The 112642-nt window shown below is 66.8% G+C and carries 106 protein-coding genes, 1 tRNA gene and 1 riboswitch (2 of these 108 cut by a window edge); of the genes, 66 read left to right on the top strand and 41 right to left on the bottom strand.

Translation table 11 applies throughout. The annotated features are described in order from the left end of the window. The 4 genes from PUN51_RS01000 to PUN51_RS00985 form a co-directional block, all read left to right on the top strand. On the top strand, positions 1 to 1933 hold the 3' portion of the coding sequence (locus PUN51_RS01000) for an acyltransferase family protein (protein WP_275179958.1). It extends 140 nt beyond the left edge of the window; 1933 of the gene's 2073 nt are visible here — the last part of the coding sequence; the start codon falls outside the window, past its left edge; its stop codon occupies positions 1931 to 1933. Between the two features lie 222 nt (positions 1934 to 2155). Further along, positions 2156 to 3667: an IMP dehydrogenase gene (gene guaB, locus PUN51_RS00995; RefSeq protein ID WP_159631427.1), complete on the top strand. Its 1512-nt coding sequence runs from the start codon at positions 2156 to 2158 to the stop codon at positions 3665 to 3667. 125 nt (positions 3668 to 3792) lie between these two features. Then, on the top strand, positions 3793 to 5355 hold the full coding sequence (locus PUN51_RS00990; RefSeq protein WP_374114903.1) for an HNH endonuclease signature motif containing protein: 1563 nt from the start codon (positions 3793 to 3795) through the stop codon (positions 5353 to 5355). Positions 5356 to 5382: 27 nt separating this feature from the next. Next, on the top strand, positions 5383 to 7242 hold the full coding sequence (locus PUN51_RS00985) for an ABC transporter ATP-binding protein (protein ID WP_275179603.1): 1860 nt from the start codon (positions 5383 to 5385) through the stop codon (positions 7240 to 7242). Positions 7243 to 7282: 40 nt separating this feature from the next. Here the strand turns inward: PUN51_RS00985 and PUN51_RS00980 are convergent, their stop codons facing one another. The 4 genes from PUN51_RS00980 to PUN51_RS00965 form a co-directional block, all read right to left on the bottom strand. Next, on the bottom strand, positions 7283 to 7546 hold the full coding sequence (locus PUN51_RS00980) for a hypothetical protein (RefSeq protein WP_275179602.1): 264 nt from the start codon (positions 7544 to 7546) through the stop codon (positions 7283 to 7285). Positions 7547 to 7638: 92 nt separating this feature from the next. Further along, complete coding sequence (locus PUN51_RS00975; RefSeq protein WP_275179601.1) at positions 7639 to 8139, bottom strand: hypothetical protein; 501 nt, start codon at positions 8137 to 8139, stop codon at positions 7639 to 7641. 137 nt (positions 8140 to 8276) lie between these two features. Then, complete coding sequence (locus tag PUN51_RS00970; RefSeq protein WP_275179600.1) at positions 8277 to 8894, bottom strand: hypothetical protein; 618 nt, start codon at positions 8892 to 8894, stop codon at positions 8277 to 8279. A gap of 23 nt (positions 8895 to 8917) precedes the next feature. Further along, positions 8918 to 9565, bottom strand: coding sequence for a hypothetical protein (locus PUN51_RS00965; protein ID WP_275179599.1), 648 nt, complete (start codon positions 9563 to 9565; stop codon positions 8918 to 8920). A gap of 158 nt (positions 9566 to 9723) precedes the next feature. Between PUN51_RS00965 and PUN51_RS00960 the strand changes: the two genes are divergently transcribed. The 7 genes from PUN51_RS00960 (at position 9724) to PUN51_RS00930 (ending at position 20722) form a co-directional block, all read left to right on the top strand. Beyond that, positions 9724 to 10860 (top strand): GuaB3 family IMP dehydrogenase-related protein, encoded by a 1137-nt coding sequence (locus PUN51_RS00960; RefSeq protein WP_159631434.1) that lies wholly within the window; start codon positions 9724 to 9726, stop codon positions 10858 to 10860. 105 nt (positions 10861 to 10965) lie between these two features. Beyond that, entirely contained in the window at positions 10966 to 12705 is a 1740-nt protein-coding gene (locus PUN51_RS00955) for a glycerol-3-phosphate dehydrogenase/oxidase (RefSeq protein WP_224026611.1), read from the top strand. A gap of 38 nt (positions 12706 to 12743) precedes the next feature. Next, positions 12744 to 13232 (top strand): PTS sugar transporter subunit IIA, encoded by a 489-nt coding sequence (locus PUN51_RS00950; RefSeq protein ID WP_159631436.1) that lies wholly within the window; start codon positions 12744 to 12746, stop codon positions 13230 to 13232. A gap of 80 nt (positions 13233 to 13312) precedes the next feature. Continuing rightward, positions 13313 to 14197, top strand: a complete 885-nt coding sequence (locus PUN51_RS00945) for an SURF1 family protein (protein ID WP_275179598.1) — start codon at positions 13313 to 13315, stop codon at positions 14195 to 14197. Continuing rightward, positions 14194 to 14700 carry a DUF3817 domain-containing protein gene (locus PUN51_RS00940; protein WP_275179597.1) on the top strand — a complete coding sequence of 169 codons (507 nt, stop codon included), beginning with the start codon at positions 14194 to 14196 and terminating at the stop codon, positions 14698 to 14700. The genes PUN51_RS00945 and PUN51_RS00940 overlap by 4 nt, the downstream gene beginning before the upstream one ends. A gap of 103 nt (positions 14701 to 14803) precedes the next feature. Continuing rightward, positions 14804 to 16393: a glutamine-hydrolyzing GMP synthase gene (guaA, locus tag PUN51_RS00935; RefSeq protein WP_159631439.1), complete on the top strand. Its 1590-nt coding sequence runs from the start codon at positions 14804 to 14806 to the stop codon at positions 16391 to 16393. 129 nt (positions 16394 to 16522) lie between these two features. After that, positions 16523 to 20722, top strand: a complete 4200-nt coding sequence (locus tag PUN51_RS00930; protein ID WP_275179596.1) for a DUF4011 domain-containing protein — start codon at positions 16523 to 16525, stop codon at positions 20720 to 20722. An 11-nt stretch (positions 20723 to 20733) separates the two neighbouring features. Here PUN51_RS00930 and cpaB read toward each other — a convergent pair whose 3' ends face one another. From cpaB to PUN51_RS00915, 3 genes are all read right to left on the bottom strand, one after another. Next, positions 20734 to 21459, bottom strand: a complete 726-nt coding sequence (gene cpaB / locus PUN51_RS00925) for a Flp pilus assembly protein CpaB (RefSeq protein WP_275179595.1) — start codon at positions 21457 to 21459, stop codon at positions 20734 to 20736. 112 nt (positions 21460 to 21571) lie between these two features. Beyond that, the gene (locus tag PUN51_RS00920; protein WP_275179594.1) at positions 21572 to 21844 is read right to left on the bottom strand and encodes an FmdB family zinc ribbon protein; all 273 of its coding nucleotides are present in this window, start codon (positions 21842 to 21844) and stop codon (positions 21572 to 21574) included. 111 nt (positions 21845 to 21955) lie between these two features. Further along, a complete protein-coding gene (locus PUN51_RS00915; protein WP_275179593.1) occupies positions 21956 to 22576 on the bottom strand; it encodes a 5-formyltetrahydrofolate cyclo-ligase in 621 nt (206 codons plus the stop codon). Positions 22577 to 22678: 102 nt separating this feature from the next. On the opposite strand from PUN51_RS00915, the gene galU reads away from it, so the two are divergent. The 4 genes from galU (at position 22679) to PUN51_RS00895 (ending at position 25440) form a co-directional block, all read left to right on the top strand. Then, positions 22679 to 23584 (top strand): UTP--glucose-1-phosphate uridylyltransferase GalU, encoded by a 906-nt coding sequence (gene galU / locus PUN51_RS00910; RefSeq protein ID WP_159631444.1) that lies wholly within the window; start codon positions 22679 to 22681, stop codon positions 23582 to 23584. Positions 23585 to 23588: 4 nt separating this feature from the next. After that, the gene (locus PUN51_RS00905; protein ID WP_159631445.1) at positions 23589 to 24209 is read left to right on the top strand and encodes a GNAT family N-acetyltransferase; all 621 of its coding nucleotides are present in this window, start codon (positions 23589 to 23591) and stop codon (positions 24207 to 24209) included. Between the two features lie 105 nt (positions 24210 to 24314). Further along, on the top strand, positions 24315 to 25232 hold the full coding sequence (locus PUN51_RS00900; protein ID WP_275179957.1) for a hypothetical protein: 918 nt from the start codon (positions 24315 to 24317) through the stop codon (positions 25230 to 25232). Positions 25233 to 25364: 132 nt separating this feature from the next. Next, a tRNA-Ala gene (locus tag PUN51_RS00895) sits at positions 25365 to 25440 on the top strand. A 45-nt stretch (positions 25441 to 25485) separates the two neighbouring features. Here PUN51_RS00895 and PUN51_RS00890 read toward each other — a convergent pair. Continuing rightward, positions 25486 to 26562 (bottom strand): DUF2235 domain-containing protein, encoded by a 1077-nt coding sequence (locus PUN51_RS00890; RefSeq protein WP_275179592.1) that lies wholly within the window; start codon positions 26560 to 26562, stop codon positions 25486 to 25488. A gap of 181 nt (positions 26563 to 26743) precedes the next feature. Here PUN51_RS00890 and PUN51_RS00885 point away from each other — a divergent pair, with 181 nt between their 5' ends. From PUN51_RS00885 to PUN51_RS00875, 3 genes are all read left to right on the top strand, one after another. Next, positions 26744 to 29218, top strand: a complete 2475-nt coding sequence (locus PUN51_RS00885) for a PEP/pyruvate-binding domain-containing protein (protein WP_275179591.1) — start codon at positions 26744 to 26746, stop codon at positions 29216 to 29218. A gap of 123 nt (positions 29219 to 29341) precedes the next feature. After that, complete coding sequence (locus PUN51_RS00880) at positions 29342 to 29494, top strand: hypothetical protein (RefSeq protein ID WP_018760353.1); 153 nt, start codon at positions 29342 to 29344, stop codon at positions 29492 to 29494. Positions 29495 to 29600: 106 nt separating this feature from the next. Beyond that, entirely contained in the window at positions 29601 to 30374 is a 774-nt protein-coding gene (locus tag PUN51_RS00875) for a Pr6Pr family membrane protein (protein WP_275179589.1), read from the top strand. Here the strand turns inward: PUN51_RS00875 and corA are convergent. Together corA and PUN51_RS00865 are read right to left on the bottom strand one after the other, a co-directional pair. Continuing rightward, positions 30352 to 31347: a magnesium/cobalt transporter CorA gene (gene corA / locus PUN51_RS00870; RefSeq protein WP_275179588.1), complete on the bottom strand. Its 996-nt coding sequence runs from the start codon at positions 31345 to 31347 to the stop codon at positions 30352 to 30354. The two genes, PUN51_RS00875 and corA, sit on opposite strands and share 23 nt — an antisense overlap. Further along, positions 31348 to 31839 carry an Lrp/AsnC family transcriptional regulator gene (locus PUN51_RS00865; RefSeq protein WP_275179587.1) on the bottom strand — a complete coding sequence of 164 codons (492 nt, stop codon included), beginning with the start codon at positions 31837 to 31839 and terminating at the stop codon, positions 31348 to 31350. 169 nt (positions 31840 to 32008) lie between these two features. Here PUN51_RS00865 and PUN51_RS00860 point away from each other — a divergent pair, with 169 nt between their 5' ends. Further along, positions 32009 to 33256 carry an MFS transporter gene (locus PUN51_RS00860; RefSeq protein ID WP_275179586.1) on the top strand — a complete coding sequence of 416 codons (1248 nt, stop codon included), beginning with the start codon at positions 32009 to 32011 and terminating at the stop codon, positions 33254 to 33256. Between the two features lie 27 nt (positions 33257 to 33283). Here PUN51_RS00860 and PUN51_RS00855 read toward each other — a convergent pair whose 3' ends face one another. Further along, positions 33284 to 33787: an Lrp/AsnC family transcriptional regulator gene (locus tag PUN51_RS00855; protein WP_159631451.1), complete on the bottom strand. Its 504-nt coding sequence runs from the start codon at positions 33785 to 33787 to the stop codon at positions 33284 to 33286. 139 nt (positions 33788 to 33926) lie between these two features. After that, positions 33927 to 35162: an MFS transporter gene (locus tag PUN51_RS00850; protein WP_275179585.1), complete on the bottom strand. Its 1236-nt coding sequence runs from the start codon at positions 35160 to 35162 to the stop codon at positions 33927 to 33929. A 97-nt stretch (positions 35163 to 35259) separates the two neighbouring features. Between PUN51_RS00850 and PUN51_RS00845 the strand changes: the two genes are divergently transcribed. Both PUN51_RS00845 and PUN51_RS00840 read left to right on the top strand, forming a co-directional pair. After that, a complete protein-coding gene (locus PUN51_RS00845; protein WP_159631453.1) occupies positions 35260 to 36234 on the top strand; it encodes a LysR family transcriptional regulator in 975 nt (324 codons plus the stop codon). 86 nt (positions 36235 to 36320) lie between these two features. Beyond that, positions 36321 to 37271, top strand: coding sequence for an N-acetylglucosamine kinase (locus tag PUN51_RS00840; RefSeq protein ID WP_275179584.1), 951 nt, complete (start codon positions 36321 to 36323; stop codon positions 37269 to 37271). Here the strand turns inward: PUN51_RS00840 and PUN51_RS00835 are convergent. After that, on the bottom strand, positions 37268 to 38287 hold the full coding sequence (locus tag PUN51_RS00835) for a pirin family protein (RefSeq protein ID WP_275179583.1): 1020 nt from the start codon (positions 38285 to 38287) through the stop codon (positions 37268 to 37270). The two genes, PUN51_RS00840 and PUN51_RS00835, sit on opposite strands and share 4 nt — an antisense overlap. Before the next feature lie 239 nt (positions 38288 to 38526). Between PUN51_RS00835 and PUN51_RS00830 the strand changes: the two genes are divergently transcribed. The 6 genes from PUN51_RS00830 to PUN51_RS00805 all read left to right on the top strand — a co-directional run bounded on the left by PUN51_RS00830 (position 38527) and on the right by PUN51_RS00805 (position 44315). Then, positions 38527 to 39627: an ABC transporter ATP-binding protein gene (locus tag PUN51_RS00830; protein ID WP_159631456.1), complete on the top strand. Its 1101-nt coding sequence runs from the start codon at positions 38527 to 38529 to the stop codon at positions 39625 to 39627. Then, positions 39627 to 40346 (top strand): ABC transporter permease, encoded by a 720-nt coding sequence (locus tag PUN51_RS00825; protein ID WP_159631457.1) that lies wholly within the window; start codon positions 39627 to 39629, stop codon positions 40344 to 40346. Before PUN51_RS00830 ends, PUN51_RS00825 begins: the two co-directional genes overlap by 1 nt. Beyond that, entirely contained in the window at positions 40343 to 41089 is a 747-nt protein-coding gene (locus tag PUN51_RS00820; protein ID WP_224026593.1) for an ABC transporter permease, read from the top strand. Before PUN51_RS00825 ends, PUN51_RS00820 begins: the two co-directional genes overlap by 4 nt. Next, the gene (locus PUN51_RS00815) at positions 41086 to 42048 is read left to right on the top strand and encodes an ABC transporter substrate-binding protein (RefSeq protein ID WP_275179582.1); all 963 of its coding nucleotides are present in this window, start codon (positions 41086 to 41088) and stop codon (positions 42046 to 42048) included. Before PUN51_RS00820 ends, PUN51_RS00815 begins: the two co-directional genes overlap by 4 nt. Before the next feature lie 140 nt (positions 42049 to 42188). After that, on the top strand, positions 42189 to 43409 hold the full coding sequence (locus tag PUN51_RS00810) for a pyridoxal phosphate-dependent aminotransferase (protein ID WP_159631460.1): 1221 nt from the start codon (positions 42189 to 42191) through the stop codon (positions 43407 to 43409). Between the two features lie 51 nt (positions 43410 to 43460). After that, positions 43461 to 44315 (top strand): polyphosphate kinase 2 family protein, encoded by an 855-nt coding sequence (locus tag PUN51_RS00805; protein ID WP_224026591.1) that lies wholly within the window; start codon positions 43461 to 43463, stop codon positions 44313 to 44315. A 78-nt stretch (positions 44316 to 44393) separates the two neighbouring features. Here PUN51_RS00805 and PUN51_RS00800 read toward each other — a convergent pair whose 3' ends face one another. Next, positions 44394 to 44612: an exodeoxyribonuclease VII small subunit gene (locus PUN51_RS00800; RefSeq protein ID WP_056334565.1), complete on the bottom strand. Its 219-nt coding sequence runs from the start codon at positions 44610 to 44612 to the stop codon at positions 44394 to 44396. After that, the gene (gene xseA, locus PUN51_RS00795; protein WP_159631462.1) at positions 44609 to 45961 is read right to left on the bottom strand and encodes an exodeoxyribonuclease VII large subunit; all 1353 of its coding nucleotides are present in this window, start codon (positions 45959 to 45961) and stop codon (positions 44609 to 44611) included. Before xseA ends, PUN51_RS00800 begins: the two co-directional genes overlap by 4 nt. Positions 45962 to 46122: 161 nt before the next feature. Here xseA and PUN51_RS00790 point away from each other — a divergent pair, with 161 nt between their 5' ends. Together PUN51_RS00790 and PUN51_RS00785 are read left to right on the top strand one after the other, a co-directional pair. Next, positions 46123 to 46974 carry a hypothetical protein gene (locus PUN51_RS00790; RefSeq protein ID WP_275179581.1) on the top strand — a complete coding sequence of 284 codons (852 nt, stop codon included), beginning with the start codon at positions 46123 to 46125 and terminating at the stop codon, positions 46972 to 46974. A gap of 9 nt (positions 46975 to 46983) precedes the next feature. Next, positions 46984 to 48063, top strand: a complete 1080-nt coding sequence (locus PUN51_RS00785) for a 4-hydroxy-3-methylbut-2-enyl diphosphate reductase (protein WP_159631464.1) — start codon at positions 46984 to 46986, stop codon at positions 48061 to 48063. 76 nt (positions 48064 to 48139) lie between these two features. Here PUN51_RS00785 and PUN51_RS00780 read toward each other — a convergent pair whose 3' ends face one another. Next, positions 48140 to 49366, bottom strand: coding sequence for a DNA recombination protein RmuC (locus tag PUN51_RS00780; RefSeq protein WP_275179580.1), 1227 nt, complete (start codon positions 49364 to 49366; stop codon positions 48140 to 48142). A 90-nt stretch (positions 49367 to 49456) separates the two neighbouring features. On the opposite strand from PUN51_RS00780, the gene ychF reads away from it, so the two are divergent. Beyond that, positions 49457 to 50542, top strand: a complete 1086-nt coding sequence (ychF, locus tag PUN51_RS00775; RefSeq protein WP_159631466.1) for a redox-regulated ATPase YchF — start codon at positions 49457 to 49459, stop codon at positions 50540 to 50542. A gap of 86 nt (positions 50543 to 50628) precedes the next feature. Here ychF and PUN51_RS00770 read toward each other — a convergent pair whose 3' ends face one another. Beyond that, on the bottom strand, positions 50629 to 51153 hold the full coding sequence (locus PUN51_RS00770) for a DUF805 domain-containing protein (RefSeq protein WP_275179579.1): 525 nt from the start codon (positions 51151 to 51153) through the stop codon (positions 50629 to 50631). A gap of 219 nt (positions 51154 to 51372) precedes the next feature. On the opposite strand from PUN51_RS00770, the gene PUN51_RS00765 reads away from it, so the two are divergent. The 5 genes from PUN51_RS00765 to PUN51_RS00745 all read left to right on the top strand — a co-directional run bounded on the left by PUN51_RS00765 (position 51373) and on the right by PUN51_RS00745 (position 58808). Then, positions 51373 to 53133: an ABC transporter family substrate-binding protein gene (locus PUN51_RS00765; protein ID WP_275179578.1), complete on the top strand. Its 1761-nt coding sequence runs from the start codon at positions 51373 to 51375 to the stop codon at positions 53131 to 53133. A 278-nt stretch (positions 53134 to 53411) separates the two neighbouring features. Continuing rightward, positions 53412 to 55100, top strand: coding sequence for a peptide ABC transporter substrate-binding protein (locus PUN51_RS00760; protein ID WP_275179577.1), 1689 nt, complete (start codon positions 53412 to 53414; stop codon positions 55098 to 55100). Between the two features lie 126 nt (positions 55101 to 55226). Further along, on the top strand, positions 55227 to 56156 hold the full coding sequence (locus tag PUN51_RS00755; RefSeq protein ID WP_159631470.1) for an ABC transporter permease: 930 nt from the start codon (positions 55227 to 55229) through the stop codon (positions 56154 to 56156). Then, complete coding sequence (locus PUN51_RS00750) at positions 56146 to 57090, top strand: ABC transporter permease (RefSeq protein WP_224026584.1); 945 nt, start codon at positions 56146 to 56148, stop codon at positions 57088 to 57090. The genes PUN51_RS00755 and PUN51_RS00750 overlap by 11 nt, the downstream gene beginning before the upstream one ends. An 11-nt stretch (positions 57091 to 57101) precedes the next feature. Next, positions 57102 to 58808, top strand: coding sequence for a dipeptide ABC transporter ATP-binding protein (locus PUN51_RS00745; RefSeq protein WP_275179576.1), 1707 nt, complete (start codon positions 57102 to 57104; stop codon positions 58806 to 58808). A gap of 124 nt (positions 58809 to 58932) precedes the next feature. On the opposite strand, the gene PUN51_RS00740 is transcribed toward PUN51_RS00745, so the two are convergent. Beyond that, positions 58933 to 59838: an SGNH/GDSL hydrolase family protein gene (locus PUN51_RS00740; protein ID WP_275179575.1), complete on the bottom strand. Its 906-nt coding sequence runs from the start codon at positions 59836 to 59838 to the stop codon at positions 58933 to 58935. Positions 59839 to 60114: 276 nt separating this feature from the next. Between PUN51_RS00740 and typA the strand changes: the two genes are divergently transcribed. Continuing rightward, on the top strand, positions 60115 to 62043 hold the full coding sequence (typA, locus tag PUN51_RS00735; RefSeq protein ID WP_159631474.1) for a translational GTPase TypA: 1929 nt from the start codon (positions 60115 to 60117) through the stop codon (positions 62041 to 62043). A 1061-nt stretch (positions 62044 to 63104) separates the two neighbouring features. Here typA and PUN51_RS00730 read toward each other — a convergent pair. Next, positions 63105 to 63344, bottom strand: coding sequence for a putative acetyltransferase (locus PUN51_RS00730; protein ID WP_275179574.1), 240 nt, complete (start codon positions 63342 to 63344; stop codon positions 63105 to 63107). A gap of 137 nt (positions 63345 to 63481) precedes the next feature. Between PUN51_RS00730 and fdxA the strand changes: the two genes are divergently transcribed. From fdxA to PUN51_RS00715, 3 genes are all read left to right on the top strand, one after another. Beyond that, positions 63482 to 63808: a ferredoxin gene (fdxA, locus tag PUN51_RS00725; RefSeq protein ID WP_013601705.1), complete on the top strand. Its 327-nt coding sequence runs from the start codon at positions 63482 to 63484 to the stop codon at positions 63806 to 63808. A 14-nt stretch (positions 63809 to 63822) separates the two neighbouring features. Then, the gene (dapC, locus tag PUN51_RS00720) at positions 63823 to 64974 is read left to right on the top strand and encodes a succinyldiaminopimelate transaminase (RefSeq protein WP_224026579.1); all 1152 of its coding nucleotides are present in this window, start codon (positions 63823 to 63825) and stop codon (positions 64972 to 64974) included. Positions 64975 to 65214: 240 nt separating this feature from the next. After that, positions 65215 to 66501 carry a citrate synthase gene (locus PUN51_RS00715; RefSeq protein ID WP_056334606.1) on the top strand — a complete coding sequence of 429 codons (1287 nt, stop codon included), beginning with the start codon at positions 65215 to 65217 and terminating at the stop codon, positions 66499 to 66501. A gap of 159 nt (positions 66502 to 66660) precedes the next feature. On the opposite strand, the gene galE is transcribed toward PUN51_RS00715, so the two are convergent. Next, a complete protein-coding gene (gene galE / locus PUN51_RS00710) occupies positions 66661 to 67674 on the bottom strand; it encodes a UDP-glucose 4-epimerase GalE (protein ID WP_275179573.1) in 1014 nt (337 codons plus the stop codon). 101 nt (positions 67675 to 67775) lie between these two features. Here galE and PUN51_RS00705 point away from each other — a divergent pair, with 101 nt between their 5' ends. After that, the gene (locus tag PUN51_RS00705; protein ID WP_275179956.1) at positions 67776 to 68384 is read left to right on the top strand and encodes a TetR/AcrR family transcriptional regulator; all 609 of its coding nucleotides are present in this window, start codon (positions 67776 to 67778) and stop codon (positions 68382 to 68384) included. A 113-nt stretch (positions 68385 to 68497) separates the two neighbouring features. Further along, complete coding sequence (locus PUN51_RS00700) at positions 68498 to 69109, top strand: hypothetical protein (RefSeq protein ID WP_159631480.1); 612 nt, start codon at positions 68498 to 68500, stop codon at positions 69107 to 69109. Between the two features lie 28 nt (positions 69110 to 69137). Here the strand turns inward: PUN51_RS00700 and PUN51_RS00695 are convergent, their stop codons facing one another. Then, positions 69138 to 69995, bottom strand: a complete 858-nt coding sequence (locus tag PUN51_RS00695) for a hypothetical protein (protein WP_275179955.1) — start codon at positions 69993 to 69995, stop codon at positions 69138 to 69140. A 22-nt stretch (positions 69996 to 70017) separates the two neighbouring features. Beyond that, positions 70018 to 71046, bottom strand: coding sequence for a 2,3,4,5-tetrahydropyridine-2,6-dicarboxylate N-succinyltransferase (dapD, locus tag PUN51_RS00690; protein ID WP_275179571.1), 1029 nt, complete (start codon positions 71044 to 71046; stop codon positions 70018 to 70020). Positions 71047 to 71096: 50 nt separating this feature from the next. Between dapD and dapE the strand changes: the two genes are divergently transcribed. Next, positions 71097 to 72233 (top strand): succinyl-diaminopimelate desuccinylase, encoded by a 1137-nt coding sequence (dapE, locus tag PUN51_RS00685; protein WP_275179570.1) that lies wholly within the window; start codon positions 71097 to 71099, stop codon positions 72231 to 72233. Between the two features lie 69 nt (positions 72234 to 72302). On the opposite strand, the gene PUN51_RS00680 is transcribed toward dapE, so the two are convergent. The 4 genes from PUN51_RS00680 to PUN51_RS00665 all read right to left on the bottom strand — a co-directional run bounded on the left by PUN51_RS00680 (position 72303) and on the right by PUN51_RS00665 (position 75588). Beyond that, a complete protein-coding gene (locus tag PUN51_RS00680; RefSeq protein ID WP_224026575.1) occupies positions 72303 to 73142 on the bottom strand; it encodes an amino acid ABC transporter permease in 840 nt (279 codons plus the stop codon). Continuing rightward, on the bottom strand, positions 73139 to 73789 hold the full coding sequence (locus tag PUN51_RS00675) for an amino acid ABC transporter permease (RefSeq protein ID WP_018768597.1): 651 nt from the start codon (positions 73787 to 73789) through the stop codon (positions 73139 to 73141). Before PUN51_RS00675 ends, PUN51_RS00680 begins: the two co-directional genes overlap by 4 nt. Before the next feature lie 85 nt (positions 73790 to 73874). Continuing rightward, a complete protein-coding gene (locus PUN51_RS00670) occupies positions 73875 to 74762 on the bottom strand; it encodes a glutamate ABC transporter substrate-binding protein (RefSeq protein ID WP_141159890.1) in 888 nt (295 codons plus the stop codon). Between the two features lie 70 nt (positions 74763 to 74832). Next, positions 74833 to 75588 carry an amino acid ABC transporter ATP-binding protein gene (locus PUN51_RS00665; RefSeq protein WP_026265670.1) on the bottom strand — a complete coding sequence of 252 codons (756 nt, stop codon included), beginning with the start codon at positions 75586 to 75588 and terminating at the stop codon, positions 74833 to 74835. A gap of 104 nt (positions 75589 to 75692) precedes the next feature. Here PUN51_RS00665 and PUN51_RS00660 point away from each other — a divergent pair, with 104 nt between their 5' ends. The 4 genes from PUN51_RS00660 (at position 75693) to PUN51_RS00645 (ending at position 78634) form a co-directional block, all read left to right on the top strand. Further along, the gene (locus PUN51_RS00660) at positions 75693 to 76475 is read left to right on the top strand and encodes a TIGR00730 family Rossman fold protein (RefSeq protein WP_159631485.1); all 783 of its coding nucleotides are present in this window, start codon (positions 75693 to 75695) and stop codon (positions 76473 to 76475) included. 43 nt (positions 76476 to 76518) lie between these two features. Then, positions 76519 to 76980 (top strand): DivIVA domain-containing protein, encoded by a 462-nt coding sequence (locus tag PUN51_RS00655; RefSeq protein WP_275179568.1) that lies wholly within the window; start codon positions 76519 to 76521, stop codon positions 76978 to 76980. Continuing rightward, on the top strand, positions 76977 to 78233 hold the full coding sequence (locus tag PUN51_RS00650; RefSeq protein ID WP_275179567.1) for a hypothetical protein: 1257 nt from the start codon (positions 76977 to 76979) through the stop codon (positions 78231 to 78233). Before PUN51_RS00655 ends, PUN51_RS00650 begins: the two co-directional genes overlap by 4 nt. A gap of 233 nt (positions 78234 to 78466) precedes the next feature. Beyond that, complete coding sequence (locus tag PUN51_RS00645) at positions 78467 to 78634, top strand: DUF3117 domain-containing protein (RefSeq protein ID WP_009357720.1); 168 nt, start codon at positions 78467 to 78469, stop codon at positions 78632 to 78634. A gap of 57 nt (positions 78635 to 78691) precedes the next feature. On the opposite strand, the gene PUN51_RS00640 is transcribed toward PUN51_RS00645, so the two are convergent. Further along, positions 78692 to 79324, bottom strand: coding sequence for an O-methyltransferase (locus PUN51_RS00640; RefSeq protein WP_159631488.1), 633 nt, complete (start codon positions 79322 to 79324; stop codon positions 78692 to 78694). Positions 79325 to 79553: 229 nt separating this feature from the next. Between PUN51_RS00640 and sigE the strand changes: the two genes are divergently transcribed. The 3 genes from sigE to PUN51_RS00625 all read left to right on the top strand — a co-directional run bounded on the left by sigE (position 79554) and on the right by PUN51_RS00625 (position 81558). Beyond that, the gene (gene sigE / locus PUN51_RS00635; protein ID WP_159631489.1) at positions 79554 to 80168 is read left to right on the top strand and encodes an RNA polymerase sigma factor SigE; all 615 of its coding nucleotides are present in this window, start codon (positions 79554 to 79556) and stop codon (positions 80166 to 80168) included. A gap of 7 nt (positions 80169 to 80175) precedes the next feature. Continuing rightward, complete coding sequence (locus PUN51_RS00630) at positions 80176 to 81084, top strand: anti-sigma factor (RefSeq protein WP_275179565.1); 909 nt, start codon at positions 80176 to 80178, stop codon at positions 81082 to 81084. A gap of 69 nt (positions 81085 to 81153) precedes the next feature. Further along, entirely contained in the window at positions 81154 to 81558 is a 405-nt protein-coding gene (locus PUN51_RS00625; protein WP_159631490.1) for a Sec-independent protein translocase TatB, read from the top strand. A 9-nt stretch (positions 81559 to 81567) separates the two neighbouring features. Here PUN51_RS00625 and PUN51_RS00620 read toward each other — a convergent pair whose 3' ends face one another. The 3 genes from PUN51_RS00620 to PUN51_RS00610 all read right to left on the bottom strand — a co-directional run bounded on the left by PUN51_RS00620 (position 81568) and on the right by PUN51_RS00610 (position 84749). Further along, positions 81568 to 82725 (bottom strand): Mrp/NBP35 family ATP-binding protein, encoded by a 1158-nt coding sequence (locus PUN51_RS00620; protein ID WP_275179564.1) that lies wholly within the window; start codon positions 82723 to 82725, stop codon positions 81568 to 81570. A 64-nt stretch (positions 82726 to 82789) separates the two neighbouring features. Continuing rightward, positions 82790 to 83482 carry a DUF1003 domain-containing protein gene (locus tag PUN51_RS00615; RefSeq protein WP_374114902.1) on the bottom strand — a complete coding sequence of 231 codons (693 nt, stop codon included), beginning with the start codon at positions 83480 to 83482 and terminating at the stop codon, positions 82790 to 82792. Continuing rightward, positions 83466 to 84749 (bottom strand): magnesium transporter MgtE N-terminal domain-containing protein, encoded by a 1284-nt coding sequence (locus PUN51_RS00610; RefSeq protein WP_159631493.1) that lies wholly within the window; start codon positions 84747 to 84749, stop codon positions 83466 to 83468. The genes PUN51_RS00615 and PUN51_RS00610 overlap by 17 nt, the downstream gene beginning before the upstream one ends. 77 nt (positions 84750 to 84826) lie before the next feature. Here PUN51_RS00610 and PUN51_RS00605 point away from each other — a divergent pair, with 77 nt between their 5' ends. Beyond that, entirely contained in the window at positions 84827 to 85855 is a 1029-nt protein-coding gene (locus PUN51_RS00605) for a general stress protein (RefSeq protein WP_275179563.1), read from the top strand. A gap of 118 nt (positions 85856 to 85973) precedes the next feature. Here PUN51_RS00605 and PUN51_RS00600 read toward each other — a convergent pair whose 3' ends face one another. After that, positions 85974 to 87548: an aminopeptidase P N-terminal domain-containing protein gene (locus PUN51_RS00600; RefSeq protein WP_224026569.1), complete on the bottom strand. Its 1575-nt coding sequence runs from the start codon at positions 87546 to 87548 to the stop codon at positions 85974 to 85976. A gap of 80 nt (positions 87549 to 87628) precedes the next feature. Here PUN51_RS00600 and PUN51_RS00595 point away from each other — a divergent pair, with 80 nt between their 5' ends. Continuing rightward, the gene (locus tag PUN51_RS00595) at positions 87629 to 88477 is read left to right on the top strand and encodes a PHP domain-containing protein (protein ID WP_159631496.1); all 849 of its coding nucleotides are present in this window, start codon (positions 87629 to 87631) and stop codon (positions 88475 to 88477) included. A 19-nt stretch (positions 88478 to 88496) separates the two neighbouring features. Here the strand turns inward: PUN51_RS00595 and PUN51_RS00590 are convergent, their stop codons facing one another. The 4 genes from PUN51_RS00590 to thiE all read right to left on the bottom strand — a co-directional run bounded on the left by PUN51_RS00590 (position 88497) and on the right by thiE (position 93659). Next, positions 88497 to 89369: a DNA-methyltransferase gene (locus tag PUN51_RS00590; protein ID WP_275179562.1), complete on the bottom strand. Its 873-nt coding sequence runs from the start codon at positions 89367 to 89369 to the stop codon at positions 88497 to 88499. Positions 89370 to 89377: 8 nt separating this feature from the next. After that, on the bottom strand, positions 89378 to 91072 hold the full coding sequence (locus PUN51_RS00585) for a DEAD/DEAH box helicase (RefSeq protein WP_275179561.1): 1695 nt from the start codon (positions 91070 to 91072) through the stop codon (positions 89378 to 89380). Between the two features lie 292 nt (positions 91073 to 91364). Beyond that, positions 91365 to 92870, bottom strand: coding sequence for an RNB domain-containing ribonuclease (locus PUN51_RS00580; RefSeq protein ID WP_159631499.1), 1506 nt, complete (start codon positions 92868 to 92870; stop codon positions 91365 to 91367). A gap of 39 nt (positions 92871 to 92909) precedes the next feature. Then, positions 92910 to 93659: a thiamine phosphate synthase gene (gene thiE / locus PUN51_RS00575; protein ID WP_224026566.1), complete on the bottom strand. Its 750-nt coding sequence runs from the start codon at positions 93657 to 93659 to the stop codon at positions 92910 to 92912. A gap of 27 nt (positions 93660 to 93686) precedes the next feature. Then, positions 93687 to 93805: riboswitch (TPP riboswitch) on the top strand. On the opposite strand from thiE, the gene PUN51_RS00570 reads away from it, so the two are divergent. The 3 genes from PUN51_RS00570 to PUN51_RS00560 all read left to right on the top strand — a co-directional run bounded on the left by PUN51_RS00570 (position 93798) and on the right by PUN51_RS00560 (position 96152). Continuing rightward, positions 93798 to 95099: an FAD-dependent oxidoreductase gene (locus PUN51_RS00570; RefSeq protein ID WP_224026565.1), complete on the top strand. Its 1302-nt coding sequence runs from the start codon at positions 93798 to 93800 to the stop codon at positions 95097 to 95099. (Overlaps the previous riboswitch by 8 nt.) Continuing rightward, positions 95096 to 95332: a sulfur carrier protein ThiS gene (gene thiS / locus PUN51_RS00565; protein WP_159631501.1), complete on the top strand. Its 237-nt coding sequence runs from the start codon at positions 95096 to 95098 to the stop codon at positions 95330 to 95332. Before PUN51_RS00570 ends, thiS begins: the two co-directional genes overlap by 4 nt. 4 nt (positions 95333 to 95336) lie before the next feature. Then, positions 95337 to 96152, top strand: a complete 816-nt coding sequence (locus PUN51_RS00560; RefSeq protein WP_159631502.1) for a thiazole synthase — start codon at positions 95337 to 95339, stop codon at positions 96150 to 96152. A 71-nt stretch (positions 96153 to 96223) separates the two neighbouring features. On the opposite strand, the gene PUN51_RS00555 is transcribed toward PUN51_RS00560, so the two are convergent. The 3 genes from PUN51_RS00555 to PUN51_RS00545 form a co-directional block, all read right to left on the bottom strand. After that, complete coding sequence (locus PUN51_RS00555; RefSeq protein WP_275179560.1) at positions 96224 to 96526, bottom strand: hypothetical protein; 303 nt, start codon at positions 96524 to 96526, stop codon at positions 96224 to 96226. A gap of 58 nt (positions 96527 to 96584) precedes the next feature. Further along, a complete protein-coding gene (locus PUN51_RS00550) occupies positions 96585 to 96809 on the bottom strand; it encodes a DUF3107 domain-containing protein (protein WP_159631504.1) in 225 nt (74 codons plus the stop codon). A gap of 62 nt (positions 96810 to 96871) precedes the next feature. Next, positions 96872 to 97537, bottom strand: coding sequence for a TetR/AcrR family transcriptional regulator (locus tag PUN51_RS00545; RefSeq protein ID WP_159631505.1), 666 nt, complete (start codon positions 97535 to 97537; stop codon positions 96872 to 96874). Between the two features lie 85 nt (positions 97538 to 97622). Here PUN51_RS00545 and moeB point away from each other — a divergent pair, with 85 nt between their 5' ends. Continuing rightward, entirely contained in the window at positions 97623 to 98822 is a 1200-nt protein-coding gene (moeB, locus tag PUN51_RS00540; protein WP_275179559.1) for a molybdopterin-synthase adenylyltransferase MoeB, read from the top strand. Between the two features lie 121 nt (positions 98823 to 98943). Here the strand turns inward: moeB and PUN51_RS00535 are convergent, their stop codons facing one another. Then, positions 98944 to 100284: a glutamyl-tRNA reductase gene (locus PUN51_RS00535; protein WP_275179558.1), complete on the bottom strand. Its 1341-nt coding sequence runs from the start codon at positions 100282 to 100284 to the stop codon at positions 98944 to 98946. Between the two features lie 158 nt (positions 100285 to 100442). Between PUN51_RS00535 and hemE the strand changes: the two genes are divergently transcribed. From hemE to hemL, 11 genes are all read left to right on the top strand, one after another. Next, complete coding sequence (hemE, locus tag PUN51_RS00530; RefSeq protein WP_275179557.1) at positions 100443 to 101537, top strand: uroporphyrinogen decarboxylase; 1095 nt, start codon at positions 100443 to 100445, stop codon at positions 101535 to 101537. Between the two features lie 3 nt (positions 101538 to 101540). Beyond that, a complete protein-coding gene (hemG, locus tag PUN51_RS00525) occupies positions 101541 to 102989 on the top strand; it encodes a protoporphyrinogen oxidase (protein ID WP_275179556.1) in 1449 nt (482 codons plus the stop codon). A gap of 453 nt (positions 102990 to 103442) precedes the next feature. After that, positions 103443 to 103667, top strand: a complete 225-nt coding sequence (locus PUN51_RS00520) for a hypothetical protein (RefSeq protein WP_224026558.1) — start codon at positions 103443 to 103445, stop codon at positions 103665 to 103667. A gap of 109 nt (positions 103668 to 103776) precedes the next feature. Then, positions 103777 to 104130 carry a hypothetical protein gene (locus PUN51_RS00515; RefSeq protein WP_159631511.1) on the top strand — a complete coding sequence of 118 codons (354 nt, stop codon included), beginning with the start codon at positions 103777 to 103779 and terminating at the stop codon, positions 104128 to 104130. 111 nt (positions 104131 to 104241) lie between these two features. Beyond that, the gene (gene hemQ, locus PUN51_RS00510; RefSeq protein ID WP_141181959.1) at positions 104242 to 104943 is read left to right on the top strand and encodes a hydrogen peroxide-dependent heme synthase; all 702 of its coding nucleotides are present in this window, start codon (positions 104242 to 104244) and stop codon (positions 104941 to 104943) included. Beyond that, a complete protein-coding gene (locus tag PUN51_RS00505) occupies positions 104940 to 106184 on the top strand; it encodes a ferrochelatase (RefSeq protein ID WP_224026557.1) in 1245 nt (414 codons plus the stop codon). Before hemQ ends, PUN51_RS00505 begins: the two co-directional genes overlap by 4 nt. Beyond that, on the top strand, positions 106181 to 107179 hold the full coding sequence (gene hemC / locus PUN51_RS00500) for a hydroxymethylbilane synthase (protein ID WP_224026556.1): 999 nt from the start codon (positions 106181 to 106183) through the stop codon (positions 107177 to 107179). The genes PUN51_RS00505 and hemC overlap by 4 nt, the downstream gene beginning before the upstream one ends. A gap of 7 nt (positions 107180 to 107186) precedes the next feature. Continuing rightward, positions 107187 to 108068, top strand: coding sequence for a uroporphyrinogen-III synthase (locus tag PUN51_RS00495; protein WP_275179555.1), 882 nt, complete (start codon positions 107187 to 107189; stop codon positions 108066 to 108068). A gap of 57 nt (positions 108069 to 108125) precedes the next feature. Beyond that, on the top strand, positions 108126 to 109109 hold the full coding sequence (hemB, locus tag PUN51_RS00490) for a porphobilinogen synthase (protein ID WP_275179554.1): 984 nt from the start codon (positions 108126 to 108128) through the stop codon (positions 109107 to 109109). Further along, the gene (locus PUN51_RS00485; RefSeq protein WP_275179553.1) at positions 109106 to 110179 is read left to right on the top strand and encodes an LLM class flavin-dependent oxidoreductase; all 1074 of its coding nucleotides are present in this window, start codon (positions 109106 to 109108) and stop codon (positions 110177 to 110179) included. Before hemB ends, PUN51_RS00485 begins: the two co-directional genes overlap by 4 nt. Positions 110180 to 110213: 34 nt before the next feature. Continuing rightward, complete coding sequence (gene hemL, locus PUN51_RS00480; RefSeq protein WP_159631517.1) at positions 110214 to 111545, top strand: glutamate-1-semialdehyde 2,1-aminomutase; 1332 nt, start codon at positions 110214 to 110216, stop codon at positions 111543 to 111545. 73 nt (positions 111546 to 111618) lie between these two features. On the opposite strand, the gene PUN51_RS00475 is transcribed toward hemL, so the two are convergent. After that, complete coding sequence (locus PUN51_RS00475) at positions 111619 to 112356, bottom strand: amino acid ABC transporter ATP-binding protein (RefSeq protein ID WP_224026551.1); 738 nt, start codon at positions 112354 to 112356, stop codon at positions 111619 to 111621. Next, a protein-coding gene (locus PUN51_RS00470; protein ID WP_275179552.1) for an amino acid ABC transporter permease crosses the window boundary here: on the bottom strand, positions 112353 to 112642 show its end. The gene runs 475 nt beyond the window's last position; only the last 290 of its 765 coding nucleotides appear in the window; its start codon lies beyond the right edge, outside the window; the stop codon is at positions 112353 to 112355. The genes PUN51_RS00475 and PUN51_RS00470 overlap by 4 nt, the downstream gene beginning before the upstream one ends.

Raw genomic sequence — 112642 nt, 5'->3', positions numbered from 1 at the left:
CGTGTCCGGTGGCGTGGACATCTTCCTGCTGGTTTCGGCCTTCCTGCTTACGTTGTCCTTCGTCCGCAAGGCGGAATCAGGCAAACCCTTCGGGCTCCTGGCGCACTGGCTGCACCTGTTCAAGCGACTGCTGCCAGCCGCCGTCGTGGTGATTCTCGGAGTTCTCGCCGGCACCTGGCTGATCCTGCCGCAGGGCCGGTGGCCGCAAGTGCTCGACCAGGCCTGGGCGTCACTGCTGTACAGCCAAAACTGGCTCCTTGCTGATTTGTCGGTGGACTATTACGCGCAGGACCACGCCGGTGCCAGCCCCCTGCAGCACTTCTGGTCCCTGTCCATCCAAGGCCAGGTCTTCATCCTGTGGCCGCTGGTCTTTGCCGCCACGGCAGCCGTGCTGGCCGGGCTTCGCAGGGTACCCCGCCTGCATTGGCTGACGTACAGGGGCCTGCTGGCGCTGGTGTTCGGCACGGTATTTGCGGTGTCCCTGGCCTACTCCATTGACCAGACCGCCACCAACCAGGCTTACGCCTACTTCGATACCCGGGCCCGCCTGTGGGAGTTTGCGCTGGGGTCCCTGCTGGCACTGGCGCTGCCGTACCTCAAGCCCGGCCGCGTCCTGCGCGTGGCGTTGGGCTGGGTCGGCCTGGCGGCCATGGTTTCCTGCGGGCTGGTCCTTACCGTTGACCGTTCCTTCCCCGGCTATGTGGCCCTGTGGCCAACCCTTGCGGCAGCAGCGATCATCGTGGCCGGCCAGTCGGGCAGCCGGTACGGGGTGGACCGCCTCCTCAGCAGCCGGCCCGCCGTCGCACTGGGGGACAACTCCTACGCCCTGTACCTCTGGCACTGGCCCGTCCTGGTGCTGGTGCTGGCCGCCACCGGCGTCGACGCGCCGAACCTCAAGCAGGGTCTTGGCATCGTCGGGGCCTCCATCGTGCTTGCCGTGCTGACCACGCGCTTCGTGGAAAAGCCGTTGCGCGACTGGCACTGGCCCAAGCTCCGCGCCTGGCGGACCGCCGTCGTCATCGTCGCCTGCGGCGCCGTCCTGGCGGGGCCTGTCGCGGTCTGGCAGACGACGCTCACCGCAGAGGAAAGCGCGACGGCGGCCCAACCGCGGGAGCTGACGCCAGGTGCCCTGGCACTCACCCCGGAAAACGAAAACTCGCCCGCACCAAGGGCGCGGACCATCCCCGGGCCCACCGCACTGGACAACGACTGGGCCGGCATCGATTCGCCCTGCACAGGAGCCAACGCCACCGGCGATCCGATCCTTGAGGGCTGCCGGCAGGAGCTGCCGGAGGAACCGGCCACCCGGCGCATCGTGGTCTTGGGCGACTCCCACGCCCAGCAGTACCTCGCCGCGCTGGCGCCCGTGGCAGCGGCCCGTGGCTGGGAACTGGTAACGCTGCTGATGCCTGCCTGCCGCTTCGGCGCCGAATCGGACACCAGGAACGCCGAATGCAACGCCTATAACAGGGCCAGCTCCGCCTATGTCCTGGAACACCGGCCGGACGCCGTGTTCACGGTGGCGTCGCTGACCCACGAGGACGCTCCGTTCGAAACCGAAGTGCCGGGATACCTCGATGGCGTCCGGCCGTTCGCGGACGCCGGGATCGAAATCGTGGGCATCCGGGACAACCCGCGGTTCACCTTCAACATGCCCCCGTGTGCCCAGCGGAACGGTGCAAGCGCCCCTGCCTGCAACCCGTCCCTGGCGGAGTCCCTGGTGGAGCCGTCACCGCTGGAGAACTACCGCGGGAAACTGCCGGGGCTGCACCTGATGGACATGAGCGATTTCATCTGCGCGCGGGGCGTCTGCCCGGCCGTGGTGGGAAACGTGTACGTCTACAAGGACGACAACCACCTCACCAGGACCTATGTGGAAACCATGATCCCGATGTTCGAGCAGCGGCTGCTGGCCGCCACCGGCTGGAGCTGAGCCATTCCGCCTGCCGCGCCGTAAGGTTGCTCACATTGCCGGCCTGGAATAGGGGGATTGGCGCCGAGGTTCTAATATTTACTCAACACTTTCTGCCCCCGGAACGCCGTCCTGCACGGTGCTCCCGCAGGATCGTCTGCACAGGCCAGTTCCGTAATCACGGGCTGGTCATCGGCTGCAACCCCTACCCGTGACCCAGCAACCAAGGTAAGAGGCGCACTCATGACCGAGCCCGAACACAACCCCTTTGGCTTCATCGGCCTGACCTACGACGACGTCCTGCTCCTGCCGGGCCACACCGACGTCATCCCGTCCGAGGCAGACACGTCCTCACGAATTTCCAAGCGCATCACCGTTCAGACCCCGCTGCTCTCCGCGGCGATGGACACGGTCACCGAGTCCCGCATGGCCATCGCCATGGCCCGCCAGGGCGGCCTGGGCGTCGTGCACCGCAACCTGTCCATCGCCGACCAGGCGGACCAGGTGGACCGGGTCAAGCGGAGCGAGTCCGGGATGATCACCAACCCGCTGACCATCCGCCCCGAGGCAACGCTGCGCGAGCTCGATGATCTCTGCGCCCACTACCGCGTCTCCGGCCTCCCCGTGGTGGACGAGGACAACCGCCTGCTGGGCATCGTCACCAACCGCGACACCCGTTTTGTGCCGGAGTCCGATTTCCCGCTGCGGCTGGTCAGCGACGTCATGACCAAGATGCCCCTGGTCACCGGACACGTGGGCATCAGCCGCGAGGAAGCCTCGCACAAGCTGGCCACCAACAAGATCGAAAAACTCCCGCTCGTGGACGAGCAGGGCCGGCTCAAGGGCCTGATCACCACCAAGGACTTCACCAAGGCCGAGCAGTACCCCCTGGCCACCAAGGACGATGAAGGCCGCCTCCGGGTGGGTGCCGCCATCGGCTTCTTCGGCGACGGCTGGGAGCGCGCCATGACCCTGGTGGACGCCGGCGTGGACGCGCTGTTCGTGGACACCGCCAACGGCCACTCCCAGGGTGTCCTGGATATGATCCGCAGGCTGAAGTCCGATCCCGTCGCCGCTCACGTGGATGTTATCGGCGGCCAGGCTGCCACCCGTGAAGGTGCCCAGGCACTGATTGACGCCGGCGCCGACGGTATCAAGGTGGGCGTTGGTCCCGGCTCCATCTGCACCACCCGTGTGGTGGCGGGCGTGGGTGTCCCGCAGATCACGGCCATCTACGAATCCGCCAAGGCTGCCATTCCGGCCGGCGTGCCGCTGATCGCCGACGGCGGCCTCCAGTACTCGGGCGACATCGGCAAGGCCCTGGTGGCCGGCGCCGACACAGTCATGCTGGGCTCCCTCCTGGCTGGCTGCGACGAGTCTCCGGGCGACCTGATCTTCGTCAACGGCAAGCAGTTCAAGTCCTACCGCGGCATGGGCTCCCTCGGCGCCATGCAGTCGCGCGGCAAGAACACGTCCTACTCCAAGGACCGGTACTTCCAGGCCGACGTGTCCGGTGACGACAAGCTGATCCCCGAAGGCATCGAAGGCCGGGTGGCGTACCGTGGCCCGCTGTCCTCAGTGGCGTACCAGCTGGTGGGAGGCCTCCGCCAGACCATGTTCTACACCGGAGCGCCCACCATTCCCGAGCTGAAGGTCCGCGGCAAGTTTGTCCGGATCACCTCCGCCGGCCTGAAGGAATCGCACCCGCACGACATCCAGATGACCGTCGAGGCGCCGAACTACGGATCGCGTTAGCGGCGAAGGGTTTTTGACGCTGAGGCGTGTGAAAGAGGAGGCGGGATTTTCCCGCCTCCTCTTGTTGTTGGGTACCGGAGAACGCGGTCGGTTTGAATGTCGGACCCCCGTTGGATGATGTTCTTATGGGAATCGGCGGTAGTGCTGGGGTGGTTTTGGAGGGTGTTCGTGCCTCTGTTGCTGCCCTGAGCGCCCTGGAGAAAGAGGACGCTTTCCTGGCTTCCGGGGCTCACGCTGGTGCTGGCGTGGATGTCGGTGTCGGTGTGGATGTGTTGCAGCGGCGGTATGAGATCCGGCTTGCACGACTGGAAGCTGCATCCCGACTGGAAGCACAACTCGCTGCGATGAAAGCACGGGACGCCGCCGAGGCAGTGGAGTTCCAGCAGGCGATGACCCCGCCGGACGCTTCCGTTCAAGACCGCACCTACGCCTACGTCTCCGTTGTCGAGGAGGTCGCCGGGGTCCTGACCATCAGCTCGGCCGCAGCGGGCGCCCTCGTGGACCAGTCCCGCCGGATCTGTTTGTTCCCGCCCGTGTTTGAGGCCCTGTCGGCCGGGTCGTTGTCCTGGCAGCACGCAAAGATCATCGCCGACGAAACCGACGGCCTCGATGCCGCTGGCGCCGCCGGGTTGGTGGCACACTTCTTCGACCCCGCCGCTGCCAACCCCGCCCGGGGTGCGGCTCCCGGTGAGCTTGTCCCGTCCCGGTTCCGGGCCAAGGTCCGTGGGTGGAGGGAACGCCATCATCCGGACTCCATCGAGAAGCGGCACGCCAAGGGTGCGGCGGACCGGCGGATGGAATACACGCCTGACCGGGACGGCATGGCCTGGATCTCGCTGTACCTGCCCGGGGACACCGCGTGCGCCATCTGGAACCGGACCACCGCCACCGCCCGCGGACTCCAAGGGCCCACCGAAGAGCGCACCCTCACCCAACTCCGCCCCGACATCGCAGCATCGCTGCTCCTCGGTACCGGGCAGGTTGCGGGTGAACGTTCCTCTGGCACCACCGCGGCCACCGCAAGCACGACCGCGATGGGAAAGGTGCCCACCCCGCGGGCCGACGTCCTGGTCACTGTGCCGGTGTTCTCCCTCCTCGGAGCGACCGACGAACCAGCAGTGCTGGACGGTTTCGGCCCGATCCCGGCCTCCATGGCGCGGAGGCTCGTCGCGGACGGGGCGGATTCGTTCTACCGGGCCCTGGTCGACCCCCGCGACGGGGCACCGCTGGAGATCGGCCGGAAAAACTACCGGCTCACCGAAACCATCAAACGCTGGATCAGGATGCGCGACACCAAATGCACCTTCCCCGGCTGCACCAACCGCACCCCCGATAACGAAACCGACCACCTACAAGCGTGGCAACACGGAGGCACCACGGGAACCAGTAACTTGGCCCAACTCTGCCCCAAACACCATCGACTCAAACACCACAGCCAATGGACACCCGACCCGGCCACCAAGAACGAGCCGCCCGGCTGGACCTCACCCACCGGACGCCACTACAAACCCGAACACCCCGACCCCGAACCATCCCACTGGCCACAATGGCGTGGCCCGGAGTGGATGAGCGCGGCGTACCACAGCGGTGGAGCACGTCGATTGGCCGGTGGGCCGCCGGACTTCCACTACATGGCACACTCGCCAGGCGAAGATGCCCTGCTGCGCTGTCTCCATTCCACATCGTGACGGACCGCCCCGCATTAGGCTGATTCCATGTCCCAACCGCGCCATCCGGCGGAGCTGACCCCTAAACGCGACCCGCAAAAGCGGCTTGCCGTGCGCCCCTATGCCAAGGCCGTGGCCCAGGTGCTCCGGGTGAGCTTCCATGCCTCCCCGGGCGCCGTCGTCATGAAGGTGCTGGGTTCCCTGATTTCCGCGGTGTTGCCGCTGGTCACCACCTTCTACGCGTCCCTCACCACCACAGCATTGGCGGCAGCGTACGCGGGCGACGGCGGAGCGGGGCGGCTTGCCATCGTGTACGTCGTCGTCACTGCCGCGCTGGGCCTGTTCTGGGGCGCCTTCAACAGCGTGGACCGCTACATCCAGCAGCTGATGAGTTTCAAAGTAGGCGCCATCGTGGGGGACCAGATGTACGAGCGCTTCCTCTCCCTGGACTTCTGGCGCTACGACGACAAGGAGACAGTGGACCTTTACGACCGCGCCAAACGGTTCTCCGACTCCTACGCCCGCGTCCTGGACCGGATTGCCGCGATCTTCACCCAGCTGGTCTCGGTCATCCTGGCCGTGGGCGCCCTGCTGCTGGTCAGCTGGTGGATCGCCGTCATCGTGTTGGTGGCCATCGTTCCGAGCGTGTACCTGCAGTTCAAGCTGTCCAGGGAACAGATTGCGCACTGGAACACGCAGGTGGACTCGCGGCGCCAGCGCCGCATGATCGAGACCAACCTCCTCCGGCCGCAGCACATTGCCGAAATGCGGCTTTATGGCATCGTCGGTTTCCTCATGGACCTTCGGTCCCGGCTCCGGGACGCCGACGAACGGCGGCGCCTGGACTACCAGCGCCGATACATCCCCAGGCAGCTGGCGGCGGACGCCCTGCAGTACGGCGCGGAAGTGGTCTCGCTGATCTGGGTGGTGGGCCAGATCATTGCCCGCGCAGCCCCGGTGGGCCAGTTCCTCTACGTCCAGCAGATCGTCAGCCGTGCCCTGTCCACCGCAAACAGCCTGGTGTCCTCGCTCAGCTCCATTGATGAAGACCTGGCCAACCTGAAGGACTACGAGCTGTTCATGGCGATGCCCGTGCACTCGGAACATGCCCCACCCCTCCTGGAGGCGCCCAGGGAAGTGGAGCTGAAGGACATCCGCTTCACCTACACGGGCAGCGACATCGAGGTGATCAAGGGCATCAGCCTCACCATCCGGCAGGGCCAACACATCGCCATCGTCGGGGAGAACGGCGCCGGGAAGTCCACCCTCATCCGCATCCTCGCCGGACTCTACCGGCCCGACTCAGGGCAGATACTGCTCGACGGCGTGGACCTCGCCGCCGTCGACGTTAAATCCTGGCACCGCCACCTTGCCGTGCTCAGCCAGGAGTTCCTGAAGTACGAGTTCGCCACGGCGGCCGAGAACATCTACTTCGGCGACGTCGATTCACCTCGGGACGACGCCCGCGTCCGCAAGGCTGCAGCCGACGCCGAGGCGCTCGACTTCATCAATAGGCTGCCGAACGGACTCGACAACCACGTGAGCAACTGGATGGAGGATCCGCGCGGACGGAAGGGCAGTGGCCTGTCCGGAGGCCAGTGGCAGCGCCTGGCCATGGCACGGAACTTCTACCGCGACGCATCCTTCATGGTGATGGACGAGCCCACCTCGGCCATCGATGCCCTCGCTGAGCACCGAATCTTCACCAGGCTCTTCGCTGACCGCAGCAGCACCATCATCGCCATCAGCCACCGGCTCGCCACGATCGAGAAGGCGGACGTGGTGTACATGCTGGAGGATGGCCGCATTGTGGAGAAAGGCACCCATAAGGAACTGGTGGCCCTGCGCGGCCGGTACTTCAGGATGTTCGAGTCCCAGCTTTCCGTGGAGGAACCTGAAGGAGTCTGATGCAGGTTGGGGGAGCCCGCCCGCCGATCGGGCACTTCTGTTAGCGTCGCCGCAACCAGGCGGCGTACAGGCGGTCCCGGTGCTGGTGCAGATGCCGCGAGTACAGCATTCCTGTTCCAGTTGTCACGGGAAAAGCAGCCAGGAACGCAAGGATAGGCAAGACGTCGGGTGCGGTTCCGGGCGGCGTGGCCACCATCAGGAGTGAAACCAGCACCAGCAGCACAAGTCCGTTCCCGGGATTCTGGCCAGTGCCGGCCAATACAATCGCCTGAACCGCGCCGGGTACGGCGAAGACCATGCCCATCCACCAAAACCAGAAGACACGGGCCCTGCGATGGGCATGGCCCAGGGCTAGTTGCGGGACGGCCTCAGTGCTGGGCGAAGCCACGCCACCCCTCATGAATGCTCCGTCAGGGAACGGCGTTCGAGCCAGCGGGCGTAGAGTCCGGCGTTGTTGCACATCAGGCGGCGGGTGTGCAGCAGGCCGGCGGCCGAGCCGAGGGGAACCGTGACCAGCAGTCCGAGCACCGGCAAATTTTCCGGAGAGGCGCCGTTGGGGGTGAACAGGATCAAGGCCACAACGGCGGCCGTGGTGGCGACCAGGATAGTCCAGACCATCACTGGGGTGCCCCGGATCCCCCGCTCCACCCTCAGAAGGTTAGAAGCGGGGCGCGGTGGCCTGCGGGTGAACCGGAGCCAGGCGGTCAAGGCCCAACCCGTGGAAGCCAGCACTGCCCCCAGAACGGCCATACCGATGCCGGTTTCGGCGCTCTGGCCCAGTGCCAGCGCGAGCACGGCGTGAAGCAGGCCGGCGATGGCCAGCACTGCCGGGTACCACCAGGCAAAAAAGATCCAGGACCGGCGCTGGGCGTAGCCGTAAGCCGTCGCGTCCGGCACCCTTCTCAGATCCCTGATGCCGGAACAGGCAGGAGCCGATGCCGTTGATTCGTCGCCTGGTGCCACGCTGTTCCCCCCAAAATCAATTTTCCGGTGCCAAGGCTAATACAGGCCCGCGCATGCAGCGATGGGCAGATCTAGCCTCCGTGCCTGCCGTCCACCACGGTGGTACGCACGCGGGCGATGCTCGGGCGGGGAGGGACGCTGCTGAAGCCGAACGTGACGGCTGGCCGGATGGGGGCCAGCGCTCCGGCATCGGCACCATTCCAGCGGACAACGGCGGACGTCACGTGGTGCAGGTCCGTCACCCCATAGAACTCCGTCCTTCCGCTGCCCGCAGTTCCGTAGGTGCGGGCGCCGGGTGCCGCGAGGGCAGCGAACGGATTGACCGCGGCGAGCCAGCGGGGATGGACTGCAAGGCGCCGGGGTACTGTCCGCAGCGCTGTTCCCAGCAGGGTCCTGGCACCGGTGACGGCCTGGATTGCCAGCGGGCCGGCGTCGACCGTCAACGTGTGGTCGGTGAGCGAGGCAGCAACGTCCAGCACCCGCACTTCATCAAAGGTGTAGGTCGCGGCAATGAAGCCGGCCACCTCGGAAGTCGGAGCGAGCAGAAGGCGATGCCCAGGAGGCTGCTGCACCATGACGTCCGAGAAGGACCCAAAGGGGGAGTCCTGCCACATTCCAACTACGGCGCGCAACCCGGAGGCAGTGCCGATCCCGGCGATATGCCCGTCAAATGTCCACCGACTGCCCATCACAATCCTGCGCTTCCCGGATGTCAGAGGGGGCCGTAAGCGGCGTTGCCGTAGGGATCGCGCCAGACGGCCAGATCCTCCTCGAGTGCCCTCCGAAGCCTCGGGGTGGTTTGCACCCGCAGGCGGAACGACTCCCGGGCCCGGCCCAGGACCGCGGACGGGACGATGATGCACGCGACCAGGAGGGCCAGCATGAGTACGTAGCTGCCCACCAGGATAGTGACCTCACCGGCGCCCTTCGCCATGGCGGAGGGCAGGTACAGGTAAATGATCCCGCCGAGAACGACAGCCAGGAACGACACCATGCCGATGCCGCCGCGGGCAGATCCGGGGCCACGGGTGATCAGGGCCTTGTCAGTCCGGGGCAGGACGGATCGGACCCGTTTCCACCCGAAGAGGCCCAGCAGCACCAGGACGGCCCCCAGCGGGACCAAGACAAGCGCTGCCGCGGGATTCCCCGACATCACGGAGGTGAAGGCGCCTGCCAGGGCCAGGACGGGGCCGCCGGCGATCGCGCTGCTCCACCCGGCTGCCACGGTGCCCTGGGCATCCGCCAGTTGGCGCAGACGGGACGGTGCGTCCGGCGGGCTGACCCGGGCCAGTTCGGGGGAGAGCCAATGGTCGAGCGAATGGACAGGAGCGTCGGCGGGAAAAGGAATGGAGTGCGTCATATCGGAAGGAGGCCCAATCGTGGAAGCTATCGCGGGAGCATCCACCGAAGCCCCCTGCCCAAGGCTACGTGCTTGCCCGGGGCAGTTGCCAGGGCCAGCGATGACCTTCAGCGCCGGCCCAGGCCAGGCCAGCGGACCTGCTGGGATAACCTAGAGCAGTGACTTATGAGATCGAGATCGGCCGTGGCAAGCGTGGGCGTCGTGCCTACTCCCTGGATGACATTGCAATCGTCCCCAACCGTCGCACCCGCGACCCCAAGGACGTCTCCGTCTCCTGGCAGATCGACGCCTACCAGTTCGAGATGCCCGTGATCGCCGCGCCGATGGACTCGGCCATGTCCCCGGCCACCGCCATCGCCCTCGGCAAGCTCGGCGGCCTCGGCGTGCTGGACCTGGAAGGCCTCTGGACCCGGTACGAGGATCCGCAGTCCATCCTCGATGAGATCGCGGCGCTCCAGGATGAAACCAACAGCCCTGCCGTCACCACGCGCATGCAGGAGCTGTACCAGGCACCCATCCAGCCCGAGCTCATCACGTCCCGGCTCGCCGAAATGCGTGACGCCGGCGTCACTGTTGCCGGGTCCCTGACCCCCCAGCGCACGCAGGAACACTACAAGACGGTCCTGGCCGCCGGCGTCGACATCTTCGTCATCCGTGGCACCACCGTGTCCGCAGAGCACGTCTCCAAGGACCACGAGCCGCTGAACCTGAAGCAGTTCATCTACGAACTCGACGTCCCCGTCATCGTCGGCGGCGCTGCCGGCTACACTCCGGCGCTGCACCTCATGCGCACCGGCGCTGCGGGCGTACTGGTGGGCTTCGGCGGCGGTGCCACCACCACGACGCGGCGCGCGCTGGGCATCCACTCGCCCATGGCCTCAGCCATCTCCGACGTCGCCGCGGCACGCCGCGACTACATGGACGAATCCGGCGGCCGCTACGTCCACGTTATTGCCGACGGCGGCATGGGCACCTCAGGTGACATCGTCAAGGCGATCGCCATGGGCGCCGACGCCGTCATGCTGGGCAGCGCCCTGGCCAGGGCTGAAGAAGCCCCCGGCAAGGGCTGGCACTGGGGGCAGGAGGCCCACCACACCGAACTGCCGCGCGGGGACCGCGCCAACGTCGGCACCGTGGGCCCGCTGGAGGAAGTTCTCTTCGGACCCGGCCACCACACGAACGGAACGTCCAACCTTATCGGTGCGCTGCGGCGCTCCATGGCGACCACCGGATATTCGGACCTGAAGGAATTCCAGCGGGTCGACGTCGTCGTGTCGCCGTACGCCGGGAACTGACACGCCACGGCAGGGCGGGGCGGGCGCGCTCCGGCCCTGCCCAAAGCACGCCCCCAGCAAGTAGTGTGGATTTACTACCGGCACTAGAGGCACTGGAGGCGTTCAATGAAGAGTGTTCCTGCAAACGGCGGGGTCCTTGGCCCGGAAGCCAGGGAAGCATCCATCCAGCGGCTGCGCGCCACCACGGAACCCGGCCAGGAACTGGACATCCTGATTGTCGGCGGCGGCATCGTTGGCACGGGAGCCGCGCTCGACGCCGTGACCCGGGGGTTGAGCGTCGGCATCGTCGAGGCAAGCGACTGGGCGGCAGGCACGTCGTCACGGTCTTCCAAACTGATCCACGGTGGGTTGCGCTACCTGGAAATGCTGGACTTCGCCCTGGTCAAAGAGGCCCTGCAGGAACGCGGGCTGCTCCTCTCCGAGATTGCACCCCACCTGGCCCGGCCGGTGCCGTTCCTGTATCCGCTGACCAAACCCTTCATCGAGCGGCCCTACGTTGGTGCCGGCATCGCCCTCTATGACGCCATGTCAGTCTCCGCCGGCCACAGCAGGGGAGTGCCGTTCCACAAACACCTCAGCCGCCGGGGAACGCTCCGGGCCGCCCCCAGCCTCAAGAACGACGCCTTCGTCGGGTCCATCCGGTACTACGACGGCCAGGTGGATGACGCCAAATACTGCGCCAACCTGGTCCGCACGGCTGCCTACTACGGCGCACATGCCGTGAACCAGATGAAGGTGGTGGACTTCCTCCGCGAAGGCGAACGCGTGGTGGGGGCCAAGGTGGAAAACCGCGAGGACGGGACGCAGTTCAGCATCCGCGCCAAGCAGGTCATCAACGCCACCGGCGTGTGGACCGACGAAACGCAGGCCATGGTGACCGACCGCGGCCAGCTGAAGGTCCGCGCTTCCAAAGGCATCCACCTGGTGGTTCCCCGCGACCGCTTCCAGTCCACGGTGGGGCTGATCCTGCGCACCGAGAAGTCGGTGCTGTTCGTCATCCCATGGGGACGGCACTGGATCATCGGCACCACTGACACTGACTGGCACCTGGACAAGGCCCACCCCGCCGCTTCCAGCAAGGACATCGATTACGTCCTGGAGCATGTCAACCAGGTGCTCAAGCGGCCCTTGACCCGGGAAGACGTCGAAGGGGTCTATGCCGGCCTGCGGCCGCTGCTGGCCGGCGAAAACGACTCCACCGCCAAGCTGTCCCGCGAGCACGTGGTGGCGCACCCTGTTCCCGGACTGGTGGTGGTGGCGGGCGGAAAGTGGACCACCTACCGGGTCATGGCCAAGGATGCCGTTGACGAGGCCACCCGCACCATGGACGAACGCGTCCCGCCCAGCTGCACCGAAACCATTCCGCTCCTGGGCGCCAGCGGTTTCCGGGCCGCCTGGAACCGTCGGAACCGCACCGCAGAGGAATCCGGGGTGCACGTCGCCCGGATCGAGCACCTGCTCAACCGGTACGGGTCCATGACGCCTGAGGTCCTGGCCCTCATTGAGCAGAACCCGGAGCTGGCGGAGCCACTCCCTGGCGCCGACGACTACCTGCAGGCAGAGGCCGTCTACGCCGCAAGCCACGAAGGTGCCCGCCATGTGCAGGACGTCCTGACGCGGCGCACAAGGATCTCCATCGAGGCATGGGACCGCGGCGTGTCCGCCGCCCCCGTTGTCGCTAAACTGATGGGTGACGTCCTTGGCTGGAGTGACACGCAGCGTGAAAACGAAGTCCGCCACTACCTTGCCCGCGTGGAGGCCGAACGCCTCAGCCAGCAACAGCCGGACGACGAATCCGCAGACGCCGCCCGCCTGGGCGCGGAAGATATCGTGCCCTTGCGTTGAGGGGCCGTTCGCCCCACTGCTGACCGAAGGGAAACGCCTTGGCGGAACCACTGGACCCGTATGACGCCCACCTGACCACCGCCGACATGGTGATCCTGGAAATGGAGGCGAAGGACAAGACCGACGCCACCAACCAACTGGCAGAGCGGCTCCACGCCGCAGGGCGGATCTCGGATCTTGACGGGTTCCTGAAAAACGTCAATGCCCGGGAGCACCAGCTGGCCACGGGGCTCCCGGGCGGCATCGGACTGCCGCATGCCCGCAGCGAATTCGTGTCCCAGACCTCCATCGCCGTCGGCATCACCAAGTACGGCCACGCCCTGGACTTCGGTGCAGCCGACGGTCCAGCCACGGTCATCCTGCTGATTGCCACCCCGGCGAGCTCTTTCTCCGACCACCTGGAAGTCTTGGCCACCCTGGCCCGGTCACTCTCCAAGGAATCATTCCGCGAGTCGCTGCGGCGTGCATACGACGCCGAAGTGATCGCCGAGCTCATCAACTCCAGCCTGGTGTTCTTCGACCACTAGGCGCATCCCCGGTCCCGCCTCCGGGCCCGGACGCCCCCGGCGTTTAGTTGTTCTACAGAACTACGAAGTACGGTTAAGACGTGTGGAAAACAGCCCTTAAGCCCCGATGGATCGCAGGCTTTATCTTCGCGATCGCTCTCTCCGGGGTCTTCGTGCTGTTGAGCCAGTGGCAATTCGGCCGCTCCACCCAACCCGAGGTGCCGGTCAATCCCGCCACCGAACAGGTCCGGCCGCTTACCGGCACCCTGCAGCCGGGTGAGTTCTTCCACGGCAGTGTTGCCGACCAGATGGTCACTGCCCAGGGAACGTACAGTCCCGACAAGCAGGTCCTGGTTCCCGGGAGGCTCCACGACGGCAAAACCGGCTACTGGGTTGTTTCAGCCTTCGCCGTTAACGGTGCCCCCGCCCTGTCCGGAGCAGGTGCCTCACCACAGACGTGGATCCCGGTGGCACGCGGGTGGGTCGCCCAGCCCGGGGACGCGGCAGCACCGCCGTCGGGCCTTGTTGAGCTGACCGGCCGGCTGCTGCCGTCCGAAGCGCCGGTGGCGGGGAAAGCTCCGAAACCGGGGGAGGCCTCCGCCGTCTCCGTGGCGGAGCTCATCAACTACTGGGAGGTCAGCAGCTACCCAGGCTTCGTGTCTGCCACCGCGGAAGTGGTGGGGGGCCAGGACGTCAGCGCTGCCGCGGTTCCGGGAAACCTCCTTCCACTGGACATCGGTCCGCAGCCGCCGGCGCAGCACATCAACTGGCTCAACCTCTTCTACTCCATCGAGTGGGTTGTCTTCGCCGGGTTCGCCCTCTTCATCTGGTGGCGGCTGGTCAAGGACGACTACCACCGGGACCTGGAGGAGGCCCTTGACGACGCCGGGGACGACGGTGACGGGCACGACGAAAACCAACAGCTTCCACAGCAGGCCGAACAGCACCAGCAGCCTGAACAGCACCAGCAGAAGGTACAGCCATGATTGATCCGAAACCGGCCACCCCCTCATCGCAGGCCTCCGGCAAGACCTCCGGGAAGAAGCGCCGTTTCGGCGGTACCGAGGCGCAGATCCGGTCCGCCCTGAAGTTCTACAAGGTCATGGCCTACCTCACCGGCACCATGCTCCTGCTGCTGTGTGCGGAACTGGTGGCACGGTACGGCTTCGGGCAGTACCTGTTCGCCGGCGGAACCAACGCTGTGACCGGCCAGCCGTTCGGCTTCGGATTCGCCGACGCCGAGCCGGCGGGCGTGCTCAACGGCATGAACGTCTCCGTCACCGTCCTGATCGTGCACGGCTGGATGTACGTTGTGTACCTGATCTCCAACTTCCGGCTGTGGTCCCTGATGCGCTGGCCCTTCCTGAAACTGGTGCTGCTGGCACTGGGCGGCGTCGTGCCGTTCCTGTCCTTCATCGTGGAGAAGAAATTCCACGCAGAGGTGGAAGCCGAGCTTGCCGCCAATCCGCAGGCTCCCCAGCGCTACTGAAACGGGCCCGGCGCGCGCCGGCCATCCGCCGTCGGACGTCTGCTGCGTCACAGCGCGGCTTCTGAAGGTGCGCCGGTGCAATGGCGCAAAGTAGGCTATTACGGTGACTACTCCCACTGCATCCCAGACTTCCCAGAAGCCGGTGCTGGTTGTTGATTACGGTGCCCAGTACGCGCAGCTGATTGCCCGCCGCGTCAGGGAAGCGAATGTGTATTCGGAAGTGGTTCCGCATACCTACTCCACCGAGCAGCTCCTGGCCAAGAACCCTGCCGCCATCATCCTCTCCGGTGGCCCCTCCAGCGTCTATGCCGACGGCGCCCCCAGCGTGGGTGCCGACCTCTTCGAAGCCGGCGTCCCCGTCTTTGGGATCTGCTACGGGTTCCAGGCCATGGCCAACGCCCTGGGCGGGAAGGTGGACAAGACCGGCCTGCGGGAGTATGGATCCACGGAAACCACCATCCTCGGTGACGGCCGCTCGGTGCTTGAGGGCATGCCCCAGCACCAGAAGACCTGGATGAGCCACGGCGACTCCGTGCACGAAGCCCCTGCAGGCTTCGATGTCCTCGCCACGACGGCAGGCGCCGAAGTAGCAGCCTTCGCCAACGAGGAAAAGGGCCTCTTCGGCGTGCAGTGGCACCCTGAGGTCAAGCATTCCGCCTACGGCCAGCAGGTGCTCGAGAACTTCCTGTTCAAGGGCGCAAAGCTGGAGCCCAACTGGACCACGGGCAACATCCTGGAAGAACAGGTGGAGCGCATCCGCCAGCAGGTAGGGGATGCCCGCGTTATCTGCGGCCTCTCCGGCGGCGTCGATTCGGCAGTGGCGGCAGCCCTGGTCCAGCGCGCCGTGGGCGACCAGCTCACCTGCGTGTTCGTGGACCACGGACTGCTGCGTGAAGGCGAAGCGGAACAGGTTGAACGCGACTTCGTGGCCGCAACCGGCGTGAAGCTGTACGTGGCCAACGAACAGGAACGCTTCCTCTCGGCACTGGCCGGCGTCAGCGATCCCGAAACCAAGCGCAAGATCATCGGCCGGGAATTCATCCGCGCCTTCGAAGAAGCCGAACTGGCCATCATCGCCGAGGCCGCAGCCCACGGCGAGAAGATCAAGTTCCTGGTCCAGGGCACCCTGTACCCGGACGTCGTCGAATCCGGCGGTGGTGAAGGTGCAGCCAACATCAAGAGCCACCACAACGTGGGCGGCCTCCCCGAGGACCTGCAGTTCGAGCTCGTTGAGCCTCTGCGGGCCCTGTTCAAGGACGAGGTCCGTGCCGTCGGCGCCCAGCTCGGCCTGCCCCAGGAAATCGTCGGCCGCCAGCCGTTCCCCGGCCCCGGCCTGGGCATCCGGATCGTCGGCGAGGTCACCAAGGAGCGGCTGGACCTGCTCCGCAAGGCGGACGCCATCGCGCGTGCCGAGCTGACCGCGGCCGGGCTGGACAACGAGGTATGGCAGATGCCCGTGGTCCTGCTCGCAGACGTGCGCAGCGTCGGCGTCATGGGCGACGGCCGCACCTACGGCCACCCCATCGTGCTCCGTCCGGTCTCCTCGGAAGACGCCATGACTGCCGACTGGTCGCGCCTGCCCTACGACCTGCTGGCACGGATCTCCAGCCGGATCACCAACGAGGTGGACGGCGTCAACCGGGTGGTGCTGGACGTCACCAGCAAGCCGCCGGGAACCATCGAGTGGGAATAGCATCCTAGTGGCCGGCCTCCGTCAGCGGAGGCCGGCCACTGCTTTTTCCCAGCGAATTCCTCCGCAATTTCCGGTGCCCCAGTGTTGCGGTCGCTCAAGTCCGGCGCCGGAGCGGCTACTCTCGAATCTATGCCGGTATGGTCCAGGGCGTCACGTGCAAACGCAGAAAAGAAGGCAGAAGTGTCAGTTGGTCAAGGCCACCCGGAAGGCTCGGAAGAGCTTCGTAAATGGCTGTCCGGGCTCAAACCCGTCACCGGCGCGGACACAATGCTCCGCTTCACCAAGACGCCGGAAGGTTCCATCGACCTCACCTCGGCACACCCCTCGGGGCTGGCCCAGCTCATGGCCGGGCGCCGCACACGCCTGTCCACCCTGATCCGTGACCGGCAGCAGTATGTGGTGGCCGCGAGGGCGTCGCGCAACATCCGGTCAAAGATCTTCGAGCTCGCCAACGACCGCGGCATCGACGCCGGATACCTGTCGGCGGGCACTGTGGTGTGGACATCCGCCGTCGGGGGCAAACCCCAGCGCGTGTCAGCCCCGGTCATGCTGACCGCCATCTCCCTGACGGTGCGCCCCGGGGAGGACGACTTCGAACTGCAGCTGACCGAACAGGCGCAGATCAACCCGGCCCTGGTGCGGCACCTGAAAAACATCCACGGGATCGTGTTCGACGTCAACGCCGTGACCCGCCTGGCCTACAGCACCGCGCGGTTCGACCCCCAGCCCGTCCTGGACCGGCTGGCCACCCTGATCCGGCCCATCCACGGCGCTGAAACCCAGCACAACCTGCTGGTCTCCACCTTTGCGGATCTCTCCGGCAACCTCGACGACCCCTGGATCAACGATTCCCACCCCATCGTCTCTGCGCTGGCCACCGCCGCCGGAGGCGAAGTGGTGGACGTTGAGGAACCGGACCCGACCCGCTTCCCGCACCTGGACAACAGGCACCCCGAGGACGAGCTGCTGCTGCTGGATGCCGACACGGACCAGCAGTACGTGGTTGATGCTGCCCGCGCCGGAGACTCCCTGGTGGTCAGCAGCCCGCCCGGGACCGGCCAGACCCAGACGGCCATCAACACCATCGGCGCCCTGGTGGATGCCGGCAAGACCGTGCTGGTGGTGGGCGATCGCCGCGCCAGCCTGAACGAGGTTTCGGGGCACCTGGAGTCGTTGGGCCTGGAGTCCATCCTCTTCCAGCTGACCGGGAACGTCACCGCCCAACAGCTGAAAGGCCAGCTGGTCCGGGCGATCGTCCGCAATGAAAAGTCCCTGGAACCCCAGCTGGGGAACCTGCACGCCACCCTGACCGAACACCGGCACGCCCTGATGGACCACGTGGCATCGCTCCACAACGTCCGCGAGAGGTGGGGCTGCTCGCCGTACCAGGCCATGCAGTCACTCGCTGAGCTCACCTCGATCCATCCTGCCCCGGCCACCACCGTCCGGCTCAAGCGCAGCGTCCTGGACAGCATCCGGGACCGTGAGGAGCTGGCGGGCAGGCTGCGGCGCGCCGCGGAACTGGGCAGCTTCAGCAAGGCGGCCACCACCAGCCCCTGGCACGGCGCCCGGCTGCTGACCCGGAAGGAAACCGAGGAAGCCCAGGACCTGGTCCGCTCGGTGGCCAAGAGCCTCCCCGTCCTGCGCGACCGCATGGACGCCGTTGCCGAGCACGCCGAGATCCGCCTGGGCGAGTCCTTCGCGGAGTGGGGAGAGCAGCTGGAACTGCTGGTTGCCGTCCGCGGCAGCCTGGACAAGTTCACTCCGGACATCTTCGACCGGCCCGTGACAGACCTGATCTCCGCCACGGCGCCGTCCGCGTGGCGGCGGGAGCGCGGCATCGAGCTGACCGCCATGCAGCGCTCCAGGCTGCGCAGGGTGGCCAAGGAATACGTGCGCCCGGGCGTCCACATCGCGGACCTGCACTCGTCCCTGGTGCTGGTCCAGGAACAGCGTGCCCTCTGGGCTGGCTACGCCACCACGCAGCGCCATCCCGCTGTTCCCTCCGGCCTGGCCGAAATGAACGCCATGTACCGGTCACTGGACCAGGAGCTGGCACAGCTGGGCGAGGCGCTGCAGCACACCGAAGATGGCGGGGCTTTGGCCACGGTGCCCTACGCGCAGCTGATGGACCGGCTGGACCGCCTGGTGGCGGACACCGATACGCTCAAGACGCTGCCCGAACGCACACTCCTCATTGAGAACATGCGCGAACATGGCCTGGGTGAACTCCTGGCCGATCTCGCAGAACGGGAAGTTCCGGAAGGATCCGTCGCCGCGGAGCTGGAGCTGGCGTGGTGGCAGTCCGCGCTTGAGGCAATGATCAGCGGCGACGACTACCTGGCGATGTCCGACGGCGACGCCCTGCGCCAGCTGGAAGCGGAGTACCGGCTGGCCGACAACGCCCACATTGCCAGCGGCGCCGCCCGCCTGCGGTGGGACCTCGCGGAACGGTGGCGGACAGCCATCGCTGCCCAGCCGCGCCAGGCAGACCTGCTCCGCAGCCTGCTCAAGGACGGCCGGGTGTCCCTGCCTTCCCTCACCGCCCAGGCACCTGAGCTGATCGGCACACTCGTCCCGGTCTGGTCCGTCAGCCCGTACCTGATGACGGGCCTGCTCCCGGCAGAACAGCACTTCGACGCCGTCGTGATCCTCGACGCGGAGGCCACCTCCCTGCAGGCCGTCCTGCCGTCGATTGCCCGGGCACGGCAGGTGATCGCCTTCGGCGACCCGCGCATCGCCACGCCCCGGACGTTCACGGTTGGGGTGGAGCGGCTTGCACCCGGCGAGTCTGCCCACCACCGCGTCGAGAGCGCTTTTACCGCGCTCTCCGCAGTGCTGCCGGTGTGGCGCCTCAACGTGGTGTACCGCGCAGTGGACGAGGACCTGGTCCTGCAGCTCAGTAAGAACTTTTACGACGGCGGCCTGCGCCGGCTGCCCGAGGGCCAGTCGGCCACGGGGCTGGACCGGTCCCTGCTGGTGGAATACCTGCCGGACGGCACCGGCCTTCCCAGTGCCGACCACGAAGGCGTGGAGTCCGTGGTTGCCGAGGTCAACCGCGTAGTGGAGTTGGTCTTCGAGCACGCCCGCCTGCGTCCGCGGACCTCCCTCGCCGTAGTCACCGCCAGCCTGCGCCACGCCGCGAGGATTGGCGAGTCCATCCGGCTCCAGCTGTCCAACCAGCCGGGCCTGGCCGGATTCTTCGGCGCCGGCCCGGAGTCCTTCCGCGTGGTGGACCTGGAACGTGCCCAGGGCCTGGTCCGCGACCATGTCATTTTCTCGCCGGGATTCGGGCGGACCCCGCACGGCCGTGCCCTCCACAACTTCGGGCCGCTGTCCGCTGAAGGCGGCCGGGAGAAGTTTGCCCTGGCCATGACCCGGGCCCGGCGTTCCCTGCACGTACTTACGTGCTTCCGGCCCGAGGACCTGGACCACACCCGGCTTACCCACGGGGCGGTGGACCTGTACGCGCTGCTGGACCGGGAAATTTCCGGCAACACGGATCTTGGCACCCCCGCGTCCCGCGCCGCCGCCAGCGAACAGGCGCTGGGCGCGGACCCGTTGGTGGCGGATCTCGGTGACCGGCTGCGTGCCCGGGGCGCCAGGGTCTGGCACCAATACGACGGGGCAATCGATGTAGTGGCAGCCGCCGACCCCCTCAATACCATGGGCCAGGAGGACTCCGACATCCCGAGGCCGGTGGCCATCGAGTCCGACGGCACTGCGCAGTACCGCACCATGAGCGTGCGGGAACGCAGCAGGCTGCGTCCCCAACTGCTGGAACGCCTTGGCTGGCGGTACATGCCGCTGTGGACCATCGAAGTGTTCACGGACCCGTCGTCCTGCGCAGACCGCATTGCCGGCTACCTGGGCCTGGAAAAGATGGTGCTGCCGGGCAGGACCCACCAGTCTGCGGGCTTCCTTGACGACGACGTTGACCAGGCGCTCAATGGAATTGACGCCGCGCCGTCCGCCGGAGTTTCCTACCTGCCCGGGGATCCCGGCGCAGGCCGGACCGGTGACAGCGGACACCAGGAAGCGGGATCCATGACCGAGGAAAAGAAACCTGCTCACGGCAGGCTTGAGGAAGACGGCCGCGAGGAAGACATGCGCCAGGATGAGCTCCGGGACGGGCAGGCAGAAACAGTAACCGGCGGGGACGTTCCTGCAGGCCCGGCCGAAACGGCACCGGCGCCCCGGACGGTAACAGGCGGCACTGAAGAGATCCTCCCGAGCAAGGCGGCAGAGGATGACGCCCGCAGCTGGGGTGACCGGGAGGATGACCACGACACGTGGTTGAAGGAACAGAAGCCGCCGCACTGGGGCTGACCGGCGCAAGCTTACGGCGGGCCGACCAGGACGAAGAACAGCCGGCCATGGGTTGACGCTCCGGCCAGGCGTGATGCTTGTTCGGCGGTGGCTGCCACCACGATCAGACCGTCGGTCTCCGTGGTGCCCAGCCACTGGCCGCTCTGGCCGCCCTTGTTGGAGGTCCAGAGCACGCGGACGGCCGACGCCAGTACCTCCGACGGGCCTTGCTGGTCGAACCCGTTGGCCGATGTGAGCACAACGTTGACCAGTTGGCCGGGGGAGACCAGCTGAATCGACGAGGCATCCGCCATCCGCAGTGGAACTGCGGCTGAACCGGGCGGTGTACCCGCCAGGAGCCCGGGACCCACCAGCTGGGCATCGCTGAGGAGCTGGCCCTTGCGCATCGGTGCGGCGAGCTGTTTGCCGGTGGCGGCGGCGTCATCCCGGAGGAAGCCGTCGGCCACCATGCCAGGGGGCACCTGGACTCGGACCACGTCCGCGTCCGTCACGGCGGTCCCGGCAGGAAGATCCCGGGCTGCGGCCAGTGCGGTGGCGGTGGAGAGCGGGGCAGGAGTGAGCTGCTGGACGGCGATGGCGGCAGCTGCGCACAGCAACAGTGCAGCGGCGAGCCGGCGGTTCCGGCTCAACCAGGCGGCAACACGCGCGGGCAGGGGGCGGTTCCTTGGGCTGCGGGCAGCGCCTGCGGGGCCCGAAGAATACCGGAGGGCGGCACGGCGGCGGGGAAGAAGGGGCATGCGCCCACGCTAACTCCGGGCGCACGCGCAAGGGAGCCGGGATAAGGCCTATGTGGACAAAAGCGGCCGGACGCTGGAAAGCGCCGGCCGCCGTCGTGAAGTCTGTGCCGGATTAGCTCGCGGCGGCTGCGGGCGCCGGCGCGGCGGGGGCGGCAGCAGGCGCGGCCGGAGCCGCTGCAGGCGCGGCGGAAACGGAGCTGCCCTTGGAATCGCGCGAGTCCGTGCGGTAGAAGCCGGAGCCCTTGAAGACGACGCCGACGCTGTTGAACTTCTTGCGCAGCGTGCCCTCGCATTCAGGGCAGGACGTCAGGCTGCTGTCCGAGAACGACTGGACGATGTCGAAGGCGTGGCCGCAATCCTTGCAGGCGTAAGCATATGTTGGCACTGGTGCTCCTCCTCTTGGGCAAACGAGAGGTCCCGTGCTGCCTCCTGGTAAACCATTAGCAGTCGCAGGGCCTGAGTGCTAATTCTATCACTGTGCACGGAACGCCCGTGCTCAGTCGCCGCCCGCCAGGGGCCGGTACCCGGAAGGGACCAGGACGGCCGGGACCGGACGGTCGAACTCCTCGGCCGGGATCCGTCCGGCGGGCAGCAATTCATCCTCGTAGATAACAGCGGCCAGCGGGATTTCCTTCCCGGCCGTAGCGAGGTGCCCCAGGAATTTGTCGTAGTAGCCGCCGCCCTGGCCAATCCTGTTGCCGGCCAGGTCCACGGCTGTGGCGGGAATGAAAAGCACAGCGGCGTCGCCGGCGGTTTCGGGCCCGTGCCGGTGCCCCGTGGGTTCCAGGATGGGCGCGTACCTGCTGCGCTCGAAGCCGGTGTCCGGAGTCCAGAACACCCAGCTCAACTCCCTGGCCGGTTCGCACACCGGAAGCAGGACCTGGTGGCCGCTGCGGTGCAGGGCTTTGATCAGCGGGAGGGTAGGTGGTTCCTGACCCACGCCAAGGTATACGCATGCTATCCCGGGACGGCCTTCCGTCACCGATCCAGCCCAGGCTTCCCCATGGGTGGCCAGGGCCTGGCCGGCAGCTTCCAGTTGCGCCGGCGTCAGGCCTGCCCGCCGCTGCCGGTGGGTAGCCCGGATCCCGTCCTTGACGGCGTTTGTCTCCTGCAGCATATTGTCCTCCCTGAAGTCCGGTGTTCCGCGCCTTGAGGCCGCGTGCCGGCCTTCGGTGCCGGGGGTTACTGAAATACTTGACGCTGACGTTAGATTAGTCCGGTGAACACCAGTAAACCCAGAGTCCGCAAAGCCGTCATTCCCGCAGCGGGCCTGGGCACCAGGTTCCTGCCAGCCACCAAGGCCATGCCCAAGGAAATGCTTCCCGTCGTGGACAAGCCTGCCATCCAGTATGTGGTGGAGGAAGCCGTCCATGTGGGCCTCAACGACATCCTGATGATTACCGGCCGTAACAAGCGGGCCCTCGAAGACCACTTCGACAGGGTGCCGTCCCTCGAATCGACCCTTGAGGACAAAGGCGATACGGAAAAGCTTGCGTCCATCCAGGCCGCCAGCCAGCTGGGTGACATCCACTACGTCCGGCAGGGCGATCCCCATGGCTTGGGCCATGCCGTGCTCCGGGCGAAGCAGCATGTGGGCGATGAAGCCTTCGCCGTGCTGCTGGGCGACGACCTCATCGATGCCCGCGACGAACTCCTCAGCACCATGATCGACGTGCAGGCGAAAACCGGAGGGTCCGTCGTCGCCCTCATTGAGGTGGAACCCTCCCAGATCAGCGCCTACGGCTGCGCCGACGTCCAGGCCATCGACGGCGAGGACTATGTCCGCGTCAACCGGCTTGTCGAGAAGCCCTCGCCCGAGGAAGCACCGTCCAACCTGGCGCTGATCGGGCGGTATGTCCTGCACCCCGCCGTGTTCGAAGTCCTCGAGCACACGGAGCCGGGCCGCGGAGGCGAAATCCAGCTGACGGATGCCCTGCAGGAACTCGCCTCCGGTGACGGCGAGGGACATGGCGTGTATGGCGTGGTGTTCCGGGGCCGCCGTTACGATACCGGCGACAAGCTCAGCTACCTCAAGGCCTGCGTCCAGCTGGCCATCGACAGCGATGACCTGGGGCCCGGCCTGCGGGAATGGCTGCCGGGCTTCACCGCCGGCCTCTCCCGGTAGCGCCGTGCGCACAGGTCCCATCTGGCCGGCTACCCTCGAGTGCGGCGACCTGGTCCTGCGGCCCATCCGGTACCGGGACAAGAAAGAGTGGACAGAAGTCCGGTCACGGAACAGTGAGTGGCTGGCACCGTGGGAGGCCTCCAACCCGGACCCGTCCGGCGGACTTCCCGACTACCGGCACATGGTCCGCTCGCTCAACCTGCAGGCTGCACAGGCTACCGCCCTGCCCTTCGTCATCACGGAGTGGAGGCCGGGCCTGAGGAATCCGGCCATCGTGGGCCAACTGACGGTGTCTTCCATCGTCTGGGGTTCGGCCATGATGGCAACGTTGGGGTACTGGGTGGACCAATCCCGGGCGGGACGGGGGATAGCCCCCACCTCCGTGGCGCTGGTAACGGACCACTGTTTCCGTACGCTTGGCCTGCACCGGATGGAAATCAACATCCGGCCCGAGAACGGACCCAGCCTGCGGGTGGTGGAAAAGCTGGGGTTCCGGGACGAGGGGTACCGTCCCCGTTTCCTGCATATCAACGGCAAATGGGCGGACCACCGTTCGTTCGCCCTCACCTCCGAAGAGGTCCCGGAAGGCCTCCTGGGTCCGTGGCTGGCGTCGCGCCGGTCATAAATCCAACGGTTTGCCAGTGGGGGCACGACACACCGCAGCTAATGCGGCCTGAGCAGGCATGATGCTCATACGGTTTTGAGTGTGGACTTCCCCCTTAGCAGCTCAGTGATCCTTGTGGTTGCCGTCGCGCTCTGGATTGTATGGGTTGCCCCTTACGTCCTCCGGAACCGCAGGCATCAGTTCCAGCCCGCCGGCGAGTTCCTGGCAGACGCCCCCGCCGATGAAAGGCCGGATCCGCATGCCGGCCTGGTCCTGAACGTCGCCGCCCAGCAGGAGAAAGCAATGGAACCCAGGAAGAGTGCCGCATCCCTTGCCGGCACTGCAAGCACCCCACCTGCGGCGCCGTTCCGCATCCGCTACGGCCGCACTGGCCTGGCCCTTGTGGGACTCCTTTCCCTGGTGACTGCATTCATCTCAGGTGTGCTGCTTCCCTTCGGCATCGGCTCGCCCGCTCTGCCGCTCACCTGCACCCTGCTGACGGTTGCATCCGTGGCATTGCTGCGCTGGCTCGCCATCCGTGACCGCAAGGCGAAGGTGGACGCCGCCTTCCGCTCCGCGATGAGCGCCCCGGCGCGCCGTCCGGAAGACGCCGTCGCCCTGCCTGCGAAGCCCGAAACCGCCCCCGTGCTGCCGGAAAGCCGGCTTTTCGACGCCGAGGCGGGGGAGCCGAAGGTCAAACCGCTCACCGCCATGGAGCTTCGCGAAGCCGCCCTCGCCGTTGCCGTGGCTGCCGGCGACACCAGCGCACCGGCAGTTGCTCCGGCCGCCCCCGCCAGCACCCCCTGGGAGCCGGTGGAAGTCCCCAAGCCCGTGTACGTGGAAGCCCCAAAGGCGGAGCGTCCCGAGCCGAAGCCGCTTGAGCTTCCCGAAGCGCCCAAGGCGGTCGGCAAGCCGTCACTGAAGCAGGGCGCTTCCGCAGCGCCCGCGGCAGAGACGGCTGCTGCAGCGGAAGCACAGCAGTTGTCCAAGGCTCAAAGCGCCCTCAGCAACCTCGACGACGTCCTGCAGCGCCGCCGCGCATAGGGCCCGGCAGCGCCTTGCCTTCCTCCGCCGCCCACTGCGCGCGTCAATTGGCGTTGAGCCGGGAAAATTTGTAGCCTAGGGACACCGGTCTCGCACCGGCGGGCAGCAGTCCGCCAGGGCGCGGATACGTCCGGGGCTATAGCTCAGTTGGTAGAGCGCTTCGTTCGCATCGAAGAGGTCAGGAGTTCGAATCTCCTTAGCTCCACCATTTGCAGGCACCCGGCCGGTTCCGGCGGGTGACCGGCCCGCCCCCTCAGGACAGGGATGGAGTGCCGGGCCTTTCCCCCAGATAGCGGACAAGGTTGGACGGCCGGTAGGTGGGATCGCCATCATGCCGCTTCAGAGCGGACTCTGCCACCCGTTCGTGTGCCGGATCGGTTGACCCTATGGGCCTGACGTAGGCAGGCAGCATTCTCCAAAAACCAACGCGGGATTCCTGGATCGGCGCGTACTGGTTGTACGGCTCAACCGGCGCCCCTGCCGCGGCCCCGGAGGCATCGGGCCGGAAGGCAAGCCCTGCGCTCCGGGTGCGTTCAACGATCCATGACAAGGCAACGTCGGACAGCAGGGTGCTCCGATTGCCGCCGCCTACGTCCCCGTGCGTTCCGGTGAACCATACCTGTTCCAGTCTCTGGGTTCCCGCGTCGTCCTGCGGCTGCCAGAGCGTCGGAGCGAATGGTTTCCTTTTTTCATCAATTGCCAAGGCCTGGAACGCGTTGTCGACGGTAGTGGAGAGTGCCGTGTCGTGGAAGGCAAACCTGCGGTTGAACCTGTCAACGACAGGTACCCCGGTGAGCGGGATGCCGAGCGCCCCCACGGTGTCCCAGACCGCGATGCAGTGGATCCGGGTCTCGTGGGAGAAGGACCGGCGGAAGAGCGTGGCTTCGACCGAACGCGGGTTGGTGGTGGCAGTCCGGTCCCTGTAAAGGCTGAAGGCGGCGCCCAGCCTTCCACGGAAACGCCGGCGCAGGATGCCCGCGTTCCTGATCAGTCCAGCGGTACTGCGGGCTGTGTAGGCGCCGCGGCTGAAGCCCAGCAGGAACAGCTCATCCCCTGGCTGGAAGTTGCCCATGATGAAGCGGTAGGCGGCGAGGATGTCGTAGGAGAGCCCTGCGCCGAACGCGCCTCCACCGAGACGGCCCTGGCGTCCGGTGCCCACGCCGCGATGATAGAAGACCCTCTGTTCAATGTCGGTGCCGTCCTGGTCCTTGCCGGCCGCAGCGATGGCCAGGGCGAGCTTTGTGACATTGGTGGGGCACGGCTGCCCGTCGTCAGCCTGGTCCGGGGTTGCCCACGTTCCGTCGCAGCAAACTACTATGCGCTTGGCCATTTCGTCTTCCTGGGAATCCGACCCTCACCCCGCCCGCGGTCGCGGCTTCCATCGGTATACACCCGCGCCGGCTTCCCGTCCATACATGCCTAACGCCGGCGGCTGGGTTGTTGTTGTGTGCCCGGTCCGGGGGGCTTAGCGTGGAGTGAGCAGCGGGCGGAACAGTGTCAGGAGCCCCGGAATGAATGGGACGACGGTCGGCAACCTGGGGGATTTCGGTGCCCGCGACGTCGCCCTGGCCGGTGGGAAAGGCGCCAGCCTTGGCGAACTGGTCCGCGCCGGCTTTCCGGTTCCGCCCGGATTTGTAGTGACCACCAGGGCATACCTTGCCATGCTGGAGGAATCCGGGGTGGGCGGCGAGCTGGGCCGGTTGCTCAAGGCAGGCGCCCCGCCGGCGGAGGTCCGCAGTCTTTTCACGGAGGCAAAGATGCCGGACCGTGTCCGCAAGGACATTGCCGCGGCTTATGCGGGCCTGGGCGGGAGTCCAGTGGCGGTCCGTTCCAGTGCCACCGCCGAAGACCTGCCAGGTGCCACATTCGCCGGGCAGCAGGACACCTACCTGAATATCCATGGCGAGACGGCGGTGGTCCAGGCCGTGATGGGTTGCTGGGCGTCCCTGTGGACGGACCGGGCCATTGCCTACCGCGGCAGGCAGGGTGTGGACCCCGGCGGCGCCGCCATGGCCGTCGTCGTCCAGGAAATGGTGCGCGCAGACCTGGCGGGCGTCATGTTCACCGCCAACCCGGTAACTGGTGAGCGCAACGAAATCCTCATCGATGCGAGCCCCGGTCTGGGTGAGGCGGTGGTTGCAGGCGAGGTCATCCCTGAACGGTATGTCCTGGACCGGGCGGGCGGGATCCGCGCCTTCAGGCCGGGCCGGCATGAGGTGGTTATCCGGGCAGGGACCGAAGGCGGCACCCAGAGGTCCGTTGGGGCAGGGGAGCCCGTCCGCGGACTCGGGAGCGGCCAGGCGGCTGAGCTGGCACGGTTGGCGGTGGGCGTGCAGGACCATTTCGGCCGCCCCCAGGACATCGAATGGGCGATTGCCGGCCGCCGTATATTCCTGGTGCAGGCCCGGCCCATAACGGCCCTGCCCCCGCAGCCATTGCGGCTCAACCCGATCCAGCGCCTGCTGGCGCCCTTTTTGCTGGAGATGTTCCAGGTCCGCCCCTACCCCCTGGACGTCTCCGGATGGATGCAGCGCGGCATCCTGGCCATGCTCCACGGCATAGCCGGCAGCGTGGGTGTGTCATTCCCGCCCGTGGAGAAACTGTTGCCCGAAGAGGACGGTGTGGTGGTGCGGCTGGTTCCGCCGGTACCCCGGCCCACCCTGCGGACGCTGGCAGCGCCGCTGGCCCTTATCCGCCGGGCCAGGCGCTACGACCCTTCCCGGTGGACCCTCGACAGCAGGTTTACGGCCTTTCTGGACAACGTCAGCAGGCTGGCGGCCCAGGACCCGCGCACGCTCTCCTGGCAGGGAGTCGTTTCGCTCGCCACTGAGGCCTTCACCACAATGCGGGGGATCACCGAACTCAGGATCTCGTACTTTCCCGGGATACTCCTTCCCCAACTGGAATTGCGCCTGCTGCTCCTCCCACTGGGCAAACTGAAGCTTGCACCCGCACTCATCGCCGGTGCGGAGACCCGCACCAGCCAGGCCAACACGGCGCTCGGGAATCTGGCTGACCAGGTCAGGACCAGCCCGGCCCTGAAGCAGGCCTTCAGCAGCCTCGCACCGGGCGAACTGCTGGCTGCCCTTGAGCACCAACAGGAGTTCGCCGGCTTCCGGTCCGCGTTCGACGGTTTCCTGTCCGAGTACGGCCACCGCGAAACGGTCAGTGTGCTGCTCAGCAGCGCGCCCACGTGGTCGGACGCGCCCGAGGTGGTGCTCGGGCTCATCACGTCGATGATGGGCGATCGCCCGCCGGTCCGGGACCAGACCGGCGAGGCGCTCGCGGACCTGATGCGGCATCCTGCCCTCCGCGTGGCTGTCCTCCGCCGCCACGTCCTGTCCACTGTCCAGGCAGCCAAAACCGGGATGGCGTTCCGGGAGGACAGCCACTTCCATGCCACCAAGGTGCTGCCGCCCCTGCGCCGGGCGCTGCTGGAGCTGGGGCGCCGCCTGGTCATCGCAGGAGTTTTGGCGGACCCTCAGGAGGTCAACCACCTGCGCTTCGAGGAACTGGCCGCAATGCCCGACGGCGGGGCGTTGCCACCGGACGACCGGGAACGGTACCGCCGCCTGGTGCTGGCAAGGGCTGCCAAGCGCAGGGAGCTTGAGGGTATCCCGCTGCTGGACCCCGTTTCCCTGTTCGCGGACTCCCGGCGGCCGCACGGGGTCCTGGCCAGCGGCATGCCTGCCAGCCGCGGCCAGGCAACGGGGACAGTGCGGGTGATCCGCAGCCCGGAGGAATTCGGGTTGCTCAGGAGCGGTGAAATCCTGGTCTGCCCCTACACCAACCCGTCGTGGACCCCACTGTTCCAGCGGGCTGCTGCGGTGGTGGTGGATTTGGGCGGCGCCGGCTCCCATGCCGCGATCGTCGCCCGGGAGTACGGCATCCCGGCCGTCATGGGCACGGGGAACGGCACCAGCACCCTGGCCGACGGGCAGGCCGTCATGGTGGACGGAAGCACGGGGCGGGTCACCGCGGCCTGACCCAAGCCAACACTGCCGGCCGGAGGCAGACGCTGCGGGCAGTCCAGTGGGCAAAATGCCACGTGGCAAAACGCGGGACCGATGGGCGGCCCGATTGGATTGTGGGGGCCTAGAGTGGGGCCCATGGGAATCATCATCGGCCTGCTGGTCATCTGGCTCATCCTGTCCATCGTCGGCTTCGTGGTGAAGGGCCTGCTCTGGCTCGCCATCATCGGCCTGGTCCTCTTCGTCGCCACCGGCGTCTGGGGCTGGCTAAAGCGCCGAACCAACGCCTGACGGTACATCCGCCGGCCTGGCCAACGGCTGCCGGCCCGGCCGGCGGTGAACTCCTTACTGCCAAAAGGCCCTAGCCCTTCGGCCTCCGCGGCTCCACGCTTTCTCCATGAGCCTCACAGAGCCCGCCGCCGGTCCTTTGGCCTTGGTCCCGCCGGTCCGCCGGGATACCCCTGCCAACCGCGCCCTGCACCCTGACCGTCCCTGGATCCGGTCCGTCCGCATATCTGTCGGACTCTTCGTGCTCGCCGCACTGGTCCAGAAGACGTTCGATGCCACCCTCCCGGGTAATGACGTGGATGTTCCCCAGCTGTACTCGGAGTTCACCGTCCAGGGAAACCTTGCCTTGGGGCTCGTTTTGATTGTTTCGGGTGTCCGGCGGCGGGCCCGGCTGCCGCACTGGTGGGACCACCTTTTCGGAGCGCTGGTCCTTTATCTGGTGATGACGGGCATCATCTATGTGGTGCTGGTGGCTCCGCCGGGTGAACCGTGGTGGAGCTGGGATCTGTATTGGCCCCAGATGGTGCACCACCGCGTCGCCCCGTTGGTGACGGCGCTCGACTGGCTCCTGGTGACACGGACGTTGCGCGGGGCGTGGTGGCGGCCCCTCGCCTGGCTGGGCTATCCCGTGGCTTTCCTTGCGTTCTCCTGGATCCGCGGGGGCCTCGACGGATGGTACGTCTACGACTTCCTGGATCCCACGCTCGACGGCGGGTGGGCCAGGGTGTTTGTTTCCACGGCCCAGGTCCTGGTTGCGTTCCTGGTTGTCTCGGTCCTGGTCCACGCGGCGGGCAACGCGCGGGCGGCGCTGGCGGCCGGAAAGGCCGGAAAGGCCGGCAGGGCCCGCGGCGCCGAAGCCCCTAGATCCAGCCCTTCTTTTTGAAGATTCCGTACATGAGGGCCCCGGCGGCAACCATGAGGACCAAGGCGTAGGGATAACCACCGGCCCAGTGGAGCTCAGGCATGTTGTCGAAGTTCATCCCGTAGATGCCGGCCACAAATGACGGCGCGAACAGGATCGCTGCCCAGGATGAGATCTTCTTGACCTGTTCGTTCTGCTCGGCGCTGGCCTCGTTCTGCCGGTTGGCGGTCAGGGTTCCGTCCAGGGTCAGGGCATTCTGCAGTAAGTCCCGGAACGAGTCGGCCCGGGAAATCACCCGCTCCACGTGGTCCTCCACATCGCGCAGGTTGTGCCGCAGTTCGGTTTCCACCCCGTACTTCTCGAAGCCCCGCTTCAGCTGGTCCAGCATTTCCGGCAGGGGGTGGATGGCGCGCTGGAACTGGATGACTTCGCGGGCCAGTTCATAGATCCGGCGTGACACCGAGGAATCGCCGCTGAACAGCTGGTCCTCAATTTCGTCAATATCGTTCTCCAGGCCCGCCACCACCGGCGCGTAGTCATCAACCACCCGGTCCAGCAGGGCGTAAAGGACAGCTTCAGGCCCGTGCTGGAGGAGGTCGGGGCGGGCCTCCAGCCGCTGCCGCACGCGGGCCACGCCCGCCGTTTCCGCATGCCGTACGGTCACTACGAAGTTCTTCCCGGTGAAGACGTGGAGCTCGCCGAACTCCACGGTCTCGTCCACATCCAGGTACCGGGCCGGACGCAGGACGGTGAAGAGGTTGTCGTCGTACCGCTCCAGCTTGGGCCGCTGGTGTGCCGAGACGGCGTCCTCCACCGCGAGGGCGTGCAGCCCGAACTCATTGGCGACGGCGGTCATTTCTTCCGCAGTGGGACGGTAGAGCCCGATCCATGCCATGCCGCCGTGCCGGGCCAGGGTCTCAAAGGTCTGTTCCAGGCTTTTGGGCTCGGCGTGGCGGACGCCGTTGACGTAGACGGCGTTATCGATGATGGTCATTCAGGAAATCCTAGCCGGGGCGGCGGCACTGCTAAGGCCACTGATGAGCGGCTCGGTGCGGTAGGGGATATGGGTGTGCAGGGCCAGGACGGTCTCTGTCCGGATGACTCCCTTGATCCTCAGGACCTGCCGCAGGGAGGACTGGAGGTTGTGGGTGTCGGTGGCAACCACCCGGCACCAGACGTCCCCGCGGCCTGAGATCTCATGGACCTCCAGGACCTGAGGGATGAGGCGCAGCGCCGCCACGACGCCGTCGAGCTCGCGGTGGGAGACTTCGATGGTGACGAAAGCAACCACGTCATAGCCCACCGCTTCGAGATCGACTTCGCGGCCGCCAGGGCGCAGTACGCCGGTGCGGAGCAGGCGGCGCACGCGCGACTGGGCCGTGTTGCGGGCGATGCCCAGGGAGTCGCTGAGCTCGCCGATCTGGATCCGGGGATCCCTGATGAGGGCTAGGAGGATCTTCAGGTCTGTGGTGTCCAACGTGTTCAAGATCGTCACTCTCCATCATGCGGTGATCCGTAAGTTGATGATTTTGCTCAATTATCCACCGCGTAACGGATGGATGGCGCAGCCGTGCCGCACTCTTGTATCAACACTGTTGTATCCGCGAAGGGCTCCCACAAGGACCACCCGCCGCGGCGATCCTTAAGGCGGCACAATGACGGTCTTCAGCGAACTGCGCATGCGTCCGGTACCGGCCACGCCCAGCGGGTGGAATGCCTCCACCACGGCGCGGCTGGTGATTTCCGGGGCCGCCATCTTCATGCTCCTGGTGGGCGCCAACCTTGCCACGCCGCTGTACCCGCTGCTGCAGGCCAACCTGGGACTGTCCAGCCTGGACGTCACAGCAGCCTTCGCCAGCTATGTCCTGGCGCTGGTGGGGACCCTGCTCCTGGCCGGGCACTGGTCGGACCATATCGGCAGGCGGGCAGCCCTCCTGGTGGCCGTGCTGACCGGACTGGCGGGCGGCGGGATATTTGCCGAGGCCCACTCGCTGGCGGCCCTGTGCGCCGGCCGGGCCCTGCAGGGTATCGCAGTCGCGCTTGCCACGGGGGCCAGCGCGGCTGCCCTGCGTGAACTGCTTCCCTCCCGGCCGGAATGGGCGTCGCGCTTTACCCTGCTGGCCTCTTCAGGAGGAGTTGCGGCCGGGCCTGTCATCGGCGGCCTGCTGTCCCTGCTTCCCGGCGCCACCACGGCTCCGTACGCCGTCCACTCGTTGCTGCTCGCCGGGCTCCTGGTGCCGCTGTACCTGATCCGTGCCCGCCCGGCCATCATGGTTCCCGCTGTGTCCCGGCCGCTGCATGCCCTTGCGCCGCGCAGGCCCTCCGTGTCCCGCCAGGCGAGGGGCGCTTTCTGGCTGGCATCCGGCGTCGGCTTCCTCAGCTTTGCCGTGTTTGGCTTCTCCCTGTCCCTGGCCCCGGGATACTTCGCCCAGGTCCTGGGCACGGACTCCCGGCCGCTGATCGGCGTTCTCGCCGGGCTGCCGCTTGGTGCATCGGCCCTGAGCCAGTTGGTGACCGTGCGCGGGCGCCTGACCGTGCCCGCCGGCCTGGCCGTGCTGGGCGTCTCCGTCATGCTGCTGGGCGCCGCCGGGACCTGGCACAGCCCCGTGATGCTGGTGGGCGCAGCCATTGCCGCCGGAGTGGGGCAGGGGCTGGCATTCCGTACCGTGTTCAACGATGTGGCGGCCAGGGTGGAACCGGCCCGCCACGCGCAGATCATCAGCACCGTCTACGTCATCACCTACCTGGGAAGCGCGGTGCCGGTCCTGGGCCTGGGCTGGGCCAGCGCCGCGTTCGGCATGGCAGCGGCCGTGCAGGGCTTCGTCCTGCTGTGCGGTGCGGCGGCCCTTGGCCTTGCCGCCGCGACGCTGGTCCAAACGGCGAGGCGGCAGCCCGCCGCCTGAACCGTGGCCGCCGGGGCTGTTTTCCTGCTAGTCCGGAAGCGGGCCGTGGTTGCCCTGGATGTGCTCGAAGACGAGGGTGGTTTCGGTGTGCCCCACCACGGGGTCGGTGGCCAGGTTGTCCAATACCCAGTCCCGCAGGTCTTCTGTAGTCCCGACGGCGATGTGCAGCAGGTAGTCGACCGAACCTGAGGTGTGGAAGGTGGACAGCACGGCGGGCAGGTGCGGCACGCGGGCGGTGAAACGGTCGATCTGGTCCCTGTCGTGGGCGCGGAGCCGTACAGCCACCAGTGCCTGTACGGACCTGCCGATGGCTGACAGGCTCAGCTTCGCCTCGTAACCCTGGACGATGCCCCGCTCCGAAAGGGCACGGGTGCGCATAAGTGCCGTCGAGGGCGCAATCCCCACCATCTCGGCGAGCTGTTTGTTGGAAATCCTGGCATCCGCCACCAGGGCCGCGAGGAGTCGCTCGTCGATGGCGTCCAGCGGCTCCAGGTGCGCCCCGGGCCTGGTGTTCCTTGCATTCGTGCTCACTGCGGTTCCTTCCAAGCGGTCCTAGTTCATCCTAGACCGCAGAATCGCCGCGAGCTGCGCAGCAGGCGCGCGTCCTGCCGAACATCCAAACCCTCCCAAGGCCTTGTGAAGTTGGTTAATTCGCCCGCGGCGCCCCGGCTCAGGACGCGCGTTCCGCCGGCGGATGGACGACGGCGACAGTTGCCGCAGTCAGGCAGGCCAGGACCATGACAGTTCCCGCAAGGGCGTTCCAGCCCCAGGCCTGGAAGACCAGGCCGCCGGCCCAGCCCAGCAGGCTGGAACCAAGGTAGTAGGCAAGGTTGTACAGTGACGCTGCCTGCGCCCGTCCGGTCCTGGCGATGGCACCCGTCCAGCCGGAGCCGATGCTGTGGGCTGCAAAGAAACCGCCGGTAAACACCACCAGCCCGGCCAGGATCAGGATCAGGGACTGGGTGAGTGTCAGGGCCAGTCCTGCCAGGGCCAGCGCAAGTCCTGCCAGCAGCACGTTCCGGCGGCCGTACCGCGTGGTCATCCCCGCCGCCCAGCGGGAGGAGAACGTGCCGGACAGGTAGGCAAGGAAGATCAGGCTGATCACTGTCGCCGGAAGCCCGAACGGCGCACCGGACAACCGGAAGCCCAGGTAGTTGTAGACCGCCACGAAGCCGCCCATCATCAGGAATGCCTGGGCGTACAGGGCCAGCAGCCTGATATTGCGCAGGTGGCCGCCCAGGGTCCCGATGGCACTGCGGAGCCCGGAAGCCGGGGCCGGGACGAAACCCCGGGCGCGGGGCACCAGGACAAGGAACGCGACGGCGGCAACGGTCGCCAGCAGTGACACGGCCAGCGCCGCGGACCGCCATCCCCAGAGCTCGCCAACCGGCCCCGCCACCAGCCGCCCGGACAGTCCTCCCAGCGTGGTGCCGGCCACGTAGCTTCCCGCGGCGAGGGCGGCGTGGGCTTTGCTGACTTCCTCGTTCAGGTAGGCGATGGCGATGGCGGGGATGCCGCCCAGGGCCATTCCCTCCAGCAGCCGCAGGGCCAGCAGCATAGGGAAGCTGGTAGCCATCGGTACCAGCAGTCCCAGCACGGTGGCCGCGGTGATGCCCCACATCATGGCCTTGACCCGGCCGATCCTGTCCGCCAGGAAGGACCAGGGGATTACCGTGGCAGCCAAGCCTACGGTCGCGAGCGAAATAGTGAGGGCGGCTTCGGCGGCCGTGATGCGCAGGTCCGCGGCCAGGAGGGGGAGGACCGCCTGGGTGGAGTAGAGCTGGGCAAAGGTGGCCACGCCGGCGCAGGACAGGCCCGCAAGGATCCGCCCGTACGCCCGGGATCCCTTGGCGTGGCCGGTCCAGAGGGAAGGTGCGTCAGTTCCGGCGCTTGCGTTCTGAGGCATCCAGCCAGCGTAGCCTCGGCGGATGAATGCATCCAATGCATGCTTTATGCCAAAGTGATAGCAATTATGGATTGTTTTCGCTTGGGAGGAACTGCCGATGGAGCCTGACCGGAAACAACTTGCGCAGTTGTTGCCGCTGCTGCCGGTGCTCGCAGAGCTGGGCCGGACGGAGCACGTGACGGAAACGGCCGAACTGCTCGGAGTACCCCAGTCAACGGTGAGCCGGGCGCTGGCGAGGGCCAGTGCCGCCGTCGGCACCGAACTCCTGGTCAGGGACGGCCGCGGAGTCCGCCTGACTCAGGCTGCCCGCACGTTGCTGCCGTACGTCGAGCAGGCGCTCGCAGAATTCCAGGCCGGACTCGATCTGGTGCGGAACGAGTCGCAGGTGGTCAGGGGCACCGTGTCCGTGTCTTTCCAGCACACCTTCGGCGAAGCCACCCTGCCGCTGCTGATCAGTGCCTTCCGTGCCCGGCATCCCGGGACCGGCTTCCGCCTTAGCCAAGGCGCCCGGGATACCTGCCTGGATGAGTTGTCAGCGGGGGAGGCGGACCTCGCCCTCACGGCACCCGTGGCGCCGCCGGGCAAGAACCTCGACTCGGCGCCGCTGTACCGCGAGCCGCTGCGCCTGGTGGTGCATCACGCCCATCCGCTTGCCCGGCAGCGGATGGCCCGGCTGGCCGACATTCGGATGGAGCCCGTCGTAGTGCTCGGGCCCGGCTATGGGCTGCGTTCCCTGACCGACGCGCTCTTCCGCGAGGCCGGGTACCGTCCGCGGATCGCCTTCGAAAGCCAGGATTCCCACACCGTCCGCGGCCTGGTCTCCGCCGGCCTTGGCGTCAGCATCCTGCCGCCGGGCGGCGACGCTCCCGGCCGGACTCCGCGTCCCGAAACCGGGGACCTGGGGTGGGTGGAGGTTCCGCTGGACTCGGCACTCGCCTTCCGGGAAGTCGGCGTCAGCTGGCGGCGCAGGAAACCGGAAAGCGAGCCGGTTCCGGCCAGGCTTTTCCGCGAGCTGGTGGTGGGGCAGGGGCCCGCGCTACTGGCCGGGCTTGTCACGAGGGCAGGCCGCTGAGCCGGGAAAATGTCCGACGGCGGCGGCTGGCTTCCGGTGCAGGGGCGGCGGGGTGCCAAACACCATGGGGCAAGTACCCTTGTGACGTGACAAACACCCAGAACTCCTCTGCCACTCCTTTTGACCAAGCGGCAGGCTCCGCGGCCAGTCCTTTGCACGGCATCACGATCGGGCTGGATATCGGGGGCACCAAGACCCACGGCATCCGTTTCGAGGACGGCCACCCCGTGGCCGACGAGTCGGCCGGAAGCTCCAACGTCCAGAATGTCAGCCGCGAGCAGGCGGCACGCAACCTTGCGGACCTGTTCGCCATGATCGGCGGAGGTCACGTGGACCGGGTATACGCGGGATCCGGCGGAATCGATACCGATGAAGACGCCGCCGCCCTGGCTGCGCTGATCCAGCCCCTGGCTCCCGAAGCACGCGTCACCGTTGTCCATGACTCCCGCCTCCTGCTGGCCGCGGGCCGCGCCGCCACCGGAGTAGCGGTCATCGCGGGAACCGGATCTGCCGCGTGGGGACGCAATGCCGACGGCGGCGAGGCCAGGGCCGGCGGATGGGGATACCTGCTGGGGGATGAAGGCAGCGGCTACTGGCTGGGCCGGGAAGCGGTGCGGCACAGCCTCCGCAGGATGAACCAGGGCCTGCCCGTCGACCAGCTCACGGCGGCGCTCCTGGCATCCTGCGGGCTGGACCACCCCAACAAGCTCATCGCCTTGTTCCACTCCCCGGACACCGGGAGGCGCTTCTGGGCGCAGCAGGCCAGGCACGTCGTGGAAGCCGCGGCCTCCGGGCACCGGGACAGCGCCATGTTGCTGGAGCAGGCCGGGCAGGACCTCGCTGCTTTGGCCGGCCAGGTGCTGGGCCAGCTGAAAATCGAAGGTCCGGTGATCCTGGGCGGCGGTCTGGGCATGAACGTGGCACCCCTGCAGGAGTCCTTCCGCCGGAACCTCGCCGAAACCGGCGTGACCGACGTCAGTGTGCTGGACCAGGAACCGGTGTTCGGCGTGCTGCAGCTGGTGGCCGAACCCGCCTAGCCCACGGAACGCTTCCGCGGTGTCAGCCGGACACCGGGGAGCGGGGGAGCCGGGATGCGGCCGGCTTCCGCCCCGGCATCCGGACCATGTCCATGGACCAGGCCGTAGCGGGCTGCTGCTGTTTCGGCGTCCGCCAGGCCGGCCTGCGCCTCCCAGTCCTCCCTGGCCTTTTCCACTTCGTCATGGGTGCGGCCCACAAAGTTCCACCACATCAGCAGTTCCTCACCAAACGGCTCGCCGCCGATCAGCAGGAACCTCGTACCGGGGAGAGCCTCCACCCTGAGTTCGCTGCGGCCGGTGCCCAGGTAGCCCAGCGGTCCCGCCGGCAGGTCCTGCCCGTCCACCGCCAGGCCGCCGTCGAGGACCAGGATGCCGTGCTCAAAGCCGGGCTTCAACGGCAGCACCGCCTCGCCCTCGCAGGAAACGTCCGCGCCGACGATCGGCGAAAACACTGTTGCGGGGGAGGCCACCCCTGCAAGCTCGCCCACCATGACCGTCGCCGTGAAGCCCGGCCCGGCAGCGCGTGGCAGCTCGCGGTGCTGTTCGAATGCCGGTTCCCGGTGCCGGTCCCCGTCGGGAAGGGCCACCCACAGCTGCAGGCCCCGTTGCAGCGGCAACTCCCCGCCGTCGGCAGGAAGCACGGCGAACTCGGAATGCGAGACGCCGTGGCCGGCTGTCATGATGTTCAGCTCCCCGGGGCGCACCACCACGTCGCTGCCCACGCTGTCCCGGTGGCGGATGTGCCCCGCCAGCGGCCAGGTGACCGTTTGCAGCCCGATGTGGGGGTGGGGAAGGACGGACATCGCGGTCCGGTCCGGGCCGAAACTGTCCAGGAAGCACCAGGCCCCGATCGTGGGAAGGCCGCGCTGGGGCAACGTGCGCTTGACGTTCATGGCGCGGACGCCGCCCAGGGGTACTTCACGTTCCGGCCATAGCTGCAGGCAGGGGCCGGACATCCCTCCTTCGGGTGCGGGTGGGCAAACTTCCTGCTGCGGCGAAACTTCCAAGTTGGTCACGCCTCCACTGTAGGCCCGGCCGCGGCGCCCGTGACAGGAGCCGCTGCAGGGCCGGATCCAGGGAATCCCATCCATCCCGGCCGGGGTTCCGAATGGTTACAGTAGGGATTCCTTTGTACGGATTAGGGCCCCAGCTGCTGAAGCCTGACCCGGTTTGGGTTACCGTAACTATCAGCGTGCTTATGGCAGTGTCGCGGTGCTGGGAACAGCCCGTCCAAGAGAACAGGTAAGTCCGCACCATGGACCAGGCGATGATCGAGTTCCAGAGCGTTACCAAGCAGTATCCGGGCGGCCAGCCTGCCGTGGACGGGTTGTCCATGTCCATCGCCAAAGGGTCCGTCACCGTCTTCGTGGGTCCTTCCGGCTGCGGCAAAACAACGTCCCTCAGGATGATCAACCGGATGGTGGAACCCACGTCCGGGACCATCACCGTGGACGGCCGGGATGTCACGTCGGTACCGGCGGCGGAACTGCGGCGGTCAATGGGGTACGTGATGCAGTCCGCCGGTCTCCTGCCGCACCGCTCCGTCCTGGACAACATCGCCACCGTTCCGCGCCTGAACGGGGTCTCCAAAGCGGACGCCCGGAAGCGTGCCCGCGAACTCCTGGATGTGGTGGGCCTGGCGCCGTCGCTGGGTGGGCGTTACCCGTCGCAGCTTTCCGGCGGCCAGCAGCAGCGCGTGGGCGTGGCGCGTGCCCTCGCTGCGGACCCGCCCGTACTCCTCATGGATGAGCCGTTCAGCGCGGTGGACCCCGTTGTCCGCGACGAACTCCAGCACGAGCTGCTGCGGCTGCAAAAGGATCTGGCCAAGACCATCGTTTTCGTGACCCACGATATTGATGAGGCCACCATCCTGGGCGACAAGGTGGCTGTCTTTGCCACCGGCGGCAAGCTGGCCCAGTACGCCTCGCCAGAGGAGATCCTGCGGGCGCCGGCCAACAACTTCGTGGCCTCCTTCGTGGGGCGCGACCGCGGCTTCCGCCACCTTGGTTTTTCCCCGTCCGACGGCGTGGCGATCCACCCGGTGCCCACGATCATCCGGGCCTCCGGAGGGTACCAGTCCGATTCCAGCGCTGCCGGCGGCTGGCAACTGGTGGTGGACGCGGACAAGCGTCCGCTGGGATGGTCGGCACCCGGCACGGAGACTGAATTGATTCCCGGCGGCTCGCTGTTCCGCCCCGGAGAGAGCCTCCGCCGCGCCCTGGATGCCGCTCTGTCCTCGCCCTCCGGCCTGGGCGTCGCCGTGGATGCCGACGGCGTGGTCCTGGGCGTGGTCCGCGGCGGTGAGGTCCTGGCATTGATCGAAGAAGCGCGCCAGGTGCGGCAGGCTGCCCTCTGATGGAATGGTTCCTGGCCAATACCGGCATGATCCTGGAGCGCGGCGGCCAGCACCTGGTGCTGGCGCTGGTCCCCATGGTCCTGGGCCTGCTCATTTCCATCCCGCTGGCACAGTTGGCGCGGCAAAACAGTGCGCTCCGCTCCGTGGTGCTGACGGCCTCTTCCCTTCTCTACACCATCCCGTCGCTGGCCTTGTTCATCATCCTTCCCACCATCCTGGGGACCCGGATCCTGGATCCCCTCAACGTGGTGGTGGCGCTGACCATTTATGCCGTGGCCCTGCTGGTGCGCGCGGCCCTTGATGCCTTCGACTCCGTGGACGCGGACGTCAGCCAGGCCGCGCAGGCCATGGGGTTCAAGCCCCTGGCCCGGTTCCTGCAGGTTGACCTGCCGCTCTCCCTTCCGGTCATGTTTGCCGGCCTCCGGGTGGTGTCCGTCAGCAACATCTCGCTGGTCAGCGTTGCGGCCCTCCTGGGCGTGGGCAACCTGGGCATGCTCTTCACTGACGGGCTCCAGCGCGACTTCGTCACCGAGGTGGTGGTGGGCATCATCGCCATCCTGGTCCTCGCGCTGCTGATGGACGCCGTCCTGGTCCTCCTGGAACGCGTCCTCACCCCTTGGGAGCGGGCCGGGAAGCTGAAGAACCACGGAGCCCTGGGCGTCCCCTCCGGAACCACCGCTGCTGAAGAGGCTGCTTCCACAGTGGGTGAGGCAGCATGAGCAACGTCTTCGCCGATACCTTCGCCTGGCTCGCCGACCCCCTGCACTGGGCCGGAAGCATGGGCATTCCCGCCCGGCTGGGGGAGCACCTCCAGTACACCGGCCTGGTCATGCTGATCGCCACCGCCGTTGCAGTACCCGTCGGGATGTTCGTCGGCCACACGGGAAGGGGACGCGTCGCTGTCGTGGCCCTGGCCGGCGCACTGCGCGCCCTGCCCACCCTTGGCCTGCTGATCCTGTTCGTGCTCCTGGCAGGCATCGGGCTGATGCCGCCCATCTGGGCCCTGGTAATCCTCACGGTGCCCCCGCTCCTGGCAGGGACTTACGCGGGCATCTCCAGCGTGGACCGGAACGTGGTTGATGCCGCCCGGGCCATGGGCATGACGGAACTGCAGGTTCTGTTCCGGGCCGAACTGCCCAACGCCCTCACCGTCATGTTCGGCGGTTTCCGGACCGGTGTGCTGCAGGTGATCGCCACCGTCTCGGTGGTGGCGTACATCAACCTCGGCGGACTGGGCCGGTATCTCTTTGACGGACTGGTCCTCAGCGACTTCCCCCAGATGCTGGGAGGTTCCCTCCTCATCGCAGTGCTGGCCATCGCCGTCGACCTTCTCCTGTCCCTGTTCCAGAGGCTGTTCCTGACACCAGGGGCCTCGAAGCTGTCCTTCCGCAGCCAGGAGGCTGCGGTTGATCTCACAGACCCCGTTGTTGCGGAGACTGTTGTACAAGGAGGTAAATCATGAAAGATAGCCGTCCCCAGCGCCTCGGCAGGCGGGCGTTCAGCGGCCTTGCCGCCGGGCTTGGCCTGGCAGTGGCGCTGTCAGCCTGCGGCGGTTCGTCCGATCCGCTGAAGAACGCGCCCGCATCCAGCGCCGGCGCTTCCGGCGGGGCCACATCCCTGGTGGTGGGTTCCGCGGACTTCCCGGAAAGCCAGATCATCGCCGAGCTGTACGCCGGCGCCTTGAACGCCAACGGAATCACCGCCACCACCAAGCCGAACATCGGCTCCCGGGAGGTCTACTTCAAGGCCGTCCAGGACGGGTCAGTGGATGTGGTGCCGGACTACAGCGGCAACCTGCTGCTCTACGTGAACAAGGAAGCCACGGAAGTCTCCGCCGGTGACATCGCCAAGGCGCTGCCGGGCAAGCTGCCGGATGGCCTTGGCGTCCTGGACGTGTCCAAGGCCGAAGACAAGGACGCCATGGTGGTCACCAAGGCAACGGCCGAGAAGTACCAGCTGAAATCCATTGAGGACCTGGCCAAGGTCTGCAGCCAGATCGTCGTCGGCGCCCCGGCCACCTTCGCCGAGCGCGCCTACGGCCTGCCTGGGCTGAAGAAGAACTACAACTGCGAACCCAAGAAGCTTGAGCCCTTCAGCGACGGCGGCGGCCCGGTGACGCTCAAGGCCCTCCTGGAGGACCAGGTGCAGGTGGCCGATATCTACACCACCACGCCGTCCATCGCGGACAACGACCTCGTGGTGCTGGACGATCCCAAGAACAACTTCATCGCCCAGCAGGTCCTGCCGCTGTACAACAAGGCCAAGATGACGGACAAGGCCAAGCAGGCACTCAACTCGGTCTCCAGCACCCTCACCACCGATGACCTGATCAACCTCAACCGCGCCGTCAGCGGCAGCCAGAAGCAGGACGCCAAGACGGCAGCAACCAACTGGCTCAAGGAGAAGGGCATCGTCAAGTAGGTCCGCGTTCCCTGCCCAGGGCAGGAACACGGAGGTGACAACGACGGCGGCTGCCGGCCTTTCGAAGGTCCGGCAGCCGCCGTCGGCCATGTGGCGGATGTCTCAACGGCCATTCATCCTTCCTGTGGCATATTTGAGGGATGGCAGAATTCAGGCAGTCCACGAAGCTCAACAACGTCCTATATGACATCCGTGGACCGATCCTCGAAGCCGCCCAGCAGATGGAGGCGGAGGGCCACCGGATCCTCAAGCTGAACATCGGCAACCCCGCACCGTTCGGCTTTGAAGCGCCCGACGCCATCCTGGTGGACATGATCCGCCACCTGCCCCACGCCCAGGGCTACAGCGATTCCCGCGGCATCTTTTCTGCCCGCACCGCCGTCTCGCAGTACTACCAGACCCGCGGTATCCAGAACATCCACGTTGACGACATCTACCTGGGCAACGGCGTCAGCGAGCTCATCACCATGTCCCTGATGGCGCTGCTGGACTCCGGCGACGAAGTGCTCATCCCCACGCCGGACTACCCGCTCTGGACGGCTTCCGTAGCGCTCGCCGGCGGAAAACCGGTGCATTACCTCTGCGATGAAGAGTCCGGCTGGCAGCCTGACCTGGAGGACATGGAAGCCAAGATCACTCCCCGCACCAAGGGCATCGTGGTCATCAACCCGAACAACCCCACCGGCGCTGTGTACCCGGAACAGACCCTGAAACGCATCGTGGCCCTGGCCGAAAAGCACGGCCTGGTGATCTTTGCCGACGAGATCTACGAGAAGATCCTGTACGAGGACGCCGTCCACGTGAACCTGGCCGGCCTCACCGGAGACCACGTCCTGTGCCTGACCTTCAGCGGGTTGTCCAAGGCCTACCGCGTCTGCGGTTACCGGGCAGGCTGGATGGCCATCTCAGGACCCAAGAAGGACGCCGCCGACTACCTCGAAGGCATCAACCTCCTGGCCAACATGCGCCTGTGCGCCAATGTCCCGGCCCAGCACGCCATCCAGACGGCGTTGGGCGGCTACCAGAGCATCAACGACCTCATCCTCCCGGGCGGCCGGCTGCTGGAGCAGCGCAACAAGGCCTACGACATGCTGAACGCCATTCCCGGCGTCAGCACGCAGCAGGCCAAAGGCGCCCTGTACCTGTTCCCGCGGCTTGACCCCGAGGTCTACCACATCCGGGATGACGAGAAGTTTGTCCTTGACCTGCTGAGGGAACAGAAGATCCTGGTATCCCACGGCCGCGCCTTCAACTGGGTGCGCCCGGACCACTTCCGCATGGTGACGCTGCCCAACGTGAAGGACATCGAAGAAGCCATTGGGCGCATGGGGGACTTCCTAAGCAGGTACCAGGGGAACTAGCCTGTGCTCACGGGCCACCGGGCCCGTGTACCCCCTGCGGAGAGGAACCCCATGGCCCGCGTCGTTGGCTTCGACCAGCATCCGTCTGAGACGCTCCGCGTTGGAAAGGGATTTTCCCTGGCAGCGGTGGACCCGGACGCCACCCCGGGCTACAGCGGCAACAAGGCGGACGGCGAGGCGTTGCTGGCTGAGATGGACGGGACGCTCTCCGAGCTGCAGGAACAGCTGTTCGCCGAATCCCGGGCCGGCGGAAAGAAACGGATCCTCTTGGTCCTGCAGGCCATGGACACAGCCGGCAAGGGCGGAATCGTCAACCACGTCATGGCAACCATGGACCCCCAGGGCGTCCAGTTCAAGGCGTTCAAGGCCCCCACCGAGCAGGAGAAGTCCTACGATTTCCTCTGGCGTATCGAGAAGGAGGTCCCCGGAGCCGGGATGGTGGGGATCTTTGACCGCTCCCACTATGAGGACGTCCTCATCCACCGCGTCCACAACTGGGCCACCCCGGAAGAAATCAGCCGGCGCTACCGGGCCATCAACGAATTCGAAGCCCGCCAAACCGACGCCGGCACCAAGATCATCAAAGTGATGCTCAACATCAGCAAGGATGAGCAGAAATCCCGGCTGCTGGCCCGCCTGGACAACCCTGCCAAGCACTGGAAATACAGCAGCGGCGACCTGAAGGAACGCGCCTTTTGGGATGACTACATGGCTGCATACCAGGCCGCGTTTGACGAGACCAGCTCAGCGATTGCCCCGTGGTACGTGGTTCCGGCCAACAAGAAATGGTTCGCCCGCATCGCCGTGCAGCAACTGGTGATATCGGCGCTGTCCGACTTCCGCCTGGAGTGGCCCAAGGCTGAATTCGACGTCGACATCGAACGGGAGCTCGTGGCCCGTTCCTGACCCGGGCCCCTGGGGCCGGAGCAGTATGCCCCGGTTTGACAGCCGCGGTCCCCAGGGCTGGACCGGTCCGGCGGTTGGTTACAGGGGCTGGTCCCGGGCAGCGGCCAAGCGCTTTCGTGCTCCCTCGAGCCACTCCTCGCACCGCGCGGCCAGTGCCTCGCCACGCTCCCACAAGGCCAGGGATTCCTCCAGGCTTGCCCCTCCGGCCTCCAGCCTGCCCACCACGGCGATGAGCTGCTCCCGGGCTTCCTCATAGCTCAGCGCGGCGACATCGGATTCTGGTTTCTGTTCGGTCATGCCTTCTCTTCCACTTCCTGGTGCTGGTCTGGGTTTCCTGGGTGCGGTGCCCTGGTGGACTCCGCAGGGCCGGTGGAGGTGGCTCCGAAGCGGCCCTCCGCGACACGGATGGACAAGGCGGCACCCGCAGGTGCTTCGGCGGGCCTGCGGACGACGGCGTGGCCGGCCTCGGCGATCCGTGCGGCCTGGTCGCCTGCCAGTTCGACGACGGCGTACCCCCGGTCCAGGGTCTTCTGCGGTGAGAGCGCACGGACCTGGGCTTTCAGATGCTCCAGCTGGTCCGCTGCCCGCACCACCGTGGAGCTCACCGCGGCGGACGAGCGCCGCAGCAGCCGTTCGATTTCCTCGCCCCGGACGGAGACCATGCCCTCGGGCGCCGCCATGACGGGCCGCGAATGCAGTGCCGCCAGCCGGTCCGACTCCCGGTCCACCAGCCGTTCCACGCAGCGCCGCAGCTGTTCCCGCGCCTGGCGCACCCCGGCAAGTTCCTCGGATACCTCCGGCACGATTCGCTTCGCGGCGTCGGTGGGGGTGGAGGCCCGCAGATCGGCGACGTAATCCAGTAGCGGGCGGTCCGCCTCATGGCCAATGGCGCTCACCACGGGTGTGTTGGCCGCGGCCACGGCCCGGATCAGCTCCTCGCTGTTAAAGGGCAGAAGATCTTCCAGTGCCCCGCCGCCCCGGGCGATGACGATGACATCCACCTCAGGCCGGTCGTCCAGTTCACGCAGGGCACGGACCACTTGGGACACGGCTGTGTTCCCCTGGACGGCCACCTCGCGGATCTCGAACTCCACCGCCGGCCACCGCAGGGCCGCGTTGCGAAGGATGTCCTTCTTGGCGTCCGAGTCCCGTCCCGTGATCAGGCCGATGCGGTGCGGCAGCAGGGGCAGCCGCTTCTTCCGGGAGTCGGCGAAAAGACCCTCAGCTGCAAGGGCCTGGCGCAGCCGCTCAATGCGGGCCAGCAGGTCACCCAGTCCGACCGGCCGGATGTCCCGCACCAGCATGTTCAGCCGGCCCGTCTTCAGCCAGAACTCCGGTTTCAGCAGGGCCACTACCCGTGAACCGCGCTCCAGTGGAAGGTTCTGCCGCTCCAGGACCTTGGTCCAGACGGAAGCCGGCAGCGACACCTCCGCATCCACGTCCCGAAGCGTGATGTAGGCGTTGGTCCCGCGCCGGTTCAGTTCAATGACCTGGCCCTCAACCCACGCCGACGGGGTACGGTCGATGTGCGCCTTGAGCTTCTGCGACAGCAGCTGCAGCGGCCACGGGTTGTCCGGGCTGGTTTCCGCCGCGGTGGCCGGCAGGGTGGTGGGGGCGGTACCCGGTAAGGAGGCCTGGTCAGACATGCGGACGCCGGTGGGAGGCTGGTGCTGCGGGCATGCGGTCCTTCAACTGTTGTGGGCGGTCAATCAACCTTATCCATAAGGTCTAGCACCGGGGACTGACAGGGGCAGCCCCCGGACCCTGCCTAGGATGGGATAAGGCCCCCAACCCCTAAGGACCTGTTGTGCGCACTTTTATCTCTGCCATCGCCACCGTGCTGGGCATCCTCCTCGCCGCCGTTGCCGTTCCCGCCATCTGGGTGGACCGGAACATCGTCCAGGAAGACGGCTTCGTCCGTCTCGCAGCTCCGCTTGGCAAGGACACGGAATTCCAAAAGAAGCTGGCTGCGGCCGCAGTGGGAACGATTGACACCGGGTCGGTTCCCGGGTTCCTCTCCGGGCTGGTGGAGCCAATGCTTGAAAAGGCGGCGGAGTCGCTGACCGGGTTGCCCGGCTATCCGGCGGCCTGGGAGGAGACCCTCCGCAGAAGCCACCGCCTCAGCTTTGCCGATCCGGCCGCGGCATCCCAGGGAGGAGCATCGGCGTCGTCCCTGACCCTCGACGTTGCCCCACTGGTTGCCCTGGGCTCGGAGGAGATCTCCCGCACAACCAGGCTTCCCCTCGATCCGCCGGAACAGACGCTGATCAATGTAGGCCAGCCTGCGCAAAGGGAATGGACTGAACGGCTGGCCACCTACGCGCCCATGGGCTACATCCTGGCCATCGGGTCGGCCGTAGCGTTCCTGCTGGCGCTCGTGGCGGCACGCCGCCGCGGGACGGTGCTGCTGGCCGCGGGCCTCGGCGGACTGGCGCTTGCCGGGCTGTGGGGACTGGGACTGCAGCTTGGCTCAGCCCGCGCCCAGGCCACGGACACCGGCAACGCGGTGGCCAATATGTTCCGCGACCATTTCCTTGCCGCCGCCGGCGCGGACTTCCAAACGTGGATCACCACGGCCGGGGTTGCCGGCGGCGTCCTGGTGGCGGTGGGCATTGTGACGTTGTTCGCATCCCGGAAACGGGTTGGGGCCAGCCGGTAGCATGGAGGCATGACCACCTCGGCTGTATCCCTTTCGATGCCAACCATTCCGCGCAGGCGCCGCTCCCCGGAGGAAGTAGCAGCTGCGGCCCCCGTGAACGGCACCAAGAAGGTACTGCTGGCCGCTCCGCGCGGTTACTGCGCCGGTGTTGACCGTGCCGTGATCGCCGTAGAAAAGGCGCTGGAGCACTACGGTCCGCCCGTGTACGTCCGCAAGCAGATCGTCCACAACGTCCACGTGGTCAGCTCGCTGGAGGAAAAGGGCGCCATCTTCGTGGACGAAACCGATGAGGTGCCCGAAGGTGCCCTGGTGATCTTCTCCGCCCACGGAGTGTCCCCGGCAGTGGTCGAGTCCGCCGAAACCCGGGGCCTGCGCACCATTGATGCCACGTGCCCCCTGGTCACAAAAGTGCACAAGGAAGCCGTCCGCTTCGCCAAGGACGATTTCGATATCCTCCTGATCGGCCACGACGGCCATGAGGAAGTGGAAGGCACTTCAGGGGAAGCGCCGGAGCACATCCAGATCATTAATGGCCCGCATGAAGTGGACCAGGTCACCGTCCGCGACCCCGAGAAGGTCATCTGGCTTTCGCAGACGACACTCAGCGTGGACGAGACCATGGAAACCGTCCGGCTGCTCAAGGAACGGTTCCCCACCCTGCAGGATCCGCCTAGCGACGACATCTGCTACGCCACCACCAACCGCCAGGTGGCCATCAAAAAGATCGCGCCCAAGGCGGACCTGGTGATCGTGGTGGGTTCGGCCAACTCGTCCAACTCTGTCCGGCTGGTGGAGGTGGCGCTCGAATACGGTGCCAAGGCCTCGTACCGGGTGGATTTCGCCAACGAGGTTGACGAGGCGTGGTTTGAAGGCGTCGCCACCGTGGGCGTTACGTCGGGGGCATCCGTTCCCGAGGTGCTGGTGCAGGACGTGCTGCGGCTGCTCGCTGATTACGGCTACGGAGCCGTGGAGGAAGTCGTGACGGCCGAGGAAGACCTCCTCTTCTCGCTGCCCAAGGAACTCCGGGCCACCCTGAAACAGGCCGGCGATGTCAGCCGTGCGCTGGGCGGACGACGGACCCGCAGCTAAAACCGGCACACAATTCCAACGGAATGGGCCGGGCAGCCACTGGCTGCCCGGCCCATTCTGCATTTCGGCGGCCGTGTCAGGCTGCTTCCCCGTCGCCCTGCAGCTCGGGTGCCACCAGCGCCCGCGGTTGCACCTCCACCAAGGGTGGTGCAACCAAGCCTGTTTCCTCCAGGCTGTTGAGTTTCCGCGCGGTGGGCAGGACCCTGGCTTCCAGCGTTCCCACCATGGCGTTGTAGCGGTCCACGGACGTCTTCAGCGAGGATCCGAGCTTGGTGACGTTCTCGCCCAGCGTGCCCATCCGGTCGTACAGCTGCCGCGCAAGTTCGAAGAGCTCGCGTGCACTGTCCGTCAGGACGTCCTGGCGCCACGTGAATGCCACGGACTTCAGCACGGCCAGCAGGGTGCTCGGCGAGGCGAGGACGACATTACGGGACAACGCGTGGTCCAGGAGCCCGGCGTCAGCTGTCAGCGCCGCCGCCAGGATGGACTCGGCCGGGATGAAACAAACCACCAGTTCCGGGGAGTTTCCGGGGATATCCCAGTACTTTTTGGTACCGAGCGCATCCACGTGCGCCCTAAGGGCCTTGGCGTGTGCCGCCAGGAGGGCCTGCCTGTTGCGGCCCTCGTTCGCCGACTGCGGTCCAGCCGGGGCCAGGCGCGGGTCCACCGAGCCGAGTTCCTGTGCCTCAAGGTAGGACGACAACGGCACCTTGGCGTCCACCACCAGCTGTTTTTCACCCGGCAGCTGCACCACCAGGTCCGGCCGCACCGTTGAGTCGTGGCCCGCACTGTGGACCTGCTCCACGAAGTCGACGTGGCGGAGCATCCCTGCAGCCTCCACCACGCGCCGAAGCTGCACCTCGCCCCACTGGCCCCTGGCGCTGTTGGAACGCAGCGCCGATTCCAGGGCGTGCGTGGAACGGATGAGCTGTTCATCGGACAGCCTGGCCTCCTGCAGCTGCTGGGCCAGTTGGCCGTACTGCTCAACCCGGTCCCGCTCCAGCAGCGCCACCTGCTGCTGCACCGCGGACAGCTTCTCGGCCACGGGCGCCAGGGCACGCAGCACGCTGCCGTCCTGTGTCCGGGCCTCACCCAGCTCACGGTTCTGTGCGGCCAAAAGCCGCCGCTCGGCGTCGGCCGCTGCCAGCTGCGCAGTGACCTCGGAAAGGCGTGACGACACCTGGTCGAAGTCCGTCTCCAGGGCGTGCGAGTTCCGGCGCAATGAGAAGTAGGTGGCTGCAGCGCCGGCAAGCGCACCCAGCAGCAGCATGAAAAGGGCCAGAATCAAGGCAAAAGCATCCATGGCTTCACTGTTGCACGGGGCTCTGACAATCATGGGCAGTGACATTCCCGGGTACTGGGCCGCGGGGTCCGGCGGGTAGAATCAATGCTCGTGGCTCTAACTATTGGCATCGTCGGACTGCCCAACGTCGGCAAATCAACCCTCTTCAACGCGCTAACCCGCAACCAGGTCCTGGCCGCGAACTATCCGTTCGCCACCATCGAACCCAATGTCGGCGTCGTGAACCTCCCGGACCCCAGGCTGCAGAAGCTCGCCGGGATCTTCGGCTCCCAGCGCGTCCTGCCCGCCGCGGTATCCTTCGTCGACATCGCCGGCATCGTGAAGGGCGCGTCGGAGGGGGAGGGGCTCGGCAACCAGTTCCTGGCCAACATCCGCGAAGCTGAAGCCATCGCCGAAGTTGTCCGGGTCTTCGATGACCCCGACGTGATCCACGTCGACGGCAAGGTGGATCCCCGCTCGGACATGGAGACCATCAACACCGAGCTGATCCTCGCGGACCTGCAGACCATCGAAAAAGCCATCCCGCGGATCGAAAAAGAAGTCAAGATCAAGAAGCGGGAAGCCGCCGAGCTCGCCGCCATCAAGGCCGCGCAGGCGGTGCTCGAGCGGGGAGACACCATCTACTCCTCCATCAAGAGCGACAAACTGGAGATGGAACACCTCAAGGAGCTGGGCCTGCTGACCGCCAAGCCCTTCATCTACGTGTTCAATGCCGACGAAGGCATCCTGGGCAGCCCGGAAAAGCAGGAAGAACTGCGCGCCATGGTTGCCCCGGCAGACTGCATCTTCCTTGACGCCAAACTCGAGGCCGATCTCGTGGAGCTCGACGAGGAAGAGGCGCGCGAGATGCTCGAGATGAACGGCCAGGACGAGTCCGGCCTGGACCAGCTGGCACGCGTGGGCTTCCACACCCTGGGGCTGCAGACCTACCTCACGGCGGGCCCCAAGGAAGCGCGCGCCTGGACCATCCGGCAGGGCGACACGGCACCGCAGGCAGCCGGCGTCATTCACTCCGACTTCCAGCGCGGCTTCATCAAGGCCGAAGTCGTCTCCTTCGACGACCTGGTGGACGCCGGATCCATGGCCGAGGCGAAATCCCGCGGCAAGGTCCGGATCGAAGGCAAGGAATACGTCATGGCCGACGGCGACGTGGTGGAGTTCCGCTTCAACGTCTGATTTCCGCAGGAACAGGCGCACTGCTGGTCCCGGAACGATGCTGGGGCACTGTCCGGGCGGAAAAATTGCCGGAGGTCTGCCCTGGCCTACGGCCCGGTCGGACCAGCGGGACCGGGCGGGTAGGGAGGCTGCTGCTGAGGCCAGGACGGGGGAGCGGATGACGCCTGCCCACGCTCCGGTGCAGGGTACTTGTCGAAACGCTGGCCAGACGGGTTCCCCCGCTGCGCGAGCAGCACGATGAGCGCAATCCATCCAAGTACGGGGATGAGGGCGAGCAGCAGCATCCAGGTGCTGAGGTTCACGTCGTGGAGGCGTCGGGACGCCACCGCGAGTGACGGGACAACGGTGGCGAGAAACCACAAGCCACCCAGGGCGCTGGACCCCGTCACCTGGCCGTTGACCACAGTGGGACTGATGGAATTCAGCACCGCTGAGGCCAGCCCGGAAGCGAGGAACCACCACCAATATTCGCTTCGGCTGGCGCGCCCCGAGAAGACCGCGTACTTCTGGAAGACGCGTTTGACCGCGTCCACCGGCGGAGCACCGTAGTACGGCAGTTCGAGGGGCGGGACTGCACTTCCGGGCACATTGGACGGTTGGGGGATGCTCATCGAGCTTTTCCTTCCTGAGGTTCCGTTGCCAGCATGCTACGGAACCGGCCGGGCCCGGGCTTGGGCCGTAGGTCCCGTCCGGCGGCCCGGACTACGTACCCCATTGCCAGGAGGTTCGGATTGGGTTGGCGGGCAGCAGCACCAAGTATCCTGAGTTTGTAGGGCGTGATTGAAGCGGCCCCAGTCCCCTCCGGAGAGGGAAAACCACAAGGAGGCGGCATGCCGGTCCGGCGTCTGATGCAGTTGCTCATCGCCGCGTTGGCGGCTGCCCTGGTTCTTTCCGGCTGTTCGGGCGGCAGCGCCCCGTCCGTGGTGGTGGGGGAGGCGAAGCGCGGCGGCAGCGTCACTGTGGCCGAGGTCAACGCATTCTCCTCGTTCAACCCCTACAGCGCCAACGGCAACACCGACATCAACTCGAAGATCGGCGCCATCACGCACTCGGGCTTCTTCTACCTGGACGACAGCTCCAAGGTGGTCCGCAACGACAAGTTCGGCCACTTCGAGAAGGTCTCCGACCAGCCGCTCAAAGTAAAGTACACGGTCAATGAGGGCGTGAAGTGGTCGGACGGGGCGCCCATCGGAGCTGCAGACCTCCTGCTGAGCTGGGCCGCAGGGTCGGGTTACTTCGACGACGTCGAACCCGCAGCGGGGAAGGGCACCAAGTACTTCTCGGTCGCCTCCGACACCACAGGCCTGGCGGGTACCCTGTTTCCCGAAATCGGGTCGGACGGCCGTTCCATCACCATTGAGTACGCCGCACCGTACGCTGACTGGGAAGTGGCGTTCGACGTCGGACTCCCGGCCCATGTCGTTGCTGCCAAGAGCGGACTCAACGACGAGGAGGACCTGGTCAAGCTCCTCAAGGACACGCCCCGGGGCAACCCGGACAAACCGGCGTCGCACCCGGCCCTCAAAAAGGTCAGCGACTTCTGGAACACCGGGTTCGATACGAAATCCCTTCCGGATGATCCTGCGCTCTACCTTTCCAGCGGCCCCTACATCGTCCGCGACATCGTGCCTGAAGTTTCCATGAAGCTGGTCCGGAACCGGGACTACGTGTGGGGCGCGGAACCGTGGCTGGACGAGATCAATGTCCGGTTCACGGGGGCCGTGCCGGCGGCGGTTGATGCCCTGCGCAACGGGCAGGCTGACATCATTTCGCCCCAGCCCTCGGCTGCCACAGACAATCTCCTCACCGGCCTGTCAGGTCAGGGCATCACCGTTGAACGGTACAAACAGTCCGGCTACGACCACCTTGACCTCAACTTCTCCGGGACGTTTGCCGACAAGGATGTCCGGGAAGCCTTCCTCAAGACGGTGCCGCGGCAGGCGATTGTGGACGCCGTGGTGGGCACCCAGGTGGCGGACAACAAGCCGCTGGACTCCCAGGTGTTCCTGCCCGGACAGCCAAAGTACGACGAGACCGTGAAGAACAACGGGTCGTCCGATTACGCCAAGGTGGACATCGATGGCGCAAAGAGGCTCCTCAAGGACGCCACCCCCAGCATCCGCATTCTCTATAACCGGGACAACCCGAACCGGGCCAAAGCCTTCGCCCTGATCCGCGACTCGGCCGCACTGGCGGGATTCCGGGTTGTCGACGGCGGCCAGGGGAGTGCAGACTGGGCGGCCGCGTTGAGCAGGGGTGGCTATGATGCCGCCCTGTCAGGCTGGATCGGGACTGAGGCGGGCGTCAGCAGGGTGCCGCAAATCTTCCGCACCGGTGCAGGCAGCAACTTCACGGGCTATTCCGACGGCGACGCGGACAAGATCATGGAACAGCTGGCCGTGACCACGGACCTGGGCAAACAGGACGAGCTCCTGGCCGAGATCGACAAGCACATCTGGGAGGACGCGTACGGCCTTCCCCTTTACCAAACACCCGGAACGACTGCGTTCAATTCGCGGGTGGCCGGCGTGAAGACCAGCCCCGGTCCCCTGGGCGTGTGGTGGAACGTTGCGGAGTGGCGGCTGTCCTAGCCGCGGCCACGTACTTTTTTGGGTCCTTTGGCTCTTGCGGCGCCGATTCGCCGTAGGGCCTACCGGCGAGTAGCATGTGACGTGCCTAACTATCGCCGCCGCCCGGGGCATTGAAAAGCCGCCGGTCACGGTTTGGCAACGGAGTACCAATATCTGGACTTCGTGCGGTTAGGCTAACTCGTATTGTGTAGGTTTCGTCACAGCGGTGAGCTGCGTCCGACCTGCGGGGAAGCACAAGATTCCCCTATACATCTCTCCCACAACTCATAGGAGGCGGAATGCGTTTTACGCGCACTTCCAAAGCACTGGGCATCGTGGCAATCGCCGCGCTTGCCCTGACCGGGTGCGGCGCCGGCGGCGGCGGCAGCACTGACGGGGCCAGCAAAGCTGCCGGCGATCCGAACAAGGTCATCACCGCCTACAGCAACGAGCCACAAAACCCGTTGCTGCCGGCAAACACCAATGAGGTTTACGGCGGCCGCGTGGTCGAGCTTCTCTTCGAAGGCCTGCGCACGTACGACGCCAGCGGCAAGCCGGTCAACGCCCTCGCTGACTCCATCGAGTCTTCCGACGCCCAGAACTGGACCATCAAGGTCAAGCAGGGCCAGAAGTTCACCAACGGTGAAGCCATCACGGCAAAGACCTTCGTCGACTCCTGGAACTTCGCCGCAAACTCCAAGAACCTGCAGAACAACGGATTCTTCTTCGAGTCCATCGCCGGTTACGAAGACGTTTCGGCTGTGAACTCGGAAAAGGGTGCTGACGGCAAGACCACCACCACTCCTGCTCCCAAGGCCGACACCATGTCCGGCCTGGCAGCAACCGATGATTCCACCATCACGGTCAAGCTCGCCCAGCCCGAAGCGGACTGGTCCCTGCGCCTTGGCTACTCCGCCTTCTTCCCGCTTCCGTCCGCCGCGCTGACCGACCCCAAGACCTTCGGTGAAAACCCCGTTGGCAACGGTCCGTACAAGTTCGAAAAGCAGGGTTCCTGGGTCCATGACCAGTCGATCTCCCTGGTCAAGAACGCCGATTACAAGGGCCCGCGCGAGGCAAAGAACGGCGGCGTGACCTTCAAGTTCTACACCGATCCGGGCCCCGCATACACGGACCTGCAGTCGGACAACCTCGACATCACGGATGTTCTCCCGTCGAACGCCCTGAAGACCTACGTCTCCGACTTCCCGGACCGCAACTCCACCAAGCCGGTTGCGACCAACTCCACGCTGAACATCCCGCCGTACAACCCCAACTTCCAGGGTGAAGCCGGCAAGCTGCGCCGCCAGGCACTGTCCTACGCCATCAACCGCGAGGAAATCGCCAAGGTTGTCTTCAACGGCACCCGCACCCCGGCCAAGGCATTCGTTCCGCCGGTCATCGACGGATTCAAGGAAGGCCTCAAGGGCAGCGAAGTCCTGAAGTTCGACGCCGCCAAGGCCAAGGACCTCTGGGCACAGGCAGAGAAGATCAAGCCGTACGACGGCTCCAAGCCGCTCCAGATCGCCTCCAACACCGACGGCGGCAACAAGGAATGGATCGATGCGGTAGCCAACGGCTTCAAGAACAACCTCGGCATCCAGGCTGAAATCCAGCCGTTCGCCAAGTTCGCTGAAGTCCTGAACCTCCGCAAGTCCCAGCAGCTGCCCGGCCTGACCCGCGCGGGCTGGCAGGGCGACTACCCGTCGCTGTACAACTTCCTGGGACCGGTCTGGGCCACCAACGCTTCCTCCAACTACGAGAAGTACTCGAACCCTGAGTTCGACAACCTCCTCAAGGAGGGCCTGGCTGCCAAGAGCACGGACGAGGCAAACACCAAGTTCAACCAGGCACAGGAAGTCCTGTTCCAGGACCTGCCCGGCCTGCCGCTCTGGGATCAGGCACGCCCGATCGTCTGGAGCAACAACATCGTGAAGGCCGAGACCGGCTGGAACGGCGGCATCCTGTACTACGGCATCACCGCCAAGTAGTCACCAGATCTAACTTGCCGTCAGGCTGATGGGGGTTCCGGTTGCGTCCGGGCCCCCATTGGCTTGCAAGCGGCAGGAAGGCATTCATGAACGCGTTTTCCCCTTTACCGGAAGGCAGGTGATCCTGTGATCCGGTTCATCCTGCGCCGACTCCTTCAGGTGATCCCTGTTTTCCTCGGCACTACCCTTTTGGTGTACTACATGGTGTTCGCCCTGCCGGGCGATCCCATCGCCGCGCTGTTCGGCGACCGCCAGCCCCCGCAGGCTGTCATCGACACCCTGCGCAGCCAGTACAACCTGGACCAGCCCTTCTGGGTCCAGTACGGCCTGTTCCTCAAGAACCTTTTCACCTTCAACCTGGGCAATGACTTCACGGGCCAGCCCATCGCGGCCAGCCTTGCCCGTGTCTTCCCGGTGACGGCGATGCTCGCCATCGAGGCGCTGGCCATCCAGGCTGTCTTCGGTGTTGCGTTCGGCGTTTTCGCCGGGCTGCGGCGCGGCGGCTGGTTCGACTCCACCGTCCTGGTGGCCTCGCTGGTTGTCATCGCAGTCCCCACCTTCGTCCTCGGCTTCGTTTTCCAGCTCGTCTTCGGCGTGCAGCTTGGCTGGGCCAAACCCACAGTGGGCGCGAACGCCAACTGGGGGACCCTGCTGCTCCCGGCCGTGGTCCTGGGACTTGTCTCCTTCGCCTACGTCCTCCGCCTGACTCGCGCATCAGTCAGCGAAAACATGAATGCCGACTACGTGCGGACCGCCACGGCCAAGGGCCTCTCCCGGCCGCGGGTGGTCATGGCGCACATCCTGCGCAACTCCCTGATCCCTGTGGTGACCTACCTGGGCGCCAACCTTGGCGGCCTGATGGGCGGTGCCATTGTTACTGAGGGCATCTTCAACGTTCCCGGCGTAGGCAACAAGCTCTACCAGGCTGTCCTCCGCAGTGAAGGCCCCACCATCGTCTCCATCGTCAGCGTGCTGGTGCTGGTGTTCGTCGTGGCGAACCTTCTTGTCGATCTCCTGTACGCCTGGCTTGACCCGAGGATCCGCTATGACCAGTAATAACAGCCACTTCGTGGCCCCCATCGACGAGACACCGCTGCAGGCAACGGACGCCGTCAAGACGGACCAGGCCCCGCTCAGCCTGTGGGCAGACGCGTGGCGCAAGCTCCGTCGTCGTCCGCTGTTCATCATCTCGGCACTGCTGATCCTTGCCCTGATCGTGATTGCCTTGTTCCCGGGCCTCTTCACGTCCACGCCCCCCAACGAGGGCTGCGAGCTTGCCAACTCCGAAGGCGCCCCCACGGCCGGACACCCGTTTGGCTTCACCTTCCAGGGCTGCGACGTTTACTCCAGGGTCATCCACGGCACGCAGGCTTCCCTCTCCGTGGGCCTGCTTTCCGTGCTCTGCGTGCTGGTCATCGGCGTGACGCTCGGCGCCCTCGCGGGGTACTACGGTGGCTGGATCGATGCCGTCCTCGCCCGCCTGGGCGATATCTTCTTCGCCCTGCCGCTTGTCCTGGGCGCGCTGGTGATCACTCAGCTGCCGCTGTTCCGGGAGAACAAGAGCGTATGGACCGTGGTGTTCGTCATCTCGCTCCTGGCCTGGCCGCAGATGGCGCGTATCACCCGTGGTGCAGTCATCGAGGTACGCAACGCTGACTTCGTCACAGCCGCGCGCGCGCTGGGCGTCTCCAAATTCGGCGCCCTGATCCGCCACGTCCTGCCGAACGCCCTGGCACCCATCATCGTCCTGGCGACGCTGGAGCTTGGCGTGTTCATCGTGGCCGAAGCCACCCTGTCCTTCCTGGGCATCGGTTTGCCCCAGAGCATCATGTCGTGGGGCAACGACATTGCAGGCGCCCAGGCATCGATCAGGACCCGGCCGGAAATCATGCTCTACCCGGCCGCGGCGCTGTCCATCACGGTGCTGAGCTTCATCATGCTGGGTGACGCCGTGCGTGACGCCCTCGACCCGAAGAGCCGTCAGCGATGAGAGATAAAGAGATGACAAGTCCAGACGTCCGCATTGATGAGGCCGGTGCCACCGGCGTCAGGCCGCTGCTCGAAATCCGCGACCTCGCCATCACCTTCAAGACCGGCGGCGGCGACGTCCAGGCGGTGCGGAATGCACACCTGACCATCATGCCCGGTGAAACGGTGGCCATCGTGGGGGAGTCCGGCTCCGGCAAGTCCACCACCGCCCTGGCCGCCATCGGCCTCCTGCCCAACAACGGCAAAGTGTCCGGCGGCCAGATCCTGCTCGACGGCGAGGACATCGCCCACACCTCCGAGCAGCGCATGATCGAGCTGCGCGGCAACACCATCGGCATGGTGCCGCAGGACCCCATGTCCAACCTGAACCCGGTATGGAAGATCGGCTACCAGGTCCGGGAGACACTGCGTGCAAACGGCCGGCCCAGCGGTCCGGACGATATCGCCAAGGTGTTGTCCCAGGCCGGACTGCCGGACGCCAAGCGCCGGGCCAACCAGTACCCGCACGAGTTCTCGGGCGGCATGCGCCAGCGTGCGCTGATCGCCATCGGCCTCTCCTGCCAGCCGCGCCTGCTGATCGCGGACGAGCCGACGTCGGCCCTTGACGTCACCGTCCAGCGGCAGATCCTGGACCACCTGGAAACCATGACCAACGAGCTGGGCACCTCGGTGCTGCTGATCACCCACGACCTTGGCCTCGCAGCCGAGCGTGCCGACAAAGTCGTGGTCATGTACCAGGGCCGCGTCGTTGAGGCCGGGCCGTCGCTGGAACTGCTGCGCAACCCGCAGCACCCCTACACCAAGCGGCTCGTAGAGTCCGCGCCATCCCTTGCCAGCCGCCGCATCCAGGTGGCCAAGGAACAGGGGGTGGAGACGTCGGACCTGCTGGCACCTGCCGCCGCAACGGTGAAGCCGGACACTTTCCTGCAGATCCAGGACCTGCGGAAGGTCTACAAGCTCCGCTCGGGGCTGGGCAAGGCGACGGACTTCGCGGCCGTTGACGGCGTAAGCTTCGACGTCCGGCGGGGAACCACGACGGCGATCGTGGGGGAGTCGGGTTCCGGCAAGTCCACAGTGGCCAAGATGGTGCTCCAACTGGAGAAGCCGACCGAGGGCAGGATCCTGTTCGACGGCGTCGACACCTCGGCCTTGAAGCCTGCCGAGCTTTTCAAGTTCCGCAGGCGGGTCCAGCCCATCTTCCAGGACCCGTACGGCTCCCTCGATCCGATGTACAACATCTACCGCACGATCGAAGAACCATTGCGGGTCCACAAGATCGGGGACCAGGCCAGCCGGGAGAAGAAAGTCCGGACATTGCTGGACCAGGTGGCTCTGCCCCAGTCCGCCATGCAGCGGTATCCCAATGAGCTGTCCGGCGGCCAGCGGCAGCGCGTGGCCATCGCGCGGGCACTGGCGCTGGACCCCGAGGTCATCATCTGTGATGAGGCAGTCTCCGCGCTGGACGTGCTGGTGCAGGCGCAGGTGCTGAACCTGCTCGCCGACCTGCAGGCCAACCTTGGGCTGACGTACCTGTTCATCACGCACGACCTTGCCGTGGTGCGCCAGATCGCGGACCACGTCTGTGTGATGGAGAAGGGCCGCCTGGTGGAGACCGGGTCCACGGACGACGTCTTCGAATCGCCCAAGCAGGAGTACACCAAGGCCCTGCTCAACGCCATCCCCGGCGCGAAGCTGATGCTTCCGCCTGAGGTGGCATAGCGGGACGTTTTCCCTGAACGGGTGGAGCCGGGACCTTAGGGTCCCGGCTCCAGCCGTTTAAATTGACCGGTTTGAATTGGCCGAGACTGTCTAGGTGGCCGGCGGAACCAGCCCGGTTCGGCTGTCAGTCCTGGAAGGTGCTCCCGGCTGCAGGCACGGCGGCGAGGGCGCCCTGCTCCGCTGCGGCTTTCCGGTCCAGTCCAAGTTCCCTTAGCCTGTGCTCAAGAATCCCGCCCAGTGCCGTGCGGCCTTCGTGGTTCATATGCACCGCATCAGCGAGGTCCTTTGCCAGTCCGTACCTGGTGAGCCAGTCTCCGGTGGAGATAAAGGGCAGTCCATTTGCTGCCGCCACGGCACCGAGCAAAGCATCAACCTCACTCCGCCGGCCGCCGCCGTCGTTCGATCCCCGGGCCAGGGTGCCGATCATTGCCAGCCGTGTGCCGGGATAGCGGCTCCGCAGCACAGCGATCAGCCGCTCGGCGTTCCGTGCGATCTGCGCGTTGCTTGCGCCTCCGGCGGCGTCGTTGCCACCGCCCTCGACCACAATGAGGGCGGGGGTCCCGGAGGGGAGCTGCCAGTCCCCGCGCTGCAGGGCGTCCACGTAGTTACCGGTGGCACCGTTCGCCGCGACGTAGCCGGTGCCCCCGCGGCCGCAAAAGTACACGTTGTACCCGGCGGCGGCCAAACCCAGGCGGGGCCAGCCGTCAACGGGTTCCGACTGCGAATCCCCAATCAGCAGGACAGTCTTGCCCACATCGGGCACAACTGCTTCCAGCCGGCCGTTGCCCGTATTCAGGACGTGGGCAGTGGCTGCCACCGACACCTTCGCGGCGCCCGGCTTCACGGCTGGCGCCTGGTTGTTGGCTGCCTGGCCTGCGGCTGCCCGCGACAGGCTGCTGCCGCCCGGACCAGCGGAAAGTCCGTCTCCACCGGATCCCGCGACCACGAGACCGGCGACCACGAGACCGGCGACCACTCCGGCCACAGCCCACGCGGCACCGCGCATGGTGCTGGCCTTGGCAGGGGGCATCGTTGTCTCCGGCGTGCTCAAAGGATGGGCTCTTGGTCACAGACATCATGCCATGCACACGCAGGCGGCAGTGAACTTGGTCACACCAAGTGCGGGACGGTGGCTGATCTTGGCTCAAGCGGCGGCGGTCAGTCCCGCTGGAATTTAGGCCAACAAATGGCTCAGCGGCTAGAATAGAGGAAGGCGCCCTGTGCCAAGGGCCTTGTCCGTCGTGCGTTCCGGTTGGAAATGTCGCGATACCTCAGCTGACTTCACCACTGAATCGAGCAATAACGCATGTCTGAAACCTCCACCAACACTGCGGTAGCCACTGCATCGCGCAGTGACCTGCGCAACGTAGCGATCGTGGCCCACGTTGACCACGGCAAGACCACCCTGGTCGACGCCATGCTCAAGCAGACCCATTCCTTTGCCGAGCACAACCACGTAGAAGACCGCGTCATGGACTCCGGTGACCTGGAGCGCGAAAAGGGCATCACCATCCTGGCGAAGAACACCACTGTCGCCTACAACGGTCCGTCCTCGAACGGCGAGACCATCACCATCAACGTGATCGACACCCCCGGCCACGCCGACTTCGGCGGCGAGGTCGAGCGCGGCCTGTCCATGGTCGACGGCGTCGTCCTGCTCGTCGATGCCTCTGAGGGCCCGCTGCCCCAGACCCGCTTCGTGCTGCGCAAGGCCCTCGCCGCGCACCTGCCCGTGATCCTGCTGGTCAACAAGACCGACCGCCCCGACGCGCGGATCGAAGAGGTCGTGCACGAGTCCATGGACCTGCTCCTTGGCCTCGCCTCCGACCTGGCCGACGAGGTCCCCGACCTCGACCTGGACAAGATCCTCGAGGTCCCCGTAGTTTACGCCGCCGCGAAGGTCGGCCGCGCCTCCCTTGAGCAGCCCGCTGACGGCACCGCTCCGGAGAACGAGGATCTTGAGCCGCTGTTCAAGACCATCATCGAGCACATCCCGGCTCCGACGTACAACCCGGAGGGTGTGCTCCAGGCGCACGTCACCAACCTCGACGCCTCCCCGTTCCTTGGCCGACTGGCCCTGCTGCGTATTTACAACGGCACCCTGCGCAAGGGCCAGACCGTGGCCTGGGCCCGCGCCAACGGCGAGCTGAAGAACGTCAAGATCACCGAGCTGCTTGCTACCAAGGCGCTGGAGCGCGTGCCGGCCGAGTCCGCCGGCCCCGGCGAGATTGTCGCCGTCGCCGGCATCGAGGAGATCACCATCGGTGAAACCCTGACCGACGCCGAGAACCCCCAGCCGCTGCCGCTGATCACCGTAGACGATCCCGCGATCTCCATGACCATCGGTATCAACACCTCGCCGCTGGCCGGCAAGGTCAAGGGCGCCAAGGTTACTGCCCGCCAGGTCAAGGACCGTCTTGACAAGGAACTGATCGGTAACGTCTCCATCAAGGTCCTGCCCACCGAGCGTCCCGACGCCTGGGAAGTCCAGGGCCGTGGCGAGCTCGCCCTCGCCATCCTGGTGGAGCAGATGCGCCGTGAAGGCTTCGAGCTGACCGTCGGCAAGCCGCAGGTTGTCACCAAGACCGTTGATGGCAAGATCCACGAGCCGATGGAACACATGACCATCGACGTGCCCGAGGAATACCTGGGCGCCGTCACCCAGCTCATGGCAGCCCGCAAGGGCCGCATGACCAACATGGCCAACCACGGCACCGGCTGGTGCCGCATGGAGTTCATCGTTCCGGCCCGTGGCCTGATCGGTTTCCGCACCCGGTTCCTGACCGACACCCGCGGCGCAGGCATCGCAGCCTCCATCTCCGAAGGCTACGAGCCGTGGGCCGGCCCCATCGAGTACCGCACCAACGGCTCCATGATCGCCGACCGCGCCGGTGTTGTGACCCCGTTCGCCATGATCAACCTGCAGGAACGTGGCTCCTTCTTCGTGAAGCCCACCTCCGAGGTCTACGAAGGCATGATCGTGGGCGAGAACTCCCGCGCCGACGACATGGACGTCAACATCACGAAGGAAAAGAAGCTCACCAACATGCGTGCCGCTTCCTCGGACACCTTCGAGAACCTGACCCCGCCGCGCGACCTGACCCTCGAAGAGTCGCTCGAATTCGCCCGCGAGGACGAGTGCGTCGAGGTGACCCCGGAAGCCATCCGCATCCGCAAGGTCATCCTGGACACCAACGAGCGCGCCAAGGCCAACCGCGCCCGCGCCAAGGCCTAGTAACTCCGCAGGTCCGCAGAACGCCACCGGTATTTGCCGGTGGCGTTCTGCGTTTAAGCCCGCGATTGCGCAGCGAACCGGACGCTCGTTGCGCAGGGACAGTCCGTGCGCAACGAGCGGCGCTGTCACCGCGCACGGACGGTTTTCCACATGGCGGTTTCCGAGTCCTGCGTCCGGCTCCGTAAGCGGCAAGCATGCAGTTATGCCAACTCTTTCAGAAGCCCTAACTGCCCTGGGCGGCGTTGCCAGTACCCATTCACTGTCAATGGCGGGGGTTTCGCGCCGGAGCCTGGAGGCTGGCGTGGCTGCGGGCTCAGTCCAAAGGATTGCCCGTGGCGTCTATGCCCACCCGCAAGCTGATCCTGTGCTCATTCACGCAGCCCGCCACCATGCTGTCCTGGGATGCGTCTCGGCTGCCAGCGCCGCGGGCTTGTGGGTGGTCAGGCGCCCGGACAGAACGCATCTGGCCGCATCCCACGGCAGGCCTGTCCCTGGTTGCATCGTGCACCGCAGCAGGATCCCGCTGACACCCCTGGACATCGTGTGCCAGTCGTTGCGCTGCCTGGCGCCCCTGGAGGGACTGGCCATTTCGGAGTCCGCGGTCAAGAACGGGCTCATCCAACTTCCGGCCTTGCGGGAGCGGTTTCCGGCCGTCCGCGAAAAGGGCCTCAGAGACTTGGTGGCCCGATCCGCCCTCAATCCGGGTCCATCATCGAAACGATGGCGCGATACCTGTTGGAGGAAGCCGGGCACACGGTCGAGCTGCAGGTCAGGATCCCCGGGATGGGACATCTGGATCTGCTCGTTGACGGCCTGCTCGGAGTTGAAACCGACGGCTACGCCCACCACAGCAGCCGGGAGGCTTACCGCGAGGACCGGCGGCGGTGGAATGTCACCGTTGTCCAAGGTGTCCCAACCCTCCGGGTCACCTTTGAGATGCTGCTTAACGAGCCGGACGGGTTCCGTGAGGATGGTGCAGCGGGCGCTGGCCACGTACCGTGCTGCGCAATGACGGCCGGAGTGGCTGCGCAGGGACAGCCCCTGCGCAGTGAGAGGCGGTGTCAGTGCGCAGCGGCGCGGCGCGGGGGAGCGGGCGGCACTTCCTTCGCGGCCACCACAAGCTCCAGGGGAATGACGACGTCGGCCCGGCGGGTGCGGACGGTGCAGGAACCGGCGTCGCACGCCAGCAGGTGGCCCAGGGCGTCCGTGAGGCCACCTTCAATCCGGTAGCGCACCACCACCCGGGTTCCGGGCTCAGCCGCGGCAAGGAAGCGGACGGGGGCGGACACTGGCAGACTCACCAGTTCATACTAGGCCGCCGGCTAGGTTAGCGGGAAAGGGCTGGGAGATAATAGGCTCAGATGTCAATAGTCCGGCCGTGCTGCCGGATGCAAGAGCCGGCGGGCAAGCCGGAACCCAACGTGGAGAGGCCAGGGACGTGACGTACGTAATCGCGCAGCCGTGTGTGGATGTTAAGGACAAGGCATGCATTGAGGAGTGCCCGGTCGACTGCATCTATGAGGGCGAGCGTTCGCTGTACATCCATCCGGACGAGTGCGTCGACTGCGGCGCCTGCGAACCGGTGTGCCCCGTGGAGGCCATCTACTACGAGGATGACACCCCCGAGGAATGGGCTGACTACTACAAGGCAAACGTCGAATTCTTCGATGACCTGGGGTCTCCGGGCGGCGCGGCCAAGATCGGCAACACGGGCAAGGACCACCCGATGATCGCCGCCCTGCCGCCGCAGAACCAAGACCACTGACGCGGACGGGAAACGTGACCGCAGCAGTGAATTCGTTTGGCCTGAACCTGCCCGACTACCCGTGGGAGGCCATGGCCCCCTACCTGGCCAAAGCCTCGGAACACCCGGGCGGGGCAGTCAATCTGTCCATCGGGACCCCAGTGGATCCCACCCCGCAGCTGGTCCAGGATGCACTGAAGGCGGCCGCGAATGCCCCCGGCTATCCCACCGTTCACGGCACTCCCGCGCTTCGGGAAGCCATCGCGGGCTGGTTTGAACGCCGGCGCGGTGTGGCGGGCCTCGACCCCCGCAACATCATGCCGACAGTGGGGTCCAAGGAACTTGTTGCGTGGCTCCCGCTGCTGCTGGGCCTCAGGTCCGGAGACGTCGTCGTACGCCCGAAGGTGGCTTACCCCACGTACGATATCGGCGCCACCCTTGCCGGGGCCACCTCGGTGGCCACGGACAACCTGGACGAGCTTGACGACGCCACGCGTGCACGCGTGCGCCTCATTTGGGTCAATTCCCCGGGCAACCCCACGGGCAGTGTCCGCGACGCGGAGTCACTGAAGGCGCTGGTGGTCCAGGCCCGTGAAATCGGCGCTGTGGTGGCATCGGACGAATGCTACGCAGAGCTTGGCTGGGGCGACTGGGACGTCCAGCGCGGCGGCCGGCGCGTCCCCAGCATCCTCGATCCCTACGTGGCAGGCGGCTCGCACCAGGGCCTTCTCGCCGTGTACTCGCTGAGCAAACAGTCCAACCTGGCGGGCTACCGCGCAGCCTTCGTTGCCGGTGATCCGGACCTGATGCCCAACCTGGTCAACAGCCGCAAGCATGCAGGCATGATCGTCCCCTACCCGGTCCAGGAGGCCATGCGGGTGGCGATGGGGGATGACACCCACGTTGAGGCCCAGAAGGACCTGTACCGGGGCCGCCGTGAACGCCTGGTGCCCGCGCTGCTGGACTTCGGCCTGGAGATCAAGGAGTCCGACGCCGGCCTGTACCTGTGGTCGACGGCGGGGGAGGACACGTGGGCCACGGTGGCCCGCCTGGCTGAGCGCGGCATCGTGGTGGGCCCGGGAGTCTTCTACGGAGAGGCGGGCAACGGCTATGTCCGCGTGGCCTTGACCGGATCCGACGAGCGGATCGATGCAGCCGTTGCACGGCTGGCCGGGTCCGGCTCCTAGGGACACGTAATATTCGTGTGACTCGCCCCACATCCGGCGCATTTTAGGCCGGATGGGAAGCTCGCGGATTAGTGACACCCGCCAAGGAGCGGTACTTTTTAAGTTGACGATCAATGGTGGCTTTCTACAAGAAGGCAGCCCGGGTGTTGGAACCTGTCTTCTCAGGCTCAAGTGCGCGGCTCACCTGATGTTGGATCAAGCTTTCGACAGAGGCCGAAGACGCCTCATGAAGGGGACTCCATGACTGAGACCAACAATGCTGCGACCCTGCTCCACGCAGGTGGCGAGCTGAAGCTCCCGCGCATCCAGGTTGTTGAAGGGAACGAAGGTTACGACGTCTCCAAGCTGCTCAAGCAGACCGGTGCCGTGACCTTTGACCCCGGCTTCATGAACACCGCAGCAACCACCTCCGCCATCACCTACATCGATGGCGATGCGGGCATCCTGCGCTACCGCGGATACCCCATCGAGCAGTTGGCGCAGCACTCCAGCTTCCTCGAGGTGTCCTACCTGCTGATCTACGGGAACCTGCCCACGCCCACGGAACTGGACGAGTTCGACCAGAAGATCCGGCGCCACACCCTGCTGCACGAAGAGCTCAAGGGCTTCTTCGGCGGCTTCCCCCGCGACGCGCACCCCATGCCGGTGCTGTCCTCGGCCGTGTCCGCGCTGTCCACCTTCTACCAGGACTCCCTGGACCCGTTCAACGCCGAGCAGGTGGAGGTTTCCACCATCCGCCTGATGGCCAAGCTGCCGGTCATCGCCGCGTACGCACACAAGAAGTCCATCGGCCAGCCCATGCTGTACCCGGACAACTCCATGAACCTGGTGGAGAACTTCCTGCGCCTGAGCTTCGGCCTCCCCGCCGAGCAGTACGAGCTGGACCCGGTCATCGTCAAGGCACTGGACCTGCTCCTCATCCTGCACGCGGACCACGAGCAGAACTGCTCCACCTCCACCGTGCGCCTGGTGGGCTCCTCCAACGCCAACCTCTTCGCCTCCGTTTCGGCAGGCATCAACGCCCTCTTCGGCCCTGCCCACGGCGGCGCCAACGAGGCAGTGCTGAAGATGCTGCGCCAGATCCAGGCCGAGGGCCTCAAGCCCGAGGACTACATGGAGAAAGTCAAGAACAAGGAAGACGGCGTCCGCCTGATGGGCTTCGGACACCGCGTCTACAAGAACTACGATCCGCGCGCCAAGATCGTCAAGGCCACGGCCCACGAGATCCTCAGCAAGCTCGGCGGCAACGACGAACTGCTGGACATCGCCATGCGCCTGGAAGAGAAGGCGCTCAGCGATGACTACTTCATCCAGCGCAAGCTCTACCCGAACGTGGACTTCTACACCGGCCTGATCTACAAGGCCATGGGCTTCCCCGAGAAGATGTTCACCGTCCTGTTCGCCATCGGCCGCCTGCCGGGCTGGATTGCCCAGTGGCGCGAAATGATCAGCGACCCGAACACCAAGATCGGCCGCCCGCGCCAGCTGTACATCGGCGAGCCGGAGCGCGACTACCCCGCCCGCTGATCCCCTGCCCGTCAGGGACAGCAACAGCCATGACGACGACGGCCGCCCACCTTTCACAGGTGGGCGGCCGTTCCGCGTTAATCACCATCCATTGCTCCGCACTTGTCGTTTTGGGGCTCCATAACGACAAGTGCGGAGCAATCGATGGGGAGGGCAGGGTCAGGAGGCGTAGCCCTGGGGGTTGTTCTTCTGCCAGCGCCAGTGGTCCTCGCACATCTGGTCCACGGTCTTGGTGGTGGACCAGCTCAGGTCTGCCAGGGCTGAGGTGGCATCGGCCCAGAACGCCGGAAGGTCGCCTGCGCGGCGGCCGGTGATCTCGTAGGGGATGGGCTGGCCCACTGCCTTCTCGAAGGAACGCAGGACCTCCAGGACAGAGGAGCCCTTGCCGGAACCGAGGTTCCAGCGGAAAACACCGGTGCGGTCCGCGATGTGGTTCAGCGCCGCCACGTGTCCTTCGGCGAGGTCCACCACGTGGATGTAGTCGCGCAGGCAGGTGCCGTCCGGGGTGTCGTAGTCGCCGCCGAAGACCATGAGCTTCTCGCGCCGGCCCACGGCCACCTGGGCAATGAACGGGACAAGGTTGTTGGGAATGCCCTGCGGGTCTTCGCCGATACGGCCCGAGGGGTGTGCGCCAACCGGGTTGAAGTAGCGCAGCAGTGCTATGTGCCAGCGCGAGTCAGCGGCGCCGAGGTCCGAGAGGATGTCCTCGATCTGTTCCTTGGTGCGCCCGTACGGGTTGTTGGCGCCGATCTCCATCTTTTCCACGTACGGGATGGGGTTGTGTTCCCCGTAGACGGTGGCCGAGGAGCTGAAGACGATGGACCGGACGTCGTGCCTGTCCATGACGCGGACCAGGTTCAACGTCCCCACCAGGTTGTTGTAGTAGTACTTCAGCGGCTCGCGCACTGATTCACCCACGGCTTTGAGGCCCGCGAAATGGATGACGGCCTCGATGCCGTTTCCGGCGAACACCTTTTCGACGGCGGCCTCGTCCACCAGGTCCACGTTGTGGAACTCCGCGGTCTTGCCGCTGAGTTCGGCAACGCGGCGCAGCGACTCCTCGCTGGAATTGACCAGGTTGTCGATGACGACCACGTCGTGGCCGGCTTCCTGCAGGGAAAGAACAGTGTGGGAACCGATGTAGCCGGTGCCCCCTGTGACCAAGATTTTCATGCCTCAACGCTATCCCACGTGCAGCGTTGCCCGCCGCTGTGTCCCGGATGGCGGGCGGACTGTGACAAGGCAGATAAAGCACAAGTGTGCTAATAAGAATGGTGCCCAAAATCGTAGACGCCGATGCCCGGCGGCAGGATGTGGTCCAGGCGGTTCTCCGCATCATTGCCGTGGACGGTCTCGAGCGTGCCTCGCTCCGGGAGGTTGCGGACGAAGCAGGACTGGCGGTCGGCTCGGTCCGGCACTACTTCCAGGGCAGTGAGGAGCTCCTGGCGTTTACGTTCGGCACGGTGGTGGACCGGGTGGCCGGCCGGCTGGAAGCCCTGCTGCCCGCCGTGCTTGGTGCTGCCGCAGCCAGCCCCGAACAGCGGGAGGCTGTTTTAACCCTTCTGGGCGGCATGCTTCCCCTGGACGAGGAAACAGCTGTGGAAGCATGTGCGTGGCTGGCTTTCAAGAACGCCGCCCGCATCAGGCCGTTCCTCGCCGCGGAGGCGGACCGCAGCCACCGCGAAATCGCAGCCATCATGGGCGCACTCGTCGCAACCCTGCTCCCGGATGATGAACCGCAGGAGAACCTGGTGGTGGAGGCCGAACGGCTCCTGGCGACGCTGGACGGACTGTGCATGCACGCCTTGCTCCAGCCCGGCTGGATGACGGCGCAGATGTGCCGCGACGTGCTTGAGCGCCACCTGGACGGGATCGGACGGTAAGGGATCAAATGGCTGTCCTGCACTTCCGTGGACTGCCTGCGGGAATAGACTGAGTCCGGGTAGGCCGGGCCGGAAATGACGCCCGGCACCGGTAGGCCAGGAAAGGACTTTGGATGCAGCACGCAAGCGGTTCAGGGTGGCAGATCACCACCGACACATCCGGGCCGATGATGATTGCTCTTTACGTCCGGGACGCCGCCGGCCTGAACGGCGTGGGCCGTCCCATGCTGTCCCATGCATCACCCAAAGTCCGCTCGGCGGACCATAAGCACCTGACCGCGGATGTTGGCGGCCTCAGCGCACTGAAGACCGAGTGGGAGGCCTGGTGGGAGCAGCTGCTCAAGGCGCACCCCCACACCTCCCCGGAACTGTCTCCACCCGATTTCGAAGCGTTCGGCAACTCGCCGGCGCTCCAACGGCTCCTGCAGGCCCATTTCGGCTCTGCCCTCACCTGGGCCAGGGAACGCAGGAGCGAATACGCCGAACTCGAAGCCCAGCGCGTGGCCAGCGGAACGGACCAGCTGCTCGGGGACATGGTGGACGACCGGCTGATGGAGGTGGGGCGGGACTCCCGGGATTTCACGCTGACCATCATTGAGCTGCCGCTGGACGAGCAACGGGCCTGGTACCTGGAACCGGACAAGATCATCATGAGCCATGAGTTGATGGGCCAGCCTGAGCTGTTCCGCAGCTACGTCCAGCCGGTGCTGGAAATCCTGGTCTAGCCCCTGCAGGGAGGACGACGGCGGGAGGTCACGTGCCGCCGTCGTCCTGCCGTACGGTGATGCGCACCTGCCCGGCGGCGGCCCCCGACGCCTGCCATCCGTCCCCGCCTGGCCGGTCCCAGCTGCGGCCGGCGACTTCCACCTTGGTCACCGCCAGGTCCTTGGCATTCGCAACCGCCCACTGGGCCACCGACCATGCCAGTGCCCCGTCCGCGTCCACTACCAGGGTGGCGCCGTCCACCTGCGCATCCACGCCGCCGTACGCCTGCTCCAGCTCCGTCACCACTGTTGTTGAATTCCCGCCTGCCGTCGGGGAGCGCAGCGTGCACTGGACTCCCGCCGGAGTCTGTCCGGTCAGCCCGGAAGCGAAGGCCCGGCCCATCTCCTCGTGCTGGGCATAGGCCTTGGGGTAGGCGGAACGCTGGACCTGCTGGGCCGCGTCAGTGATGTCCAGCGTTTCGTACCCAGGGATCTTCACCAGGGCGTCATAGAAGGCGTTGACGGCGTAGTACGGGTCCATGATCTGGGCCTCGGTGCCCCAGCCCTGGGAAGGCCGCTGCTGGAAGAGCCCCCGCGAGTCAGGGCCGGCCTGGTCGCCGTGGCCGATGTTGCGCAGCTTTGACTCCTGCATGGCAGTGGCCAGGGCAATGGTGGCGGCACGCGGAGGGAGGCCCCGCCGGACGGCCGCGGCGGTGATCAGGGCTGCGTTGGCCGCCTGGTCCGGCGCCAGTTCCCCGGTCCGGCCGCCGGCCGTGGCTGTGCAGCGCTCCGAGACGAGGGTCTCGGAACGCTGCACAAAGTAGACCGCCGTGTAAATGCCTCCCGCTGCCAGTGCCAGGGTGAGGAGCAGCACCGCCAGGCGGCGCAGGCCGCGCCTGCGCGCCACAGACAGAGGTGCCACGAAGAGACTAGTTGGCGTGCAGGGCGTCGTTCAGTTCCACGGTCTGGCCCTTGCGGGGGAGAGCCTCCACCGCGCCCGTGGTGGAGTTGCGGCGGAACAGCAGGTTGGGGACGCCGGAAAGCTCGGCAGCCTTGACGATCCTGGTGGTGTCCTCGCCCACCTCGTCCTTGGGGCCCGGGACGCGGACGCGGGTGCCCGCCGTGACGTAGAGGCCGGCTTCCACCACCGAATCGTCACCGATGCTGATGCCCACGCCTGAGTTTGCCCCGAGCAGGACCCGCTCGCCGATGGTGATCTTTTCCTTGCCGCCGCCTGACAGGGTGCCCATGATGGACGCGCCGCCACCCACGTCGCTGCCGTCCCCGGTCACGACGCCCGCCGAGATGCGCCCCTCCACCATGGAGGTGCCCAGAGTCCCGGCGTTGAAGTTCACGAAGCCCTCGTGCATGACGGTGGTGCCGGCGGCGAGGTGCGCACCCAGGCGCACCCTGTCGGCGTCGGCAATCCTGACCCCGCTGGGGACCACGTAGTCCACCATGCGCGGGAACTTGTCGATGCCGTAGACGGTGACAGCGCCCCGCCGGCGCAGCCTGGCGCGCGTCAGTTCAAAGCCCTCGACGGCAGCGGGGCCGAAATTGGTCCACACGACGTTGGGGAGCTTGGCGAAGATGCCGTCCAGGTTAATGGTGTTGGGCTGGACCAGGCGGTGCGAGAGAAGGTGCAGCCGGAGGTAGGCGTCCGCGGTGTCGGCGGGGGCTTCGTCGAGGTTGATCTGGACAAAGACCACCTTCTGCTCCGTGCGGCGGTCCTGGTCTGCGCCGTTCTCAGCGATGGCGGTCAGGGCTTCGTCGGCGTTTTCCACCGAGCGGAGGTCCTCGGCCGCAACACCGAGTGACGGTGCCGGGAACCAGACGTCCAGGACCGTGGTGTCGCTGCCGGTGGTGGCGATGGTGGCCACACCAAAGCCATGGGCGGAACGGTCTTCAGTGTTGGAGGTCAGGGTTTCGGGCACGGCGGAGGAAGCAGTCTCAGTCATGTGCTCAGTCTATCGAGGGCCGGGCAGGCGGTTCGAACTAGACTGGCTTCGTGACTGCTGAAACCGCCCCCGAATCTTCCGTGTCCACCCTTGACCTGCACCAGGACGTTGCGCTGCTGACCGCGGCACTCATGGACATCAACAGCGTGTCGGGCAATGAGAAGCAGCTCGCGGACGCCGTCGAAGCCGCATTGCGGGGGATTCCCCAGCTCACGGTGGTGCGCGACGGTGACGCCATCGTCGCCCGCACCGAACTGGGCCGCGCCGAACGGGTCATCCTCGCCGGCCACCTGGACACGGTTCCGTTGCCCCTGACCGAAGGTTCCAGGGGCACTGTCCCGTCCAGCTGGGAATCCGGCGTTCCGGGTGAAGGCGTCCTCTATGGCCGCGGAGCCACCGACATGAAGGGCGGCGTGGCGGTCCAGCTGGCGCTGGCAGCACGAATGTTCGACGGCGGCGCGCAGCCCAAGCGGGACGTCACCTTTGTGTTCTACGACCACGAGGAAGTTGAGGCTGTGAAGAGCGGGCTGGGACGCCTGGTCCGGAATCACGGCAACCTGCTCCAGGGGAGCTTTGCCATCCTGCTGGAGCCAACGGACGGCACGGTGGAGGGCGGCTGCAACGGCACCAGCCGGTTCGAGGCCAGCACAGCGGGCGAGGCCGCACATTCGGCGCGGGCATGGATGGGCAGCAACGCCATCCACGCAGCAGCCCCCATCCTGGCCCGCCTGGCCTCATACGAACCGCGGACCATCAACGTTGACGGGCTGGACTACCGGGAAAGCCTCAACGCGGTAAAGATCAACGGCGGCACCGCCGGCAATGTCATCCCGGACCGCTGTGTGGTGGAAATCAACTACCGGTTCGCCCCGGACAAGACGCCGGACCAGGCCGAAGCCCACGTCCGGGAACTGCTGGCGGGCTTCGACGTGGTCCGCACTGATGCCGCCGCGGGAGCGCGTCCTGGCCTGCAGCACCCGGCTGCCGCCTCCTTCATTGCCGCCGTGGGAGCCGAGCCCAAGCCCAAATACGGCTGGACCGACGTCGCGCGCTTCAGCGAACTGGGCATCCCCGCGGTGAACTTCGGCCCGGGCGATGCACTGCTGGCGCACAAGGACAACGAGCACGTCCACGCCGATGCCGTCCGCAAGTGCCTCGCCGCGCTGCAAAGCTGGCTCGCAGGCTGACGGTCCTTAACGGAAAAGGTCCGGAACTCCCCACGGGAATTCCGGACCTTTTCTGTTGCAGCTTCAAAGCTAGGGAGCCGCAGCTTCCAGGACGTCGGGTTCGGCCTTCGCCGTGCCGCCGGCCGCCTTCTTGGAGCCGCGGCGCTCGATCCATACGGCAAGCCGTGAAACCGAGATGTTGATGGCGATGTAGATGGCCGCCGCCACAAAGAAGATGGGGAACAGGTACTGGGTACCCAGGAAGTCCGCCATGACCTGGACGGCCCGCAGCAGCTCGCCGTACGCCACGATGTAGCCCAGCGAGGTGTCCTTCAACAGAACCACCATCTGCGCAACGAGCGAGGGCATCATGCGGCGGATTGCCTGCGGCAGTTCGATCAGCATGCGCGACTTGTAGCTGGTCAGGCCGATGGCCAGGCCGGCTTCCCGCTGCCCCTTGGGGAGGGACTGGATACCGGCCCGGATGATTTCGGCAAAGACCGCCGCGTTGTACAGCACCAGGCCGGCCACCACGGCGACGAACGCGGAGGTGCCGAAGCCCAGGAGGATGAAGAGCATCATCAGGACCACGGGCATGCCGCGCAGGAACTCCAGGATGACCCGCATGGGTACCCGGATGGCGGCGGCGTCCGAAATGCGCAGGAGGCACAGCAGCAGGCCCAGCGGGAACGCGATGACTGCGGCAAGTGCCGCTGCCGAGAGGGTGGATCCCAGCCCGTTGCCGAGGAGGCGCCAAACATCGGCACGGGTGAAGATCTGCCAGCGGCGTGCTTCGAAGATGCCCTGCTGGGAAAGGGTCAGGACAACCCAGGCCAGCAGGCCAAGAATCAGCAGGCCGCCAATGATGGAGGCAATGAGGGAGACCCGGCGGGCCTTGGGACCCGGGACGTCGTAGAGAACGGAACTCATCGGGCAATCGCCACCTTTCGTTCCACCGTGTTGGCGAGGATTCCCAGCGGAACGGTGAGGAGCAGATAGAAGAACGCAGTGCCCAGCAGGACCGTTATCACGGCGTCACCGTTGGCGTTGGCCAGCTGGCGGCCGTAACCGAACAGTTCCAGGACGAAGAAGGCACCGGCCACCGAGGAGTTTTTGACCAGGGCGATCAGGATGTTGATCAGCGGCGGGATCACCGTGCGCAGTGCCTGGGGGAGGATGATGAGAGAGAGAACCTGGCCGAACTTCATGCCGATGCTGCGTGCAGCTTCGGCCTGGCCCACAGGCACGCTGTTGACGCCCGAGCGGACAGCTTCGGCGATGAACGCGGCGGTGTAGGTGCTGAGGGCAATGATTGCGGCGATCTCGAACTGCTCGAACTTGACCCCGATCCGGGGGAGCACCACCGCTGCGAAGAAGAATGCGATGGTCAGCGGCGTGTTGCGGAGGACTTCCACGTACACGGTGCTGAAACCGCGAAGCGCCGCGACCGGGGAGACGCGTGCCGCGGCAAGCAAGGTGCCAAGGATCAACGCGAAGATGCCGGAGACAACGGAGAGAAAAAGAGTGCGGAGAAAACCCTCCCAGTACAGGGGCAGGTTTTCAAAGATGACGTCCATAAGATCCTTCGGCTGTAAGCGTGGACGGATTAAAGGCGGTGCCGCCGGGGCTGCTGAGCAGCCCCGGCGGCGCGGCGGACGCTACTTAGTAACGGTTGATGGCCGGGAGGCTGGGGGCGGTCTTAATGACCGAACCCGCAGTGGCTTCCCAGGCCTTCTTGTAGGAGCCGTCCTTTTCGAAGGATTCGAGCTGGTCGTTGATCCAGTTGCGGAACTCGGTGTCGCCCTTCTTCAGGCCGATGCCGTAAGGCTCCTTGGTGAAGGTCTCGTCGGAAGCGAGCTTGAAGGCGTCCGGCTCCTTGTCAACGAAGCCGGCGAGGATCACGTTGTCAGTGGTCACGGCTTCAACCTGCTTGTTGCGCAGCGGCTCCAGGCAGGCGGAGTAGGTGGCGGCCGGGACGAGCTCGGCGCCGTACTTGTCCACGATCGTGGCGGCCGGGGTGGAACCGGTGACGGAGCAGACCTTCTTGCCCTTGACGTCCTCGGGCTTCTTAATGGTGTCGTTGTCCTTGTTCACCATGAGGGCCTGGCCGGCTTCGTAGTACGGGCCGGCGAAGTCCACAACCTGCTTGCGCTTGTCGCTGATGGTGTACGTGGCGATGACCAGGTCAACCTTGCCCTGCTCGATGAAGGGCTCGCGGTTGGCGGAAACGGTCTCGGACCATTCGATCTTGTCTGCGGGGATGCCCAGCTTGGCGGCGATCAGCTTGCCCATTTCAACGTCGAAACCTACGGGCTTGCCGTCCAGGCCCACCTGGCCGAACAGCGGCTGGTCGAACTTGGTGCCGATCTTGATGGTGCCGGCGGAGGACAGCTTCGCCATGGTGGTTCCGGCAGCGAACGACGGCTTCTCAACGGGGCTCGGGTTGCTGGAGCCGCCTGAGTCTCCACCGCCGCAGGCGCTCAGTGACAGTGCGAGGGCAGCGGTAGCCGCCACGACGAAGGACTTTCGCCGGGACATAAATGCCTTCATGACATTCCTTTCATTGGTGGCCGCGGGTTTTCCGGCCTGGATGCGATCTGAAGTGTGGTTGTTCGGTAAGTCAGTGGGTGAGGAGCTTGGACAGGAAGTCCTTGGCCCGGTCACTCTTCGGGTTGGTGAAGAACTCCTCCGGGGTGGCGTCCTCCACGATCTGGCCGTCCGCCATGAAGACCACGCGATCGGCGGCCTTGCGGGCGAAGCCCATCTCGTGGGTGACCACGATCATGGTCATGCCTTCCTTGGCGAGCTGGACCATGACGTCCAGGACCTCGTTGATCATTTCGGGGTCCAGCGCTGACGTGGGCTCGTCGAACAGCATCACCTTCGGCTTCATTGCCAAGGCACGGGCGATCGCAACGCGCTGCTGCTGGCCGCCCGAGAGCTGGGCCGGCAGCTTGGGAGCCTGGTGGCCCACGCCCACGCGTTCCAGGAGCGCCATGGCGTCCTTTTCCGCTGCCGCCTTGGAAACACCTTTGACCTTGATCGGCCCCAGGGTGACGTTTTCAAGGATGGTCTTGTGCGCGAACAGGTTGAACGACTGGAAGACCATTCCGACGTCGGCGCGGAGCTGTGCGAGTTCCTTGCCTTCCTCGGGGAGGACTTTCCCGTCGATGCTGATGGTTCCGCCCTCGATGGTTTCCAGGCGGTTGATTGCCCGGCAGAGGGTGGACTTACCGGAGCCGGAGGGCCCGATGACCACAACAACCTCGCCCTTGCGGACCTGGAGGTTGATGTCCTTCAAAACGTGCAGCTGGCCGTAATGCTTGTTAACGGCGTTCAGGGAGACGAGAGCATCGCCGGGCACATGAGTAGTCATAGGAAAGAATCTAGCGAACAACCGTGGGTTATGACGCCAATCACCCCAAGTTCATGCTGATCGTGATTCAAGAGATACCTGGAGTTGGAGGTTAGCCTAGGGGAATGAGCATCAACGCAGATCCGGCCAAGAATACCCAGCCGCGCCGTAAGGGGCCCCTCGAGCTGCGCCGCAAGCAGGCGGCCGTGGAAATGTCGGACCAGCACCTGCTCGATACGAAAGGCCCCGGCCAGTTCGTCCATACCGACCCGTGGCGGGTCCTGCGGATCCAGAGCGAATTCGTCGAGGGCTTCGGCGCGCTGGCGGACATCGGGAAGGCCGTCAGCGTCTTCGGCTCAGCCCGCACCAAGCCCGGAAGCGTGTACTACGAGATGGGCGTGGAAGTGGGGCGCAAGCTCGCCGAAGCCGGCGTCGCCGTGATCACCGGGGGCGGCCCGGGTTCCATGGAGGCGGCCAACCGGGGAACGGTGGAAGGCAACGGCGTATCGGTGGGTCTCGGCATTGAACTGCCCTTCGAGCAGGGCCTGAACCAGTGGGTGGACCTGGGCATCAACTTCCGCTACTTCTTTGCCCGCAAGACCATGTTCGTTAAATACGCGCAGGGCTTCATTGTGCTGCCCGGCGGCCTGGGCACCCTGGATGAGCTGTTCGAGGCCATGGTCCTGGTCCAGACCCGGAAAGTGACGTCCTTCCCCATCGTCCTCCTGGGCGTCGACTTCTGGGGACCGATGATCGAGTGGATCAGGGGCACCCTGGTGGCCGAGGGCATGGTCTCCGAGAAGGACCTTGACCTTATCCAGCTGGTTGATGACCCCGCCGAAGCCGTGGACCGGGTCCTCCACGGCGCGGTGGCCCCGTCACTGAACGGGGAACAGCGGCCGGAGTAGCTGCGGGCCGCGGTTGGCGCCACCGGTCTGGCACGATGGAGCAGTGAGCTTCTTTCTGGTTTTCCTCGCCGTCGTCCTTGTGGCGGCGGTCCTTTGGGCCGGCCTGGGCCGGCGCTCCCGCAGGCCGGACGGGGCGGTGCTGCCTGTCCTGCTGGGCGGTTTCGAAGAGCCGCCGGCCAACCTGCCGCCGGTGCTGCTGCCGGAGCGCGCCGCTCCGGAGGACGTGACCCGGCTTCGCTTCTCGCTGGGCCTGCGCGGCTACCGGATGGACCAGGTGGACCAAGTCCTGGACGAACTGCGGGACCAGCTGGCGGCACGCGACGCGGAACTGGCCGAACTGCGGGACCGGCTGGCCGCCACGGAAGCGCAAACCGGCGCCGGCCCAGGCCAGCCGGACGACGGCGGGCTCCCGGCCCCCGGCACGGTTCCGGAAGTGCCGGACGCGGGAAAGGGCGGCAACCAGGCGGTCCATGAAGGCGCTGCCCCGCGGAAGGGCGGCCTGTGAGCACGGTTGCCCGCCGCAGCCCGCTGGCCTCTGCCGGCAATATGGCCCACCGGGCTGCGTCCGCCGTCAGCGGCTGGCCATGGTGGCTCCAGGTCACCGCACTGTACGGCGGGTCCAGGCTGGTAACAGCCTGCATTTTCATGGCCGCGGCGCTCCACCAGGGCCCCAACCCCTGGTTTCCGCCAAAGCCGGACTACTGGAACTTCATCAACATCTGGGATGCCCGCTGGTACGCGCAGGTCATCGCCAACGGCTACCCGTCGGTCCTTCCCACGGACGCCGCCGGGAACGTCCAGGAAAACACGTGGGCTTTCTACCCGCTTTTTCCTGCGCTGGCCGGCGGACTCAGCCGCCTCACCGGCCTGAACCCTGCCGCCGCACTCACGGTGGTCGCCATGCTGGCCGGATGGGGTGCTGCGCTCGCGGTGTACGCACTCTTCCGGCAGAAGGCCCGGCACGCACCCGCCATGTGGGGTGTTGCGTTCTTCTCGGTCTTCCCTGTTTCGGCTGTTCTGCAAGTGCCCTACGCCGAGCCGCTGTCCCTCCTGCTGCTCGCTGGGGCCCTGCTCCTGGTGGTGCGCCGCCGGTACCTCTGGGCCGCCCCCGTAGTGGTCCTGCTGTGCCTGTCCCGGCCCGTGGGCGTTCCCTTCGCTGCCATGCTGGGGCTGCTCCTGGTCTTCCACGCCGCCGCGAATCTCCGCCGCGGGCGGCAAGGGGGTCCGGCTGACAATACCCACTCGGTCAAGGACCTGGCGGCACTCACCGGACTCACCGCCGTCGCCGGCCTGTCCGCCCTGGCCTGGCCGGCTGCGGCATGGGCGGCCACCGGGGACCTGCAGGCCTACACCAAAACCGAAACCGTCTGGCGGGGCCGCGACCTGGTGCCTTTCAAGCCGTGGTTCGACACCGGCGTCGACCTCTTTGGTCCTGTGCTGGGCGTCCTCGCACCCCTGGTTTTCGTGGCCCTGTTCGGCGTGATGCTGTTCCTGCCGCCGGTGGTGCGGCTCGGCGTCGAACTGCGGCTCTGGTGCGCCTGCTACATGGGTTACCTGCTGGCGTTCCTCCACCCCCAGACCAGTACCTTCAGGATGCTGCTGCCGCTGTTTCCGCTGGCACTGGGCACGGTTTTCCTGTCCCGGTCCAGGGCGTACCGGGGGACCGTTGTGGCCATGTTCCTGCTGCTGCAGATCGTCTGGATCGTGTGGCTGTGGGCGTGGGCGCCGCTGCCCGGCGGAGGGGATTATCCGCCGTAGCAAAACCGGCTTTCGCGCAGGTCAGGGCGGGAATGACACGTTCCGGGAAATGTCCATCGATTAGCTACGTGCGGGTAATTCCGCGATAATGGTAGGTAAGCAAGGACAAAAGCATTCAGAAAACGCGCAGCCTCGGCGGTGGTCCAACCACCCCGCCACAGCGGCCTGATCGACATGCGGACACAGCCCGCCCGGGCTGATTAGTCCTGGGACAAAATGGAGGGGAATTCCTCATGGCGGCTATGAAACCACGCACCGGCGACGGCCCAATGGAAGTCACCAAGGAGGGCCGCAGCCTGATCATGCGGGTCCCGCTCGAAGGCGGCGGGCGCCTGGTGGTCGAACTGAACGCTGCCGAGGCAGCCAACCTCAAGGAATGCCTGGTCGGCGTTACCGAATAGTCGTGCCGGTCGGGGTGCGCAGCCCGCGGGCTGCGCACCCCGACCTTCATGCGGCGACTACTTCTTGACGGCAACCAGCAGGCCGTCCCCGGTGGGAAGCATTGCCGACGCCAGCCTGTCGTCGTCGCGAATGGCCTTGCCCACCTGCCGCAGGGTCACCGTGTTGGGCTCGCGGCCTGCAGGGTTGGCCACCTTGTCCTTGTCCAGGGCATCGTTGATGACCAGCAGGCCCGAGCGCTTGAGCAGCCGGATGGCCTGTTCCACATAGCCGGGGAGTCCGGGCTTGTCCGCATCGATGAAGACAAGATCGTAGGCGCCGTCCGTGAGCCGGGGCAGGACGTCGCCCGCGCGGCCGGAAATGGTGCGGGTCCGGTTGGCGGGACTGCCGGCCTCGGCGAACGCTTCGCGGGCAGCCCGCAGGTGCTCCACGTCCACATCGATGGTGGTCAGGACAGCGTGCGCGCCAAGGCCCCGCAGCAGGCAGACGCCGGAGACGCCGGCGCCGGTGCCGATCTCCACCGCCGTCTGCGCCTTGGACGCGGCGGCCAGGACCGTGAGGACCGCGCCCACGCCGGGACTGATGGCGCTGACGCCCAATTCAAAAGAACGTTCCCGGGCCCGAAGCATAACCTCATCCTCAGCGGGCAGATCTTCTGCATAGGACCAGCTGCTGGACTTGTCGGCGCTCATGAATAATCGCTTTCTGGGCGTAAAGGGGGAATGTCTCCTCAAGCCTACTGTGTCCGGCCGGGCCGGGCAGGGAAGCGGGCGTTGCGCCGACGGCTGAAGTTTGCGCCCGATCAGGAAATTCCCAGCCAAGTTTGAAATGATTGGTATCCGCTCATCCAAAAGGTGACCGGCGCCGAATCAGAGATGTCAACAGTATCCGGGCGTTAGCATTCCACGAGGGGAGTGGACGATGTCATCTTCAGTTGTGGCACCTGTCCCTGCAGTAAACAATCCCGACGATGAGTGGGTCCGTCCCACCTGGGAAGAAGTGGTCACCAACCACTCCGCGAAGGTCTACCGGCTGGCCTACCGCCTGACCGGCAACAAGTTCGACGCCGAGGACCTCACCCAGGAGGTCTTTGTCCGCGTGTTCCGTTCGCTGGAGAACTTCAAGCCCGGAACCCTCGATGGCTGGCTCCACCGCATCACCACCAACCTGTTCCTTGACCAGGCCCGGCGGAAGACCCGCATCCGTTTCGACGCACTGGCGGAGGACGCCGAGTCCCGGCTGCCGGGCCGGGAGCCGGGTCCGGAGCAAAGCTTCGAGTTGAACAACCTCGACCTGGACGTGCAGGCCGCCTTGGAGGAACTGCCGCCGGACTTCCGCGCCGCCGTGGTCCTGTGCGACCTTGAAGGGCTCTCCTACGACGAAGTCGCCGAGGCCCTGGGCGTGAAGTTGGGCACCGTCCGTTCGCGCATCCACCGGGGACGGACCATGCTCCGCGAAAAGCTGGCCCACCGCGATCCGCGCCCGCAGCAGTCCCGCCGCAAGCTTTCGATGCCGCGCATCGCCGGCATCCTCTGAACGGCACATGAAGTCCCAGTTTCCTTTCGGCGGCAGGCATCAGCGCACCGGCAGCCACCTTGAGGCCTGCCAGGAGTGTGCCGCTACGGTGCGCCGGGAACGGCAGTACCTTGAGCGCCTGCGGGACGCCCCCATTCCGCCCGCCAGCCAGGACCTGACCGCACGGCTGCTGGCCCGGACCCACGAACTGGCAGCCCAGCCGGCCGCCCCGGTGCCGTCGCCCCAGGGTGTCACCTCCCGCATGGCCGCCCGGGCCCTTGCGCTCACCGCCGGCGGAACCGTAGCCGCGGCCGGCGTGCTGGCCGTGGGTGCTTTCACGGCAGCAGGTGACCCCAGCGCCGGCGAACCGGCGGGAACCGAGGCCGCTTTTTCGCATGTCTCATCGCAGACCCCCGCTGACGGCCGGCCCTTGAGCGCCACGCAGCTGGCCACCCTGCGTTCCGAAGGATGGGCGTGTCCGGACCTGCAGGCACTGGGATTCCATCTGGAAGCGGCGCGTGCGCTGGTGGTCAACGGGGAGCCCGCAGTGGAGCTGAGGCTCACTGACGGCGCACACCACGCCACTGTCACGGAGCAGCACCCTGTCGCCAATGAACCAGCAGGCCACGCCCCGGTGGTTCACGGGGTTGCAGAAGGGGAGAGCGCTGCGGGCCAGGAGGGTGGACCGGTGCAGGTGCCGGGCACCTCCCAGTGGTCCGCCACGTACCGGGCCGCAGGCCTGACCATCACCTACCGCTCCGACCTGCCCGCGGAGCAGGCCGACGATGCCATGCCCATCCTCAAGCGGCTTGCCGATTCCGCCGCGGAGGGAGTCGCGGCAGACGTCCCGGACCGGCCGGAAGGGCAGGCCGCGGAACCCCTGGATGCACGGCTGGAGCGCGGAATCAACAAGATCGCGGCCCTGTTCACCCAATGACACGGACTGTTTACCCGCCCGCCGGGTGGGAATCGTCACTCGCTGCCCGGAGAGGGTAATCTTCCTAAAGTGTTTGGAATCAACGGCCCGGAGTTCATCCTTCTGCTGATCATTGGCGTGCTGGTGATCGGCCCCCAGCGGCTGCCGGAATATACCCAGAAGCTGGCGAACCTGGTCAAGGAAGTCCGCCGGATGGCCAACGGTGCCCGTGAGCAAATCAAGGAAGAAGTGGGCATCGACATCGATGATGTCGACTGGAAGAAGTACGATCCCCGCCAGTACGATCCCCGGCGCATCATCAAGGAAGCACTGCTCGACGACGACACCAAGCCTGTCAGCGCAGGCGCCCCCGCCGCGGTGGCTGCCGTTTCCGGCGCTGCGGCGGCAGCAGATGCCGCCCCCAGCCGGCCCGAAAGGGTAGTCCAGCGGCTCGCCCCGGGCGAGACCGCCCCGTTCGACACCGAAGCCACCTAGGCCTCCCACTCAGCGGGGCTGCAGACCCAGCTTCATCCCGGCGAGGCCGCGCGGTTTAGCGGCAAGCTGCGCGGCGATGCCGGTAAGCGCGGCCGCCGCTGGAGCCCCGGGCCTGCCAAGGACGATCGGAACCCCGGCATCCCCGCCCTCGCGCAGCTCGATGTCCAGGGGAATCTGGCCCAGCAGGGGGACGTCCGCTCCCACCGTGGCACTGAGCCGTTCCGTGAGCACCGTCCCGCCGCCGCTGCCGAACAGCTCCATCCGGCCGCCGTCGGGCATCTCCAGATACGACATGTTCTCGATGACGCCGGCGATCTTCTGCCCGGTCTGCGTGGCGATGGCACCGGCCCGTTCGGCGACGTCGGCTGCGGCTGCCTGCGGCGTGGTGACCACCAGGATTTCAGCCTTGGGCAGCAGCTGCGCAACGGAGATGGCGATGTCGCCGGTGCCTGGCGGGAGGTCCAGGAACAGGGCATCCAGGTCGCCGAAGTAGACGTCGGTGAGGAACTGTTCCAGCGCCCGGTGCAGCATGGGTCCGCGCCAGGCCACCGGCTGGTTGCCGGTCACGAACATGCCGATGGAAATCACCTTCACGCCGTAGGCCACGGGCGGAAGGATCATGTCGTCCACTTGCGTGGGTTTTTGCGTGATGCCCAGCAGGGCGGGTACGGAGAAGCCGTAGACGTCGGCGTCCACGATGCCCACCCGGAGGCCCTGGGCGGCCAGTGCCGTGGCCAGGTTCACCGTCACCGAGGACTTGCCCACGCCGCCCTTGCCGCTGGCCACCGCGTAGACCTTGGTCAGGGAGTCTGGCTCGTTGAAGGGAATCGTGCGCTGGCCGCCCGGTCCGCGCAGCTTCTCCTTGAGGGCATCGCGCTGTGCCTGGTCCATCACCTTGAGCTCGACGTCGACGGCCGTGACGCCGGGGACCGCGGAAAGGGCTTTCTGCGAATCGGCGGTGATGGTATCCCGCAACGGGCAGCCCGCGATGGTGAGCAGGACCGCGACGGTGACCTTCCCGTCGTCGGACACCTGGACGGAGTCCACCATGCCCAGTTCCGTGATGGGGCGGCGCAGCTCCGGATCGATGACCGTGGCCAGGGCATCGTTGACGGCACTGACCAGTGGTGGCCGGCCGGCGGCTGCGGGGTGGGTGGGGGCGCTCATGGACGGAGCCTCGGCTTTCGTGCGGTATCGGCGACGGGCCGGCCGGTGACGGACGGCCTGCTTGTCATTGGGCAGAGTGGCCGGGTTTGACCCGGGGGATCTGCTGGGTGCGCGGGTTGCGCTGCCGGTCCCGCTGCTCGCGCAGTTTGTCCTTGACCTTGTCCCGCGGGGATTCGTGCGAGCCGGGCCCGGAGTCCTCATGGGTCCGCAGTTCCTCCTGCGCTTCCAGGAGGTCTTCCAGGAGCGAGCGCAGCTCGGCCCGGACGTAGTCGCGGGTTGCTACTTCGCGCAGCGCGATCCGCAGGGAGGCCAGCTCCCGGGTCAGGTATTCGGTATCGGACAGGTTGCGCTCTGCCCGCTGCCGGTCCTGCTGCAGCGAGACGCGGTCACGGTCATCCTGCCGGTTCTGCGCCAGCAGCAGGAGGGGTGCGGCGTAGGAGGCCTGCAGCGACAGCATCAGGGTCAGCAGGGTGAAGCCAAGGTCCCGCGAATCAAACTGCCACTCCACCGGCGCCCAGGTGTTCCAACCGAGCCAGAAAATGCAGAACACGGTCATGTAGACCAGGAACTGCGGCGTGCCCATGAACCGGGCAAAGCCTTCGGTGGCATGCCCGAACGCGTCCGGATCCGGCTTGAACTTGGGCAGGATCCGCTGCCGGGCGCTCAATGGTGTGTCGAGACTGCCTTTTGATTCCGCATTGGCCAGGTTCCGCTGGTTGGTGTTCTTCAGGGCGCCGTTATCAGCCAATGCGGCCACCGAGCTTTCTTATCGGGGCTTCGCCGTCATGGGCGCGCCAGTCGTCCGGCAACAAATGATCCAAGACGTCATCAACAGTCACCGCCCCCACAAGCCGGCCGGCGTCATTGACCACCGGGAGGGAGTTCAGGTTGTAGGTGGCCAAGGTCCGTGCCACTTCGCTGATGTGGGCCTGGTCGGACAATGGCTCAAGGTTCTTGTCCACCAGGTTTCCCAGTGCCTCGAACGGCGGGAAACGCAGCAGCTGCTGGATGTGCACCACGCCCAGGAAGCGGCCCGTGGGCGTTTCCAGCGGCGGCCGGGCAATGAAGATCGACGACGCCAGGGCGGGGGAGAGCTCCTCGCGCCGGACGTGGGCCAGGGCTTCGGCGACGGTGGCCTCCGGCGGCAGGATGACAGGCACCGGGGTCATCAGGCCGCCGGCGGTGTCCTCGTCGTACTCAAGCAGGCGGCGGACGTCCTCGGCGCCTTCAGGCTCCATGAGCTGGAGCAGTTCCTCTGCCTGGGCGGAGGGGAGTTCTCCGAGGAGGTCGGCGGCGTCGTCAGGATCCATCTCCTCCAGGACGTCCGCGGCGCGCTGGACATCCAGGGCGGAGAGGATCTCTACCTGGTCGTCCTCCGGCAGTTCCTGGAGGACGTCGGCCAGCCTTTCGTCCTGCAGTTCGCTGGCAACCTCGAAGCGGCGCTTGTCGCTCATTTCCTGCAGGGCCTCGGCGAAGTCCGCGGGCTTGAGGTCCTCGTGGTTGGCCACGAACTGGGTGGCGGCCTGCGGTTCGGTGCGCGGCCCCTGCTGGGCGTCCGCCCAGTCGATGATCAGCGTTTCGTTGCGGCGCAGCCTGCTCAAAGGGGACAGGGAGTGGCCGCGCCGGACAAAGAGCTTGCTGACGAACCAGTCGCGGGACCGGTGCTGGTCTATGGCGATGTCTTCGATCGTGGCGTCGCCGCTGCCGTCGCGGAGGGTGACCCGGCGGTCGAACATCTCGGCCACCACCAGGGTTTCCGCCCCACGCTGTTCAAACCGGCGCAGGTTGACCAGGCCCGTGCAAATGATCTGCGTCTGGTCAATCGAGGTGATGCGGGTCATGGGCACGAAGACGCGCTTCTTGCCTGGAACTTCCACCACAATGCCCACCACGTGCGGAGCTCCCCGGGTTCCCCGGGACAGCACAACAACGTCGCGCAGCCGGCCCAGCCGGTCGCCCAGCGGGTCGAAGACGTCGAGGCCCAGGAGGCGTGCCACGAAGACGCGTGTAGGTGTTGTGCTCACCACTACAGGCTACCGAGTCTGCTCTCTTTTAGCTGAATTTACAGGCGGCACCCACCTTGATGGGCAAGAATGGGTTTATGTCGAACATTTTTGGTGCTCCCAAGGCCGGCGCCGCGAACGGACCGGACGATGCCCGGGCTGTTCCCACCGGTGACACCGTTGGCTCCTACACTTCCTACCTCGACGCCCAGAAGGCGGTTGACTACCTGGCGGACCAGCAGTTCCCGGTCCAGATGGTGTCCATCGTGGGCAATGAACTGAAGATGGTGGAGCGGGTTACGGGGCGCCTGAGCTATCCGCGGGTGGCGTTGTCGGGAGCGCTGAGCGGCATGTGGTTCGGCCTGTTCGTGGGCGTCATGCTCTCCTTCTTCGCTCCGTCACCCGGGTACTTCTCCATCATGACCTCGGTGCTGATGGGCGCGGCGTTCTTCATGCTCTTCGGCATCGTCACCTACGCCATGCAGCGCGGCAAGCGGGACTTCACCTCCACCAGCCAGGTGGTGGCCACCAGCTACGACGTGATCGTGGCCCCCGAGGCAGCCCACGAGGCCCGGCGGCTCCTGCAGCAGCTGCCCATGTCCCGCTCGGACGCAGCATCCGGCCACGGCCCGTATACGCAGCATGACTACTACAACCAGCCGTACCAGCAGCAGCACCACCAGCAGCCCGGGCAGCAGCAGGGGCAAGGCCCGGCCCGCCCCGCCGGGTGGAACGATCCCTACGGCCAGCGGTCCTCCGGTTCGTCCGCCCACAACGGACCGGTGCAGGAAGGCCACGGGTACCCGGACGACGCAGGCCAGCAGCACACCGGCCAGCAGCCGGCCCAGCAGTACGACGCCAGCCAGCAGCACAGCGGCCAGCAGCCGGCGCAGCCGGTCCGTTCCGTCCGTTACCCGGACCTGCCGGACGGTCGCCCGCAGTACGGCGTGCGCCTGCCCCAGGGCCCTGCTGCTGATGCGGGGCAGCCTGGCATGGGACAAACCACGGAACACCGGGCAGAAGCAGAACACCGGGCAGGGGACCACGTGAAGGATGGCGCGGAGCACCCGGTGGAAAACCAGTATGGTCCGGACGGGGACCAGCACCGGGGCGACCACCGGCAGTAACGGCGCAGGTGCGTCCGGGTACACGGGGCGGACGGCGTCAGGAACCGGTGCCACAAACTAAGAGCGGGGCCGCTGGAATCATTCCAGCGGCCCCGCTCTTTGATTTCTTCAGCGCGTATCAGGATTCTTCGGTCCGGTAGATGCCGGCCATCCAGTCCTCCACATCCTCCGCCTTGCGCGGCAGGGCTGCACTGAGGTTGACGGGGCCCTCGGCGGTCATGAGGATGTCGTCCTCGATCCGGACGCCGATGCCGCGGTATTCCTCCGGGATTGCGAGGTCTTCCTTCTTGAAGTACAGGCCCGGTTCGATGGTGAACACCATGCCCTCGGTGAGTACCCCGTCGAGGTAGAGATCCCGCTTGGCCTGGGCACAGTCATGGACATCCAGGCCCAGGTGGTGGCTGGTGCCGTGCGGCATCCAGCGGCGGTGCTGCTGGCCCTCCGGGCTGATGGCTTCCTCCACGCTGACGGGCAGGATTCCCCATTCGGCCAGGCGCTCAGCCAGGACTGTGGTGGCCGCAGTATGGATGTCGCGGAACTTGGTTCCCGGCTGGGCCGCTGCGAATCCGGCGTCGGCAGCGTCGAGGACCGCCTGGTAGACCTTGCGCTGGATGTCGCTGAAGGTGCCGCTGGCCGGAAGGGTCCGGGTGATGTCCGCGGTGTAGAGAGAGTCGGCCTCGACGCCGGCGTCCAGGAGCAGGAGTTCGCCGGCGTGGATCCGGCCCGTGTTCCGGGTCCAGTGCAGCACGGTGGCGTTGTTGCCGGACGCCGCGATGGTGTCGTAACCCAGTTCGTTGCCTACCTCGCGGGCACGGGCGAAGAAGGCACCCTCCACCACGCGTTCACCGCGGGCGTGCGTGAGGGCGCGCGGCAGGGCCTTGACCACCTCTTCAAATCCTTCAACGGTGGCCGACACCGCAATCTTCATCTGCTCGATTTCCCACTCGTCCTTGAGCAGGCGCAGTTCGGAGAGGGCTTCGCTGAGCTTCTCGTCCAGGGCGTCGAGCACCTCGAGGTCCAGGTTCTCGGGGTCCTTGGCCGTGTTGTACCGGGCCGTGTCCACCAGTGCATCGATGTTGTCGTCAACCTTGCGGACCAGGCGGATGGAGATCCCGCCGATCTCCGGGGCGCCCACATCCTTGGTGATTGCCGTTTCCAGCTGGTCGATGTGCGCGGTGGCCAGTCCCAGCCGGGCCTCGAACTCTTCGAGGGTGGGACGGGCGCCAATCCAGAACTCACCGGAGCGGGAGTCCGCGTAGAACTGCTCCGTGTCCCTGCCGGCCAGCGGCCGGAAGTACAGCGTGGCGCGGTGGTGGGCGCCGTCGTCGCCCGTTCCCTCTTCCACCGGATCCAGGATCAGGACCGCGTCCGGCTCGTGGTCCAGGCCGAGGCCCGTCAGGTGGGCGAAGCCGGAATGCGGGCGGAAGCGGTAGTCGCAGTCGTTGGAACGGACCTTGAGCGGCCCCGCGGGGATAACCAGGCGTTCGCCTTTGAACTGGGCCGAGATCGCCTTGCGCCGGGATGCGGCGTAGCCGGCGACGGCGTCGCGCCGGGGGAGCTCCTGGCTGGACGGCGCCCAGTTGCTGGCCATGAAGGCCTTGAAGGCGTTGGAACTGGGCCGCTGGGAGCGGTTGTTGACGCGGTCCTCCAGCGGCTGGGAAGCAGAGTTTTGGGTGTTTTCGGCATCGTTCACGGCACCATCGTCTCACCAGCATCCCGGCTACGCGAACAGGCCTCCCCGGTCTCCTGTCCCCGGTCCACTACGCTGGATAAGTGAGGATTGACCTGCATGCCCACTCCAACGTCTCCGACGGCACCGAGACCCCGGCCGATGTCATGGCCTCTGCTGCCCGTGCGGAACTGGACGTGGTGGCCCTGACCGACCATGATTCGACGGCCGGCTGGGCGGAGGCCGCCGCGGCCGCCGCCACGTGCGGGGTGGCCCTGGTGCCGGGCATGGAAGTCTCCTGCCGGACCGAGGAAGGCATCAGTGTCCACCTCCTGAGCTACCTGCACGACCCCACCCATCCCGGGCTGCTCGAGGAAATCACGAAGGCCAAGGACTCCCGCCTGACCCGCGCCGAACGCATGGTGACCATCCTTGCCGAGGACTATCCGCTCACCTGGGACGACGTGATCCACCACGTGGCGCCCGGAGCCACCCTTGGCCGGCCGCACATCGCCGATGCCCTCGTCGCCGCGGGCGTCGTGGAGGACCGGTCCGAGGCATTCGCGTCCATCCTCACCTCCCGGTCCCGCTACTTCATCCCGCACTACGCCCCGGACCCGGCCACCGCCGTCGAACTGGTCCGTGCCGCCGGCGGCGTGCCCGTGTTTGCCCATCCCGTGGCTTCCGCCCGGGGCCGGATCGTGGGGGAGCGGACGTACAGGGACATGATCGACGCCGGGCTGGCAGGCCTGGAGATCAACCACCGGGACAACCCGGAAGAGGGCCGGGATTTCCTGCGCAAACTTGCGGCCCGGCATGGCCTGCTGGTCACCGGCTCCTCCGACTACCATGGCACCGGCAAGCCCAACCTGCTCGGCGAAAACCTCACGGCCCCGGAGATGCTGGCGCGGATTGAGGAATTGGGTACGGGAGCCGCCGTTGTCCGTCCCTGAGGGGCGGACAACACCCTGGCTAGCTGGACGGGAAGGATCTCAGGGTGGCGTGCGCTCCGAGCCGCTTGGCCATGATGTCGATGGCGGGCTGGTTCTGGTCCACGCACACGAACCGGCGGCCGAGCTTGGCGGCAACTGCTCCGAGGGTGCCGGAGCCGGCGAAGAAGTCCAAGCACCAGTCACCGGGCCGGGACGACGCAGCGACCACGCGGCGGACCAGGCCCTCCGGCTTCTGCGTAGGGTAGCCGGTCTTTTCCTTGCCGGTGGGCGAGACGATGGTGTGCCACCAGACGTCGGTGGGCAGCTTTCCCAGTTCCCGCTTGGCGGGGGTCACTAGGCCCGGCGCCATGTAGGGCTCGCGGTCCACCTCGGCGCTGTCGAAATGGTACTTCGCCGGGTTCTTGACGTACACCAGGATGTTGTCGTGCTTGGTGGGCCACCGGTTTTTCGCCCGGGCGCCGTAGTCGTACGCCCAGATGATCTCGTTCAGGAAGCATTCCCGGCCGAAGATGGCGTCCAGCATCACCTTGGCGTAGTGCACCTCACGGTAGTCCAGGTGCAGGTACAGGGTGCCGTCGTCGGCCAGCAGGCGCCAGGCCTCCACGAGCCGGGGTTCCAGGAAGGACCAGTAGTCGCTGAACGCATCATCGTAGCGGTGCAGGGCGCCCTTGATGGTGTCGTAGGAGCGGCCCTTGAAGCCCACCCGGTCCCCACTGCCGCCGGCGTTCACCACCATCCGGGTTTCCTGGCGTTGCTGCGGCCGGCCCGTGTTGAAGGGCGGGTCCACATAAATCAGTGTGAAGGCGCCGTCCGGCAGCGTGGGGAGGTACTCCGCGTTGTCCGCGTGCACCACCAGGCTGCCGCCGTCCGGCGCCCAAACAGTGTCAGTCATCAGGGCAGTTAGGCCTCGGAGTTGCCCGGCTGGCTGCCGGTGTCCGCACCGGCCACCACTTCGCCGTTGCGGCGGCGGGTGCGGGTGCGGGTGCGGCGGGCGCGGTTGGGCTTTTCGCCGTCGGCCGCGGGTGCTGCAGCTTCGGCGGCGGATGCGGTCTCCGGAGTTGAGGTACGACGACGGCGCTCGCCCGGGCGGCCCGTCGAGTCATTGCTGCGGCCGCCTTCGCGGCTGCCGCCCTTGCCGGCGTCGCTGTTTCCGCGGCCCCGTCCGTCCCGGTCGCGTGAGCGGCCTGCGTCGCGGCCGCCGCGGCTGTTCTTCTTGCCGGTCTCGCCGAGGTCCTCCAGGACTTCGGCGTCGACGCCGGCAAGGGTCCGCTTGTCGCGGGGCAGGCGGCCCTTGGTGCCCTCGGGGATGTCAAGGTCCGTGTAGAGGTGCGGCGAGGAAGAGTAGGTTTCCACCGGCTCCGGCACGCTCAGCCCCAGCGCCTTGTTGATCAGGCCCCAGCGCGGCATGTCGTCCCAGTCCACGAACGTGACGGCGGTGCCCTTGTTGCCGGCGCGACCGGTGCGGCCCACGCGGTGCAGGTAGATCTTCTCGTCTTCCACGCACTGGTAGTTGATGACGTGCGTAACGTCCTCGACGTCGATGCCGCGGGCGGCAACGTCGGTGGCCACCAGGACATCGACCTTGTTGTTGCGGAAGGCGCGCAGCGCCTGTTCGCGGGCGCCCTGGCCCAGGTCGCCGTGGATGGCGGCGGCGGCGAACCCGCGGTCCACCAGTTCCTCGGCCACCTTGGCGGCGGTGCGCTTGGTCTTGGTGAAGATAATGGTCCGCCCGCGGCCGCGGGCCTGCAGGATGCGTGCCACCACTTCGGTCTTGTCCATGCTGTGCGCACGGTAGATCAGCTGGCGGATGTCGCGCTTGGTCAGGCCCTCGTCCTCCGGATCCGCGGCGCGGATGTGCGTGGGCTGGGTCATGTACCGGCGGGCCATGGCGATGACCGGCCCGGGCATCGTGGCGGAGAACAGCAGGGTCTGGCGGACGGCGGGCGTTGCCGCGATCAGCGTCTCCACGTCCGGCAGGAAGCCCAGGTCCAGCATTTCGTCGGCTTCGTCCAGCACCACGATCTTGACGTTCTTCAGGCTCAGGTGCTTCTGCTTGAAAAGGTCGATCAGCCGGCCGGGGGTTCCCACCACTACCTCGACGCCCTGCTTGAGGGCTTCGACCTGCGGCTCGTAGGCGCGGCCGCCGTAGATGGTGGCGATCCTGGCGTTGCGCTTCCGCGATGCCGTCACCAGGTCCCCGGCCACCTGAACGGCCAGTTCGCGGGTGGGAACAATGACCAGGGCCTGCGGTGCGCCGGGCACGGCCAGCTTGGCGTAGCCGGGATCATCCTGCCCGATCACGCGCTGCAGCGCCGGAATGCCGAAGCCCAGGGTCTTGCCGGTACCGGTCTTGGCCTGGCCGATGATGTCGTGTCCGCCCAGGGCGACCGGCAGGGTCATGGCCTGGATGGGGAAGGGGTGGGTGATGCCGGCGTCGGCCAGGGATTCGACGATGTCTGCGCGGACGTTGTAGTCGGCGAAGGACTTCTCCGCGATCTCGTGCGGCGTCTCGTCGGAGATGATGGTTTCTTCCGGCTCGATGGTTTCCGTGCCGGACTCATCGCTCAGGAGCTGGTGGGTATGCAATTCACTCACAGGGGAGTTTCCTTATTCATTTGGGCAATGGCGCTGCCTGCTCAACGGGCCGGCCAAAGCTGGCCGCTCCGGAGCACGCTCAGGCGCGCAAGCGATTCCAGTGGAAGCCGATCGCGGGCTATCTAAATGCTGGCACTGGTGACCAACGGGTACATCTCAAGATCGCGTAGGGGCGGGCTTGTTGGTTTCAAATCAAGGAAATCAACGACCGGGCATCCAGTTCTACCCCTCCAGTCTAGCCGTACAGGCGCGGAAACACGGTTTCGGCCCGCCCAGGCGGCCCGCCGGCCCGTCAGGAAACGAGTTCGAAGTGGATCTGCCGGGTGGTGATGTCGGAGGAAACCAGCCGGACGCGGACCTTGGTGCCGGACTCCAGTTCGCCCGCGCAGCGTGCAGTCACCGCAGGTTCGGCGATCTGGATGATCCCCGAACTTCCGTTCCCGTTGCCGTTGCCGTTCTTCCCGTTCCCGTTTCCATTCTTGCCATTCCCGTTGCCGTTTCCGTTCTGCGGCTTGGATCCGGAAATGACGATCGCATCAAACTCCTGCCCGATGTGGTTCAGCAGCAGCGCCGCTTCCACGGTGTCCAGGGCCAGGCGTTCCATGCGGGAGGCCAGCTGGTCCGATCCCGCCATGATGCCCGGGAGCAGCGGCAGGGCCTCCCGCGCCCAGCCAGGAACGTCGCCGCCGTTGCTCAGGGCCTCGCAAATGACCAGCACGAAGCGGTCCACCAGGCGGCGCAGCGGCGCGGTGGTGTGGGCATAGGCTGCGCCGATGGCCGACTGGATGCCGTCTTCCGGGACAGTGCCGTCGAAAGCTGTGTAGGACGCGCCACGGAACAGCATGCCGGCTGAGTGCATGATGGCCAGCTGCCGCGGATCGGTGGGATCGAGGGACCGGAGGTACTCGCCGTAGCTGACCTCCCCGTCCCATGGCCTGCCCAGCACCTCGGTCTGCAGCCGGAAATGCCGCAGGGACCGTTCATCCGGGGCAGGCATGGTGCGCAGGATGCCCACTTTGCCCTCCAGCATCAGCTGCGCGGCGGCCATTCCGGTCATCAGCGAAATCTGTGCATTCCAGTCCTCCACGGGAAGCTGCGGAACAGCGTCGATCCGGTAGCCGCCGTCGGGCAACTGGACGATCTCCTGCTCAGGCATGTTCAGGCTGGCGCCCCCGCGTGCCCGTTCCAGCGCCACCCGCTTCAGTCCCACCTCGCGGAGGAGGCCCAGTACGGGGGAGGCAGTCCCGGCGTCGAGATCGGCCTGGGCGCCTTTGTAGCTGAGCTTGTCACGGCTGATGACCCGCGCCCTCCGGACGCCCACGGACAGCACTGTCGCGTCGCCGTCGAGCGTGAAGTCCCAGACGAAAGCCGAACACTCCTGGCCGGGCAGCAGGCTTCCGGCGCCCTCGCTGATCACCTCGGGGTGCAGCGGGATCCGGCCGTCCGGGGCGTAGAACGTCTGTCCGCGGCGCCGCGTCTCGGCGTCCAGCGGGCCGCCCGGAGCAACAAACGCCGGAACGTCGGCGATGGCGTACATAACCCGGTAGCCGTTTCCGTCCGGTTCGATGAACACTGCCTGGTCCAGGTCCGTGGACGACGCCGGATCGATGGTCACGAATCCGACGGCGGTCAGGTCGTAGGACGGCAGTTTCAGCGCGGCGACGGCGGCGCGGGCGTCTTCCACTGCTTCGGCGGGGTACGGTCCCGGCAGTTCAAGTTCCGTCCGCAGCAGGCCCAGCGCCTCTTCCAGGGCGTTCTTGTGGTCATGGACGTTGGGGGCCAACCGATGATGTGACACAAAAATCAGCGTATCCCCAAGTCCCGGAATTAAGCAGGCTCAGGAGCCGGTGCCGTCCAGCGCGTCGAGAAGGGAGGCGGCGGCGGCTGCGGGGTCGGGTGCTTCGGTGATGGCGCGGACCACCACGATCCTGCCGGCACCGGCCTCCACCACGTCACGGACGTTTCCGTGGTCGATGCCGCCGATGGCAAACCATGGCACGGGATCTCCGGCCTGCCGGGAGGCTTCGGCGGCATATGCCACCAGTTCAGGGCCGACGGCGGCCCTGCCGGGTTTGGTGGGCGTGGCCCAGACCGGACCCACACAGAAGTAGTCCAGCCCGGACGGCCCCACCGTTGCGGCCAAAGCGGCGTCCACCTGGTCAGTGGTGTGGCTGGAGAGCCCAATGGCCGCGTTGCCGTTGACCAGCGTCCGCGCTGCCGGCAGCGGAAGGTCCTTCTGGCCGATGTGGAACACCGGCGCCCCGGACAGCACGGCGATGTCCGCACGGTCGTTGACGGCCCACAGCCGGCCATGGCGTACCGCTGTTTCCTTCAGGACCGCCAGGAGGTCCAGTTCCTCTGCGGCTTCGATGGTCTTGTCGCGCAGCTGGATGATGTCCACGCCGCCGGCAAACGCGGCGTCAACGAAGTCCGCGAAATCGCCGCGCGCAGTCCGTGCGTCGGTGCAGAGGTACAGGCGCGCTGCCTTGAGGGCGTCAATGTGGCCGGCGTTGGCAACTTCGGCGGGGAGGGCAGCGGAGGCTGGGGCGTGGGGGCCGGCGGGCAGGGATGAGGCGGACACATTCATGCCTGCAAGCCTAGTTCCTCTAAACTGGGCTGGTACTGCGGGAGCCCGCGGCAGCTGTCATAAAGCGCCGGGCTGAGAGGGCGTCAGAGCCGACCGCTTGACCTGATCCGGTTAATGCCGGCGTAGGGAAGGAACCACATGCGCAACCCCGTTGACAGTCTCCCCGGGCCCGAAGGCGCCAGCGCAAACTCCACTGTCCGGGCCGACGTCGCCGTCATCGGCGGGGGAGTGGTGGGCCACGGCATCGCCTGGGAGGCGCAGCGTTCCGGACGCTCCGTTGCCCTGATCGACGACGCACCCGGAAACGGTGCCAGCTGGGCCGCCGCGGGCATGCTGGCCCCGGTCAGCGAACTGCACTACCAGGAGGAGGACCTCCTGGAACTGATGCTTGAGGCGTCGTCCCGCTGGCCAGGGTTCGCCGCGGGGATCGCCGGCGCGACGGGGGCGGATTGCGGATACCTGACGACGCCGACACTCGCCGTGGGTGCCGACGCCGCGGACCGCCGCGCGCTGATGGACCTCCGCGCGGTACAACAGGCCAACGGACTGGGGGTGGAGCCCCTGGCCGTGCGCGAAGCCCGCAAACGCGAGCCGCTCCTCAGCCCCGCCATCGCCTGTGCCCTGGACACACCCGCGGACCACCAAGTGGACCCCCGGCGCCTGGTGGCGGCCCTGCGGCTGGCCCTCGCGGGCGTTGCACTGACGTCCCCGGAGCTGGCCGCCGCGGGCGCGGTGGACGGGTATGCCGTGCCGGACCGGGCCACCGGCCTGCTGTGGGAGGGCGGAACGGTTGCCGGTGCCAGCCTCGCCGGCGGCGGCACCGTCCTGGCAACGGAAACCATCGTGGCCAACGGCCTGCAGGCAGGGGACCTTGGCGGCCTGCCCGACGGCCTCGACCTGCCACTGCGCCCAGTCCACGGGGACATACTCCGTCTCGCCGTTCCGCAGCACCTCCAGCCCCTGGTGACCTCCACGGTTCGTGGGCTGGTGCACGGAGTCCCCGTCTACATCGTCCCCCGGCAGGACGGGACCGTGGTGATCGGGGCAACCCAGCGCGAGGACGCGCTCTCCGATGCCGTGAGCGCCGGAGGCGTCTACCAGCTGCTGCGGGACGCTCAGGCGCTGGTGCCCGCCGTCGCTGAACTGGAACTGCTCGAGTGCACCGCCCGGGCCCGCCCCGGTACCCCCGACAACGCGCCCCTGCTGGGCCGCGTGCCGGTGGATCCGGGGTCCGGAAACCCTGCCGCCGGGCATGTCCCGGGACTCATCATCGCCACCGGGTTCTTCCGGCACGGCGTCCTGCTCACCCCCGCCGCAGCCGCCATCTGCACGGCACTGCTGGACGGGACATCAGATTCCCGCTGGTCGCCCTTCAGCCCGGAGCGGTTCTCCCGGCCGGCGGCAGCCGCCACCACACCCCACATCAAGGAGACAGCGTGAACATCACCCTGAACGGAAACACGCACGAGGTGGCCGACGGCGCCTCCATCACCACGCTCGTCAGCCAGGTCACCGGACGCCCGCTGGCACCCAACGGACAGGCAACGGACGGCGGGAAACTGGGCGTCGCCGTCGCACATAATGCCCAGGTGGTGCCGCGCAGCCAGTGGTTCGCCACCGCGCTCGCCGAGGGCGACGATATTGAACTTGTCACTGCAGTACAGGGAGGCTGACGCCATGACCGAAACCAGCACCATCAACCCCGCCGGAAACGCGGGCGCAGCCGACGCCCTGGTGATTGACGGCGTCGCCCTCGGATCCCGGCTCATCATGGGCACGGGCGGGGCACCAAGCCTGGACGGCCTGGGCGCAGCGCTGCTGGCCTCCGGCACCGCCCTGACCACGGTGGCCATGCGCCGGTACTCCACTGCTGAAACCGGTTCGCTGTTCCAGCTGCTGGTGGACCATGGGATCCGCGTGCTGCCCAACACGGCCGGCTGCTTCACGGCCAGGGATGCGGTCCTGACCGCCGAACTGGCGCGGGAGGCCCTGGAGACCGACTGGGTGAAACTGGAGGTCATCGCCGACGAGCAGACCCTCCTGCCGGACGCCGTGGAACTCGTGGACGCCACGGAGCAGCTGGTCAACCGCGGGTTCAAGGTCTTCGCCTACACGAATGACGACCCCGTGCTTGCGTTGCGGCTGGAGAACCTCGGCGCCACCGCCGTCATGCCGCTGGGCGCCCCGATCGGCACCGGACTGGGGATCCTGAACCCGCACAACATCGAGCTGATCGTTTCCCGCGCGTCGGTGCCGGTGGTCTTGGATGCAGGCATCGGCACGGCGTCAGACGCCGCGCTGGCCATGGAGCTGGGCTGCGACGCCGTCCTGCTGGCCACGGCAGTGACGCGTGCCCAGAACCCCGCGCTCATGGGCGAGGCATTCAAGCACGCAGTGATCGCCGGCAGGATGGCCAGGGCCGCCGGGCGCATCCCGCGCCGGGAGCACGCCCTTGCCTCCTCCGCAATGGAGGGCCGGGCGGAGTTCCTCTGACCTCCTGATACAGGTGTGGCCACCGCCCGGATGGGTGGTGGCCACACGCGTATGTACTGCCCTGCCGGCGGTCAGCGCCGCAGAATAACAGTCAGGCGTTCCGTGTCACGGCGGGCGCGGGTACGGCCCAGGTAGACGACGGCGGCGATGGCCGCAGCTACTCCCAGGACCATGGGCAGGACCCACGGAAGCCAGGTGGTCCCCGGCAGGTAGCCGAAGCCCGCAGTGATCAGGATGATCCAGGCCAGCGCCGCAACACCCGCGGCAACACCGGCAGGAACTGCCGCACCGTATTTGGCATGCCGCTTGTCATTGGCCCAGACGACGAAGCCGGCGGCGACGGTTGCCAGCACCACGATGGTCAGCGAAAGCATGGATCTCCTTGGGAAACTGCGGTGGCCCGGGGACGGGCAGAGGGTGAAACGGGCCGGACTAGAACTGGCCGAAACCTACGCGCCGGACCTCCTCGGCACCAATTTCCACGTAAGCCAGTGCGTTGCCCGGAACAATGATCAGGCGTCCTTTGTCATCCTTCAGGCGCAGTTCGCTGCCCTCATTAATGGCTTCGCCAACAACCTTGGCCACCGTCTCCGCATCCTGGGTTGATTCCAGCACGATTTCGCGGCCAACGTTTTGAACGCCGATCTTAATTTCCAAGGGGGCCTCCCAGCCTGTGAAAGTACTCGTGTTTCTCAACGAGGTGTTGTCTTATTTGTAGTCTAGGACTCTTTGGGGAAGCGAGAGATTCCGCGCCAAGCTAAACGGTAGATGAGGTCGCTGGCCACATCGAGGTCCAGGTTGCCGTCCGTTTCCAGCCAGTACCGGGCGCTGACCTGCGCCATTCCGGCCAGGCCGCGGCCCAGCAGTTCCGCTTCCAGGTGGGGGAGCTTGGTGTCCTCCGCAATGACCCGGGCAATGGCGTCGGCGAAGGTCCGGTTGAACGTTTCCAGCCGCGAGCTCACATCGGGATCATTAATAAGGTCGGACTCGAACACCAGGCGGTGGGCCTGGTCGTCATTGGCGATGAAGTGGAAGTAGGCGCGCATGACAGCCTGGACGCGTTCATCGTTGTCAGTGGTGGAGTTCAGGGCGCCCAGCATCAGTTCGGTCAGCGAGGCCAGATGGCTTTCCAGCAGGGCGAGGTAGAGCTCGCGCTTGGAAGGAAAATGCTGGTACAGCACCGGTTTGCTCACATGGGCAGTTTCTGCAATCTCATCCATTGCCGCACCGTGGTAGCCGTTGGCTACGAACACCTCCTGGGCCGCGGCAAGGAGCTGTGCCCGGCGCTCATCCCGGGGCAGGCGGGCGGACCGCTGGCCTGCGGGGCGGGAGGGAGTTTGGGGTGCGGCGGAGGCCGGACGGTCAGCCCGTGCTTCAGGGACCACAGTTGTCCTTCTTTCCATTGCAGTTACCCTTCACTTTACTGCGGGGTAATATGACCCGGCGGTATCCCGGGGCATACATTGAAGTATGGCTTCGACTTTCACCGCAAATGTTGCAACCCCTGCCCTGGATCCGCTGGTGGAACCGGCTGCCGGCCTCACTCCCGCCGAGGTTGAACGGTACTCCCGCCACCTGATCATTCCCGAGATCGGCGCGCTGGGGCAGCGGCGGCTCAAGAACGCCAAGGTGCTGGTCATCGGCGCCGGCGGCCTGGGTGCCCCGGCCCTGCTGTATCTCGCCGCGGCTGGGGTGGGAACGATCGGAATCATCGACGACGACGTCGTGGACCTGAGCAACCTGCAGCGCCAGGTGATCCACGGCGTCAGCGACGTGGGCCGCCCCAAGACCGAATCGGCACGCGATGCCATCGCCGGGCTGAACCCGCTGGTTGACGTCCGGCTGCACAACGTACGCCTGGACTCATCCAATGCCCTGGAACTGTTCAGCGGGTACGACCTCATTCTTGACGGTGCCGACAACTTCGCCACCCGGTACCTGGTGAACGATGCCGCCGCCATCCTGGGAAAGCCCTACGTATGGGGTTCCATTTTCCGTTTCGATGGCCAGGTCAGTGTGTTCTGGGAGAAGCACGGACCCACCTACCGGGACCTCTACCCCGAAGCGCCGCCTGCCGGGTCCGTTCCGTCCTGCGGTGAGGGCGGCGTCTTCGGCATGCTGTGCGCCGCCGTGGGATCGCTCATGGTGACCGAAGCGGTGAAGCTGATTACCGGCGTCGGACGTTCCCTGCTGGGCCGCGTGGCCCTGTTTGACGCACTGGGCGGCAGCTGGCGTGAAATCCGGGTGTCGAAGGACCCGGCCGCCCAGCCCATCACGGAACTCACTGACTACGAGGCGTTCTGCGGCATCGCCCCGGCCGCCCCGTCGGACACGGAACACACCGTCACGGCCACCCAGCTGGCCACCATGCTGGCCTCGCGCAAGGCCGGGCTCAAGGACTTCGAACTGGTGGACGTCAGGGAGTCGGGGGAGTACGACATCGTCCGGATCGACGGAGCCAAACTGATTCCGCAGGGTCGCATCCTGGCCGGCGAAGCCTGGGATGAACTTCCGCAGGACCGGGACATCGTGTTCCACTGCAAGGCCGGGACACGCTCCGCTAACGTCCTGGCGGCGGCCCGGCAGGCCGGCTACCAGCGCGTCAGCCATCTCGACGGCGGGATCCTGGCCTGGGTGCGGGACGTCGAACCCCAGAAGCCGGTCTACTGACCCGGACGCCCGATCACCTTTAGCGGCTTTTTGAGAAACGCCCCATCACTTCCCTGAAGAAAGTGATGGGGCGTTACCGATTTAGGGGCAAATGGTGATGGGGCGTCGGGGAGGGAGAACGTCAGGCGGTTTCGCGGCCCTTGTGGTCCACCGGGCACTCGGCCTCCACCACTGCGGGCGCGGCTGTGGCGGGCTGGGAGGTGCCCGGCTGCTCGACGGTAATGCCGTACAGCGCCTCGAGCGCCGCAACGTAATCATCCTGCTGGCCGTTTGCGGCGAGTTCGCGGGCGCGGACGGTGGGGACGTGCAGCAACTGCTTGACCATGCGGCGGAGCGCGAACTCCACTTCTTCAGCGGCAGCGGTGCAGCCGTGTCGGGCACGGACCTTTTCCATCTCCGCGTCCAGCACGTTCATGGTGTGGCGGCGCAGGGCAACGATGGCGGAGTCCACGGAGCGGGCTTCGCGCTCCTGTTCGAAGGCCTTGGCGGCGCCCTTGACGATGCCGCTTGCCTGGGCCAGCGATTCCGCCTGCTCCTGCGGCGCGGCCAGGCGCACCGATTCCAGGGTCAGCAGTTCCACGCCGTCCAGCTCGCCGACGGCGGGATCGAAGTCGTGGGTGAGCGCCAGGTCGATGGCAATCAGGGGCTGGGGTGAGTCCGCACGGACCTGGGCCAGTTCGTCCGCTTCAACCCGGGTGTCCGAGCCGCTGCAGCCGATCATGACGTCGGCGGCCGCCACTGCTGGGCGCAGCGAATCCACATCCAGGGCGGACCCGCCGCGCGAGGCCACGAATCCATCGGCCCGGCCGGATGAGGAGTAGACGGAGATGTCCGTGCAGCCGCGTTCACGCAGCAGTGCCATGGTGGCGCCGGCGTACGCGCCGGTCCCGAACAGCACAACCTTCTTGGTAGTCCAGTCGGGGTTTTCGGAAAGATCGGTGGCCAGGTCCAGGGCCACCGAAACGATGGAAAGCCCCCGGGAACCGAGGGCCGTCTGCGCGCCGACGTCCTTGGCGGTTTTCGAGGCGGCCTGGAACAGCCGGACCAGGCCGGCGCTGGCAGTACCGTCGTGCTGTGCGGTGATAAGGGCGCGGCGCACCTGGCCGGCGATCTCGCGCTCGCCCACGACGGCGGAATCCAGTCCGGCGCTGACGGCGAACAGGTGCTGGGTTACCTCGGGACCGGTACGGGTGCTGAAGGAGCGTGACACGAGGGGCTCGGAGAGTCCGCTGGCCTGGCTGATCCGCGACACCAGTGCAGCCCGGGCCGCTTCGACGTCGTTCGGATTGGGCGCTTCGCCGTAGATCTCATAGCGGTTGCAGGTGGCGAGGACCACCGCTCCGGCCACGGCAGGGGATTCGGTGAGCGCGGATGCGGCAATCCCGGAGGAACCGTTGCTCAACTGAGCAACGGTTTCAAGATCGATGTCGGCGTGTGTAGCCACCAATGAGAAAAGAACCACAGCAGACCAATCATAGCTTTTTCGTTGCCCGGTAGAACAACCACCGGAAAGGATAGTCGCCACACCTGGACGTGATCCGTGCCACCTCAAGGATTCCCGTGCCGTCAGCGACAGGTTGTCGTTATCTTTTGCAGCTCTTTTTGGGCACAATCAAAAGCATGACTCCTAGCCCTGCCGTCTCCGCAGCCGGCACCCTCGCCGCAGACCATCCACTGATGGACGGCCGCACAGCAGACTCCCCGCTGATCACGGCCTACCGCGGCGGCAAGCCGTCCCGCCGTCCCGTCTGGTTCATGCGGCAGGCCGGCCGGTCGCTGCCCGAATACCTCAAGGTGCGCGAAGGCATCGCCATGCTGGACTCCTGCCTCCGCCCAGAGCTGGCCTCTGAGATCACGCTGCAGCCCGTCCGCCGCCATGACGTGGATGCCGGCATCTTCTTTTCCGACATCGTCATCCCGCTGAAGCTCGCCGGCGTGGGAGTGGACATCGTGCCCGGGGTCGGGCCGGTCCTCGACAAGCCGGTACGCACGGCGGCCGATGTTGCCGCCCTGCCGCAGCTCACGTGGGAAGCCCTGGAGCCGATCCGTGAAGCCGTCCGCCTCACGGTGGCCGAACTGGGCAAGACGCCCCTGATTGGTTTCGCCGGCGCACCGTTCACGCTGGCCGCCTACATGGTGGAAGGAAAGCCGTCCCGCGACCACCTGGGCCCGCGGACCATGATGCACGCGGACCCGGAGACATGGAACGCGCTGGCCAACTGGGCTGCCGACGCGTCCGGCATGTTCCTCCAGGCCCAGCTGGAGGCGGGCGCCTCCGCCGCCCAGCTGTTCGACTCCTGGGCGGGCTCGCTGGGGCTGGCCGACTACACCAAATACGTTGCGCCGGCGTCGGCCCGTGCCCTGGACCATGTCCGCCACCTGGGTGCCCCGCTCATCCACTTCGGCACCGGCACGTCCGAACTCCTCGTGGCCATGCGGGACGTGGGAGTGGACGTGGTGGGCGTTGACTACCGGCTGCCGCTCGATGAGGCGAACCGCCGCCTGGGCGGAACGGTTCCGCTGCAGGGAAACATCGACCCCGCGCTGCTGGCAGCACCCTGGGACATCCTGGAGGCGCATGTCCGCGAGGTCATCGCCGCCGGCGCCGGCGCCCCGGGCCACGTTCTGAACCTGGGACACGGCGTACCGCCCGAAACGGACCCGGACGTCCTGACCCGGGTGGTGGAGCTCATCCACTCCATCTCGCCGGAGTAACCCGTGGGCAGCTCCCCGGCGAAACCTGGCCAGGCGCTCGTGGTGGGCGGCGGGATCTCCGGGCTGCTCTCCGCCCGGGAACTCGCAGCAGCCGGTTATGAGGTGACCGTCCTGGAAGCCGGGACGGCGTGGGGCGGCTGTGTTGGCAGCCATACGGTCGCGGGGCTCACCCTGGACAGCGGCGCTGAGTCCTTCGCCACCAGGTCCGACGCCGTAGCCCGGCTCTGCACGGACCTTGGGTTCGGCGGAAAGATCGTTCCCCCGCGGCCGGGCGGTGCCTGGGTGCAGCTTCCGGACGGGCCCCGCGAACTGCCCCGGACCGGAGTCCTGGGCATCCCCGCCAACCCCTGGGACCCTGAGGTCCGCCGTACCCTGGGCGTGCTCGGCTCGCTGCGTGCCTCCCTGGACCGGCTGCTGCCCGCATCCATAGGGGCCGGCGCCGGCGTCACCAGCGTCTCCGCGCTGGTCCGGACCCGCATGGGCTCGCGCGTGCTGGAACGCCTTGTCTCGCCCGTGGTGGGCGGTGTCCACTCCGCCGATCCCGGCCTGCTCGACGTCGACATGGTGGCTCCGGGCCTGCGTGCAGGCCTGCGGAGGCATGGTTCCCTCGCTGCCGCAGTTTCGGCACAGCGGCGCGGCGCCGGGACAACCGGCCAAGCCGGGACGCCCCAACCGGCAAAGGCCGGGTCCGCCGTCGCAGGCCTCGAAGGCGGCATGCACACCCTGGTGGACGCCCTGGTGGCGGAGCTCGAACGACGCGGCGTGACCCTGTTGTTGGGCACTGCCGCCACGGCGGTTTCCCGCACCCCGGAAGGCTGGCGCGTCGACGCCGCCGGGGCGGCCTTCCATGCCGCGCTGCTTGTCATGGCCGTGGAGGGCCCTGCCGCCGTCGACCTGCTCGAACATGCCGTACCTGCAATCTCGGGAAAGAAACCTGCCTCCGGGCCGGACGTCAAGCTGGTCACGCTGGTCCTGGACAAACCGGACCTGGACCGGCGGCCGCGTGGAACGGGAATCCTGGTAGCCCCGCAAACGCCTCGCATCGAAGCAAAAGCGTTGACGCACGCCACGGGGAAATGGGATTGGCTGACCGCCGCTGCCGGCCCCGGGCGCCATGTGGTGCGCCTTTCCTACGGCCGCGTGGACGGCGCTTCGGCCCAGGCCACCGGCCCCCAAACCGATGATGAGCTGTTCGCGGACGCCCTGCGCGACGCATCTGCCCTGCTGGGCGTCCGGATCACCGGCGGGGACGTGCGGGGCTGGGACGTGATCCGGTGGCGCGGAGCCCTGCCGTTCGCCGCCGTCGGGCACCGCGCACGGGCGGCGGACATCCGGCGGTCCTGCAGCGCTGCGGGCGGCCTGGCCGTCGTGGGCGGATGGGTTGCCGGGAACGGGTTGGCCGCTGTGGTGGCGGACACACGTGAGCAAATCGGCCAACTGACTGCGGGCTGAGCGTCGGTGCTGGTCAGCGCCCCGAAGCCGGTCCGCGGCTCCGGCGTGGCGGGCGGCCGGGCCTCCTTGCCGGTTTCCAATCGGCCAGCCGTTCTGGTTAGGGTCGATGACTATGGTTCAACACAGGTCCGAGCTTTCACTTTCCCGGACCGGTATCCATGGGGGACTCCGGCGCGGCACCGCAGCAGCGGCCGTCGGAGCGGTACTGGTTCTTTCCACCGGCGTCCAGGCGTCCTTGGCTGACGACGCGGTCCCCCCTCCGCAGGATCCGGCGGCACAAGGATCCGTCGCCGCAACCGCCGCGGCGTTCGGACTGTCCACGGCGGCCCGTCAAGGCGCTCCGGGAGCGCAGGAAGCCACGGGGAACCCTGGATCCGGTCATGAGGGGGACGGCCGGCAGGGAGCCGGCGAACCCACGGCGGGATCCCCGGCCACGAGCGCCCCGCGCACGCCATGGTCAATTCTTCCGGTGCCGGGTTCCCTGCTTCCGGCGGTCAGCGGTTCCCCGTCCGCGGCGGCCACGTCGACAAGCGCGCCCAGTCCGACGTCCTCGGGAACGCCACTGGCACCTGGCCCGCGGACCACAGCCGCCGCCACTCCGACCAGCTCTCCGGCCACGGACCGGCCAGAGTCTCCCACGGCATCCGGGCCCTCCACTGCGTCAGCGCCGGCCGCTGACCCAGCAACCGGCACGTCCACGGCGGCCGGGGCACCGGCCCGTTCAGCCGTTCCTTCGGCCGCCGGAACGGCCGGGGCCGCATCCGGAGCGCCAGCCGGAGGGGCTGCTTTGGCCCCGGGAACCCAGGCAGCAGTGCCGGGCTCCGGCGTGGCGGGCAGTCCTTTCGTTGCCGGCGCCACCGTAGCGGACGGCAGTGCATTCGGCGCGCCGGCCCAGACGCCGGCCGGCAGCCCGGATGCCGCATATGCGTCCGCTCTGCCGACGTCGCTGTCCATCAATGCGCGCCAGTCCCAGCCCACCCGCGCGCCGCAGGCCGCCGGCGCCCCGGCCGGACCGGGACAGGCAGTTTCCTCCACCGGCCCACTGCCTGGCGTGCCCGATGCCATGGTGTGGCTGGGTGCGGGCCTGGTCGGCGTGGGAGCGGCTGCCGGGCTGGTGTTCCTGCGGATGCGCCGCCTCTAAGGGGGCGCACCTGGTGGCCTGCTGGATGAGGGAATGTGACTTTGCTCACTTCTACGAGCTGTAGAACTTTTCGGTTTCGTCTTGGGGCGGGGAAGGGGCAAACTTGTAACCATGAGCCACACTTCTGCCGAATCTGTCACTAAAACCGAAGAATCAGCCGAGCAGTTCTTTACCCTCTGGACGGTATTCAAGAGGTCGGAGTCAGTGGTCCGCAGCGCTGACGCCGCCGCCGACTTCGAAGCGCTGCTGGAGCGGCTCGCCGCTGCCGGCGTCACCCACCGGGGCAGCTACGACGTCTCGGCCATGCGCGCCGACGCCGACGTCATGGTGTGGCTCCACGGACCCAAACCGGAAGCGCTGCAGCAGGCCATCCGGGACATCCGCCGCAGCACCCTCTTCGCCGGCACCGAGATCGTCTGGTCCGCGATGGGTGTCCACCGCGAGGCAGAGTTCGCCAAGAACCACACCCCGGCATACTCCCGCGGTGTCGCTCCGGCGGAGTGGCTCTGTGTCTACCCGTTCGTGCGCTCCTACGAGTGGTACATCCTGCCCGAGGCCGAGCGCGGCAAAATGCTCCGCGACCACGGCCTCCTGGGCCGCGACTTCCCCCAGGTCATCTCCAACACCGTTTCCTCCTTCGCCCTGGGCGACTGGGAATGGATCCTGGGCCTGGAAGCCCCCGAACTCGTTGACCTTGTGGACCTCATGCGCCACCTCCGCGCTACCGAGGCACGCAACCACGTGCGGGAGGAAGTCCCGTTCTACACCGGTCGACGTATCTCCGCCGACGAGGTTGCCGAGGTCCTGGCATGAGCCCGGAACAGCAGGCCGCCACCGCCGTCAACCCGGTGACCGAGGCCGGACGCATGGCCCCCAAGAACTACGACGCCGTCCTGCTGGCCTCCTTCGGTGGCCCGGAAGGCCAGGATGACGTCATCCCGTTCCTCCGCAACGTCACCCGCGGCCGGGGGATCCCGGACGAGCGGCTTGAGGAAGTCTCACACCACTACCGCGCCAACGGCGGCGTCAGCCCCATCAACCAGCAGAACCGCGAGCTGAAGGCAGCGCTGGAAGCCGAGCTGGCTGCCCGCGGCATCGAGTTGCCCGTGCTGTGGGGCAACCGCAACTGGGCCCCGTACATCCCGCAGACCCTGCAGGAAGCGTACGACGCCGGGCACCGACGGGTGCTGATGCTCACCACAAGTGCCTACTCCTGCTACTCCAGCTGCCGCCAGTACCGCGAGGACATCGGCATGGCGCTGACGGAGACCGGCCTGGACGGCAAGCTCGAAGTGGACAAGGTCCGCCAGTACTTCGACCACCCCGGTTTCGTGGAGCCGTTCGTGGAGGGCACCGCCACCGGCCTGGCTGACGTGCGGGCAAAGCTCGCCGAAGCCGGCACGCCGGACGCCCCTGTCCACATTCTGTTCGCCACCCACTCCATCCCCACCCGGGACGCCGAAGCAGCGGGCCGCTCCGAGGGGGAGCCCCGCGTGTTCGAGGAAGGCTCCGCCTACGTGGCCCAGCACCTCGCCAATGCCGCCGCCGTCATCGAGCGGGTCGAGAAGGAATCCGGGCTGACCGCACCGTGGTCCCTGGTCTACCAGTCCCGTTCCGGTGCCCCGCACGTGCCGTGGCTGGAACCGGACATCAATGACGCCATCGAGGAACTGGCCGGCCAGGGCGTCAAGGGCATCGTCATCGTTCCGCTCGGTTTCGTCAGCGACCACATGGAAGTTGTCTGGGACCTGGACACCGAAGCAATGGAAACCTGCGGCAACCTGGGCCTGGCCGCCACGCGCGTCCCCACGCCCGGTACGCACCGGAAGTTCGTGGACGGCCTGGTGGACCTGATCTGCGAGCGGACGGTGGCCAACAACATCAGTGACCGCCCCGCCCTGACGGATCTTGGTCCCTGGTACGACGTCTGCCGGCCGGGATGCTGCGCCAACTTCCGCGGCGAAAAGCCCACCATTGCAGGGGCTGACACCACCGTGGGCACCGGCCATGACCCGTACCCGTCCGGCGGTGCCGCGGAAACGGCCCAGCTGTGACGGTCCGGATCGGAACACGCGCCAGCAAGCTGGCGCTCACCCAAACCCAGCAGACCGCGGACCAGTTGGCCGCCGTCGGCGGTTTCCCGGTGGAACTGGTGCACGTCCGCACGGACGGGGACGTCCTCACGGGCTCGCTCTCCCAGATGGGCGGCACAGGCGTCTTTGTTGCCGCCCTGCGTGACGCGCTCCTGCGCAATGAGTGCGATGTTGCCGTCCACTCGCTCAAGGACCTGCCGACAGGGGCAGCAGTAGGGCTCAGCCTTGCCGCCACCCCGCGCCGGGTGGACGTCCGCGACGTCCTGTGCGCCCGCGACGGACTCAAGCTGGCAGACCTGCCGGCCGGCGCCCGCATTGGCACCGGTTCGCCACGGCGTGCGGCCCAGTTGCGCGCCGCCCGCGCGGACCTGGACATCGTGGACATCCGCGGCAACGTCGATACCCGGTTGGGCCGCGTCCCCGGGCTGCCCGGCAACTCCACCGGCCAGGTGGTCCCCGGAAAGTCCTGTGACCTGGACGCCGTGGTGCTCGCAGCCGCCGGCCTGGAGCGGATCGGCCGCCTGGACGCCGTCACCGAATACCTGGAAACCGACGTGATGCTGCCCGCCGCGGGACAGGGATCACTGGCCATCGAGTGCCGGACAGCGGACGCCCCGGCAAAGTCCGGCGCGGCTGACGGCTCCCGTGACGTCCTGGCCCAGGCCCTGGCGGCGCTGGACGACCCCGACACCCGCCTTGCCGTCACGGCCGAGCGGGCCGTGCTGGCCCGGCTCGAAGCAGGCTGCGCAGCTCCGGTGGGCGCCTACGCCTACCGCAAAGGCAGCATGCTGCACCTCGAAGCCGTGGTGTGCGCCGTTGACGGCACCGCCACCGTGCGGGACAAGCGCGCCACGGACGGGCTGACGGAGGTGGGAGCCACCTTGCTGGGCATCGAACTGGCGGAGGTCCTCCTTGCTGCCGGAGCCGCCGACATCGCAGACCTGCAGGCGTCCTGACCTGGCAATGACGCAGCCTTCCAGTGACTCCGGATCCGCCACGCCGCATGGAAGCATGCCGCTTGGCGGGGTCCGGGTCCTGGTCACCCGCAGCCCGGAGCGCTCGGGCGCCCTGGTGGAGGCCCTGAAAGGGGCCGGTGCCCTGCCGGTGCTGCTCCCGCTTATCGATTTCGAAAGGGCGCCGGACCAGCACGCGCTGGACGTCGCCTGCGACGCCCTTGCAGCGGGCGCCTTCGACTGGCTGGTGGTCAGCAGTGCCACAACAGTGCACGTCCTGATGGAAAAAGCCGCCGAACGTGGCCTGCGCCTGGACCACCTGGTACCTGCCGCCACGCGGATCGCCGCCATCGGTCCGGCAACTCACCGGCTGCTGGAAGCGGGTGGACTGGACGTAGCGCTCACGCCGGCCGGCGAGCAGTCAGCTGCCGGCCTGCTCGCCGTCTGGTCCGGGAGGGGCAGGATCCTGCTGCCGCAGGCGGACATCGCGGCCGGCACCCTGGCGGCGGGCCTGGAAGCCGCCGGCGGCGACGTCACCGCTGTGACTGCCTACCGCACCGTCGACTACCCGGCGGCAGCGGAGCGCCGTCTCGCCGTCCGGGCGGAAGCGGCCGACGCCGGCCCGCAGCCGCCGTCGTACTCCCTCCTGACGCCGGAAGCTGCCGCCACGGACATCGCCGAAGGGCGCATTGCCGCCGTGATCGCCGCCTCGCCGAGCGCGGTGCGGCGGATCGCCGCCCTTGGTCCGCTCGCCGGCTGCCGGCTGGTGGCAATTGGCCGTTCGACGGCGGACCAGGCCACAGCCCTGGGCCTTGAGGTCGCCGAGGTGGCGGCAGAGCCCACACCGGACGGGCTGGTGGCAGCCGTCGCGAAGGCCCTCAACCCGCCCTGACCGGGCCGGCACGTTTTCCCTCCACAAAGCTTCACAACCATGCGAAGGACAGGACCCATGACTTTCCCCACCCAACGCCCCCGCCGCCTGCGCACCACCCCTGCCATGCGCCGGCTGACCGCCGAAACACGCCTCGCCCCGGCCGAGCTCATCCTTCCTGCCTTCATCATGGAGGGACTCACCGAGCCCAACCCCATCACGTCCATGCCGGGCGTGGTCCAGCACACCACCGACACCCTGAAACGGGCCGCCGCCGAAGCGGTTGAGCTCGGCCTGGGCGGCATCATGCTCTTCGGAATTCCCGAAACCCGCGACGCCGAGGGCACCGCGTCCCTGGATCCGGAGGGCGTGCTGAACAAGGCAATCCGGGACGTCCGCGCGGAGGTGGGCGATGACCTGGTGATCATGAGTGACGTTTGCCTGGACGAATTCACCGACCACGGGCACTGCGGAGTGCTCGACGCTGACGGCTACGTGGACAACGACCGCACCGTGGAGATCTACGCCAGGATGGCCGTGGCCCAGGCAGAGGCCGGCGCGCACATGCTGGGCCCCTCCGGCATGATGGACGGCCAGATTGCCGCCATCCGCTCGGCACTGGACGACGCAGGGCACGTCACCACGTCCGTTATCGCGTATGCCGCGAAGTACGCCTCCGCGTTCTACGGACCTTTCCGCGAGGCCGTGGACTCCCAGCTCACGGGCGACCGGCGGACCTACCAGATGGACGCCGGAAACCGCACCGAGGCCCTGCGTGAGGTGGAACTGGACCTGGCCGAGGGAGCAGACATCATCATGGTCAAGCCGGCCATGAGCTACCTGGACATCGTGGCAGACGTTGCCGCCATGAGCCCGGTACCGGTGTCCGCGTACCAGATCTCCGGCGAATACGCGATGATCGAGGCGGCCGCCGCCAACGGTTGGATCGACCGCCGCGCCGCCATCACCGAGTCCGTACTGGGCATCCGGCGGGCCGGCGCCCACACGGTCCTCACCTACTGGGCCGCCGAACTGGCCGGCTGGCTGAAGGAAACCCAGTGACCGGTCCTTCCACCGCGCCTACCGCACCCGTGGGGGAGGACCGCATCCTCCTTGGGCTGAACACCTTCGGTGACATCGGCGCGAACCCGGACGGCAGCCCGCAGCCCCATGCCCAGGTCCTGCGCCAACTGCTGGAGCAGGCGGAACTGGCGGACGCCGTCGGACTCCATGCCTTTGGCGTGGGGGAGCACCACCGCAAGGACTACGCCGTCTCCGCGCCGGAAGTCTTCCTGGCTGCCGCCGCGGCGCGCACGTCCCGCATCCGGCTCGGATCCGCCGTGACGGTCCTCAGTTCGGACGATCCCATCAGGGTTTTCCAGCGCTTTGCAACCGTGGACTCCATCTCCAACGGCCGGGCCGAAGTGATGCTCGGGCGCGGATCGTTCATTGAGTCCTTCCCGCTGTTCGGGCTGGACCTGGCGGACTACGAGGTCCTGTTCGAGGAAAAACTCGAACTGTTCGACAAGGTTCGGGCGCAAAAACCCGTGCACTGGGAAGGCAGCACGCGTCCCGCCCTGCACGGGCTGAGCGTTTACCCGCCCCTGGAGCACCACCTGCTGCCCACCTGGATCGGCGTGGGCGGCACCCCCGAATCCGTGCTGCGGTGCGCCCAGTACGGTTACCCGATCATCTTCGCGATCATCGGCGGCCAGCCGCGGGGCTTCCGGCCCCTGGCCGACCTCTACCGCGAGGCGATGGGTAAGTACGGACATCCCATGCAGCAGATGGCCACGCACTCGCCGGGCCATGTTGCCGACACGGATGAGCAGGCCCGGGAAGAGCTCTATCCCCACTGGCTTGCACTCCGGAACAGACTCGGGGCCGAGCGCGGGTGGGGTCCGGCCGGACGCGGAGAGTTCGATGCCCTCTGTTCCGCAGAAGGGGCGCTCTACGTCGGATCACCGGAAACGGTGGCCCAAAAAATCGTCCGGCTGAAGCGGAACCTGGGTGTTGACCGCTTCGACCTGAAATACAGCAACGGTCCGCTGCCCCACAGCGCCATGATGCGCTCCATCGAACTGATGGGCACGGCGGTGGCGCCCCGGGTGGCGGAACTGCTCGCCGGCTGACAGAGCTTCCCGGCTAACTGAGAGAATAGAAACCATGACTTCCAGCAATCCTCGCAACGAGGCACTCTTCGACCGCGCCCGCCGGCTGATGCCCGGCGGCGTCAACTCGCCGGTGCGGGCCTTTGGCTCCGTCGGCGGGACCCCGCGCTTCATGGTCTCCGCGAAGGGACCGTACCTGACAGATGCCGACGGCAAGGAATACGTGGACCTGGTCTGCTCCTGGGGCCCGGCCCTGCTGGGCCACGCCCACCCGGCCGTGCTGGAGGCGGTCCACGCCGCCGTCGACCGGGGGCTCTCCTTCGGCGCCTCCACCCCGGACGAGGCCAACCTGGCAGCCATCGTCCAGGAGCGCGTTCCCGCCGTCGAACGCCTCCGGATGGTGTCCACCGGCACCGAGGCCACCATGACCGCCGTCCGGCTGGCCCGCGGATTCACCGGCCGCAACCTGATCATTAAGTTCGCCGGCTGCTACCACGGCCACCTGGACGGACTCCTGGCTGCCGCGGGCTCCGGCCTGGCAACCCTCGCCCTGCCCGGCTCCGCCGGTGTCACCGAAGCAACCGCCGCGGAAACGCTGGTGCTGCCGTACAACGACCTCACCGCCGTCAAAGAAGCCTTCGCCGTGCACGGGCCGAACATCGCTGCCGTGATCACCGAGGCCGCGCCGGCGAACATGGGCGTAGTCACCCCTGCCGAGGGATTCAACCTTGGGTTGTCGCAGATCACCCGGGAGCACGGCGCGCTCCTCATCGTCGATGAAGTCCTGACCGGGTTCCGCACCGGTTACTCGGGCTACTGGGGCCTCACCGGCGGTGCGCCGGATGCGGAAAACCCGTGGACCCCCGACCTGCTCACCTTCGGCAAGGTCATCGGCGGTGGAATGCCGACGGCGGCCCTCGGCGGCCGTGCCGACGTCATGGACTACCTCGCGCCCACCGGCCCCGTGTACCAGGCCGGTACGCTGTCCGGGAACCCGGTGGCGATGGCGGCCGGCGTTGCCACCCTGACCCACGCCACCCGCGATGTCTACTCCTTCATCGACGTCCGTTCCCTGGAGCTTTCCTCCGCCGTCTCCAACGCGCTGGACTCCGCAGGGGTGGACCACTCGATCCAGTTCGCGGGAAACCTGTTCTCGGTGGCCTTTGGAACCTCCGCCAACGGGGTCCACAACTACGCCGATGCACAGGCGCAGGAGGCGTTCCGCTACGCGCCGTTCTTCCACTCCATGCTGGAATCCGGGGTCTACCTGCCGCCGTCGGTCTTCGAGGCGTGGTTCCTCTCCGCCGCCCACGACGACGCCGCCATGAACCGGATCTACGACGCACTGCCTGCCGCGGCAAAAGCGGCCGCAGCCGCCCAGGGCTAGCACCGCCGTCGTCCCCTAAGAAAAAATCCCCGGCTGCAGGCTGCAGCCGGGGATTTTCTTTGCGTGCGGGGCGTTAGAGGACGTCCGACAGGAAGCCCTTGAGCCGGTTTGTCCTTGGCTCGGTGAAGAGCTGCTCAGGCGGCCCGGACTCCACCACGACCCCGGCATCCATGAACGTCACGGCGTCGGAGACGTTGCGGGAGAAGCCCATTTCGTGGGTCACCACCACCATGGTCATGCCGCCCTTGGCGAGGTCCGTCATCAAGGCCAGGACACCCTTGACCAGCTCGGGGTCCAGGGCAGAAGTGGCCTCGTCGAAGAACATCACCTCGGGCTTCATGGCCAGTGCACGGGCGATTGCCACGCGCTGCTGCTGGCCGCCGGAAAGGTTGGCGGGGCGGGACTCGGCCTTGTGCTTCAGGCCCACCAGGTCCAGCTGTTCCAGCGCCTCGCTGCGCGCCTCCTCCTTCGAGAGCTTGCGCAGCTTGCGCAGGGCCAGCGAGACGTTTTCCTCCACCGTCTTGTGGGGGAACAGGTTGAACTGCTGGAACACCATGCCGATCCGGCGGCGGAGCTCGTCGGGATTGTCCTTCAGGACCGAGCGGCCGTCCAGCAGGATGTCCCCCTGGTCGGGTTCGATCAGCCGGTTCATGACCCGCAGCAGGGTGGACTTACCGGATCCCGACGGGCCGATGACAGACGCCGTGGTGCCCTGGGGCACATGCAGGTCGATGCCCCGCAGCACGTGGTTGCTGCCGAAGGAAAGGTGGATGTTCTTGGCGCTCAGCGTTCCTGATGCGAACTCGCTCATGCCTGGGCTCCCTTTCCAACGACGGCTGCGGCGTCGTCCGGTTCTTTCTTTTCGGGCCGGCCGGTCCGCAGCCGGGCATCGATCCAGTTCACGAAGTGGGTCAGCGGGATGGTGAGTACGAGGTAGAAGACGGCTGCCGCCACGTAGGGCGAAAGGTTGCCGGTGGTGGCCGCCGCGTCCTTGCCGATCTGGAAGATTTCCCGCTCACTGGCCAACAGGCCGAGGAGGAAGACCAGGGATGACTCCTTGATCAGCGCAATGAACTGGTTGACCAGGGCAGGAAGCA

Source organism: Arthrobacter sp. NQ4 (assembly GCF_029077345.1).
Classification (GTDB): domain Bacteria; phylum Actinomycetota; class Actinomycetes; order Actinomycetales; family Micrococcaceae; genus Arthrobacter.
The sequence above is the reverse complement of the archived record's forward strand: the minus strand, read 5'-3'. Positions and strand labels throughout refer to the sequence as shown.

What these genes read in the sequence shown, in the direction of transcription:
- sigE (WP_159631489.1), top strand. Translation starts at nt 79,554, where the DNA reads ATGTCATCTTCAGTTGTGGCACCTGTCCCTGCAGTAAACAATCCCGAC.
- PUN51_RS00590 (WP_275179562.1), bottom strand. Translation starts at nt 89,369, where the DNA reads ATGACTGACACTGTTTGGGCGCCGGACGGCGGCAGCCTGGTGGTGCAC.
- PUN51_RS00825 (WP_159631457.1), top strand. Translation starts at nt 39,627, where the DNA reads ATGGAATGGTTCCTGGCCAATACCGGCATGATCCTGGAGCGCGGCGGC.
- PUN51_RS00680 (WP_224026575.1), bottom strand. Translation starts at nt 73,142, where the DNA reads ATGAGTTCCGTTCTCTACGACGTCCCGGGTCCCAAGGCCCGCCGGGTC.
- PUN51_RS00915 (WP_275179593.1), bottom strand. Translation starts at nt 22,576, where the DNA reads ATGCTGCAGGAGACAAACGCCGTCAAGGACGGGATCCGGGCTACCCAC.
- moeB (WP_275179559.1), top strand. Translation starts at nt 97,623, where the DNA reads ATGGCTTCGACTTTCACCGCAAATGTTGCAACCCCTGCCCTGGATCCG.
- hemL (WP_159631517.1), top strand. Translation starts at nt 110,214, where the DNA reads ATGACTTCCAGCAATCCTCGCAACGAGGCACTCTTCGACCGCGCCCGC.
- PUN51_RS00645 (WP_009357720.1), top strand. Translation starts at nt 78,467, where the DNA reads ATGGCGGCTATGAAACCACGCACCGGCGACGGCCCAATGGAAGTCACC.
- PUN51_RS00885 (WP_275179591.1), top strand. Translation starts at nt 26,744, where the DNA reads ATGAATGGGACGACGGTCGGCAACCTGGGGGATTTCGGTGCCCGCGAC.
- PUN51_RS00640 (WP_159631488.1), bottom strand. Translation starts at nt 79,324, where the DNA reads ATGAGCGCCGACAAGTCCAGCAGCTGGTCCTATGCAGAAGATCTGCCC.
- hemQ (WP_141181959.1), top strand. Translation starts at nt 104,242, where the DNA reads ATGAGCCACACTTCTGCCGAATCTGTCACTAAAACCGAAGAATCAGCC.
- PUN51_RS00495 (WP_275179555.1), top strand. Translation starts at nt 107,187, where the DNA reads ATGACGCAGCCTTCCAGTGACTCCGGATCCGCCACGCCGCATGGAAGC.
- PUN51_RS00570 (WP_224026565.1), top strand. Translation starts at nt 93,798, where the DNA reads ATGCGCAACCCCGTTGACAGTCTCCCCGGGCCCGAAGGCGCCAGCGCA.
- PUN51_RS00475 (WP_224026551.1), bottom strand. Translation starts at nt 112,356, where the DNA reads ATGAGCGAGTTCGCATCAGGAACGCTGAGCGCCAAGAACATCCACCTT.
- PUN51_RS00890 (WP_275179592.1), bottom strand. Translation starts at nt 26,562, where the DNA reads ATGGCCAAGCGCATAGTAGTTTGCTGCGACGGAACGTGGGCAACCCCG.
- PUN51_RS00930 (WP_275179596.1), top strand. Translation starts at nt 16,523, where the DNA reads ATGCCGGTATGGTCCAGGGCGTCACGTGCAAACGCAGAAAAGAAGGCA.
- cpaB (WP_275179595.1), bottom strand. Translation starts at nt 21,459, where the DNA reads ATGCCCCTTCTTCCCCGCCGCCGTGCCGCCCTCCGGTATTCTTCGGGC.
- xseA (WP_159631462.1), bottom strand. Translation starts at nt 45,961, where the DNA reads ATGTCTGACCAGGCCTCCTTACCGGGTACCGCCCCCACCACCCTGCCG.
- PUN51_RS00940 (WP_275179597.1), top strand. Translation starts at nt 14,194, where the DNA reads ATGATTGATCCGAAACCGGCCACCCCCTCATCGCAGGCCTCCGGCAAG.
- typA (WP_159631474.1), top strand. Translation starts at nt 60,115, where the DNA reads ATGTCTGAAACCTCCACCAACACTGCGGTAGCCACTGCATCGCGCAGT.
- PUN51_RS00745 (WP_275179576.1), top strand. Translation starts at nt 57,102, where the DNA reads ATGACAAGTCCAGACGTCCGCATTGATGAGGCCGGTGCCACCGGCGTC.
- hemB (WP_275179554.1), top strand. Translation starts at nt 108,126, where the DNA reads ATGACTTTCCCCACCCAACGCCCCCGCCGCCTGCGCACCACCCCTGCC.
- PUN51_RS00990 (WP_374114903.1), top strand. Translation starts at nt 3,793, where the DNA reads ATGGGAATCGGCGGTAGTGCTGGGGTGGTTTTGGAGGGTGTTCGTGCC.
- hemE (WP_275179557.1), top strand. Translation starts at nt 100,443, where the DNA reads ATGACTCCTAGCCCTGCCGTCTCCGCAGCCGGCACCCTCGCCGCAGAC.
- PUN51_RS00665 (WP_026265670.1), bottom strand. Translation starts at nt 75,588, where the DNA reads ATGACTACTCATGTGCCCGGCGATGCTCTCGTCTCCCTGAACGCCGTT.
- PUN51_RS00750 (WP_224026584.1), top strand. Translation starts at nt 56,146, where the DNA reads ATGACCAGTAATAACAGCCACTTCGTGGCCCCCATCGACGAGACACCG.
- PUN51_RS00820 (WP_224026593.1), top strand. Translation starts at nt 40,343, where the DNA reads ATGAGCAACGTCTTCGCCGATACCTTCGCCTGGCTCGCCGACCCCCTG.
- PUN51_RS00860 (WP_275179586.1), top strand. Translation starts at nt 32,009, where the DNA reads ATGACGGTCTTCAGCGAACTGCGCATGCGTCCGGTACCGGCCACGCCC.
- PUN51_RS00660 (WP_159631485.1), top strand. Translation starts at nt 75,693, where the DNA reads ATGAGCATCAACGCAGATCCGGCCAAGAATACCCAGCCGCGCCGTAAG.
- PUN51_RS00805 (WP_224026591.1), top strand. Translation starts at nt 43,461, where the DNA reads ATGGCCCGCGTCGTTGGCTTCGACCAGCATCCGTCTGAGACGCTCCGC.
- corA (WP_275179588.1), bottom strand. Translation starts at nt 31,347, where the DNA reads ATGACCATCATCGATAACGCCGTCTACGTCAACGGCGTCCGCCACGCC.
- PUN51_RS00880 (WP_018760353.1), top strand. Translation starts at nt 29,342, where the DNA reads ATGGGAATCATCATCGGCCTGCTGGTCATCTGGCTCATCCTGTCCATC.
- PUN51_RS00785 (WP_159631464.1), top strand. Translation starts at nt 46,984, where the DNA reads ATGACCACCTCGGCTGTATCCCTTTCGATGCCAACCATTCCGCGCAGG.
- PUN51_RS00560 (WP_159631502.1), top strand. Translation starts at nt 95,337, where the DNA reads ATGACCGAAACCAGCACCATCAACCCCGCCGGAAACGCGGGCGCAGCC.
- PUN51_RS00800 (WP_056334565.1), bottom strand. Translation starts at nt 44,612, where the DNA reads ATGACCGAACAGAAACCAGAATCCGATGTCGCCGCGCTGAGCTATGAG.
- PUN51_RS00670 (WP_141159890.1), bottom strand. Translation starts at nt 74,762, where the DNA reads ATGAAGGCATTTATGTCCCGGCGAAAGTCCTTCGTCGTGGCGGCTACC.
- dapD (WP_275179571.1), bottom strand. Translation starts at nt 71,046, where the DNA reads ATGACTGAGACTGCTTCCTCCGCCGTGCCCGAAACCCTGACCTCCAAC.
- PUN51_RS00780 (WP_275179580.1), bottom strand. Translation starts at nt 49,366, where the DNA reads ATGGATGCTTTTGCCTTGATTCTGGCCCTTTTCATGCTGCTGCTGGGT.
- PUN51_RS00845 (WP_159631453.1), top strand. Translation starts at nt 35,260, where the DNA reads ATGGAGCCTGACCGGAAACAACTTGCGCAGTTGTTGCCGCTGCTGCCG.
- PUN51_RS00605 (WP_275179563.1), top strand. Translation starts at nt 84,827, where the DNA reads ATGTCGAACATTTTTGGTGCTCCCAAGGCCGGCGCCGCGAACGGACCG.
- PUN51_RS00520 (WP_224026558.1), top strand. Translation starts at nt 103,443, where the DNA reads ATGGTCAATTCTTCCGGTGCCGGGTTCCCTGCTTCCGGCGGTCAGCGG.
- PUN51_RS00850 (WP_275179585.1), bottom strand. Translation starts at nt 35,162, where the DNA reads ATGCCTCAGAACGCAAGCGCCGGAACTGACGCACCTTCCCTCTGGACC.
- PUN51_RS00810 (WP_159631460.1), top strand. Translation starts at nt 42,189, where the DNA reads ATGGCAGAATTCAGGCAGTCCACGAAGCTCAACAACGTCCTATATGAC.
- PUN51_RS00830 (WP_159631456.1), top strand. Translation starts at nt 38,527, where the DNA reads ATGGACCAGGCGATGATCGAGTTCCAGAGCGTTACCAAGCAGTATCCG.
- thiE (WP_224026566.1), bottom strand. Translation starts at nt 93,659, where the DNA reads ATGAATGTGTCCGCCTCATCCCTGCCCGCCGGCCCCCACGCCCCAGCC.
- PUN51_RS00700 (WP_159631480.1), top strand. Translation starts at nt 68,498, where the DNA reads ATGCAGCACGCAAGCGGTTCAGGGTGGCAGATCACCACCGACACATCC.
- PUN51_RS00715 (WP_056334606.1), top strand. Translation starts at nt 65,215, where the DNA reads ATGACTGAGACCAACAATGCTGCGACCCTGCTCCACGCAGGTGGCGAG.
- PUN51_RS00875 (WP_275179589.1), top strand. Translation starts at nt 29,601, where the DNA reads ATGAGCCTCACAGAGCCCGCCGCCGGTCCTTTGGCCTTGGTCCCGCCG.
- PUN51_RS00965 (WP_275179599.1), bottom strand. Translation starts at nt 9,565, where the DNA reads ATGACGCACTCCATTCCTTTTCCCGCCGACGCTCCTGTCCATTCGCTC.
- PUN51_RS00955 (WP_224026611.1), top strand. Translation starts at nt 10,966, where the DNA reads ATGAAGAGTGTTCCTGCAAACGGCGGGGTCCTTGGCCCGGAAGCCAGG.
- PUN51_RS00970 (WP_275179600.1), bottom strand. Translation starts at nt 8,894, where the DNA reads ATGGGCAGTCGGTGGACATTTGACGGGCATATCGCCGGGATCGGCACT.
- PUN51_RS00505 (WP_224026557.1), top strand. Translation starts at nt 104,940, where the DNA reads ATGAGCCCGGAACAGCAGGCCGCCACCGCCGTCAACCCGGTGACCGAG.
- PUN51_RS00740 (WP_275179575.1), bottom strand. Translation starts at nt 59,838, where the DNA reads ATGCCCCCTGCCAAGGCCAGCACCATGCGCGGTGCCGCGTGGGCTGTG.
- PUN51_RS00630 (WP_275179565.1), top strand. Translation starts at nt 80,176, where the DNA reads ATGAAGTCCCAGTTTCCTTTCGGCGGCAGGCATCAGCGCACCGGCAGC.
- PUN51_RS00815 (WP_275179582.1), top strand. Translation starts at nt 41,086, where the DNA reads ATGAAAGATAGCCGTCCCCAGCGCCTCGGCAGGCGGGCGTTCAGCGGC.
- galE (WP_275179573.1), bottom strand. Translation starts at nt 67,674, where the DNA reads ATGAAAATCTTGGTCACAGGGGGCACCGGCTACATCGGTTCCCACACT.
- PUN51_RS00985 (WP_275179603.1), top strand. Translation starts at nt 5,383, where the DNA reads ATGTCCCAACCGCGCCATCCGGCGGAGCTGACCCCTAAACGCGACCCG.
- guaB (WP_159631427.1), top strand. Translation starts at nt 2,156, where the DNA reads ATGACCGAGCCCGAACACAACCCCTTTGGCTTCATCGGCCTGACCTAC.
- PUN51_RS00770 (WP_275179579.1), bottom strand. Translation starts at nt 51,153, where the DNA reads ATGAGCATCCCCCAACCGTCCAATGTGCCCGGAAGTGCAGTCCCGCCC.
- PUN51_RS00555 (WP_275179560.1), bottom strand. Translation starts at nt 96,526, where the DNA reads ATGCTTTCGCTGACCATCGTGGTGCTGGCAACCGTCGCCGCCGGCTTC.
- PUN51_RS00760 (WP_275179577.1), top strand. Translation starts at nt 53,412, where the DNA reads ATGCGTTTTACGCGCACTTCCAAAGCACTGGGCATCGTGGCAATCGCC.
- PUN51_RS00675 (WP_018768597.1), bottom strand. Translation starts at nt 73,789, where the DNA reads ATGGACGTCATCTTTGAAAACCTGCCCCTGTACTGGGAGGGTTTTCTC.
- PUN51_RS00765 (WP_275179578.1), top strand. Translation starts at nt 51,373, where the DNA reads ATGCCGGTCCGGCGTCTGATGCAGTTGCTCATCGCCGCGTTGGCGGCT.
- PUN51_RS00620 (WP_275179564.1), bottom strand. Translation starts at nt 82,725, where the DNA reads ATGAGCGCCCCCACCCACCCCGCAGCCGCCGGCCGGCCACCACTGGTC.
- PUN51_RS00980 (WP_275179602.1), bottom strand. Translation starts at nt 7,546, where the DNA reads ATGGGCATGGTCTTCGCCGTACCCGGCGCGGTTCAGGCGATTGTATTG.